At 70.7% G+C, this 113,310-nt stretch carries 107 protein-coding genes, 5 tRNA genes and 2 pseudogenes (2 of these 114 cut by a window edge); 55 read left to right on the top strand and 59 right to left on the bottom strand.

Annotated features, from left to right (window positions below):
* On the top strand, window positions 1-297 hold the 3' portion of the coding sequence (locus M2283_RS12395; protein ID WP_280876180.1) for a PIN domain nuclease. 126 nt of this gene lie to the left of the window's left edge; only the last 297 of its 423 coding nucleotides appear in the window; its start codon lies off the left edge, out of view; it ends in the stop codon at window positions 295-297.
* On the opposite strand, the gene M2283_RS12390 is transcribed toward M2283_RS12395, so the two are convergent.
* Both M2283_RS12390 and M2283_RS12385 read right to left on the bottom strand, forming a co-directional pair.
* On the bottom strand, window positions 267-662 hold the full coding sequence (locus M2283_RS12390; RefSeq protein ID WP_348538910.1) for an STAS domain-containing protein: 396 nt from the start codon (window positions 660-662) through the stop codon (window positions 267-269). The two genes, M2283_RS12395 and M2283_RS12390, sit on opposite strands and share 31 nt — an antisense overlap.
* A gap of 116 nt (window positions 663-778) precedes the next feature.
* Window positions 779-1,429, bottom strand: coding sequence for a DUF5994 family protein (locus M2283_RS12385; protein WP_280876179.1), 651 nt, complete (start codon window positions 1,427-1,429; stop codon window positions 779-781).
* A 456-nt stretch (window positions 1,430-1,885) separates the two neighbouring features.
* Here M2283_RS12385 and M2283_RS12380 point away from each other — a divergent pair, with 456 nt between their 5' ends.
* A complete protein-coding gene (locus tag M2283_RS12380) occupies window positions 1,886-2,482 on the top strand; it encodes a DUF5994 family protein (RefSeq protein WP_280876178.1) in 597 nt (198 codons plus the stop codon).
* Between the two features lie 238 nt (window positions 2,483-2,720).
* Here the strand turns inward: M2283_RS12380 and M2283_RS12375 are convergent, their stop codons facing one another.
* Both M2283_RS12375 and M2283_RS12370 read right to left on the bottom strand, forming a co-directional pair.
* Complete coding sequence (locus M2283_RS12375; RefSeq protein WP_280876177.1) at window positions 2,721-3,119, bottom strand: DUF5994 family protein; 399 nt, start codon at window positions 3,117-3,119, stop codon at window positions 2,721-2,723.
* A 42-nt stretch (window positions 3,120-3,161) separates the two neighbouring features.
* Window positions 3,162-4,163: an acyl-CoA desaturase gene (locus M2283_RS12370; RefSeq protein WP_280876176.1), complete on the bottom strand. Its 1,002-nt coding sequence runs from the start codon at window positions 4,161-4,163 to the stop codon at window positions 3,162-3,164.
* A 259-nt stretch (window positions 4,164-4,422) separates the two neighbouring features.
* Here M2283_RS12370 and M2283_RS12365 point away from each other — a divergent pair, with 259 nt between their 5' ends.
* Complete coding sequence (locus tag M2283_RS12365) at window positions 4,423-4,767, top strand: hypothetical protein (RefSeq protein ID WP_280876175.1); 345 nt, start codon at window positions 4,423-4,425, stop codon at window positions 4,765-4,767.
* Window positions 4,768-4,771: 4 nt separating this feature from the next.
* Here the strand turns inward: M2283_RS12365 and M2283_RS12360 are convergent, their stop codons facing one another.
* The 10 genes and pseudogenes from M2283_RS12360 to M2283_RS12315 all read right to left on the bottom strand — a co-directional run bounded on the left by M2283_RS12360 (window position 4,772) and on the right by M2283_RS12315 (window position 15,059).
* Window positions 4,772-4,924: a hypothetical protein gene (locus M2283_RS12360; protein ID WP_280876174.1), complete on the bottom strand. Its 153-nt coding sequence runs from the start codon at window positions 4,922-4,924 to the stop codon at window positions 4,772-4,774.
* A 5-nt stretch (window positions 4,925-4,929) separates the two neighbouring features.
* Window positions 4,930-5,274: pseudogene (locus M2283_RS12355) on the bottom strand (alpha-galactosidase); the annotation flags it as partial.
* 49 nt (window positions 5,275-5,323) lie between these two features.
* A complete protein-coding gene (locus M2283_RS12350) occupies window positions 5,324-6,217 on the bottom strand; it encodes a carbohydrate ABC transporter permease (RefSeq protein WP_280876173.1) in 894 nt (297 codons plus the stop codon).
* Window positions 6,214-7,194, bottom strand: a complete 981-nt coding sequence (locus M2283_RS12345) for a carbohydrate ABC transporter permease (protein WP_280876172.1) — start codon at window positions 7,192-7,194, stop codon at window positions 6,214-6,216. The genes M2283_RS12350 and M2283_RS12345 overlap by 4 nt, the downstream gene beginning before the upstream one ends.
* Window positions 7,191-8,504, bottom strand: coding sequence for an ABC transporter substrate-binding protein (locus tag M2283_RS12340; protein WP_280876171.1), 1,314 nt, complete (start codon window positions 8,502-8,504; stop codon window positions 7,191-7,193). The genes M2283_RS12345 and M2283_RS12340 overlap by 4 nt, the downstream gene beginning before the upstream one ends.
* 252 nt (window positions 8,505-8,756) lie before the next feature.
* The gene (locus M2283_RS12335) at window positions 8,757-10,529 is read right to left on the bottom strand and encodes a copper resistance CopC/CopD family protein (protein WP_280876278.1); all 1,773 of its coding nucleotides are present in this window, start codon (window positions 10,527-10,529) and stop codon (window positions 8,757-8,759) included.
* 199 nt (window positions 10,530-10,728) lie between these two features.
* Entirely contained in the window at window positions 10,729-11,493 is a 765-nt protein-coding gene (locus tag M2283_RS12330) for an SDR family NAD(P)-dependent oxidoreductase (protein ID WP_280876170.1), read from the bottom strand.
* Window positions 11,490-11,963 carry a cupin domain-containing protein gene (locus M2283_RS12325; protein WP_280876169.1) on the bottom strand — a complete coding sequence of 158 codons (474 nt, stop codon included), beginning with the start codon at window positions 11,961-11,963 and terminating at the stop codon, window positions 11,490-11,492. Before M2283_RS12325 ends, M2283_RS12330 begins: the two co-directional genes overlap by 4 nt.
* Window positions 11,960-12,568, bottom strand: coding sequence for a GNAT family N-acetyltransferase (locus tag M2283_RS12320; RefSeq protein WP_280876168.1), 609 nt, complete (start codon window positions 12,566-12,568; stop codon window positions 11,960-11,962). The genes M2283_RS12325 and M2283_RS12320 overlap by 4 nt, the downstream gene beginning before the upstream one ends.
* Window positions 12,561-15,059, bottom strand: coding sequence for a penicillin acylase family protein (locus M2283_RS12315; RefSeq protein WP_280876167.1), 2,499 nt, complete (start codon window positions 15,057-15,059; stop codon window positions 12,561-12,563). The genes M2283_RS12320 and M2283_RS12315 overlap by 8 nt, the downstream gene beginning before the upstream one ends.
* A 78-nt stretch (window positions 15,060-15,137) precedes the next feature.
* On the opposite strand from M2283_RS12315, the gene M2283_RS12310 reads away from it, so the two are divergent.
* The 5 genes from M2283_RS12310 (at window position 15,138) to M2283_RS12290 (ending at window position 17,773) form a co-directional block, all read left to right on the top strand.
* A complete protein-coding gene (locus M2283_RS12310; RefSeq protein ID WP_280876277.1) occupies window positions 15,138-15,848 on the top strand; it encodes a siderophore-interacting protein in 711 nt (236 codons plus the stop codon).
* A 24-nt stretch (window positions 15,849-15,872) separates the two neighbouring features.
* Entirely contained in the window at window positions 15,873-16,466 is a 594-nt protein-coding gene (locus M2283_RS12305; RefSeq protein ID WP_280876166.1) for an HhH-GPD-type base excision DNA repair protein, read from the top strand.
* Window positions 16,467-16,562: 96 nt separating this feature from the next.
* Entirely contained in the window at window positions 16,563-17,228 is a 666-nt protein-coding gene (locus M2283_RS12300) for an HdeD family acid-resistance protein (protein ID WP_280876165.1), read from the top strand.
* A 66-nt stretch (window positions 17,229-17,294) separates the two neighbouring features.
* Complete coding sequence (locus M2283_RS12295; protein WP_280876164.1) at window positions 17,295-17,594, top strand: hypothetical protein; 300 nt, start codon at window positions 17,295-17,297, stop codon at window positions 17,592-17,594.
* Window positions 17,595-17,650: 56 nt separating this feature from the next.
* A complete protein-coding gene (locus M2283_RS12290; RefSeq protein WP_280876163.1) occupies window positions 17,651-17,773 on the top strand; it encodes a hypothetical protein in 123 nt (40 codons plus the stop codon).
* A gap of 20 nt (window positions 17,774-17,793) precedes the next feature.
* Here M2283_RS12290 and M2283_RS12285 read toward each other — a convergent pair whose 3' ends face one another.
* The gene (locus tag M2283_RS12285; protein ID WP_280876162.1) at window positions 17,794-19,395 is read right to left on the bottom strand and encodes a helicase HerA-like domain-containing protein; all 1,602 of its coding nucleotides are present in this window, start codon (window positions 19,393-19,395) and stop codon (window positions 17,794-17,796) included.
* A gap of 104 nt (window positions 19,396-19,499) precedes the next feature.
* Between M2283_RS12285 and M2283_RS12280 the strand changes: the two genes are divergently transcribed.
* Window positions 19,500-19,796, top strand: coding sequence for a type II toxin-antitoxin system VapB family antitoxin (locus M2283_RS12280; RefSeq protein ID WP_003999914.1), 297 nt, complete (start codon window positions 19,500-19,502; stop codon window positions 19,794-19,796).
* 112 nt (window positions 19,797-19,908) lie between these two features.
* A complete protein-coding gene (locus M2283_RS12275; RefSeq protein ID WP_280876161.1) occupies window positions 19,909-20,565 on the top strand; it encodes a LytR C-terminal domain-containing protein in 657 nt (218 codons plus the stop codon).
* A 126-nt stretch (window positions 20,566-20,691) separates the two neighbouring features.
* Here the strand turns inward: M2283_RS12275 and upp are convergent, their stop codons facing one another.
* Window positions 20,692-21,327 (bottom strand): uracil phosphoribosyltransferase, encoded by a 636-nt coding sequence (gene upp / locus M2283_RS12270; protein ID WP_280876160.1) that lies wholly within the window; start codon window positions 21,325-21,327, stop codon window positions 20,692-20,694.
* A 96-nt stretch (window positions 21,328-21,423) separates the two neighbouring features.
* On the opposite strand from upp, the gene M2283_RS12265 reads away from it, so the two are divergent.
* From M2283_RS12265 to M2283_RS12225, 9 genes are all read left to right on the top strand, one after another.
* Window positions 21,424-21,642 carry a hypothetical protein gene (locus M2283_RS12265; protein ID WP_432423058.1) on the top strand — a complete coding sequence of 73 codons (219 nt, stop codon included), beginning with the start codon at window positions 21,424-21,426 and terminating at the stop codon, window positions 21,640-21,642.
* A 302-nt stretch (window positions 21,643-21,944) separates the two neighbouring features.
* Window positions 21,945-22,478: a hypothetical protein gene (locus tag M2283_RS12260; protein ID WP_280876275.1), complete on the top strand. Its 534-nt coding sequence runs from the start codon at window positions 21,945-21,947 to the stop codon at window positions 22,476-22,478.
* 56 nt (window positions 22,479-22,534) lie between these two features.
* On the top strand, window positions 22,535-22,960 hold the full coding sequence (gene tadA, locus M2283_RS12255) for a tRNA adenosine(34) deaminase TadA (RefSeq protein ID WP_280876159.1): 426 nt from the start codon (window positions 22,535-22,537) through the stop codon (window positions 22,958-22,960).
* Between the two features lie 64 nt (window positions 22,961-23,024).
* A tRNA-Ser gene (locus tag M2283_RS12250) sits at window positions 23,025-23,109 on the top strand.
* 177 nt (window positions 23,110-23,286) lie between these two features.
* Window positions 23,287-23,463, top strand: a complete 177-nt coding sequence (locus M2283_RS12245; protein WP_280876158.1) for a hypothetical protein — start codon at window positions 23,287-23,289, stop codon at window positions 23,461-23,463.
* Between the two features lie 24 nt (window positions 23,464-23,487).
* Window positions 23,488-23,781 carry a Dabb family protein gene (locus M2283_RS12240; protein WP_280876157.1) on the top strand — a complete coding sequence of 98 codons (294 nt, stop codon included), beginning with the start codon at window positions 23,488-23,490 and terminating at the stop codon, window positions 23,779-23,781.
* Window positions 23,782-23,951: 170 nt separating this feature from the next.
* Window positions 23,952-24,785 carry an RNA polymerase sigma factor SigF gene (locus M2283_RS12235; RefSeq protein WP_280876156.1) on the top strand — a complete coding sequence of 278 codons (834 nt, stop codon included), beginning with the start codon at window positions 23,952-23,954 and terminating at the stop codon, window positions 24,783-24,785.
* Between the two features lie 304 nt (window positions 24,786-25,089).
* Complete coding sequence (locus M2283_RS12230; protein WP_123999089.1) at window positions 25,090-25,983, top strand: RNA polymerase sigma factor SigF; 894 nt, start codon at window positions 25,090-25,092, stop codon at window positions 25,981-25,983.
* Window positions 25,984-26,065: 82 nt separating this feature from the next.
* Complete coding sequence (locus tag M2283_RS12225) at window positions 26,066-26,776, top strand: hypothetical protein (protein ID WP_280876155.1); 711 nt, start codon at window positions 26,066-26,068, stop codon at window positions 26,774-26,776.
* Between the two features lie 26 nt (window positions 26,777-26,802).
* Here the strand turns inward: M2283_RS12225 and M2283_RS12220 are convergent, their stop codons facing one another.
* Window positions 26,803-27,000, bottom strand: coding sequence for a hypothetical protein (locus tag M2283_RS12220; protein WP_280876154.1), 198 nt, complete (start codon window positions 26,998-27,000; stop codon window positions 26,803-26,805).
* 194 nt (window positions 27,001-27,194) lie between these two features.
* Here M2283_RS12220 and M2283_RS12215 point away from each other — a divergent pair, with 194 nt between their 5' ends.
* From M2283_RS12215 to M2283_RS12200, 4 genes are all read left to right on the top strand, one after another.
* The gene (locus M2283_RS12215; protein WP_280876153.1) at window positions 27,195-27,692 is read left to right on the top strand and encodes a MarR family winged helix-turn-helix transcriptional regulator; all 498 of its coding nucleotides are present in this window, start codon (window positions 27,195-27,197) and stop codon (window positions 27,690-27,692) included.
* 13 nt (window positions 27,693-27,705) lie between these two features.
* Window positions 27,706-30,243 carry an MFS transporter gene (locus M2283_RS12210; RefSeq protein ID WP_280876152.1) on the top strand — a complete coding sequence of 846 codons (2,538 nt, stop codon included), beginning with the start codon at window positions 27,706-27,708 and terminating at the stop codon, window positions 30,241-30,243.
* 111 nt (window positions 30,244-30,354) lie between these two features.
* Window positions 30,355-31,179 carry a YceI family protein gene (locus M2283_RS12205; RefSeq protein ID WP_280876151.1) on the top strand — a complete coding sequence of 275 codons (825 nt, stop codon included), beginning with the start codon at window positions 30,355-30,357 and terminating at the stop codon, window positions 31,177-31,179.
* Between the two features lie 15 nt (window positions 31,180-31,194).
* Window positions 31,195-31,668, top strand: a complete 474-nt coding sequence (locus M2283_RS12200; protein ID WP_280876150.1) for a PPOX class F420-dependent oxidoreductase — start codon at window positions 31,195-31,197, stop codon at window positions 31,666-31,668.
* Between the two features lie 110 nt (window positions 31,669-31,778).
* Here the strand turns inward: M2283_RS12200 and M2283_RS12195 are convergent, their stop codons facing one another.
* The 6 genes from M2283_RS12195 to M2283_RS12170 form a co-directional block, all read right to left on the bottom strand.
* A complete protein-coding gene (locus M2283_RS12195) occupies window positions 31,779-32,537 on the bottom strand; it encodes a TetR/AcrR family transcriptional regulator (protein WP_280876149.1) in 759 nt (252 codons plus the stop codon).
* A 158-nt stretch (window positions 32,538-32,695) separates the two neighbouring features.
* Complete coding sequence (locus tag M2283_RS12190; RefSeq protein ID WP_280876148.1) at window positions 32,696-34,081, bottom strand: MFS transporter; 1,386 nt, start codon at window positions 34,079-34,081, stop codon at window positions 32,696-32,698.
* Between the two features lie 109 nt (window positions 34,082-34,190).
* The gene (locus tag M2283_RS12185; protein ID WP_280876147.1) at window positions 34,191-36,368 is read right to left on the bottom strand and encodes an ArnT family glycosyltransferase; all 2,178 of its coding nucleotides are present in this window, start codon (window positions 36,366-36,368) and stop codon (window positions 34,191-34,193) included.
* Window positions 36,365-37,876, bottom strand: a complete 1,512-nt coding sequence (locus M2283_RS12180) for a bifunctional glycosyltransferase family 2/GtrA family protein (protein WP_280876146.1) — start codon at window positions 37,874-37,876, stop codon at window positions 36,365-36,367. Before M2283_RS12180 ends, M2283_RS12185 begins: the two co-directional genes overlap by 4 nt.
* Before the next feature lie 14 nt (window positions 37,877-37,890).
* A complete protein-coding gene (locus M2283_RS12175) occupies window positions 37,891-39,507 on the bottom strand; it encodes a HAMP domain-containing sensor histidine kinase (RefSeq protein WP_280876145.1) in 1,617 nt (538 codons plus the stop codon).
* Window positions 39,504-40,244, bottom strand: coding sequence for a response regulator transcription factor (locus M2283_RS12170; RefSeq protein WP_185146104.1), 741 nt, complete (start codon window positions 40,242-40,244; stop codon window positions 39,504-39,506). The genes M2283_RS12175 and M2283_RS12170 overlap by 4 nt, the downstream gene beginning before the upstream one ends.
* A 185-nt stretch (window positions 40,245-40,429) precedes the next feature.
* Between M2283_RS12170 and M2283_RS12165 the strand changes: the two genes are divergently transcribed.
* Complete coding sequence (locus tag M2283_RS12165; RefSeq protein ID WP_280876144.1) at window positions 40,430-41,914, top strand: PQQ-binding-like beta-propeller repeat protein; 1,485 nt, start codon at window positions 40,430-40,432, stop codon at window positions 41,912-41,914.
* Window positions 41,915-41,925: 11 nt separating this feature from the next.
* On the opposite strand, the gene M2283_RS12160 is transcribed toward M2283_RS12165, so the two are convergent.
* The 3 genes and pseudogenes from M2283_RS12160 to M2283_RS12150 form a co-directional block, all read right to left on the bottom strand.
* The gene (locus tag M2283_RS12160) at window positions 41,926-42,861 is read right to left on the bottom strand and encodes an amidohydrolase family protein (RefSeq protein WP_432423065.1); all 936 of its coding nucleotides are present in this window, start codon (window positions 42,859-42,861) and stop codon (window positions 41,926-41,928) included.
* 31 nt (window positions 42,862-42,892) lie between these two features.
* Window positions 42,893-43,828 (bottom strand): DUF2797 domain-containing protein, encoded by a 936-nt coding sequence (locus tag M2283_RS12155; protein WP_280876142.1) that lies wholly within the window; start codon window positions 43,826-43,828, stop codon window positions 42,893-42,895.
* 60 nt (window positions 43,829-43,888) lie between these two features.
* A pseudogene (locus M2283_RS12150) lies at window positions 43,889-44,248 on the bottom strand (HGxxPAAW family protein); the annotation flags it as partial.
* A gap of 191 nt (window positions 44,249-44,439) precedes the next feature.
* Here M2283_RS12150 and M2283_RS12145 point away from each other — a divergent pair.
* The gene (locus M2283_RS12145; protein WP_280876141.1) at window positions 44,440-44,955 is read left to right on the top strand and encodes a GtrA family protein; all 516 of its coding nucleotides are present in this window, start codon (window positions 44,440-44,442) and stop codon (window positions 44,953-44,955) included.
* 427 nt (window positions 44,956-45,382) lie between these two features.
* On the opposite strand, the gene M2283_RS12140 is transcribed toward M2283_RS12145, so the two are convergent.
* Window positions 45,383-45,958, bottom strand: coding sequence for a hypothetical protein (locus M2283_RS12140; RefSeq protein WP_280876140.1), 576 nt, complete (start codon window positions 45,956-45,958; stop codon window positions 45,383-45,385).
* 127 nt (window positions 45,959-46,085) lie between these two features.
* Entirely contained in the window at window positions 46,086-46,769 is a 684-nt protein-coding gene (locus M2283_RS12135; protein WP_280876139.1) for a DUF4232 domain-containing protein, read from the bottom strand.
* Window positions 46,770-47,163: 394 nt separating this feature from the next.
* On the opposite strand from M2283_RS12135, the gene M2283_RS12130 reads away from it, so the two are divergent.
* Window positions 47,164-47,727 (top strand): dihydrofolate reductase family protein, encoded by a 564-nt coding sequence (locus tag M2283_RS12130; RefSeq protein WP_280876138.1) that lies wholly within the window; start codon window positions 47,164-47,166, stop codon window positions 47,725-47,727.
* A gap of 181 nt (window positions 47,728-47,908) precedes the next feature.
* Here the strand turns inward: M2283_RS12130 and M2283_RS12125 are convergent.
* Window positions 47,909-47,981 (bottom strand) — tRNA-Arg (locus M2283_RS12125).
* 160 nt (window positions 47,982-48,141) lie between these two features.
* Window positions 48,142-48,232 (bottom strand) — tRNA-Ser (locus M2283_RS12120).
* 213 nt (window positions 48,233-48,445) lie between these two features.
* Here M2283_RS12120 and M2283_RS12115 point away from each other — a divergent pair.
* Together M2283_RS12115 and M2283_RS12110 are read left to right on the top strand one after the other, a co-directional pair.
* Window positions 48,446-49,051, top strand: coding sequence for an SSI family serine proteinase inhibitor (locus tag M2283_RS12115; protein WP_432423057.1), 606 nt, complete (start codon window positions 48,446-48,448; stop codon window positions 49,049-49,051).
* Window positions 49,052-49,343: 292 nt separating this feature from the next.
* Window positions 49,344-53,696, top strand: a complete 4,353-nt coding sequence (locus M2283_RS12110; RefSeq protein ID WP_280876137.1) for a PAS domain-containing protein — start codon at window positions 49,344-49,346, stop codon at window positions 53,694-53,696.
* 115 nt (window positions 53,697-53,811) lie between these two features.
* On the opposite strand, the gene M2283_RS12105 is transcribed toward M2283_RS12110, so the two are convergent.
* The 6 genes from M2283_RS12105 to M2283_RS12080 form a co-directional block, all read right to left on the bottom strand.
* On the bottom strand, window positions 53,812-55,467 hold the full coding sequence (locus tag M2283_RS12105; protein WP_280876136.1) for a long-chain fatty acid--CoA ligase: 1,656 nt from the start codon (window positions 55,465-55,467) through the stop codon (window positions 53,812-53,814).
* A 149-nt stretch (window positions 55,468-55,616) separates the two neighbouring features.
* On the bottom strand, window positions 55,617-56,174 hold the full coding sequence (locus tag M2283_RS12100) for a SigE family RNA polymerase sigma factor (RefSeq protein WP_280876135.1): 558 nt from the start codon (window positions 56,172-56,174) through the stop codon (window positions 55,617-55,619).
* Window positions 56,175-56,396: 222 nt separating this feature from the next.
* Entirely contained in the window at window positions 56,397-57,563 is a 1,167-nt protein-coding gene (locus M2283_RS12095) for a lipid-transfer protein (protein ID WP_280876134.1), read from the bottom strand.
* On the bottom strand, window positions 57,560-58,027 hold the full coding sequence (locus tag M2283_RS12090) for a MaoC family dehydratase (protein ID WP_280876273.1): 468 nt from the start codon (window positions 58,025-58,027) through the stop codon (window positions 57,560-57,562). Before M2283_RS12090 ends, M2283_RS12095 begins: the two co-directional genes overlap by 4 nt.
* Before the next feature lie 56 nt (window positions 58,028-58,083).
* A complete protein-coding gene (locus M2283_RS12085; RefSeq protein WP_280876133.1) occupies window positions 58,084-58,992 on the bottom strand; it encodes a bifunctional MaoC family dehydratase N-terminal/OB-fold nucleic acid binding domain-containing protein in 909 nt (302 codons plus the stop codon).
* Window positions 58,993-59,324: 332 nt separating this feature from the next.
* The gene (locus tag M2283_RS12080; protein WP_280876132.1) at window positions 59,325-59,642 is read right to left on the bottom strand and encodes a hypothetical protein; all 318 of its coding nucleotides are present in this window, start codon (window positions 59,640-59,642) and stop codon (window positions 59,325-59,327) included.
* 349 nt (window positions 59,643-59,991) lie between these two features.
* Here M2283_RS12080 and M2283_RS12075 point away from each other — a divergent pair, with 349 nt between their 5' ends.
* Both M2283_RS12075 and M2283_RS12070 read left to right on the top strand, forming a co-directional pair.
* Entirely contained in the window at window positions 59,992-60,858 is an 867-nt protein-coding gene (locus tag M2283_RS12075) for a bifunctional DNA primase/polymerase (RefSeq protein ID WP_280876131.1), read from the top strand.
* Window positions 60,859-60,974: 116 nt separating this feature from the next.
* Window positions 60,975-61,406: a hypothetical protein gene (locus tag M2283_RS12070; protein ID WP_280876130.1), complete on the top strand. Its 432-nt coding sequence runs from the start codon at window positions 60,975-60,977 to the stop codon at window positions 61,404-61,406.
* A gap of 48 nt (window positions 61,407-61,454) precedes the next feature.
* On the opposite strand, the gene M2283_RS12065 is transcribed toward M2283_RS12070, so the two are convergent.
* The 3 genes from M2283_RS12065 to M2283_RS12055 form a co-directional block, all read right to left on the bottom strand.
* Window positions 61,455-61,904 (bottom strand): hypothetical protein, encoded by a 450-nt coding sequence (locus tag M2283_RS12065; RefSeq protein ID WP_280876129.1) that lies wholly within the window; start codon window positions 61,902-61,904, stop codon window positions 61,455-61,457.
* 56 nt (window positions 61,905-61,960) lie between these two features.
* Window positions 61,961-62,416, bottom strand: a complete 456-nt coding sequence (locus M2283_RS12060; RefSeq protein WP_280876128.1) for a nitroreductase family deazaflavin-dependent oxidoreductase — start codon at window positions 62,414-62,416, stop codon at window positions 61,961-61,963.
* Between the two features lie 179 nt (window positions 62,417-62,595).
* Window positions 62,596-62,682 (bottom strand) — tRNA-Ser (locus tag M2283_RS12055).
* A gap of 182 nt (window positions 62,683-62,864) precedes the next feature.
* Between M2283_RS12055 and M2283_RS12050 the strand changes: the two genes are divergently transcribed.
* On the top strand, window positions 62,865-63,731 hold the full coding sequence (locus tag M2283_RS12050; protein ID WP_280876127.1) for an isocitrate lyase/PEP mutase family protein: 867 nt from the start codon (window positions 62,865-62,867) through the stop codon (window positions 63,729-63,731).
* Window positions 63,732-63,795: 64 nt separating this feature from the next.
* Here M2283_RS12050 and M2283_RS12045 read toward each other — a convergent pair whose 3' ends face one another.
* A complete protein-coding gene (locus M2283_RS12045) occupies window positions 63,796-65,319 on the bottom strand; it encodes a S1C family serine protease (RefSeq protein ID WP_280876126.1) in 1,524 nt (507 codons plus the stop codon).
* Between the two features lie 257 nt (window positions 65,320-65,576).
* Here M2283_RS12045 and M2283_RS12040 point away from each other — a divergent pair, with 257 nt between their 5' ends.
* The 3 genes from M2283_RS12040 (at window position 65,577) to M2283_RS12030 (ending at window position 68,366) form a co-directional block, all read left to right on the top strand.
* Entirely contained in the window at window positions 65,577-66,404 is an 828-nt protein-coding gene (locus M2283_RS12040) for a glycerophosphodiester phosphodiesterase (RefSeq protein WP_280876125.1), read from the top strand.
* Between the two features lie 324 nt (window positions 66,405-66,728).
* Complete coding sequence (locus M2283_RS12035) at window positions 66,729-67,238, top strand: ATP-binding protein (RefSeq protein WP_280876124.1); 510 nt, start codon at window positions 66,729-66,731, stop codon at window positions 67,236-67,238.
* A gap of 162 nt (window positions 67,239-67,400) precedes the next feature.
* Window positions 67,401-68,366 carry a DUF5926 family protein gene (locus M2283_RS12030; RefSeq protein WP_280876123.1) on the top strand — a complete coding sequence of 322 codons (966 nt, stop codon included), beginning with the start codon at window positions 67,401-67,403 and terminating at the stop codon, window positions 68,364-68,366.
* 255 nt (window positions 68,367-68,621) lie between these two features.
* Here the strand turns inward: M2283_RS12030 and M2283_RS12025 are convergent, their stop codons facing one another.
* Window positions 68,622-69,284: a hypothetical protein gene (locus M2283_RS12025; RefSeq protein ID WP_432423056.1), complete on the bottom strand. Its 663-nt coding sequence runs from the start codon at window positions 69,282-69,284 to the stop codon at window positions 68,622-68,624.
* A 55-nt stretch (window positions 69,285-69,339) separates the two neighbouring features.
* Window positions 69,340-69,999 carry a bifunctional DNA primase/polymerase gene (locus M2283_RS12020; RefSeq protein ID WP_280876121.1) on the bottom strand — a complete coding sequence of 220 codons (660 nt, stop codon included), beginning with the start codon at window positions 69,997-69,999 and terminating at the stop codon, window positions 69,340-69,342.
* A 494-nt stretch (window positions 70,000-70,493) separates the two neighbouring features.
* Here M2283_RS12020 and M2283_RS12015 point away from each other — a divergent pair, with 494 nt between their 5' ends.
* The 4 genes from M2283_RS12015 to M2283_RS12000 all read left to right on the top strand — a co-directional run bounded on the left by M2283_RS12015 (window position 70,494) and on the right by M2283_RS12000 (window position 76,525).
* The gene (locus tag M2283_RS12015) at window positions 70,494-71,993 is read left to right on the top strand and encodes a PP2C family protein-serine/threonine phosphatase (protein WP_280876272.1); all 1,500 of its coding nucleotides are present in this window, start codon (window positions 70,494-70,496) and stop codon (window positions 71,991-71,993) included.
* Between the two features lie 150 nt (window positions 71,994-72,143).
* Complete coding sequence (locus M2283_RS12010; RefSeq protein WP_280876120.1) at window positions 72,144-73,607, top strand: aminopeptidase P family protein; 1,464 nt, start codon at window positions 72,144-72,146, stop codon at window positions 73,605-73,607.
* Between the two features lie 122 nt (window positions 73,608-73,729).
* The gene (locus tag M2283_RS12005; RefSeq protein WP_280876119.1) at window positions 73,730-75,103 is read left to right on the top strand and encodes a PLP-dependent aminotransferase family protein; all 1,374 of its coding nucleotides are present in this window, start codon (window positions 73,730-73,732) and stop codon (window positions 75,101-75,103) included.
* A 150-nt stretch (window positions 75,104-75,253) separates the two neighbouring features.
* Window positions 75,254-76,525, top strand: coding sequence for an MFS transporter (locus M2283_RS12000; RefSeq protein ID WP_280876118.1), 1,272 nt, complete (start codon window positions 75,254-75,256; stop codon window positions 76,523-76,525).
* Here M2283_RS12000 and M2283_RS11995 read toward each other — a convergent pair.
* The 5 genes from M2283_RS11995 to M2283_RS11975 all read right to left on the bottom strand — a co-directional run bounded on the left by M2283_RS11995 (window position 76,500) and on the right by M2283_RS11975 (window position 80,123).
* Entirely contained in the window at window positions 76,500-77,333 is an 834-nt protein-coding gene (locus tag M2283_RS11995) for a triphosphoribosyl-dephospho-CoA synthase (RefSeq protein WP_280876117.1), read from the bottom strand. The genes M2283_RS12000 and M2283_RS11995 overlap by 26 nt on opposite strands.
* A gap of 131 nt (window positions 77,334-77,464) precedes the next feature.
* A complete protein-coding gene (sigJ, locus tag M2283_RS11990; protein ID WP_280876116.1) occupies window positions 77,465-78,388 on the bottom strand; it encodes an RNA polymerase sigma factor SigJ in 924 nt (307 codons plus the stop codon).
* 7 nt (window positions 78,389-78,395) lie between these two features.
* Window positions 78,396-79,187, bottom strand: coding sequence for an SDR family oxidoreductase (locus M2283_RS11985; protein WP_280876115.1), 792 nt, complete (start codon window positions 79,185-79,187; stop codon window positions 78,396-78,398).
* On the bottom strand, window positions 79,184-79,609 hold the full coding sequence (locus M2283_RS11980) for a hypothetical protein (RefSeq protein WP_280876114.1): 426 nt from the start codon (window positions 79,607-79,609) through the stop codon (window positions 79,184-79,186). The genes M2283_RS11985 and M2283_RS11980 overlap by 4 nt, the downstream gene beginning before the upstream one ends.
* 64 nt (window positions 79,610-79,673) lie before the next feature.
* On the bottom strand, window positions 79,674-80,123 hold the full coding sequence (locus tag M2283_RS11975; RefSeq protein ID WP_280876113.1) for an ATP-binding protein: 450 nt from the start codon (window positions 80,121-80,123) through the stop codon (window positions 79,674-79,676).
* A 223-nt stretch (window positions 80,124-80,346) separates the two neighbouring features.
* Here M2283_RS11975 and M2283_RS11970 point away from each other — a divergent pair, with 223 nt between their 5' ends.
* From M2283_RS11970 to M2283_RS11930, 9 genes are all read left to right on the top strand, one after another.
* Entirely contained in the window at window positions 80,347-81,234 is an 888-nt protein-coding gene (locus M2283_RS11970; RefSeq protein WP_280876112.1) for a hypothetical protein, read from the top strand.
* 186 nt (window positions 81,235-81,420) lie between these two features.
* Window positions 81,421-82,164: a YcnI family copper-binding membrane protein gene (locus M2283_RS11965; RefSeq protein WP_280876111.1), complete on the top strand. Its 744-nt coding sequence runs from the start codon at window positions 81,421-81,423 to the stop codon at window positions 82,162-82,164.
* Between the two features lie 79 nt (window positions 82,165-82,243).
* Window positions 82,244-82,897 (top strand): SCO family protein, encoded by a 654-nt coding sequence (locus M2283_RS11960; protein WP_280876110.1) that lies wholly within the window; start codon window positions 82,244-82,246, stop codon window positions 82,895-82,897.
* The gene (locus tag M2283_RS11955) at window positions 82,894-83,364 is read left to right on the top strand and encodes a copper chaperone PCu(A)C (RefSeq protein WP_280876109.1); all 471 of its coding nucleotides are present in this window, start codon (window positions 82,894-82,896) and stop codon (window positions 83,362-83,364) included. The genes M2283_RS11960 and M2283_RS11955 overlap by 4 nt, the downstream gene beginning before the upstream one ends.
* A 13-nt stretch (window positions 83,365-83,377) precedes the next feature.
* Window positions 83,378-85,372 (top strand): copper resistance CopC/CopD family protein, encoded by a 1,995-nt coding sequence (locus tag M2283_RS11950; protein ID WP_280876108.1) that lies wholly within the window; start codon window positions 83,378-83,380, stop codon window positions 85,370-85,372.
* Window positions 85,373-85,380: 8 nt separating this feature from the next.
* Complete coding sequence (gene efeB / locus M2283_RS11945; RefSeq protein ID WP_280876107.1) at window positions 85,381-86,709, top strand: iron uptake transporter deferrochelatase/peroxidase subunit; 1,329 nt, start codon at window positions 85,381-85,383, stop codon at window positions 86,707-86,709.
* Between the two features lie 68 nt (window positions 86,710-86,777).
* A complete protein-coding gene (gene pheA, locus M2283_RS11940; protein WP_280876106.1) occupies window positions 86,778-87,710 on the top strand; it encodes a prephenate dehydratase in 933 nt (310 codons plus the stop codon).
* Window positions 87,711-88,268: 558 nt separating this feature from the next.
* Complete coding sequence (gene serS / locus M2283_RS11935) at window positions 88,269-89,546, top strand: serine--tRNA ligase (protein WP_280876105.1); 1,278 nt, start codon at window positions 88,269-88,271, stop codon at window positions 89,544-89,546.
* Window positions 89,543-90,346: an HAD family hydrolase gene (locus M2283_RS11930; RefSeq protein ID WP_280876104.1), complete on the top strand. Its 804-nt coding sequence runs from the start codon at window positions 89,543-89,545 to the stop codon at window positions 90,344-90,346. Before serS ends, M2283_RS11930 begins: the two co-directional genes overlap by 4 nt.
* Window positions 90,347-90,378: 32 nt before the next feature.
* Here M2283_RS11930 and M2283_RS11925 read toward each other — a convergent pair.
* From M2283_RS11925 to M2283_RS11900, 6 genes are all read right to left on the bottom strand, one after another.
* Window positions 90,379-90,467: transfer RNA gene (locus M2283_RS11925), tRNA-Ser, on the bottom strand.
* Between the two features lie 254 nt (window positions 90,468-90,721).
* Complete coding sequence (locus tag M2283_RS11920; RefSeq protein ID WP_280876103.1) at window positions 90,722-90,946, bottom strand: hypothetical protein; 225 nt, start codon at window positions 90,944-90,946, stop codon at window positions 90,722-90,724.
* 106 nt (window positions 90,947-91,052) lie between these two features.
* Window positions 91,053-91,772, bottom strand: coding sequence for an ABC transporter permease (locus M2283_RS11915; protein ID WP_280876102.1), 720 nt, complete (start codon window positions 91,770-91,772; stop codon window positions 91,053-91,055).
* Window positions 91,773-91,783: 11 nt separating this feature from the next.
* Complete coding sequence (locus tag M2283_RS11910) at window positions 91,784-92,695, bottom strand: ABC transporter ATP-binding protein (protein WP_280876101.1); 912 nt, start codon at window positions 92,693-92,695, stop codon at window positions 91,784-91,786.
* Complete coding sequence (locus tag M2283_RS11905; protein WP_280876100.1) at window positions 92,692-93,600, bottom strand: ABC transporter permease; 909 nt, start codon at window positions 93,598-93,600, stop codon at window positions 92,692-92,694. Before M2283_RS11905 ends, M2283_RS11910 begins: the two co-directional genes overlap by 4 nt.
* Window positions 93,590-94,555 carry an ABC transporter ATP-binding protein gene (locus M2283_RS11900; RefSeq protein WP_280876271.1) on the bottom strand — a complete coding sequence of 322 codons (966 nt, stop codon included), beginning with the start codon at window positions 94,553-94,555 and terminating at the stop codon, window positions 93,590-93,592. Before M2283_RS11900 ends, M2283_RS11905 begins: the two co-directional genes overlap by 11 nt.
* A gap of 253 nt (window positions 94,556-94,808) precedes the next feature.
* On the opposite strand from M2283_RS11900, the gene M2283_RS11895 reads away from it, so the two are divergent.
* From M2283_RS11895 to M2283_RS11865, 7 genes are all read left to right on the top strand, one after another.
* Complete coding sequence (locus tag M2283_RS11895) at window positions 94,809-95,651, top strand: M24 family metallopeptidase (protein ID WP_280876099.1); 843 nt, start codon at window positions 94,809-94,811, stop codon at window positions 95,649-95,651.
* 59 nt (window positions 95,652-95,710) lie between these two features.
* Window positions 95,711-97,471 (top strand): SDR family oxidoreductase, encoded by a 1,761-nt coding sequence (locus tag M2283_RS11890; RefSeq protein ID WP_280876270.1) that lies wholly within the window; start codon window positions 95,711-95,713, stop codon window positions 97,469-97,471.
* A complete protein-coding gene (locus M2283_RS11885; RefSeq protein WP_280876098.1) occupies window positions 97,468-98,337 on the top strand; it encodes a metal-dependent hydrolase in 870 nt (289 codons plus the stop codon). The genes M2283_RS11890 and M2283_RS11885 overlap by 4 nt, the downstream gene beginning before the upstream one ends.
* On the top strand, window positions 98,334-99,284 hold the full coding sequence (locus M2283_RS11880) for a MerR family transcriptional regulator (RefSeq protein ID WP_280876097.1): 951 nt from the start codon (window positions 98,334-98,336) through the stop codon (window positions 99,282-99,284). The genes M2283_RS11885 and M2283_RS11880 overlap by 4 nt, the downstream gene beginning before the upstream one ends.
* Before the next feature lie 122 nt (window positions 99,285-99,406).
* Complete coding sequence (locus M2283_RS11875; RefSeq protein WP_280876096.1) at window positions 99,407-99,982, top strand: RNA 2'-phosphotransferase; 576 nt, start codon at window positions 99,407-99,409, stop codon at window positions 99,980-99,982.
* Window positions 99,983-100,070: 88 nt separating this feature from the next.
* Complete coding sequence (locus tag M2283_RS11870; protein ID WP_280876095.1) at window positions 100,071-100,973, top strand: LLM class flavin-dependent oxidoreductase; 903 nt, start codon at window positions 100,071-100,073, stop codon at window positions 100,971-100,973.
* Between the two features lie 60 nt (window positions 100,974-101,033).
* Complete coding sequence (locus tag M2283_RS11865; RefSeq protein ID WP_280876094.1) at window positions 101,034-101,921, top strand: HAD hydrolase family protein; 888 nt, start codon at window positions 101,034-101,036, stop codon at window positions 101,919-101,921.
* A 42-nt stretch (window positions 101,922-101,963) separates the two neighbouring features.
* Here M2283_RS11865 and M2283_RS11860 read toward each other — a convergent pair whose 3' ends face one another.
* The 6 genes from M2283_RS11860 to hisC form a co-directional block, all read right to left on the bottom strand.
* Window positions 101,964-103,040, bottom strand: a complete 1,077-nt coding sequence (locus tag M2283_RS11860) for a M23 family metallopeptidase (protein ID WP_280876093.1) — start codon at window positions 103,038-103,040, stop codon at window positions 101,964-101,966.
* Between the two features lie 113 nt (window positions 103,041-103,153).
* Window positions 103,154-104,842, bottom strand: coding sequence for a sensor histidine kinase (locus tag M2283_RS11855; protein WP_280876092.1), 1,689 nt, complete (start codon window positions 104,840-104,842; stop codon window positions 103,154-103,156).
* 23 nt (window positions 104,843-104,865) lie between these two features.
* The gene (cydD, locus tag M2283_RS11850) at window positions 104,866-108,441 is read right to left on the bottom strand and encodes a thiol reductant ABC exporter subunit CydD (RefSeq protein ID WP_280876091.1); all 3,576 of its coding nucleotides are present in this window, start codon (window positions 108,439-108,441) and stop codon (window positions 104,866-104,868) included.
* Between the two features lie 59 nt (window positions 108,442-108,500).
* A complete protein-coding gene (cydB, locus tag M2283_RS11845; RefSeq protein WP_280876090.1) occupies window positions 108,501-109,505 on the bottom strand; it encodes a cytochrome d ubiquinol oxidase subunit II in 1,005 nt (334 codons plus the stop codon).
* A gap of 18 nt (window positions 109,506-109,523) precedes the next feature.
* Window positions 109,524-111,032 carry a cytochrome ubiquinol oxidase subunit I gene (locus tag M2283_RS11840; protein WP_280876089.1) on the bottom strand — a complete coding sequence of 503 codons (1,509 nt, stop codon included), beginning with the start codon at window positions 111,030-111,032 and terminating at the stop codon, window positions 109,524-109,526.
* A 257-nt stretch (window positions 111,033-111,289) separates the two neighbouring features.
* Window positions 111,290-112,369, bottom strand: a complete 1,080-nt coding sequence (gene hisC, locus M2283_RS11835) for a histidinol-phosphate transaminase (RefSeq protein WP_280876088.1) — start codon at window positions 112,367-112,369, stop codon at window positions 111,290-111,292.
* Between the two features lie 428 nt (window positions 112,370-112,797).
* On the opposite strand from hisC, the gene M2283_RS11830 reads away from it, so the two are divergent.
* On the top strand, window positions 112,798-113,310 hold the 5' end (the start) of the coding sequence (locus tag M2283_RS11830; RefSeq protein ID WP_280876087.1) for a LacI family DNA-binding transcriptional regulator. The gene runs 600 nt beyond the window's last position; only the first 513 of its 1,113 coding nucleotides appear in the window; its start codon is at window positions 112,798-112,800; the stop codon falls past the right edge of the window.

The following is a 113,310-nucleotide window of genomic DNA, read 5'->3' as shown; positions in this document are numbered from 1 at the left end:
CTTGAGTTCTTCTACAGCGCCCGCTCCGCCGAGGACCGGTCGCAAGGTATCGACGACATGCGACTGCTCTTCGCCTGGGTACCCGTCGATGACCGCGCCTACAACCGTGCCTGGGAGGTCCAGGACGTACTGACCGAGCGAGGCCAGCATCGCAGCGCCGGTGCCGTCGATCTGGTCGTTGCCGCTACGGCGGAGCTCCAAGGCCTGACCCTTCTGCACCGTGACCGGGACTTCGAATGCATCGCAGCGGTCACCGGTCAGGCAGTTCAGTGGTACGGCCCGGTCACCGGCAAGTGAGCCGTACCCGCACCGCACACCCCCACCCGAACCCCCAGCCCCCGCAATCGAGTCCTGTGCAGAGCCTCCAGTAGGTGGCCCGAGCCGGTGATCTCGATGATGCGGGTCATGATCGGTGGCGGGTAGTGCAGTTTGAGGGTCGCCCCGGTGTCCGTGGCCTGGCGGGATGCCGCGAGGAAGGCGTTGAGGCCGCCCGCGTCGCAGAAGGTGACTGCCGTGAGGTCGACGTCGACGTCGAGCTCGGTGGTGCGGGGGACGTCTTGCAGGCATGCCGTCAGTGCGGCGGTCACCAGCCGGGCCGTGGTCAGGTCCATCTCTCCCGCGAGGGTGATCAGGGTGCGGCCGGCGTGGTCGTGGCGGTAGATGTTCAGCTGGGGAAGGGGCGTGGCTCCTCCGCTCGGAGGGCCCGTCGGAGTTCGGAGGGTCGGGTCGGCCCTCGTGGGGGCGTAGAGCGCGGGGAGTAAGAGCGGGCCCCGGAGCGTCAGGTGCGGGGCTGTGCCGGGATTCGTGTCCGTGCCGCCCGATCTCCTTCGCGGGCCTCGGAGTCCCCTTCCCGGGCCCCGGGGCTCCCTGCGCGGGCCTCGTGGCCCCCTTCCGAGTCCCAGACCGCTGCCCCGTCCCCGTCCCCGTTCGCGTCCGCCTCGGACGTCGTCCCCAAGCGTGCCGCTTCCTCCATCAGCCGGCTGCCGGGGGACGTGCCCAACGGGTCGGTCGCGGCGGTCATCAGCCAGGCGGCCGTGTCGGGGGGCGTGCTCGGCGGGATGACCAGGAGGTTCCAGCGGCCAACGTGGTAGGAGAGCAGCAGGAGTTCGTGCTCGTCCTGTTCGTGCAGGAACCAGCCCACCTTCACCACGTGGCCGGCGACGGACACCTTGCGCGGGACGGTCGGCCAGTGGGTGGGGTTCACCGTGATCCGGGTGATCCGGCCCCACAGCGGGTCCAATACGGCGGTCAGCAAGGGGAGTTCCGCCGCCAGGTCACGGGAGCGGGGCCACCATGCGCCGTCCAGCAGGGGTGGTGTGGAACCGGTCGGGGCCAACGCCAGGCGAAGCGGGGACGAGGGTGAGGATGGGGGCTCGGAGAGTCGGTCGGCGGCTTCGTGCTTCGGCGAGGAAGAGATGGTCGCAGTCATCACGCGAACCCTGCCCCGGGCCGACGACAACCGGCCCGGCGTATTCGATCGCCGAAAATGACACAAGACTGGAAGCCGGTGCGCGAAAGATTCTCGGTGACTTCAGCCTACTCCGCGGACCGGTCGAACGGGCGGACGGGCGGACGGCGGAGCAGTGGGACAGCGGGACGGCGATCGTGAGGGTGACCAGGGACGGTGGTCCATATCCCGGCCGGGACCGGCTTACGGCGAAGTCCCCCGACCCGAACGCGCGCACCGAAGTCCACACCCTCGACGACTCCCCCGCCTCCGACCCGGTGAGACTGCCTGCGGGAACGGTCCGTCCAGGCCCTTCGGGGAGTAGCGTGAACTCATCGGGAGTACTTCGCGCACCGGCCCCGATGCCGGTGTCGTTCCCGGTGAGCGACGACACCGGGCGACTGCGCCCCCGCAGGGGTCCGGAGACAGGTTTGCGCGATGTCCGCGTCCACGCCTCAATCCCCGCTGCGGGCCGTCCCGTTCAGGGCCCCGCTCGCACGCCTCGCGCTGAAGTCCGAGAGCCGTTCCGGCGGGCCCGTCGAGCTGGACGGTGCGTGGTGGCCTCGTACGCGTGACCTGGCGAGTGAACTCTCCGTGCTGGCCGAAGTGTTGGACCCGCTGTGGGGACGGATCACCCGGATCGCGGTCAACCCCCGCAACTGGCCGATCCTGCCGCCCCGGATCTTCGTCAACGGCCATGTGGTGAAGGTGGGTTGGTTCGCCTCGGAGCTGCTGGACCCGGACCAGATCCTGCTGTTGTCCTACACCGCCGGCCGCTGGGATCTCCTGGTGGTGCCGCCGGAGACCGACGCCCCGGTGGCCGCCCGTCTGATGGCCGCCGCGAGTGCGGACACCGGTCCGGCGCTGACCGCGAGCGCGCTCATGGCGATGGAAGGTGCCAGCAGCAAAAGCCCGGACCCCGAGGTAGGCGGTCCGGAGGACTGGGGTGTCGCGAGCGAAACCGCCGTTGCCGTCGCCCTCGCCGTCCCCGTTCCCTCGTACGGCCGGAATCAGCACCGCGCCGTGGGGATGTGACCGCCGTGGCCACCGCTCTGGCCGTAAGTGCCCTGCTGATCCTGGCCGTTGGCGGGACGCGGCTGTTCTGCCGGTTCGACGCGCGTCAGGGGGGACGCGTCGCCCGCCGTGGCCGGGCGGCGGTCCGTGGCGGGTCCGGTCACCCGTGATCCAGCCGCTCGGGATCCGGCCGCACGGGGTCCAGCCCCAGGCCCAACTGCCCCCGCCACACCTCGACCAGCTCCACCAGCCGATCCGCTCACACGTGATCGGCCGCAGCCGCCTCCATCAACGGTTCCGCCTCCTCGGCGGTCGTATCGGGGGGTACCACCAGCAGGTCCCAGCGGCCTCGGCCGGGGGCGAGCAGGACGATGGTGTGGGCGGCGGAGGTGGCGAGGCTTCGGTGGAGTTGTACGGGCTGGTTGGAGACGAGCATGCGGCCGGGCACCTCGGACCACGTGGCGCCGTTGACGGTGACGCTGGTGATGTGGCCCCACTTGCGCGGCAACCCGGCCAGCAGCTTGGGGAGTTCGGTGAGCAGGTCGTAGGAGCGGGGCCACCAGGCTCCGTCGATGGGGCGGGGCATGCCGCTGTGGGCGGCCAGTCGCAGGCGCAGGACAGGATGGGAGGGAAGCGGGGGTTGCAGTGCGGTGGTCATGAGTGCTCCTGTCAACTGCCTTGCGGAGAGGGGTGGTCGACGTCAGGTGCGGCGGGCGGCCACGCGGTCCGGGGTCGGCCAGCGCACGTCGTGCACCCAGCCGAGGCGTTCGAAGAGGCGGATGACCTCGGCCGAGAGGTCGATCTGACCTCGGTCGACGCCGTGCCGGGCACTGGTGGGGTCGGCGTGGTGGAGGTTGTGCCAGCTCTCGCCGAAGGAGAGCAGGGCGAGCGGCCACAGGTTGGTGGCCCGGTCGTGGCGCCTGGTGCGAAACGGGCGCTCGCCGATCATGTGGCACAGCGAGTTGACGCTCCAGGTGACGTGGTGGAGCAGCGCGATGCGGACAAGTCCCGCCCACAGCAAGGCCGTTACGCCGTACAGCCAGCTGCCGCCGATCGCCCAGCCCAGCCCGAACGGCAACGCGAGCGTGGCCAGGCACAGGAGCGGGAAGGCGCGGGAGACGGCCCTGATGTCCGGGTCGGCCAGCAGGTCGGGGGCGTAGCGCTCGGCCGGTGTCCGGTCGTTGCGGAACAGCCAGCCCACGTGCGCGTGCAGCAGTCCGCGCAACTGGCCGGAGAGATGGGTGCCGTAGCGGTACGGGGAGTGCGGGTCGCCGGGGCGGTCGGTGAAGGCGTGGTGGCGGCGGTGGGTGGCGACCCAGCCGATGACGTCGCCCTGGAAGCTCATCGAACCGGCCACCGCGAGCGCTATGCGCACCGGGCGGACGGCCCGGTAACCGCCGTGGGTCAGACCGCGGTGGAAGCCGACCGTGACGCCGAGGCATGTGACCGTGTAGAGGACGACCGCCAAGGCGATGTCGACGGGATGGATGAGACTGCCCCACAGCAACCAGCCGGCGAGGCCGATCGCCACGAACGGCAGCACGACGATCACCGCGGTGATCGTCACGTAGATCCGCGCGGCGCCGTCGCGCGGGGGTGCCGGGCCGTCCGACGGGAAGGGGGACGTCCCGTCGTAACCCTGGGACGACGGGACCGGATCCTCCGGTGCGGCCGTCGTCGGGGTGAGGGAACTGAGCGGCATGCGTGGCTCCTCGGCCTGGATGCGAATGGCGCGGCCGGGGTCACGGGCTGCCCCTGTGAGGACGGGTGGCGTACTACGGAAGAAACGCTCCGGCGGACTCGCTCAGGCCCCGAAACGACGGCCTGGAGCCGGTCCGAGTTCCGGCATACGAAAAGCCCTGATCCCCTCCACCGTACTCCCGCCCGTGTAACAACCGTGTCCGTTCGACGGCGCCTTCGCGGCGGCGCGGGCCCGACAGACAGGAAAGCGGTACTCGACGATGTACGACCAGACACGCGCCCAACAGCCCTCGGACCAGCCCCGCGGTGTATCGGGACGCCGTACCTCGGGCCCGGCACCACTGTTCCCGCCGGGTGAGCGGGAGAAGATCGTGCAGCGGCTGGGCCGGGCCCTCAACACCTTCCCCGACGCCCCGCACGAGTCGCTGGAGGAGGCCGAGGGTGCCTTCGACGAAGCCACCGCACAGCTGACGGCCGTCCTCGCCGAACAGCGGCAGGCGCTCCGCGAGAGCTGGCAGGGGCAGGACCCCGAGAACCAGACCGCCGAACTCCACCTCGCGCTGCGGCAGTACCGGGAGCTCATCCAGCGGCTGCTGCGCCTCTAGCCGGTCAGGCCCCGCCGGGCCCCGACAGCAGGCGGCGGGTCGTCGACACGCCCCACTCGTCCAGGGAGAGCAGGCGGTCGCTCGACGCCATCAGGCCGCCGGTCGCCTCGACGTGGGCCGCCCAGCGCTCGCGGGTCTCCACGGCCGGGCGGGCCATCAGGCCCACTCCTTCACCGGGCCGTTCGCGCTGATCTCCGCGTGCCCGTCCGTCACGTCGAGGCGGATCGAGGGGACCTCGCGCGTGGGGTCCTGCGCGGCCCACAGGCGGACCGGGGAGCCGTCGCCCGGGTCGAGCGCCAGCAGGCCCTCGCCCTGGAAGGTGCCCTCGGGGACGGTGTGGCCGGGGCGGTAGCAGACCGTGGCCCAGTTGTCGGTGGCCGGGCGGTACGGCTTGTCGCCGAGGGCGTAGTCGCCGCTGGGGCTCCAGGACTGCCAACCCTCCTCGTGGACACGGGCGTTGACCGGGTCCACGAGGACGGAGGCGACGGGGGTGAAGGGGCGGTGCACGGGGGTCTCTTTCACAAAGGGGCCGACAGCGCTTGTCACTGAGGGTCCGTCAGCCCTTGTTGGCGCCGAGCGTCAGACCGCTGACGAACTGCCGCTGCAGCACGAAGTACACGATCAGCGTGGGGATCGCGGTGAGCAGGGCGCCGGCGGCGACCAGGTTGGGGTCGGTGAAGTACTGGCCGGAGAGGTTGTTCAGGGCCGAGGTGATCGGCATGTTCTCACCGGTCGAGATCAGCACGATGGCCCAGAAGAAGTCGTTGTAGATCCAGATGGACAGCAACGTCCCCAGGGCCGCCATCGCCGGCTTGCACAGCGGCAGCACGATCTGCCAGTACATCCGCCACACCGACGCCCCGTCGACCAGCGCCGCCTCGGTCAGCTCGTGCGGCAGCATCCGCATGTAGTTGCTGAGCACGAAGGCGCAGAACCCGGACTGGAACGCCACGTGGATGAGGACCAGGCCGAGCGCGGAGTCGTAGAGCTTGCCGCTGGCCGTGACGCCCGGCAGGTCGATCAGCAGGTACATGCGGTACAGCGGGGTGATGATGACCTGCTGCGGCAGCAGGTTGCCGGCCGTGAAGACCAGCAGCAGGAAGATGTTGAGCCGGAAGTCGAAGCGGCTGACGTAGAACGCGACCATCGACGACAGCAGCAGCGTGAGCACCACGGCGGGCACCGCGATGATCAGCGTGTTGACGAAGTAGTGCGTCATGTCGGACTGCTGGAACGCGTTCTTGAAGTTGTCGAAGTTCAGCGTGTCCGGCCAGGAGACGTACCCCTTGTCGCTGGTCTCGGAGTACGGCCGCAGGGCCGCGTAGACCGCCCACAGCAGCGGGGCGAGCCAGACCAGCGACGTGACGACGAGGAACACGTGGAGCAGGACCCTGGCCGGGCGCAGGGGGGTGCGCTGCTTCTCGTTGAGCGCGACGGTGGTGGTGCTCATCCGCTCCGCTCCTTCCGGAAGGTCGTGATCAGGTACGGGATGATCACGACGAGCGAGATGACCAGCAGGACGACCGCGATCGCCGAGCCGTAACCGATGCGGCTGGACTCGCCGATGATGTTGTTGGTGATCAGGATCGACAGCAACTCGGTGCCCTGGGCGCCCTTGTTGAAGACGTAGACCAGGTCGAAGGCGCGCAGCGACTCGATGATGGTGACGACCAGGACGACCGTGTTGGTGGGCCGCAGCGTCGGGAAGATGACGCTCTTGAAGGTCTGCCACTCGTTCGCGCCGTCCAGCGCGGAGGCCTCCCGCAGGGAGGGGTCAACGCCCTTCAGACCGGCCAGGTACAGGATCATCATGTACCCGGTGTGCCGCCAGGAGGCGGCGATCAGTACGGCCCACAGGTTGAGCTTGGGGTCGCCGATCCAGTCGATGTAGTGGCCGGGCTTGTTGGCCCCGATGACGCTGTTGATCAGGCCGGTGTCGGGATTGTAGATGAGCTGCCAGACGAATCCGGTGACCGCCAGCGAGACCACGACCGGCAGGAAGAACGCGGTCTGGTAGACGCGGCTGAAGCGGATGTTCTTGTCCAGCTGCATGGCCAGGAAGAGCCCGAACGGGGTCGGGATCAGGATCAGCGCGACGAACCAGATGACGTTGTGCTGGAGGGCCGGCCAGAACTGCGGGTTGTTGGTGAACAGTTCCCGGAAGTTCTGGAGCCCGACCCACTGGATGGAGTCGAAGCCGATGCCGTCCCAGGTGGTGAAGGCCAGGAGGATCGAGGCGAGGGCGGTCACCCAGACGAGGGCGACGTGCAGGATCGTCGGCACGCCCGCCATGAAGGCGAGCGCGACGCGGTCACGGCGGGTCAGCAGGCGCTGATGGCCCCGCGGGACCCGCTTGTCGACAGGCGCGGGCCCCGGAGGCGGCTCGGCGGCTGCCTCCGGGGTCTTCGTGGTGATGTCGGCGCTCATGAGGTGGCGAAGATCGTCTTCTTCTGGCGCTCGATCGAGGTCAGCAGATTGTCGATGCCCTTGGGGTTCTGGAGGAACTTCTGCAGCGCCGGCTGCATCACCGTCGAGGTGAAGTCCGGACGGCTGTCACGGTCCATGAACTGGGTCAGGGTCTTGGCGTTGCCGATCATCTCGAACGCCTTCTTCTGCAGCGCCGAGTAGGCGGAGGTGTCGGCCTTGTTGGACGCGGCCACCACGCTCGGGTCGGTCTTGAGGTACATCTCCTCGGCGGCCGGGCTGCCCAGGTACTCCAGGAGCTTGGCGACGCCGTCCTTGTTCTTCGGGCTCTTGCTGACCATGAAGCCGTCGGTCGGCGCCTCGACGGTGTCCTGGCCGTACGCGGAGTTGATCTCCGGGAAAGCGAAGAAGTCGAGGTCGTCCAGGTCGGCCTTGTTGGTGAACTGCTGGGCCACGAAGGAGCCCAGGAGGTACATGCCGGACTTCTTGGCCACCAGTCCCTGCGCCGCGTCCTGCCAGGTGCGGCCCATGAAGCCGTCCTGGTGGTAGGGGAGCAGTTCGGCCCAGTGGTCGAAGACGGCCTTCACCTTGGGGTCGGTCCACTCGGCCTTGCCGCCCATCAGGTCGACGTGGAAGTCGTACCCGTTGAGGCGGAAGTTGATCTGGTCGAACGTGCCCATCGCGGGCCACGCGTCCTTGTCGCCGAAGGCGATCGGAACCAGGCCGTCGCTCTTCATCTTCTTGCACAGGGCGACCAGTTCGTCCCACGTGGTGGGGACGGTGTAGCCCTTGTCCGCGAAGACGCTCTTGCGGTAGAAGACCGCCCAGGGGTACGTGGTCAGCGGCACGAAGTAGTACTTGCCGTCCTCGCCCTTGCTGAGCTTCTTCATGGCGTCGGGGAAGTTGTCCCCGATCTTCGCCCACACGTCGTCGATCGGCGTGGCGAGCCTCTTGGCCGCGAAGAACTGCATGCGGTACCCGGCGAACCAGTTGAAGACGTCGTCCGGGGTCCCCTGCAGGTAGGAGTTGATCTGCTCCTGGAAGGTGTTGTGGTCCTTCGTGTTGACCTTGACGGTGATACCGGACGTCTTCTTGAAGTCCGCGTAGACGCTCGCGAAGGCCTTCTTCGGCACCGCGTCGGACGCGTTGGAGCCGAGGGTGACGGTCTTGGGGTCGGAGGACGACCCGCTGTCGCCACAGGCGCTGAGCAGCGGGATGCCGGCGCCGAGCAGGGCGGCACCGCCGACACCGCGCAACACACCACGGCGACTTGGACCAGTGAGAGAGAGACCCGAGGGGGAGAGGTCACGCATCAACGGCTCCTGAGGGCTGGGTTCGGTCTCGGAGATACTGCCGCGTCGAAAAAAAGTCGAAACCGACCAGAAACCAACTCGACCGAACATCGTGGCGGTAATAACAGCCCCATATCCGGTCATGGGTCAAGGGGTCACGTCCACCTTTGTGGAAACGTGACCGACACAACGGTGATCGTTTCGTCCGAGCCCTCGAACAGGAGCGGGTGCCATTGCCGACGAAACCGCCACCAACCGACGAACAACCGTCGGTCAGCCGACGATCCGCACCGACTTCGTCGCACTCACCTGATCGAGTTCGGAGACCCTGACCGTGGCCTTCATCTCCCATGTCCCGGCGATGGGCACGGTGAGATTGTCACTGGCCCAGTATCCGCCGCGGTCGGTCAGGCGAGCGTCGAGCGGACCGATTTTCTGGGCGGGCAGGGTGAGGGACAGGCGTAGTTCGGGGACGGTGGAGATGCCGCCGTCGGGGCCGAACACCACGGCCTGCACGGTGTTGTCGCCGACCCGGCCCGGGTCGAGGGTGATCTGCACCTTGCCCTGGCCGTTGGGGGTGCCGACGTCGAAGGGGATCGTCGTGACGGACGCGGCGGGCAGCCCGGCACCGGTCGCGGGCTGTGCCGCGGCCTCCTCCGCCGCGCGGCCCGGCAGCGTGCCGGTGAGGATCGTCGTGATCACCAGCACCGCGACACCGACGGCCACTTCGGCCAGCACGGACCGCCGCAGCCCACGCCGGTGCGCGTCGGACGCCGGCGCCCCGGACGCCCCGTCGGGCTCCCCCGGCGACGGCAACGACGGGCCGCCCACGGGCTGCGGAACCCTCTCCCGTACGACCGTCTCCGCGGCCGACTCGACGTCCACGTCCGCCGTCGTCATGGCCGCCGTCCAGCGCCGCGAGACGCCGGCCGCCATCAGCAGCAGGACGACCGCGAAGAGCTTGGCGACCAGGAGGCGGCCGTACGTCGTCTCCGTGAAGGCGCTCCAGGAGCCGAGGCCGCGCCAGGTCTGGTAGACGCCGGTGACGACGAGGACGGTCACCGAGAGGAAGGCGAGCCGGGAGAAGCGGGCGACGGTGGCCGCGGGCAGCGAGGAGGCGCGGTACAGGGACAGCAGCAGGGCGGTGAGTCCGCCCAGCCAGAGGGCCATCGCCAGCAGGTGCAGCACCGAGGACGCCATCGCCACCGGCACCTGGATACCGGCCGACGCGTGCTCGGCGGCGGCCCAGGTGAGCGCGAGGCCTACGGCGAGTGCGGTACCGGCGGCGAGCGCCGGGCGCGAGAAGGTCTCACGCCCACGCAGTCGTACGGCGAGTGCGGCGGCCACCAGAAGCAGCGCCAGGCGAGCCACCAGAGCGAGCCCAGGACGGCCCGTGAAGGTGCGGCTGAGGGCCTCGGAGTCGAAGGCGGTCCCTGGGCCGGTACCCGCCTCGTACGGAGCGCGCAGGACCAGCAGGGCGATCGTGGAACCCACCAGAGTCCACCAGCCCACCACCAGCGGGCGGCGCAGCGGCGTCCGGTCCGACGGGCGGCACAGCGCGACGAACGCGGCGGTGCCGATGACCAGGGCCGCGGCGAGATAGGCCAGATATCGGCCGATGTTGTAGAGGCTGCCGGTGGCGGGGTCCTCGACCGGGCCGGGATCCGCGACGGCCGCCGTCGGGGACGCCTTGCCGATGGAGAAGGTCAGCGCGCCCGACACCGGGTGGCTGTCCGCCGACACGACCCGCCACGCCACGACGTATGTGCCCTGGGCGAGCCCTTTGGGCAGCGTCACGCGGGCCGTGTCGGAGCCGCCGGGGCCGTGCCCGGCCTCGCCGATGCGCACCCTGCGGTTGTCGGGGCTCAGGACCCGGAAGGAGTCGTCGAGCAGGCCGACGGACTCCGTGAAGGTCAGAGTGATGCCACGGGGGGCCGACTTGAGGACGCTCCCGTCGGCGGGGTCGGTGCCTTTGAGGGCGGCATGGGCCGACGCGGGTCCCGCGCCGCCGAGGACGAGCAGGACCAGCACGGCGCCCAGCAGCACCATCCCTTGAAGGCCGCGGTTTCGGCGTCCGCCGGAGCCGCGGCCGCCACGGAACCCGCGGAGTCCTCGACGTCCTTGCCGTGCACTGCGTCCACCGTCACACCCCACGCCACACTCCGTATCGGGACTTGCCGCCGTCCCGTATACGTACGGGCGACAGCCGACGAACACTCACCGGGGACTCCGGCGGAGACGGCGCTCACCACGTGGGCCGCGCCGACACCCCACCGTCCACCACCAGGTCGTGGCCCGTCACCCAGGAGGCGAGCCGTGAGGCCAGGAACACACAGGCGTCACCCACGTCCTCGGGCCGGCCCAGGCGTCCGGCCGGTGCCGCGTCCAGCCACCTCCGCACCCCTTCCGGCCAGGACTCCGCAAGCCCCGCCCGGTCGATCAGGCCGGGCGAGACCGTGTTGACGCGGACACCGTACGGGCCGTACTCCAGGGCGGCGGCACGCGCGTGCATGACGACGGCCGCCTTGGAGGCGCTGTAGTGCGCGTGCAACGGGGCCGGCTGCCGGGCCTCGATCGACGCGATGTGCGTCACCGAGCCCCCGCCGTCCTGCCCCCGCATGACCTCCGCGGCGGCCTGCGTGCAGGCGAACACGCCCGACAGGTTGGCGTCGACGACCGCCCGCCACTCGGCGGCGGTCATGCCGGGCAGCGCCTGTACGGGCTGTACGCCGGCGTTGTTGACCAGTGCCGTCAGCCGTCCGCCGCCCCACTCGGCCGCCTCGCCGACCAAGCGCGCGCACGCGTCCGCGTCGGTGAGATCGGCTTGGAGCACGACGGTCCGGCCGCCCGAGTCCCGGATGCGCGCGGCCACTTCCTCGGCCGCCTGCACCGCCGTACGGCAGTGCACGGCGACCGCCGCGCCCTCTTCGGCGAAGCGCAGCGCGATGCCCCGGCCGATGCCGCCGCCCGCGCCGGTGACCAGGGCGATCTGTCCCTCCAGCAAGCTCATGGACGGCACAGTCCCGCGATCCGGTCCGCGCGGTCCGGATACCGCGCCGTGAGCGCGTCCGCGTCTCCGTGCTCGTACCCCTCGTAGGTGAACCCGGGCGCCATCGTGCACCCGAAGAACGCCCACGCGCCGCCCGCGACGACCCGGCCGCCCATCCAGGTCCCGGCGGGGATGGTCAGTTGAGGCCGCTGGCCACCGAGCACGTCCGGTCCGAGGACCGCCGTGGCGGAGGTCCCGTCCGGAGCGAGGAGGAGGAGCTCCAGGGGGTCGCCTAGGTAGAAGTGCCAGATCTCGTCGGTGGGCAGGCGGTGCAGGGCGGAGAAGTCGTCGGCCGTCAGCAGGGCGACGATCGCGGTGCCCGCCGGCCGGCCGTCCGCGCGCTCCGGGCCCGCCCAGGTCTGTCTGAACAGCCCGCCCTCGCGCGGAATCGGCTCCAGTCCGTAGTGGGCGACGAGGTCCTCGGGGGTCACCCGGGGAAGGCTACCTCCCGGGCGAGAAAGGCCAGCTGGGCCTTCTTCTCCGGCAGATGCACGTCCGGCAGATCGATCTCGGGCAGCACGACCACCGGCCCCGGCTCGAACCCCAGCCGCAGGAAACGCGCGATCGCCTTCTCGTTGCGCACGTCCGGATCGACGACGACCCGCGGCCGGTCGAGCGTCTTCAGCACATACGTCGCCACGGCCCCCAGCAGCGCCGCCGACCACCCGGCGAGCGCGCCGTCCGCACCGGCCGGGGCGAGCAGCACGTGGATGCCGATGTCACCGGCCCGCACCTCGTAGCACTCGCTCACCCGGTCCGCCTCGGGCTCGTAGGTCTGCAGCAGCGCGACCGGTTCGGCGTCCTTGACGACCAGGAAGGCGTGATGGGTGTCGAGGCCGGCCATGTGCGCGTAGATCTCGGCGACCTGGTCACGCGTGAGCCCGGTCATGCCCCAGAAGGCGGCGCGTTCCTCGCCCACCCAGGCGTGCACCACGTCCGCGTCGGCGGGCGGGTCGAGGGGCAGTACGCGGACGGTGCCGAATCCGTCGACGTCCTGCTCGTGGGCGGCGGCGCGGGAACGGTAGGGGTCAGACATCGAACTCGGTCTCCTTGACGATCTCTTCGGTGATCTCTTCGGTGATCTCTTTGGTGAGCCGGTCGAAGTCGGTGACGACCGGGACGAGATCTCCCCTGAGCCACAAGGGGAGTTGATCGCGGTGATGGGCCGAACCGGGCACACCCGAGGCCCCGAACGGCACCACCCACCGGCTGTCCTCGCGCCGCGCCAGATCCCACACGTACCGTGCGGCCGGCCCGCGCGCGCTCAGGTCGGTCAGCCCGGGCACGGCCGAGGTGCACAGCACGCAGTCGTGATCGCCGGACAACCCCGGTTCGTCGTACGAGGGTTGCGGGAGGGCCCGCCAGGGGGCGAGGCGGTGGGTACCGCCCCAGGGCACGTCGACGTACGCGCCGGCGACCTCCTCCAGCGCCTCCCGCACGACCACCGCCCGGTCGATCCCGTACAACTCCTCGGCCCGCAGCAGGTGTTCGAGCGCGAAGGCGATCCGGGGGAGCAGGGCGAGCCAGGGCAGGAAGACGTCGGGGTAGGCGGGCGGCACGACGAGCGAGGCGAACACCTCGTGCCCCGCGAGCCGCCGTACGACCGCGCCGCGCACCGCCGCGTAGGCCGCCGCGTCGACGCCGGCCGCGTCCATACGGCGGTCCCAGCGCAGCAGGCGGTCGCGGAGGGCGACGGCGTCGGGGGACAGGTCGGTGACCTCGGTGAGGGCGGCCAGGTGGTCCAACAGGGGCCCGGCGGAACCGAGATGGGTGTCCATGTGGATCCCCGGCATGTCGCCGGGCGCCCACTGGTCCTTCTCCCCCAGCAGGGCGGCGATCCGGTCGGCCCGGTGCGGCGGGGCGAACTCGACGCCGAGCGGGGTGGCGGGGCCACGCTGGTTGGCCATCACGGCGATCCCGTCGGCGAGTCCGGCCCTGGGCATCTCATGCCAACCCCGCCACTCATGCCCGGGCTCCCAGGCATTCACGAGCCGCACCCGATTGGCCTCCGCCCGCAACGGCACCCTCCCGGCGACCCGATGCAGGGTGCCGCCGTCGGTATCGGCGGCCTGCACGACGTTCACGGGCTCGGCCCAGAGGTCGACGGCCCGGTCGATGTCGGCGACGCGGCGGGCCCGGAGGAGGGGGAGCAGGGCGCTGAAGCCGAGGTCGGCGGTGACTCGGGGTGGGTAGCGGAGGGCGAGGGCCAGGGGGATGGGGAGGGGGGTGATGTCGGGGGCCTGGGGCGGGGCGGAAGGAGTGGCTCCGGGGGCCCGCGGCGCGGTGGACGATGCGGCACCGGGGGCCTGCGGCCCGCCGGAGGAGGCGGCGCCTGTTGGCTGCGCACCGGCCGGAACGGGGACGCCCGCCGAGAGGTCGGCCGGACAGGCGGAGGCACCCGTGGTACCGAGCCCGCCCGGAGACTGCGGCGCGGCAGGGACGGGGACGACCGAAGCCGAGAGCCCGGCCGAGCCAGCGGGGCCCGAAGCCTGCGGCCCAGCAGACCCCTCGTCCCCCACAAGCCCCCCGTCCAGCCCCTCCGGACCCCCCGCGATCACCGGCCCCCGTTCCGTCTCGATCACCTCGACCTCGATCGGGGACTCCCCGGCCACCTCGACGACCTCCGTGTGCCGGGAGGCCCGGTGCCACCGTCCGTCGGGGCCCAGGGCCTCGATGCCGGCGCCGGTGCGGCGGAGGCGTTCGCGGTAGAGGTCCTGGTAGTCGGCCATGGCGTTGGTGATGGCCCAGGCGACCGTGCCGGTGTGGCCGAAGTGGGCGATGCCCGGGACGCCGGGGACGGCGAGGCCGACGACGTCGAACTCCGGGCAGGAGAGGTGGATCTGCTGGTAGACGCCGGGGTCCTCGATGAAGCGGTGCGGGTCACCGGCGATCACCGCGTGACCGGTCGTCGTACGCGCCCCGCTCACCAGCCAGCCGTTGCTCCCGGAGGTACCGGGACCGTCCGTGGCGAACAGGCCGACCGCCTCCTCGCCCAGGTGCCGCACCGCCTCCTCCCGCCAGAGCTTGGCCGGGAAACCGGCGAAGAGGATGTGCGTGGCGAGCCACACGCCGAGCGGGGTCCAGGGTTCCCAGCGGCCGGGGGCGAGGCCCGCACGCGCGAACTCCGGGGCGGCGAACGCGGTTTCGCTCCGCGGGTCGGCGGACACCGTTTCGTTCGGCGCCTCCCCCGAGGTCTCCGACGTCTCCGCGACCGCCGCCAGCCCCTCATTCACCCCGTCCACATACGCCCGCACCCACTCCGCCGTCTCCGGATCGCGTTCCTCCAGGGACGTGAAGCAGCGCTTCGCCGTGTCCGCCAGGCGGGCTCGGCGGGCGAAGACGTCCCAGGGGACCGCCTCCGGGCCCAGGAAGGCCGCCGAGGTGCCCAGGAGACGGTGGCGTTCGGTTTCCAGTTGCCAGGCTCGGTCGCGGGCCGTCACCTCGCCCTGGGCTCGGGCCAGTTCGAGGGCGGTGGCGGCGCGCAGGTGGGGGATGCCCCATGCGTCTCGGTAGATCTCGGTCCCCACTCTGTGCCCTCACTATCCTTTAGGTTAGCCTTACCTAAGTAAGTCGAGGAGAAATCGTACGTGAAGAGTGGAGACGGCATGGCGCAGGGGCGGGGCTGGGAGGGCACGGTCCTTCGGCTGATGCGGGCGAAGGACTTCACGCTGACGGTGACCGGGGCCGAGGACGTCACACCGGAGTACCGCCGACTGCGCCTCACCGACGGCGGTCTGCTCGCCGCGACCGGCGTCCACCCGACCATGTGGGCCCGGCTGTGGTTCACCAACGCGGGCAAGCCGCACCAGCGGGCGTACACCCTGGTCGACCCCGACCCGGCGACCGGCACCTTCGACCTGGAGTTCGCCCTGCACGAGGGCGCCGCCAGCGACTGGGCCCGGACCGCGAAGCCCGGCGACACCATCGGCGCGACCGTCCAGGGCACCGGCTTCGAGGAGCCGGCACCCACGCCCACCCACGTCCTCGCGATCGGCGACCCGGCCTCGCTGCCCGCGATCAACTCCCTGCTCGGCGTGTTCGGTTCGGTACCGGCGACGATCTGGTTCGAGGGCGGCGCGGGCGACCTGCCCTTCCGCACCGACTCCGACCGGCACGAGGTGCGGAGGCTGCCCCGGGGCGAGTTGGTCGAGCAGGTGCGTGCCGAGCTGCCGAAGGCGCTGGCGGACGCCGACGCGCCGTACGTCTGGATCGCTTGCGACACCCGGACCACCCGCACGCTGTCGGCCTACGTGCGCAAAGAGCTGGGCGTGCCGAAGGAGCGGACGCACGCGCTCGGGTACTGGCGCGCGAGCTGACGGCGTACGCGCGAAAATCGACGCATGGACGTCACCCTGCACCTCGCCCAGGACCCCGAGGCCGACGAACTCCTCGGCCGCTCCCCGCTCGCCGCGCTGACCGGGATGCTGCTCGACCAGCAGGTCCCGATGGAGTGGGCGTTCAAGGGGCCGCGCACGATCGCGGACCGGCTCGGCGCCGCCGATCTGGACGCGCACGAGATCGCCGCGCAGGACCCGGAGGCCTTCGCCGCGCTGCTCTCGGAGAAGCCGGCCGTGCACCGCTACCCGGGCTCCATGGCCAAGCGGATCCAGCAGCTGTGCCAGTACCTCGTCGAGCACTACGACGGGAACGCCGAACTCGTCTGGAAGGGCGTCGCCGACGGACGCGAGCTGCTGCGGCGCCTTGAGGAGCTGCCCGGCTTCGGCAAGCAGAAGGCGCAGATCTTCCTGGCGCTGCTCGGCAAGCAGCTGGGCGTCCAGCCCAAGGGCTGGCGAGAGGCGGCCGGCGCGTACGGCGAGACGAAGTCCCACCGCTCCGTCGCCGACATCACCGGCCCTGAGTCGCTGGCCAAGGTGCGGGCGCACAAGCAGGAGATGAAGGCCGCGGCGAAGGCGGCCAAGGCCGCCGGGAAATAGCCACCGCCCCGCGGCCGCCGGGCGGCCTCCCGGCGCGTGTCAGCCGACCGGCTCCCAGGGGTGGCGCCGGGCGCGCGGCGGATCCAAACATGGAACATGACTGAGCCGAGCGCTTCTTCCCGGGGCCCGGAGTACGACGACCGCAAGGTCCACGCCGGCACCGCGACCGCACCGGGCACGCACACACCGGAACCGCCCTTCGAGGGCCCCCTGCACGCCCTGTCCAAGGCCGCCTGGCAGGTCGTCCTGGTCACCGGCATCGCCTCCCTGATCCTCGGCGTCCTGGTCCTCGTCTGGCCGGGCGCCTCCCTCCTCGCGGCCGGCATCCTGTTCGGCCTCTACCTCCTGATCAGCGGCATCTTCCAGCTGGTCGCCGCCTTCGGCACGCACAAGACCACCGCTCTGCGCGTGCTGGCCTTCATCAGCGGCGCCCTGTCGATCCTGCTGGGCCTGTTCTGCTTCCGCGGCCCGATGCAGTCGATCCTGCTGCTGGCCCTGTGGATCGGCATCGGCTGGCTCATCCGCGGCATCACCCAGACCCTGGCCGCCGCCTCCGACCCGCACATGCCCGCCCGCGGCTGGCAGGTCTTCCTCGGGATCGTCACCTTCGTCGCCGGCATCGTCCTGATCGACTCGCCCTTCGAGTCCGTCGCCGTCCTCACCCTGGTCGGCGGCATCTGGCTGGTCGCGGTCGGTGTCGTGGAGATCATCACCGCCGTCCGGATCAAGGGCCGGGCCCAGCAGGTGCCGCGCGCGCTGTAGTCCGTACGGGCGGACCTCGCCCCCGAACGGACTGAACACCGGCGCGTCGGGGGCAGTCCACCTCCCGTGAGCACCGCACGAAGCCTCTCCCGCAGCCGCGCCTGGCTGCGGGTGCTCGTGCTGACGCTCGCCCTCCTGGTGCCCGGGGAGACCTGTGCGGCCGAGCCGGTTCCGGCCACCGCGAGCGTCGAGTACGACGCCGTGGAGGCGGCCCTGCCCCCGCTGGTCCGCACGGCCAACCGCCGGGCAGTGCCCCTGCGGCCGGTCCCCTTGCCGGCACCGGCCCCCGCGGCGCCCCGGATCCCCGCCGGCGCCGTCCTCCCCCGCACACCGGACACCCTGCGCACGGTGATCCTGCGCTGCTGACAGACCCGCTCCCCGCGAGAGCAAGGTCCGTCCGTACGACGCAAGGAACTCCAGCCATGCCCACAGACCCGTACGCGGTCCTGCGCGCCCTGCTGCGCGCCGAGGCCGCCCGCAGCGAGCCGAAGCCGGCCGTGAAGAAACCCCGGCCCGAACGGTCCCCGGAGAAACGGGACCGCTGACCCGCAGGTCCGGCGGGGGCCTACCGCCTCCGCCGGGCCGTCCCGAAGATCGAGCGCGTGATCTCGCGGCCGATCTGCGTGCCGACGGAACGGGCCAGCGACTTGAACATCCCGCTGCCGACGACCTGTTCGACCATGGATGCCTGTTCCTTGGGCTTGGCGGCCCGGCCCTTGGGCGCCGGGGCCGCGGGTGCGGGAGTGGGCGTCTCCCCGGACTTCGCCGGCGCGGCCGTCAGCTTCTCGTACGCCGACTCCCTGTCCACAGCCTGTGCGTAACGTCCGTACAACTGCGATGCCTTGACCGCTTGATCCAGGGCAGTCGCCTCGATCGGGCCCATCAGGGACTCCGGTGCGCGCAGCCGGGTCGCGGCGACCGGGGTCGGGGCGCCCTTCTCGCTCAGCACGGTGACGACGGCCTCGCCGGTGCCGAGCCCGGTGAGCAGCTCCTCAAGGTCGTACGCCGGGTTCGGGAAGGTCTTCACGGTGGCCTTCAGCGCCTTCTGGTCGTCCGGGGTGAAGGCCCTGAGCGCGTGCTGGACGCGGTTGCCGAGCTGCGCGAGGACGTCGGACGGTACGTCCTTCGGGGTCTGCGTGACGAAGAAGACGCCGACCCCTTTCGAGCGAATGAGGCGGACGGTCTGCGTGATCGAGTCCAGGAAGGCCTTCGAGGCGTCGTTGAAGAGCAGGTGCGCCTCGTCGAAGAAGAACACCAGCTTCGGCTTGTCGGCGTCGCCGACCTCGCGCAGGTCGTGGAAGAGGTCGGCCAGCAGCCACATCAGGAAGGTGGAGAAGAGCTGCGGCTTGTCCTGGACGGCGGGCAGTTCGAGGACCGAGACCATGCCCCGGCCGTCAGCCGCCGTACGCAGGAACTCGTTCGTGTCGAATTCCGGCTCCCCGAAGAAGTCGGACATCCCCTGCGCCTCGAAGGCGGTGAGGGAGCGCAGGATCACGCCGGCCGTGGCGGTCGACAGTCCGCCGATGTTCTTCAGCTCCGCCCTGCCCTCGTCCGAGGTCAGGAAGGCGACGACCGCGCGCAGGTCCTTGAGGTCGAGCAGCTCCAGGCCTTTGGTGTCGGCGTAGTGGAAGATCAGGCCGAGCGACTGCTCCTGGGTCTGGTTGAGCTGCAGCACCTTGGAGAGCAGGACCGGGCCGAAGCTGGTGATCGTGGCCCGCAGCGGGATGCCGCGGCCGAGGCCGCCGAGCGCGTAGAACTCGGCCGGGAAGCCGGTCGGCGTCCACTCCTGATGGACCTCGCCGGCCCGCCCCCGCACCTTGTCGTTCGCCTCCCCCGGCGCCGCCATACCGGACAGGTCGCCCTTCACGTCGGCGAGGAACACCGGCACACCCTGCGCCGACAGCTGCTCGGCGACCAGCTGGAGCGTCTTGGTCTTGCCGGTGCCGGTGGCACCCGCGACCAGGCCGTGGCGGTTGAGCATGGGCAGCGGGATCCGGATCTGCGCGTCCGGCAGGCACTGCCCCTCCCACATGAGGGCGCCCAGGTCGAGCGCCGGTCCGGTGAAGGCGTACCCGGCGGCGATCTCCAGGGCGCCCCGCGGAAGTGCGGGAGCGCTCCCTACTGACTCGCCGGTCGTGGCCGCGGGCACCGTCTCGCTGTCGCTCATGTCGGACCCCTGTTCCGGTTTGCCCCGTTTCGGCACGTCTTTTCCAGCCTCGCACTCCGTCGCCATGGCTGCGCCCGGAACGTCTCGACCGGTAGGCTTTCCGTGTGATCTTCAAGCGCATCGGAAACGGCCGTCCGTACCCCGACCACGGCCGGGAGAGCACCCGGCAGTGGGCGGACGTCGCGCCGCGCCCGGTCCGCCTCGACCAGCTGGTGACGACCAAGGGGCAGCTCGACCTGGAGACCCTCCTCGCCGAGGACTCGACGTTCTACGGCGACCTCTTCGCGCATGTCGTGAAGTGGCAGGGCGACCTGTACCTGGAGGACGGACTGCACCGCGCGGTACGGGCGGCACTCCAGCAGCGTCAGGTGTTGCACGCGCGCGTCCTCGAACTGGACTGACTCGCGCTTTTCAGAAGCCTGTCGGTAAAGGCTTGGCCCTTTCGGGTTCACCTGCGTGGCGTCTGATGATCATCTAGTAGGCATCGCCGCTCAGGCGCACTACGCTGCGCTCATGAGCATGCTGACTCCCCCAGGCATGGGCGGCAAGTACCGGATCACGGGGGACAAATACCCGCGCATGCGACAGCGCCGGCGGCGCGGCAGGCTCGCGGTCACTGTCGTGGCGTCCGCCGCCGCGCTCGGTCTGCTGGGCTGGGGCACGTTGCAGCTCATCGATGTCTTCACCGGGGGCGGGGACAAGGCCTCGGCGGCCGGGTCTCGGGCCGAGTGCGGGGGCAAGGCGAGTCCGTCTCCGGGGGTGAGCGGGGCGACCACGTCGGTCTCGGTGCCGAAGCCCGGGCAGATCACCGTCAACGTCTACAACGCCACGGCTCGTGGTGGGCTGGCGAAGGACACCGCGGATGCGTTGAAGAAGCGCGGGTTCAAGATCGGGGACGTGGGCAACGCCAGCAAGGAGTTCGACAAGAAGGTCAAGGGGACCGGGATACTGCTGGGGCCCTCGGCCGCGTTGAAGACGTCGTTGCCTGTGCTCGGTACGCAGCTTTCCACGGCGGAGCGGCGGGCGGTCGCGTCCCGCAAGGGCACCGACCTCGATCTGATCGTCGGTAACGGCTTCAAGGCCCTCACGGCGAAGGCGGACGCCGACAAGGCGTTGGCCGCGTTGGCCAAGCCCTCGTCGACGGCCGCCTCCAAGAAGAAGAGCTGCTGAGGATCGCCTGTTCGCCGTAGGGGTGCCTGTTGTGGGGCGGCTGCGGGCCCGTCGTGGCTGGTCGCGCCCCGCGGCGGAGCGGCACATCGATACGGCCCCGCGCCCCTGGCGGCGTTGCAGGACCCTCTATTCAGCCGCGCCGTACAGGCGGTCGCCCGCGTCTCCCAAGCCCGGCACGATGTAGCCGTGCTCGTTGAGGTGGTCGTCGATGGCTGCCGTCACGACCGTTACCGGGGTGCCCGCCAGGTCGCGTTCCATGATCTCCACGCCCTCCGGAGCGGCCAGCAGCACCACCGCGGTCACGTCGTCCGCGCCGCGCTTGATCAACTCGCGGATCGCGGCCACCAGGGTGCCGCCAGTGGCGAGCATCGGGTCGAGGACGTACACCTGGCGGCCCGAGAGGTCCTCCGGCATGCGGGTGGCGTACGTGGAGGCCTGGAGGGTCTCCTCGTCGCGGACCATGCCCATGAAGCCCACCTCGGCGGTGGGGAGCAGGCGCATCATGCCGTCGAGCATGCCCAGGCCGGCGCGGAGGATCGGCACCACCAGGGGGCGGGGGTAGGAGAGCTTGACGCCCGTGGTGGAGGCGACCGGCGTCGTGATGTCGACCTGTTCGGTGCGCACGTCGCGGGTGGCCTCGTAGGCGAGCAGGGTGACCAGCTCGTCGGCGAGGCGGCGGAAGGTCGCGGAGTCGGTGCGCTGGTCGCGCAGCGTGGTGAGCTTGTGGGCGACCAGGGGGTGGTCGACGACGTGGAGACGCATGTCCACAACAGTAGCCGCCGCTCCGTACCTGCTCGCGCTGGCATCAAACCGCCCGTCCGGGGGAAAGTGGGAGGGACGGACTGGGGTGGTGAGCCGATGACTGACCTGCCGAATCGGGAAACCGATCAGAATCCGTCCCCTCCGGGGTCGCACCCTCAGGGGTCGCAGGAGAGCGACGTGGAGCGCCGACGGCGCCGCGCCCGGTTTCTGCGCGAACTGACCGAGGCCCGCGAACTGCGCGACCGTGTTCAGCCCCGGCGCGCGAAGACGGCCCGGCTGCGACACGCGATGCGGATGCGCACGTTCCGCTGGTAGGTGGCCCGAGGCGGAAGATCAAGCGCAGTACGGGTGTTGACCAGGTGACGGTGCGTGGACACCTGGAAAAGCCGCGTACGATCCGCTGTTGGCGGCAACGAGTGTCCTGGTGAGTGCTTACCGGCACGTACGCGTGCGTGCGATCAAAACTGCCGGACACAGGGAGCCGAAGACGTCCCCTGAACGCCTTGTTTCTGCCACGATTCCGAGTGGGCGGGGCTCGGAGCACAGCTCTCCCCACCCGAAGACCTCCGCCGGGGGGACCCCCAACCGGCACGCCTATGACCAGTGGGAGAGTCACGGTGTACTTCGCCGCACTGCTCGCGCGCACCGAAGACGGGTGGGAAGCGAGCGATACAGAGCTCGACGATGTGGAGACGCTGTCGGATCTTGCCGATCTGGCGCGGGAATCCTCCGGTGAGGAGGACGAGACGGTTCTCGTCTTCATCGAGCAGGAGGACTCGTGGTTCGGCATCGTCCGCGTGGACGGTGAGGAAGACCCGCGCGTCTACGTCTCCGACGCCGCCGCCGCCAGCCGCAGTTCGTACGGGGAGCTGCTGCTCACCGACGAACTGCTCGGGAGGGATCCCGGCGACGACGGCCCCGACCTGGACGCCCTCGACCTCGACGGCACCGAGGACGGTGAGGACGAGGACGACGACGGCGACGAGGAGACCCCGTCCGCCGACGCGGTGCCGCAAGGTCCCGTGGGTGACCCCGAGATCCTCGACGACCTCGGGGTCACCCCCAAGCAGCTGCGCGCCCTGGACGAGGACGCGCTGAACTCGATCGCCGAGGCCCTGGGCGCCTCCGAGGTCCTGGAGACCGTCCGCTGACCTCGCCGACCGCAGCAGGCGCTCCCGACCCGGTACGGGACCGCTGGCGGGCCGCGATGCGGCTCGCCCTGGAAGAGGCCCGGAGGGCCGGTACGGACGTGCCCGTGGGCGCGGTCGTACTGGCCCCGGACGGTACGACGGTGCTCGCGGGCGGACACAACGAGCGGGAGGCCACCGGCGATCCGACCGCGCACGCGGAGGTCCTGGCGATCCGCCGGGCCGCGGCGCGGCTGGGCGAGTGGCGGCTGGCCGGCTGCACGCTGGTCGTCACCCTGGAGCCGTGCACGATGTGCGCGGGCGCGCTCGTCCAGTCCCGGGTGGACCGGGTCGTCTACGGCGCCCGCGACGAGAAGGCCGGCGCGGCCGGCTCGCTCTGGGACGTCGTGCGCGACCGTCGGCTCAACCACCGGCCCGAGGTGATCGAAGGCGTGCTCGCGGACGAGTGCGCACGGCTGTTGACCGACTTCTTCCGGGACCGCTGACCTCCCCGGGGGCCGCCGAATACCGATTTCAAAGCACGGCCCACCGTGCGGTAAGGTCTGTCTCGGTAGCGTGTCCGAGCGGCCGAAGGAGCTCGCCTCGAAAGCGAGTGTGGCGCAAGTCACCGAGGGTTCAAATCCCTCCGCTACCGCTTGAGAAGGGCCCCGTCGAGAGACGGGGCCCTTCCTGCGTCCGGGGCGTCCGCCGGGTCGCCGCCCTCGAAAGCCTTCGACCTGCGAGCCGTTGGTCATACAAGAGGCTCTGACGGTTACACTCACCGCCGGCAACAGGGGCCCCCCGGGGCACTTCAGGCACAGGGGAGGCCGCGGTGGCGGTGAATTCGAAGAAGATCGCCGTCTACGTGCTCGTGGTCTTCGCGCTGTACGTGATCATCACCGACCCCGCCAAGGCCGCGGACTACGTCCAGATAGGCTTCGAGGGCATATCGGACGCCGCCAAGTCCATCGGCGACTTCTTCACGTGGCTCGCCGACGGGGCGCACTGAGACAGGCCCTACCAAGGAGCGCGCATGATCCGCCACCTCGTCCTCTTCAAGCTCGCCGAGGGCGTCGACCGCGAAGACCCGCGGGTCGTGGAGGGCGTCGAGGCCTTCCGGTCGCTGGACGGGACGATCCCCGAGATCCGCTTCTGGGAACTGGGCTGGAACCTCAGCGACCGGCCCATCGCGTACGACTTCGCCATCAACTCCGGCTTCGACGACCCGGACGCCCTGCGCCGCTATGTGGAGCACCCGGAGCACCAGGCGGGGGTGGCTCTCTGGAAGGAGTTCGCCACCTGGGTGATCGCCGATTACGCGTACTGATCGGGACCTTTCTGGGCCCTCCGCCGGGAACGGCAGGGGGCCTTTTTGCGTCTTACGCCCCAAGTCGCCCTCAACACGGTGTTATGCGGTGCTTGCACACAGTGCACATGTCTTGTGATGCTATGACCGCTTTTGAAGGATGAGTTGACCGATGTAGGAACGATGAAGAGGTGGCGTTGACCGTGTCGGCCAGTACTGCGCCGCCCCAGGAAGAGGCGCCCGTCCACACCCCCGAGCGGCGCCGCGGCGCGGACACCCGGGCCCTCACCCAGGTGCTCTTCGCCGAGATCAAGGAGCTCAGGCCCGGTACGCCGGAGCACAACCGGGTGCGCGGGGCGCTGATCGAGGCCAACCTCCCGCTCGTGCGCTACGCCGCCGCTCGCTTCCGCTCCCGCAACGAGCCGATGGAGGACGTGATCCAGGTCGGCACCATCGGTCTGATCAACGCCATCGACCGCTTCGACCCGGACCGGGGCGTGCAGTTCCCGACCTTCGCGATGCCCACGGTCATCGGCGAGATCAAGCGCTACTTCCGCGACAACGTCCGCACGGTCCACGTCCCCCGCCGGCTGCACGAGCTGTGGGTGCAGGTCAACGGCGCGACCGAGGACCTGACGACCGCGTTCGGGCGTACCCCGACCACCGGCGAGATCGCCGAGCGGCTGCGCATCTCCGAGGACGAGGTGCTGTCCTGCATCGAGGCAGGCCGGTCGTACCACGCGACCTCGCTTGAGGCCGCCCAGGAGGGCGACGGACTGCCGGGCCTGCTCGACCGGCTGGGCTACGAGGACCCGGCGCTGGACGGCGTGGAGCACCGCGATCTGGTCCGCCATCTCCTCGTCCAACTCCCGGAACGCGAACAGCGAATCCTTCTGCTGCGCTACTACAGCAATCTCACCCAGTCGCAGATCAGTGCGGAACTCGGTGTGTCACAGATGCACGTATCGCGACTACTCGCGCGTAGCTTCCAGCGGCTGCGATCCGCCAATCGGGTCGAGGCATAAGAGGCGCACGGGCGCACACTCCGGAACACCGCAGTTCGCACGCGGGGTCGAGATGTCACCGTCAAGAGCGAATCGCTCACCAGGGCGCTTCCCGACGGTTCTGCGCCTATAGAGCGTCATAGCCCCTCTTTCCAGGGCCGATTCACCTCTCTCGTGTCGACATGTCACTACAGCGTGTTGCCGACATGTGACATTCTGCCGGAAGAGCGTTTGCCGTGGCTTCGGCTCCGGTATTCAGGTGAAGGCTGAACTCCTCATCAGGGGAACATCGGCCACGACCGTCCCGCGACCCAGAGGGGGTGGCATGTCCGCAGACCAGGGCAGCTCCAAGGTGCTCACGCTCACAAAGAGCGAGTCCGCGCCCGACGCCGTTCTCAACGACGTCACGGCCCTTGAGGCCGTACCGGCCCCGGCCCTCCCGACTACTTCGGGAGCCATCGACACCCGCACCCTGTCCCGCTCCCTTTTCCTGCGGCTCGCCGCACTGGACGAGAACAGCCCCGAACGTGGCTACGTCCGGGACACCCTGATCGAGCTCAACCTCCCGCTGGTGCGTTACGCCGCCGCGCGTTTCCGCTCCCGCAACGAGCCGATGGAGGACATCGTCCAGGTCGGCACCATCGGCCTGATCAAGGCGATCGACCGCTTCGACTGCGAACGGGGGGTGGAGTTCCCGACGTTCGCGATGCCGACGGTGGTCGGCGAGATCAAGCGGTTCTTCCGCGACACCTCGTGGTCGGTGCGCGTGCCGCGCCGGCTCCAGGAGCTGCGGCTGGCCCTCACCAAGGCCAGTGACGAGCTCTCCCAGAAGCTGGACCGCTCCCCGACCGTCCCCGAACTCGCCGCGGTCCTGGGCGTGTCCGAGGAGGACGTGGTCGACGGCCTCGCGGTCGGCAACGCGTACACGGCCTCCTCGCTGGACTCCCCGGCACCGGAGGACGACGGCGGCGAGGGCTCCCTGGCCGACCGGCTGGGCTACGAGGACACCGCGCTCGAGGGCGTGGAGTACCGCGAGTCCCTGAAGCCGCTGCTGGCCAAACTCCCGCCCCGCGAGCGGCAGATCATCATGCTCCGCTTCTTCGCCAACATGACCCAGTCGCAGATCGGCGAGGAGGTCGGCATCTCCCAGATGCACGTCTCCCGGCTGCTGACCCGGACCCTGGCGCAGCTGCGGGAAGGCCTGCTGATCTCAGACTGAGGATGCTCCGAGGATGCTCTGAGGGGTACCCAAGGGGCCCCTGAGGGTTCCTATTTGACGGAGTGTCAGCCACCATGGCGCGATGCTTCGGACGACACGGACACATGGCCGTCGAGGTGCCGTACTCGGTACGTCGGCGGCCGTCGTCTGTCTGGGTGCCGCGCTGGCCGCGTGCGGAGGTGGTGGGGGCGAGGGTTACGTCGCCACCGGCTCGGCGGGCGGTGCGCCGCAGGCGTCCGGTACGGCGACGACGCCCACCGGCGGGGTGACGCTGGTGCCGCTGGACGGGCCGCGGGAAGAGAGCAACACCCCTGCCGGGAGCGGGGCTTCTCCGGGTATCCCGGCGGCTTCGGCACCCGACGCGGACGGCGGCGCCCCGGGCGACGGCGCCAAGTCCGGTCGTACGACCGGGAATTCGCCCGCCCCGACGCGTACCCCCACGGCCGAGCCCCCGCCCGAGCCCACACCCAGCGGATCGCCTGACGGTCCCGCCGCGTTGAGCTGGAGCGAGCCGACCCGCAAGGCCACGGACGAGCGGTGGTGCGAGGACGTGACCGTCGCCTTTGCCAACTCCGGGGGCAGCGCGGTGCGTTCGGGCTCGGTGACCTTCGGGACGCATGTCATCGGCGCGCTCGGCATCGACTGGGCAACGCTTGAGTCGACCGTGGAGCTGCCGGTGCCGATCGCGGCGGGCGCGCGCAAGGAGAAGACCTGGACGGTGTGCGTCGACGCGTGGCGCGTGCCGCTGGGCATGCACATCGAGACGCGGGACGTCACCGTCCAGTGGAAGTAGCGGGCCGCGGGCCCGACTTGAGCGGGTTACATGAGGGCGAGCCAGGCCACCGCGGCCACGATCGCCACGGCGACGACGATGCCCACGATCAGGCCGATGCGCGGGCCGGCCGGTGCGACCGGTTCCGGCTGCCGGCCCTGCGGGCCCTCGTCGACGAACGCGCGGAACATCTGGGTGCTGCCGGCGGGGTCGTGGTTGCCCTGGGGGTTCTGGGGGTTAGCCATAGCCCGAGACCCTAGCGAATGCGCGGGGGAGACCCAAGTGCGGGGAGGTATGGGGCGACAGCCGACCCCACCTGCGCATTTACGTTCGCAATACTTGCCTTTGCCAAGTTTTTGTGCCACTCACAGACTTTTTGTTTGCCTGTAGCAACCAACAACTCCTATGGTTGCCCGAAGCAACAAGTGTGGGAGGTGTGATGGCCGAACGGGCGCAGTACGAGGAGCTGATCCGCCAGTTCAGCGCCTTCGGGGCCGTGAAACGGGAGCTGGGGCGAGTGCTGCCCGCCGAGTGCCCGGGCGGCAGCGTCGCCGCGCTCACGCTGCTCGGACGCCACGGCGACATGCGCATGAGCAGGCTCTCGGAGCTGCTGGCGGTGGACATGTCCGTCACCAGCCGGCATGCCGCGCACCTCGCGGAGCGGGGCTGGATCGACCGGTCCCCCGACCCGGCGGACAAGAGGTCCAGGATCCTGCACCTCACCGCGGCGGGGCAGGTCCAGCTGGAGGCGCTGTTCGAGCGCACCGCACAGCTGCTGGCCGACCGGCTCGGCGACTGGAGCGACGAAGAGGTCGCCCAGCTCAGCCGGCTCATGGCCCGGCTGCGCGCCAGCTTCGACGACTGCCGCGTCCTGCCGCCCCGGCTGCCACCACCGCACGCACTCGAACCGACCACCCGTACACCCGCAAGCACTTGAGATAAGGAAGTCCATGGCAACGACCACACCAGCCGGTGTGCGGGCTCATGCCAAGCACGGGGGAGGCTCCACCGAGTACGCCCCGATGACGCACCGGCAGATCATGGAGGCCATCTCCGGACTGCTGCTCGGCATGTTCGTGGCGATCCTGTCCTCCACGATCGTCACCAACGCCCTGCCGCACATCATCGGCGACCTCGGAGGCGGCCAGTCCGCCTACACCTGGGTCGTCACCGCGTCCCTGCTGGCGATGACCGCGACCACGCCTCTGTGGGGCAAGCTCGCGGACCTCTACAGCAAGAAGGCGCTCGTCCAGATAGCCCTGATCATCTACGTGCTGGGCTCGATGGCCGCCGGTCTCTCGCAGAACCCCGGCATGCTGATCGCCTGCCGTGTCTTCCAGGGCATCGGCGTCGGCGGTCTGTCCGCACTCGCCCAGATCGTGATGGCCGCGATGATCTCCCCGCGCGAGCGCGGGCGTTACTCCGGCTACCTCGGCGCCACCTTCGCCGTCGCCACCGTCGGCGGCCCGCTGCTCGGCGGTGTCATCACCGACACGAGCTGGCTGGGCTGGCGCTGGTGCTTCTACGTCGGTGTCCCCTTCGCCGTCATCGCCCTGATCGTGCTGCAGAAGACTCTGCACCTGCCGGTCGTGAAGCGGGACGTCAAGGTCGACTGGGCCGGCGCCACCTTCGTCGCCGCCGCCGTCTCCCTGCTGCTGGTCTGGGTCACCTTCGCCGGTGACAAGTACGACTGGATCTCCTGGCAGTCGTACGCGATGGTCGGCGGTTCGATCGCCCTCGGGCTGATCTTCGTGCTGATCGAGTCCAAGGCGCGCGAACCGATCATCCCGCTGCGGCTGTTCCGCAACCGGACCATCACGCTGGCCTCGCTCGCGTCGATGTTCGTCGGTGTCGCCATGTTCACCGGCACGGTCTTCTTCAGCCAGTACTTCCAGCTGGCCCGCGACAAGTCGCCGACGATGTCCGGGGTCATGACGATCCCGATGATCGGCGGACTGTTCATCTCCTCCACCGTCTCCGGGCAGTTCATCACCCGCACCGGGCGCTGGAAGGCGTGGCTGGTCAGCGGTGGCGTGCTGGTGACGGCCGGCCTCGGCCTGCTCGGCACCATCCGGTACGACACGGACTACTGGAAGATGGGCATCTTCATGGCCCTGCTGGGTCTCGGCATCGGCATGATGATGCAGAACCTGGTGCTGTGCACGCAGAACCAGGTCGACCCCAGCGACCTCGGCTCCGCCAGCTCGACGGTCACCTTCTTCCGCTCCCTCGGCGGCGCCGTCGGCGTCTCCGCCCTCGGCGCGGTGATGTCCCACCGGATCACGCACTACGTCACGGACGGCATCGCCTCCCTCGACCCCAAGTACCGGGCGGGGCTGGCCGGTTCGAACTCCTCCACCGACAGCATCCCGGACCTGGCCAAGCTGCCAGCGCCGGTGCGCACGCTGATGGAGAGCTCCTACGGCCACGGCATCGCCGACGTCTTCATGATCGCCGGCGCCCTGGCGGCCGTCGCGTTCCTGATCACCCTGTTCATCAAGGAGGTCCCGTTGCGGACCAAGGGCGCGCTGGCGCAGGCCGCCGCCGGGGAGCAGACCCCCGCGGCGGAGACCCCCGCCGCTGAGGCGGCCCCGGTCGCCGCCGACGCTCCGGCCGTTGAGAACGTGCCGAGTTGGGCCGTGTCGGACACCGAGCCCGCCATCGACGGCACGCAGCGGCTCTCCGCCGTGGCGACCATCGCGCGGCCCGAGGAGTCGGCCGGCTCCGGCGGGATCCCGGTACGCGGCTTCGTGCGCGGCAACGAGAGCGCGCCCGTCCCGCAGGCCGCCGTCACGCTGATCTCCCTGGCCGGACGCCAGTTGGGCCGGTCGGTCACCCAGGCCGACGGTTCCTACGCCGTGGAGGCGCCGAGCGTCGGGTCGTACGTCCTGATCGCCTCCGCCGACGGATTCCAGCCGCAGGCGTCCACCGTCGTCGTGAACGGTGAGCCGCTCGCGTACGACGTGCTGCTCAGCGGGACCAGCGGGCTGAACGGGCTGGTGCGGGCCGCCGAGACGGGGCTGGCCGTCAAGGACGCGATGGTCGTCGTGACCGATGTGCGCGGGGATCTGCTGGCCACCCAAACCACGGGTGAGCAGGGCGAGTTCGCCTTCGGCGAGCTGGTGCCGGGCTCGGTGACCGTCGCGGTGAACGCCGCCGGGTACCGGCCCCGTGCGCTGCCCGTCGAGGTCGGCGGCACCGGGGTCACCCGGATCGAGGTCGACCTGGACTCGGGCGCTCAACTCCAGGGCGTCGTACGGGCTCCGCACGGTCCGCTGGCCGACGCGCGGGTCACGCTCGTGGACGCGGCGGGCAACGTGGTCGGCACCGCCACCACCGGGTCGGACGGGGCGTACGCCTTCACCGACCTCAACGGCGGCGAGTACACCGTCATCGCGACGGGATACCCGCCGGTGGCCAGCGCGCTGACCGTGAACGGTCGCGGTGTCGGCGACCACGACATCGAACTCGCCCACCCCGGCGAGTAGTTCACATCCCGGCCCGCGGTGGGAGGCGCGCTCCGAGTGGGGCGCGTCCACCGCGGGCCGGTTTCGTTTCACGACCGGTAGGACCGGTCGCACTTGCAGGGAGAGAACGGGATGGGACTGACCGCGAAGATCCGTACGCGGGACGGATGGGCCGTGTCGCACGCGGTCGTCACGGTGACCGACATGACCGGCACCCAGGTGCTGCGCGCGGAGGCCGACGCCGAGGGGGCCGTACGGGACACCACCGAGCTGACGCCCGGCCCGTACACCGTCATCGTCACCGCCGTCGGGTACGCGCCCGCCGCCGCCACCGCGATCGTCACCGCGAGCGGCCGGGCCGAGGTCGGGAACGTGACCCTGGGCCGCCAGGGCGGCACCGAGCTGCCGCCGCCCGGGCCCTGGACCGTCGACCCCGCGCACTCCTCCGTCGCCGCGATCGCCCAGCACCTCGGTATCTCCAGCGTGCGCGGCCGTTTCACGGACTTCGCCGCGCGGATCGAGATCGCCCCCGACGAGGTGGCCAAGTCCCGTGTGGAGGCGGTGATTCGGGCCGCGTCCATCGATACGGGGAACGGTATGCGGGACGACCATCTGCGGTCGCCGGACTTCCTGGACGTCGAGAAGTACCCGGAGATCACCTACCGCTCCACCGGCATCACGGAGGCGGCCGGCACGGATCGGTGGACCGTCCATGGAGAGCTGACCCTGCACGGGGTTGTGCGGGACGTCGACCTGGACCTCGCCTATCTGGGTACGGGGGCCGATCCGTGGGGTGGGACTCGGGCCGCGTTCCGGGCGACGACCGAGTTGCGGCGGGAGGACTTCGCCATGAACTACAACCAGGTCCTTCAGGCGGGGATCGCGGCCATTGGTACGACGCTGCGGGTGGAGTTGGATGTGCAGGCCGTGCAGGGTGGGGCGTTGCCGCAGGCGTAGACATAGGCTGGCGGTATGGCACCGAACATCGCTAGCAACACCCGTGTATCCCTGGAAGAGCTGCTCGACTTCGTGCGGCCTCGGCATCATGCGCTGCTGTTGACCCGGCGGGCGGACGGGAGTCCGCAGGCCTCGCCGTTGACCTGTGGGGTCGATGACTCCGGGCGGATTGTGGTCTCCACGTATCCCGAGCGGGCGAAGACGCGGAACGCGCAGCGGGATTCGCGGGTGAGTGTCGTCGTGCTGAGCGACGACTGGAACGGGCCGTGGGTGCAGGTTGATGGCAGCGCGGAGGTCATCAACCCGCCCGAGTCCGTTGAGCCGCTCGTGGAGTACTACCGGAATATCGCCGGGGAGCATCCGGACTGGGATGAGTACCGGGCGGCGATGGTGAAGCAGGGGAAGTCGATCATTCGGGTTACGCCGGAGAAGTGGGGGCCGGTGGCGACCGGTGGGTTCCCTGCGCGGCTTGCTACACCGGACGCCTGAGAGCTCGGGGGGGGTGCGGTTGTCTTGCGGCTGCTAGCCCGTTGTGGCTGGTCGCGCCCACGCTGCGGAGCCGCAGATCGACACAGCCCCGCGGCCCCTGACGGGGCGGGTTAGTCGCCGTTTCTTTTCACCATTGCCTCGATTCCTGCCACCAACAGGTCCAGGGCGAAGGTGAAGTCCCTCTCCCTCATTTCCTCCACCGTGTCGCCGCCCCTCGCTTCCATGAGGTCGGCTGATTCCTGGAGGACCTCGGCGGCGGACGGGGCCCGGGTTGCCGCGGTCATGGCGTGGCGGAAGTACTCGTCCTGGGTCATGCCGGCGGCTGCGGAGCGGGCGATGTAGTGGCCCTCGATCGTGCCGTAGCCGTAGACGAACTGGAAGACGGCCGAGATGGCGCCCGTCAGGCCGGCGGCGGGCAGGCCCGTTTTGCGGATGACCTGTTGCACGACTCGGGAGAAGGCCAGTGCGTTCGGGCCGATGTTGAGGAACGTGCCTGCCAACGGGGACAGCCAGGGGTGGCGGACCAGGAGGGCGCGGTACTCCGTTGCCAGGGCGCGGAGTTGGTCTCGCCAGTTCTCGTCGGATTCCGGGTCGGGCAGGGGGAGTTCGCCGAAGGCCGCGTCGAGGGCGAGTTCCAGGAGGTCGTCCTTGGTGTCGACGTACCAGTAGACGGACATCGCCGTGACGTTCAGTTCGGCGGCGAGGCGGCGCATGGAGAACTTGGGCATGCCCTCGGCGTCCAGGAGCCTTACCGTCACCCCGGTGATGCGGTCCCGGTCGAGCCCGGACGGCTGCCCGCCCCGACCGCGCCGGACCTTGCCCTCCAGCCACACACTGGTCCGCGCCGCCCGCTCGGCCGACCTAGCCATCAGCGCACGCACCTTCCTGGATATGCAGTACTGATCAAGATGCCAGATGGGGGCCGACCCTAAGGAGCGCGGGGCTGTGTCGATTCGCGGCTCCGCCGCGTGGGCGCGATCAGCCACAACGGGCTCGCACCCGCAAAACAACCGCACCCCCCGAGCTCTCAGGCGACCACCATTTCCGAGTCTGCCCGCTCCGCCCGGCGCAACAACGCCGCCGCCACGAACCCACCCAGCAACACAGCCCCGGCTCCCACCAACTGGCCCGACCGCAGCCCTTCGGCGAGCCCTCCGGAAGAGCTGAGGACCGCTCCGAGTACGGCAACCCCCAGCCCGTTGCCGAATTCCGCCAACGTTCCGTTGACCCCGGCCCCGACCCCCGCCTTGGCCGGCGGTATCGCGCTCATGATGGCGTGGGCCATGGCCGGGCTGGCGATCGCGCCACCGGCACCGATGAGCAGCAGGCCGAGCAGCGTCCCGGCGTAGCCGCCCGTGGCCAGCACCGCGATCGACGCCAGCCCCGCCGACATCAGCACCATCCCCAGCGCGATGGAAACCGGCGTACCCAGCCTCGCCGACCACTTCGCCGACAGCCCCGTGAAGTTGAGGGCCACGATGGTCAAGGCCAGCGGAGCGGTCCGCAGGCCCGCCTCCAAGGGGCCGTATCCCAGGACGAATTGCAGGTGCTGGGTGAGGAGGAAGAGGGAGCCGCCCATGCCGAAGGCGATGAGCACCGCCCCTGCTACGGCGCCCGTGAAGCGGCGGTCGCGGAAGAAGTGCGGGTCGAGCATGGGGTACGGGATCCGGTTCTCCCAGTAGGCGAAGGCGCCCAGGGTGACGGAGGCGACGGCCGCCGGGAGCAGGACGCGGCCCGACGTCCAGCCGTGCTCCGGGCCGGAGATGATCGCGAAGACGAGTGAGGCCATGCCGATCGTGGAGAGCAGGGCGCCGGGGAGGTCGGGGCGGTCGCCGGTGGGGTTCTTGGACTCGGGGACCAGGGCCACGACCGCGACCAGGCCCAGCGCCGCTACCGGCAGGTTGATCAGGAAGATCGCGCCCCACCAGAAGTGGTTGAGCATGAAGCCGCCGAGCAGCGGGCCTATCGCGAAGCCGAGCGCGTTGACCGCCGCCCAGATGCCGATCGCCTTCGGCTGCTCCTCTGGCGTGAAGATCTGCATCACCACGGCGAGGGTGGTCGTCATCAGCAGCGCGCCGCCCACGCCCATGCCCGCGCGGGCCGCGATCAGTTGGCCCGTGGAGCCGGCCAGGCCCGCCGCCAGCGAACCGATGCCGAAGAGGGCGAGTCCGGTCAGCAGCATCTTCTTGCGGCCGTAGCGGTCGGCCGCGCTGCCGGCCGTGAGCAGCAGGCCGGACTGGACGAGCGAGTAGGCGTTGATCATCCACTGGATGTCCGAGGTCTCGGCGTGCAACTCCCTGGTGAGGGAGGGGATCGCCACGTTCAGCACGGTGTTGTCGAGCAGCACGGTCAGCTGGGCGAGACAGATGACACCGAGGATCAGCCAGCGCTGGGGGTGGCCCTGAGAACTCATGCCGTACAGCGTATAAGGCGTCCTGTACGGCGTACAACGGAGATGCGAAGGAGGGCGGTGACCGTGGTCGCCGCCCTCCGCCGATATCCCTCCGTCAACCAGTTGTCGGCTAGCTGCTCGTCTTCTGCGTGAGGTCGTAGAAGGTGGCCGTACCGACCGTGACCTTCTTGAAGTTCTTCTCGACCCACGAGGTGATCTGCGAGGACGTACCGGTGCTGCTGCCGCCCATGCCGCCACCCGTTCCGCTGGAGATGAAGTAGTGGACCTTGCCGTCGGCCACGTACTTCTCGAACTGCGCCAGCGTCGGGGACGGGTCGGTGCCGTTGAAGCCGCCGATCGCCATCACCGCGTCACCGGTGGCGAGTTGGTAGCTCGCCGCGTTCTGGGCGCCGATCGCGGCCGCCGACCAGGTGTACTTGTCGGCGTCGGTCGTCAGCAGCTTCTTGGCCTCGGAACTGACGGTCGCGCCGTTCAGCAGGCCGCCGACGCCACCGCCGCCGCCCATGCCGCCGCCGTCACCGGTGGTGCCGTTGCCGTTCTGCTGACCCGGCATACCGCCGGTGCCGCCGCCCGGGAAGCCGCCGCCGCCCTGCTGGTTCTGGCCCTGGGTGTTGCCGTTGCCGTTCTGCTGGCCCGGCATGCCACCGCCGCCGAAGCCGCCGCGGGCGCCGCCACCCCCGCCGGGACCGCCCCGGCCGCCCATCATGCTCGCGCCCGCCGGACCGGCCGTCGGGATGGAGCCGGTGTGCGCGGAGTCGACCGTGCTCAGGGTGTACGCCGTCGGGCCGGCCAGGGAGGCCACGATGCCCAGGCCCACTGCCGCGAGCGCGAGTTGGCGGCCCAGCTTGGCCACGAAGATCACACCGAGTGCGGCGGCCAGGCCGCCGATCAGGACGAGCCAGCGCAGCCAGGGCAGGTAGTCGGGAGTGCGGTTGAGGAGTACGTAGCCCCAGACCGCGCCCGCCACGATCGCTGCCGCCAGGGTGAGCGAGGCCCACATCTCGGAGCGCCTCTCCCACAGGCTCCCGGCGCCCATGCCGATCACGGCGGCGATGTAGGGGGCGAGAGCGATCGTGTAGTACTGGTGGAAGATGCCCGCCATGTAGCTGAAGACGAGCAGGGTGATCAGCAGCGAGCCGCCCCACACCAGGAACGAACCGCGGGTCACCGAGGTCCGCTTGAGCTTGCGGGTGGCCACCAGACCACCGGCCAGCAGGATCAGCGCGGCCGGCAGCAGCCAGGAGATCTGGCTGCCGATCTCGGAGTTGAACATCCGGTCCCAGCCGGTCTCGCCCCACTGCCCGGTGCCGCCCGCGCCACCGCCGCCGCCGACGCTGCCGGTCTCGTCACCGTTGATGCGGCCCAGGCCGTTGTAGCCGAAGGTCAGTTCAAGGAAGCTGTTGTTCTGCGAACCGCCGATGTAGGGGCGCGAGGAGGCGGGCCACAGCTCGACGATCGCGACCCACCAGCCGCCGGAGACGATCAACGCGAGCGTGCCCGCGGCCAGTTGTCCGAACCGCTTCTTCAGCGAGACCGGCGCGCAGACGGCGTAGACGATCGCCAGCGACGGCAGGATCAGGAAGGCCTGCAGGGTCTTGCCGAGGAACGCGAAACCGATCGCGACCCCGCACCACACCAGCCACTTGGTCCGGCCGTCCTCCAGGCCGCGGACCACGAAGTAGCAGGCCAGCGCCATCAGCAGGGCGAGCATCGCGTCCGGGTTGTTGAACCGGAACATCAGCGCGGCCACCGGGGTGAGCGCGAGCACCGCACCCGCGATCAGTCCGGCCGCGGGGCTGAACCGGCGGCGCACGGAGGCGTAGACGACGGCGACCGTGCCGACGCCCATGAGGACCTCGGGGCCCAGGATCGTCCAGGTGTTGAGGCCGAAGATCCTGGCCGCGATCTCCATCGGCCACAGGAACGCCGAGGGCTTGTCGACGGTGATCGCGTTGCCCGCGTCCAGCGAGCCGAAGAACATCGCCTTCCAGCTCTTGGTGCCGGCCTGGACGGCCGCCGAGTAGAAGGAGTTGGAGTAGCCGTTGGCGCCCAGGTTGTAGAAGTAGAGCGCCGCGGTGGCGACCAGCAGGCCGAGGAAGGCCGGGCGGGCCCAGCGGGGGTCCTCGGGACGACCGCGCCACAGTCTCCGTACGAAGGGCTGCTTGGGCTCGCCGCCCGCGGGGGCGGGTGCCTGCGGCGACTGCTGCTGGGGCAGGTCCGGCGCGGGGCCCGAGGGGGTGGGAGCCGCACCCCCCTGATACGTCGTCCGGTCGTACTGGGTGGTCATCGGGTGTCCCCCGGATCGGTGTCGTAAGGGCGCATCGGCCGGAACTGCATCGTGGAGTCCCGCCAGGTGCCGTCCGCGGCTTCACCGGCGCGGAACTGGGAGGTCTGGTGCGGCTGTTGCGACTGCTGTGACTGCCGCGACTGCTGACCGGTGGGCGAGCGGTGCGGCAGCGGAGGCTGCTGTGCGTACTGCTGCTGGTACTGCGCCGTCGAGTACGTCGGTGACGACGGGCTGTGCGAGGCGACCACCGTCGAGCCCGCGTCGCTCTCCCGGCGGTCCGGGAACACCCACGCCCTGAAGAGCAGGAAGCGCAGGACGGTCGCCGCGAGGTTGGCGGCGATCAGCACCGCCAGCTCGGTGGAGTGCGCGGGGTTGCTGCTGGCCGCGTTCAGGGCGGCGAGCGAGCCGCTGGTCAGCGCCAGGCCGATGCCGAAGACGACCAGGCCCTGCGCCTGGTGCCGGACCGCGCCGCCGCGCCCGCGCACCCCGAAGGTCAGCCGCCGGTTGGCCGCCGTATTGGCGACGGCGGAGACCAGCAGGGCCAGCGCGTTGGCGATCTGCGAGCCGGTGAAGGAGCGGAAGGCGCTGTAGAGCACCAGGTAGAAGAGCGTCGACAGACCGCCGACCACGCAGAACCCGACGAGCTGGCGGGCCAGCCCCTTCGGCACGTCCTGGATGTCGCGGTCGCGCGGGTCGTCGCCGAACGGGCGGGTGATCCGGTCCAGCGGCAGCGAACCGCTCGCCAGGGCCTTGCCCACGCGCCACACCCCCTTGAGGTCCTCGGTCGCCGTCTTCACGATGTGCACCGTCGAGTCCGGGTCGTCGACCCAGTCGACCGGCACCTCGTGGATCCGAAGGCCCGCGCGCTCGGCGATGACCAGCATCTCGGTGTCGAAGAACCAGCCGGTGTCCTCGACCATCGGCAGCAGCACCTGGGCCACATCACGCCGGATGGCCTTGAATCCGCACTGCGCGTCCGAGAAGCGGGCCTGCAGCGAGCCGCGCAGGATGAGGTTGTACGAGCGGCTGATGAACTCCCGCTTGGCGCCGCGCACCACGCGCGACGAGCGGGCCAGCCGGGAACCGATCGCCAGGTCGGAGTGGCCGGAGATGAGCGGTGCCACCAGGGGCAGCAGTGCGTTCAGGTCGGTCGACAGGTCCACGTCCATGTAGGCGAGGATCGGAGCGTCCGAGGCGGACCAGACGGTCCGCAGCGCCCGGCCGCGGCCCTTCTGCTCCAGCCGGAAGGCCTTGACCTCCGGAAGCTCCGCCGCCAGCCGCGCGGACACCTGGGGGGTGGTGTCCGTCGACGCGTTGTCCGCGATCGTGATGCGGAACGCGTACGGGAACGTGCGCTTGAGATGGTCGTGCAGTCTCAGCACACACGGCTGGAGGTCCTTCTCCTCGTTGTAAACGGGGATCACTACGTCCAGAACAGGCGTACCGGCGTCGCCGGCCGGGAGGTGCTCCCGCGCCGGCAGGGTGCCGGGAGAAGAGTCGGTTCGCATGGGAACGACTCTTGTCAAGCGCCCTGTTGCACCCATGTGGTGGCACTGTGCTGCGCCTGTGAGTGCGATTGCCAATTCGTTTCGGGGGCCGGCTGGGGGAGCTGCGGAGCGAGGGCCGGCAGGTGCACGGTGAAGACCGTGCGGCCCGGAACGCTGTCCACGGTCACCGCGCCGCCGTGCGCGCTCGCGACGGCCTGCACGATCGCCAGACCCAGGCCGGTCGAGCCGGTCGAGCGCGACCGAGCCGAGTCACCGCGGGCGAACCTCTCGAAGACGTGCGGGAGCAGGTCGGGCGGGATGCCCTGGCCGTTGTCCTCGACGTCCACGCACATCCACGGGCCGCGCCGCTGCACGCGGGCGGTGACGGTCGTACCCGGTGGGGTGTGCTTGCGGGCGTTGCCGAGCAGGTTGATGAGGACCTGCTGGAGGCGGGCCGCGTCGCCGGAGACCGCGGCGGGTTCGTCGGGCAGGTCGAGGCGCCAGTTGTGGTCCATGCCGGCCGCGCGGGCGTCGCTGATGGTGTCGACGACCAGCGGGATGAGGTCGGTCTGCTCGAACTGGAGCGGCCGTCCGGCGTCCAGCCGCGCGAGCAGCAGCAGGTCCTCCACGAGCAGCGTCATGCGGCTCGCCTCGGACTCGATACGGCCCAGCGCGTGCCGGGTGTCCGGGCCGACCTGCTCTCTGCCGCGCCGGGTCAGCTCGGCGTACCCGCGGATGGAGGCGAGCGGGGTGCGCAGCTCATGGCTGGCGTCCGCGACGAACTGCCGTACCCGCATCTCGCTCTGCTGGCGGGCGTGCAGCGCGCCGTGCACGTGGTTCAGCATCCGGTTGAGCGCGGCGCCGACCTGGCCGACCTCGGTGTGCGGATCGGTCTCGGACTCCGGGACGCGCTCGCTGAGGTTCACCTCGCCGGTGTGCAGGGGGAGTTCGGAGACCCGGGTGGCGGTGCTGGCGACGCGGCGCAGCGGGCGGGTGGCGACGCCGACGAGGACGTAGCCGGCGATGCCCGCGGCGGCGAGGCCGGCGGCGGTGACGCTCAGCTCGACGATGATCAGGGTGTTGATGGTGCTGTCGGTCTCGGTGGTGGGGAGGCCGACGTAGTAGCCGCTGCGGTACTCGACGCGGTAGGTGCCGAGCCCCGGAAGCTCCACGGTGTGCGCGTTGCCGTCCTGGGACACCTCGCCGAGGGCGGTCTTCTGCGCCGCGTTGAGGTCCGCGGCACTCATCTCGAAGTTCTCGTTGGACTTCTTGCCGACATAGCCGCTGGTGACGGAGTCGTTGACGACGGTGGCCGCGACCGTGCCGCTGGGTTGCGGGCCGTGTTGGACGAAGTCGCTGATATCGGTCGTCTTGGGTTTCTGGGCCTGCTGCTGGTTGCCCTGGCCGAGCGCGCCGCCACCCTTGCCCGCGCCGGGCGGCTGGAAGTCGCCGGACACACGGGCCGTGGCCTCGCGCAACTGGTCGTCCAACTGGTCGTACAGATGCGAGCGCAGCGCGAGGGTCGTCACCGTGCCGATCACCGCACACACCACGGCGATCAGCGTCACGGACGCGACGACGAGCCGTGTCCGCAGGGTGCGCGGCTTACCCGCTCGTCGCTTCTGCGCACGCGGCCGTCGTCGCCCGCTCATGAGGCCGCGGGCTTGATCAGGTAACCGGCCCCACGCCGGGTGTGGATCATCGGCTCACGCCCGGCGTCGATCTTCCGGCGGAGGTAGGAGATGTACAGCTCGACCACGTTGGCCTGGCCGCCGAAGTCGTAGGACCACACCCGGTCGAGGATCTGCGCCTTGCTGAGGACACGCCGAGGATTACGCATGAGGAAGCGCAGCAGTTCGAACTCGGTGGCGGTGAGGTGGATGCCCTCGCCGGCCCGCGAGACCTCGTGGCTGTCCTCGTCGAGGGTGAGGTCGCCGACCACGAGTACGGAGTCGGAGCGGCGGTCGGCGGCACCGGAGCGGCGGATCAGTCCGCGCAGCCGGGCGACGACCTCTTCGAGGCTGAACGGCTTGGTGACGTAGTCGTCGCCGCCCGCGGTGAGGCCGGCGATACGGTCCTCGACGGCGTCCTTCGCCGTCAGGAACAGCACCGGCACGTCCGGCAGTTCGCGGCGCATCCGCCCCAGGACGGTCAGGCCGTCCATGTCGGGCAGCATCATGTCCAGGACGACGGCGTCGGGCCGGAACTCGCGCGCGGTCTGGATGGCACCCGTGCCATCCCCCGCACTCCGGATCTGCCAGCCCTCATAGCGAAGAGCCATGGACAGCAGTTCGGTGATCGACATTTCGTCGTCCACCACAAGCACTCGGACGGGGCTCCCGTCCGGCCTCAGCAGTTCGGTGCGCCCCTGGGGCGAGGTCGTGGTCATGGTGAACACACTGTCGGGATCCTCTGAGAGCACGCTTTCGACAACCTGTGATTTCCCTAAGAAACTCACAGGGGCCTCTCAGGCAACCCCTTGGAACCGCTTGCTTCGGGGAGAGGTGTCGGTACAAGATCCCTCAACCGCTCAAGGGAACGGTGACGTGGAGATGCGGGGGCACGGGGGCTGTGGTGACAGGTGGAGGCATAGGCAGGGGCGTAGCCGTACGGCTGCCGGGGGAACCGGATCCCAAGGCCTGGCGCCGACTGGCGCTGTACCTGACGGGATACGTGACCGCGGTCCTCCTCATCCTCACCGGCCTGGAGCCGTGGCACGCCACCCCGGCCCCGAAACCCGACCTGGTCACAGGGGCGCAGGGCGCCTTCCCACCCGCGCTCGGCCCCGAGCCACCGGCCACGCCCGACCACGTCCTGCGCCGGACGACCGCCGACGAGACCGTGGTGCACGGGCTGTCGATCCGGGCGACGGGGGTGGGGGTGGGGGTGCGAGCCGTGAACATACGGACCGGCTCGGAGTACTGGCGCTATGAGCGGGGCGGCTACGGGGACGGCGACCTGGCCGGGGACGGGGACCCGGCGGACGGGAACGGGGATGAGGACAGGGGCTTCTACACACCGACGCTCGACGTGTCCGCGCGCACGGTGGTGGCGGGCTTCACGGACGGCCGGCTCACAGCGATCGACCTGCGCTCGGGCCGGATCCTGTGGCACCGGAGCATCTCGGAGGGCGAGAGCCGCAGAGGCCTGTCCTTCCGGTTGACCGGCGGCGAGGTCATCACGGAAACCCCCGCCGGCATCCGCGCCCTCGCCGAACGCACCGGCCGCACCCTGTGGACGGCGAGCAGACCGGCCGGCTGCGACGAGACACCGATCCAAACGGTGTATGACTTCCCGGACCACCTCGTCACGGCTCTGGTGCGCTGCGACGTACTGGGCCCCGAGCAGCGCATCGGGGGCTACGACATCCCGCCCTCCGTCACCAAGACCTCCGCCCTCCTCCTCGGCATCCACGACCGCACGGGCAAGGTGCTGTGGCGACAACAGCACGCGGAGCCGTACGACGACCTCCTCCGGGCCGGCACCCACACGCTGGCCGCCGTCGGCCCCGAACGCCGCACCCCACGCCCGGTCCGCCTCCTCGACGTGAGCCGCGAGGGGGCGCCGGAACGGACCGCCTTCTCCATCCACCTCCTGGCCCGGCTCACCACGGGCAACGGCATCGCGGTCACCACGGTCGACCCGCACATCTACGACACCGGCTCCCCCACCCTCCTCAGCGCCTACGACACCGGAACGGGCCGCCTCCGCTGGAGACTCCGCGCACCGACCGGGAAGGCGTACGGCGATCCCGTGGTCGCGGACGGCCGGGTATACGTCGTCCGCCAGCCGATCTTCCGGTACGCCGACGCCGGCCACACCACCTCGGCCGACCTGCTCGTCCTGGACGCGGAGACGGGGCGGGTGGGGCATGTGCTGGAGCTGACGGGGTTGACCGTGCCGAAGGACGTCAATGCGGCTGCTTCGCTGGACGTTCGGGTGGTGGGGGACAGGGCAGTGGCGGAGGGGGCGGACGACACGGGTGGCACGGATGGCGCGGTCGCGATCAGGTGGCGGGAGGAGCGGGATGAGCTACTGCTGATGACTGATGACTCGTGACTGATCGCCGGTCACAACCCGAACAGCCTCGCCCCGTTGTCGTGGCACACGGCCCGCAGCCAGTCGTCGCCGAGCCCCAGCCGCTCCAGTACCTCCAGCTGATGGACGTACGGATAGGGGATGTTGGGGAAGTCGCTGCCGAGCAGGATCCGGTCGCCGAGGTCGGCCAGCCGGGGCAGTGCCCTCCGGGGGAACGGCGCGAACTGTTCGCTGAAGTCCGTGAACGACATCGTCGTGTCCAGCCGCACCTCGCTGTACCGCTCGGCCAGGTCGAGGAAGTCCTCGTACTCCGTCATCCCCATGTGCGCGACGATCAGCCGCAGTTGGGGATGCCGGGCGAGCACGCGCCCGATCGGCTCCGGCCCGGTGTGCTTGCCGGGCATGGGCCCGGAACCGCAGTGGATCACGACGGGCACACCGGCCTCGGCGAGCAACCCCCAAGCCCCGTCCAGGAGTTCATCGGCCGGGTCGTACGCCCCCACCTGCACATGCGCCTTGAAGATCCGCGCCCCCGCCTCGACGGCCTCCCGGACATAAGTCTCGACTCCCGGCTCGGGAAACAGCGTCGAGGTGTGCAGGCAGTCGGGGGTACGGCGAGCGAAGTCGACGGCCCAGCCGTTGAGCCACTCGGCCATGCCCGCCTTGTGCGGATAGAGCATCGCGGTGAAGGCACGGACGCCGAAGTCCCGGATCAGGGCGAGCCGTTCGGCCTCTTCGGCCCGGTAGGTGATGGGCCACTCGACACCGCCGGTGAGCGGCCCGAGGGAGTCGAAGTATCCCCAGACCTTGTGGAGAACGCGCTCGGGCATGAAGTGGGTGTGGACGTCGACGAGCCCGGGCAGTCCGAGCCGCTCCCAGAAGCGACGGACCTGGTCGCTCTCCTCGACGCCGTTCCCCTCGGTGCCCGTCCCCTCGACGTCCGTCTCCCCGATCCGCTGACCGTGCATGGTGCCCATCCGTTCCTGACCGTCCGAATGCTCAGAACAACTCGTCCTGCACAGCCGACACCCCTCTGAACTCCCGCAGGGGAAAGGTGAGCCGGCTCTCGTCCACACCCCCGGCTCCGGTCCCGACCCCGGCAGGCCCCAACTCCCACCCTGTCATCAACCGGGTATCGAGCACGACGATCTCCCGGACCCCCTTACCCCCCTCCCTATCCCCGTCCCCGTCCCCAACGGCGATGTGCAGATCGGGCCCAGCAGCCGCAACCAGTTCCCCCCTCACCGCCCCACCGGCGACCAGCTCACTCACCTCACCGACGGCGCCCGGCAGGCCCGCGAGCCCGAACGCGCCGACATGGTCAACCGGCCGGCACGGCTCCCGCACGAGCGACTCCGGCCACTCGGCAAGGGCCACCGCCCGGGCGTGCAACTCCACAACCTCGGCCGCCCGCTCGCCCTCAGTCCCGGGCAACCCCGAACGCACCGCCCGCTTGGCGGCGTACGGAATCCGATCGGGCACCCGAAGCGCGGCCCGCAACAACTCCTCCGTACGCCGGGCAGCCATCAACGGACCGGTGCCGAGCCAGCTGAAACACACCGCCCCCTGCTCCAACAGCCGGGCCGACCCCCGCTCGACCGCCGTGATCCCGACCTTGACCATGCCGGGTCCGAACCACGCCAGATACACGCGGTACGGCCGCGGATCGTCCGCGATCGTGTCGGCGGCCACGGAGTGCGCCCGATCCAGCCGCGCACACTCCTCGCACCGCGCCCCCGTACTCCGCCCCGACACCCCCGTCCGTACCGGACACGCATGCCCCCGCGCTCCCACACACGTCCGCACACCCCCGTCCACAACCCCGAAGGAGACCCGCTTCCCCCAGGCCAGCGCACTACGCCGTCCCCCGTCCCACACCAACACGGGGCCGCCATCCACCCACCGCAACCCCGAACACTTCCATGCCTGTGCCATCACTCATGAGAGTAGAAGACGGCACTGACAACGCGATCACCCTGGCGGGACCACCCCTACTCACCGTCCGGAAGAGTCACCAGCCAGAGACGCCTCACCCGTCACAGACTCCGCCTCCGGCACCGCCACCTGCTCTCGCGGGCGCCCTCGCTCGGGGTACCGCTGGGGATCCCGCCCCGCCAGCCGACACCCCACACACCCCACATGCCCCTCCCGCGCGGTCAGATCCCGTACCCGCCACCCCCACTGCTCTCGCGGCCGCATCCCCGGCGGCTTCCCCCACCCCGCGAGATGCAGGACCCAGGTGACCAGGACACTCACGACCACGATCCCGAGCCCACCGGCCGGCGCCACAACCGACGTCGTGCACACGCCGAGTCCGAGCACCGCCGCCCGGACTGACCCACCGGCCCACCCACTCCTCTGCCCCCTTCCCCCGGTCGCCCCGACCGTGGGGGTAGGGCTGGCTACACCATCGGTTCGGTAGGACACTCCATCGTTCCGGCGGGCGAATCACGGAATCGTGGACGTCAGTTGAACCACGACTTCACGAGACGCGCGAGACCCACACGGCTCACGCGGCTCACCGCCCGCCCGGAAGGAACCGCGCCATGGACGCCGTACGGCAGACCTCGACCGCCGGCCCCGGCCCGTTCGCTTCCTTCGTGCGGTTCGTGGTGTGCGGGGGCGGTGTCGGTGTCCTGTCCAGCGCGGCCGTACCGATGCTGGCCCTGCTGATGCCGTGGGCGCTGTCGAACGCCGTGATCACGATCGCCTCGACGATCCTGTGCACCGAACTCCACGCCCTGTTCACCTTCGGCACCGGCAAGCGCGCCGGCTGGCGCGAGCACTGGCAGTCGGCGGGTTCGGCGGCGGTCGCCTACGCGGTGACCAGCGTCGCGGTGCTCGTCCTCCACACCGTCCAGTCCACGCCCTCGCTGCTGACCGAACAGACCGTCTACCTCAGCGCGTCCGGCCTGGCGGGCCTCGGCCGCTTCCTGGTCCTGCGGCTGTTCGTCTTCACCGCCGAGACCCGGAAGCCGCGGCCTGTGGCAGCCGCCGGCTCGCAGCGACTGGCCTGGTTCGGTACGAGGGCACCGGCGGCGGCGCTGTCGCAGGCGGCGTGACGCCGCCCCAGGAACTCCGTGGTGGGCACGCCGAGTTCGGTCGGACGAAGGGGAGACCGGCCAGCCAGGAGTGTCCAACGGCACCCGCACCGCCGCGAATTCACTCGTGTCGGACGAGACGAACTCATGCTCACCCCCTACGCCACCGACGTCGCCATCCGACGCCGAACGAACCGACGCCCAACCACCCAGAGGTCGACCAGGCACACCCCCGCACCCACGACAACCCACCCCACAGAACCGCCGTCGTGATAGAGCCCGATCCCCACCCCGAGCAACATCACGCCAACAGCGAGCCCCATGAGGTCAAGCAGAACATCCGCCCACGCCACGGACTTGGAAAGATCGCCCACGCCTCAATCGTGACAGGCAGACAGATACGTACGGCAGGATTCCGTTCGCCTCACAGCTCCTGACGGAACCCAGCTCAACTACTCGCGCCGGACTTCCCCCCGGCCGGAGTGACGGCAAACCACAGCCCGTCCTTGCCCTGACCGTTCACCTGCCCGGCCGCGGTGTCCCCGCTGTACCTGTACAACGGCCAGCCGGCGAGGGTGAGTTGTGGCTTACCGTCGCGGTGGACGGTACCGAGGAGGCTCTTCTCCACGCCCGTGGTCTGCACGGAGTCCTGCGCGGAGTCCCCCACCATGACGGGTATCCACGTCTTCGTACACGCCCCGGCACACGTCCACTTGGACGGATCGGGCTCGTCCTTCTCATACCGGTAGAGGGTCATCCCATTGCCGTCGGTGACCACATCACCCGTACCGCCGACCGCCTTGGCGATCAGCGCGGTGGTCGTGGTGCCAGTTCTGTCTCCGCTCCCGTCGCCGGTCGGGGCCGAAGTCGCGGATTCCGACGCGGCCGTGGCAACCGGGGCGACCGAGGCGACGCTGCCGGGACTCGTAGCGCCGGCGTTGTCGGTCGACGAGTCGCACGCCGCCAGCAGAAGCGCGGAGACGAGCCCCGCGACCGAGGCGAGAACGATGCGGTGCGGGATCACGGAGTTGCCCTTCGGGAGTCGCCGTCCACTTACTCCCTACGTACGTGGCGCAGCTCCCGCACTCTCATCGACTGACGTCACATGGCGCAGACTTGACCAACGCATGTCTCACGAACTGCGGATGCGTTCAGCTGAAGGGAACGGCGTCCGCAGGCGCAGTGTGCCAGTTGGTGACGATCGGGTCGTCGACCGTGATGGTGTCCACCGGCAGGGAAACCGGGTTGGGGTCGTCGTCACCGACGCCGACGATGATGAAGTCCAGTTCCTTGCCACCGTCTTCGTTGGTGGTCTTCGGGTTCACGCCGGCATACGCGGTGGTGCTCCCGCTCAACTTGATCTGCTCACCGGCGGTCTCCTCCGCGGGACCCGCCTCGGTACCGTCGGATCCGAACGCCACGGTCGGCAGCCCGGCGGGCAGGTAGCAAGTGATCCCCGGCTTCGCCTTGGCGATGATCAAGATGTAGCCACCCGCCTGGGTCTCGGACTTGGTGCTCCAGGAAATGTCATTGGCCCCGCAGCCCTGCTCAACCGGCACCCGCTCGCCATCACCGGTGTCGACACCGGAACCGGCCCCGTCATCGGTCCCCTTGCCCGTCGCGTCGGAGCCCTTGCCGTTGCTCCCGCCGCTTCCCGCCGCCGACGAACCGGACGGGGCCGGGGTGACCGCCTCGCCGACCGGCGTAACGGACGATGACCCCTGCCCGGCACCGTTGTCCGAGGCCCCGCCCGACTCCTGGCACGCAGTCATCAACATGGCGCCACCCATGACAACTGCGGAGACGAGGAAGGCCTTGCGACGGTTGCCGAACATGAAATCCCCTTTGGTAAGCACTGGTTGAGACCGAAGCCGTCTCGGCCTCTCGGTGGTCGCTCGATCACTATGAGGGGGCTCCGAGCCGAAGGGCTCCCACCGCCTTCGTTCCAGGACAGCGCTGTCACAGACCAGTGACATGATCACGAGGAGTTGCGGGCCCGCGTTCCGGTTTTGAGGGCGGTGACCTGCGGTTTTGCGGGCGTACGAGACGGAGTCGACATCGCGAACCCCTATCGACCGCCATGCCTCGCCCTCCATACCTCGACCAAGTGACCGCCTCCTCCAGAAACGGTCTCGTGAGGTGACTCGGCCCAGGGATCCCGCGAGCCGCGATGAGTCCCGCGGCGTCCGGCGGTCATAGTGTCGACCCCGTCACCGAGGAGGGCTTCCGATGCGCAGCGTGACCTGTTCGATGGGCGTCTCACTCGACGGCTACATCGTCGGGCCGGACGGCGGCTTCGACTGGACGGCGCCCGACGAGGAGGTCTTTCGCTTCGTCACCGACGAGATCCGAGGGGTCGGTGTCCACCTGTTGGGCCGGCGGCTGTACGAGACGATGCTGTACTGGGAGACCGCCGACCAGGATCCTTCGCTCGACGCTCCGATGCTCGAATGGACAGCCCTCTGGAAGCCGCTTCCCAAGGTGGTGTTCTCCACCACGCTGTCGGCGGTACAGGGCAACGCCCGCCTGGCCTCCGGCGGACTGGCGGAGGAGATCGAGCGGCTGCGAGCCGAGCCGGGGGAGGGCGACATCGCGATCGGCGGCGCGACTCTCGCCGCCGAGGCAGCCGAGTTGGGCCTGATCGACGAGTACCGGGCCAGGGTCTACCCGGTGCTGGTCGGCGGCGGCACACCGTTCTTCCCCCGGCACGAGCGCCGGGTGGATCTCGAACTCGTCGAGACCCACACCTTCAGCTCGCGAGTCGTCTACCTCCGCCACCGCGTGGCGCGCTAACCGGCTCGTCGGCGTCTGTGGCGGCCGTCATCGTGGCGATGGCGCAGGCCCAGTCGACGTGCGGTGGAGTCACGGTCTCCAGGTGACGGGCACGCTCTCGGACCCGCACTTTTACTTCGCTGCCGCAGGCCTTCCCCGTAACGCAAAGGGCCCCGGATCTCTCCGGGGCCCTTCGTCTATGTGCACTCGGCAGGATTCGAACCTGCAACCTTCTGATCCGTAGTCAGATGCTCTATCCGTTAAGCTACGAGTGCTTGTCTTGCGTGCCGTTCCTGGTCCTTTCGGGCCGCTCGCGGCGACAGGAAGAACATTACATGACTGCCGCCGCCATGTGAAATCCGTTTGCCGTAGCCATTGTGACCTGCGGAAACGACGAAACCCCGGTCCTGGGACCGGGGTTTCGGTGATCTTGCGCGGAGGCGGAGGGATTTGAACCCTCGATGGGCTTTAAGGCCCAAACCGCATTAGCAGTGCGGCGCCATAGACCGGACTAGGCGACGCCTCCCGCACAGCCGCCCGCGCGAGCGCGAGTGGTGCGTGCAGATGATGACACAGTCGAGCGCGGTGTCACCAATCGCCTCCCACGGTACTAGGCGTGCAGGCCGCAGGGCAAAGCGCTTCCGTACCCGGCGAGGCCCGCCGGGAGGTCCGACGGGAGGTCCGCCGGGAGGTGGCCGGGAGAGCGCAACGTCCCGGCGCGGGCGGCGTTAGTCAGGTCATGTTGCAGGTCTCGCAGGTCTCGTATGTCTCCCAGCTATCGCAGGTTTCCCCGGCACCGGCACCGCCGGTTCCCCTGGCGTCTCAGGACTCCCCGGCGTCTCACCGCTCTCAACCGTCCCAAGCCCCTCGTCGCGGTCGCCGCCTCGCCGGTCTGGTCGTCGCCGTCGCCGCCTCCGCCTCCCTCGCCCCCACCCTCACCGCCCCCGCCGCGTACGCCGGGCCCCTCACCCTCGCCCCGCCGCCCGTCCGGGACGAGGACCGCGCCGGCGACCACCTCACCGTCACCGTGCGCGATGCGGGTGGACATAAGGACGGGACGTACGAGCTGTACTGCCATCCCGGGGGCGGGACCCATCCCGACGTCACCGGTGCGTGTGGGGCGCTCGATCGTGGGGCCCGTTGGGGGCGGGACATCTTCGCTCCCGTGCCCGACGGGAGCGTATGCACCATGCAGTACGGCGGGGCGGCCACCGCGCATGTCACCGGGGTGTGGGCCGGGCGGCCCGTGGATGCCTCGTACGACCGTCGGGACGGATGTGAGATCGGGCGGTGGAACCGGATGGTGCCTTTGCTGCCGGATCTGCGGCCCCGGGGGCAGGCGTAGCACCCCGGCGTCGAGGAGGACGAGAAGGACGGGTGCGCACAGGTGTTCCATCGGGGCTTCACCGGGTCCACAGAAGTGCCGTTCCGTCAGCTCTATGAGGTGTGCGCAGGCCAGGCGGCAGGCGGGGTCGTGCCGTCACACCTTCTGCGTCACTTCGTCGTGCGACCTCCCTCTCATCCGGCGCCGCGGGCGCGACCACTGCCCTTAGACTCCCTCGCGTGACACGTCGCGGGCAGGTTGGCAAGATGGCCCGAGCGGTCGGCAAGATGCGGTAACAGGGAGGAAGCGTCTCGTGAGCAGCAGGCCATCCCGAGGCGCTGCTCGCCTCGCAGCCATACTCGACGCGCTTCCCGACGCGTTGGTGCTGGTCAACGCCAATGGGACCGTCGTCAACGCGAACACCATCGCGCTGGAGGCCTTTGAAGCGCCGGGGACGGCGCTGGTGGGGCGGGGGCTGCTCGATCTGCTGCCCCAGTTCGACTCCAAGCTGATTCCGGGCTCCATGCGGCGGCCCGATCACATGGATCCCCGCGGGCAGACCAAGCCGACGCGGATGATCGCGCGGCGCACGGACGGCAGCGAGTTCCCCGTCGAGGTCACCAGCGCCAATCTGGAGAACGGGCAGCAGGCCTACGACACTTACGGCTACGGCTCCGACGAGCTGCTGATGCTCGTCGTGCGGGACCTGACCGGGACCGTCGACACCGAGGCCGAGCTGGCGCGTTCGCAGCGGCAGACCGAGATGATTCTGCGGGCCGCGGCCGAGGGCGTGGTGGGGACCGACACCGACGGGCGGATCGTGCTCGTCAATCCCGCCGCCGCCCAGATCCTCGGATACCGGGCCAGTGACCTCGGCGGCAAGGCGCTGCACGACCTCGTCCTGCACTCGCGCGCCGACGGCACCCCCTTCCCGTACGACGAGTCGCCGCTCGCCGACACCCTGCGGTCCGGGCGCAAGCACCGGGTGCGGGGGCAGGTGCTTTGGTCGAAGTCCGGGGCCGAGGTCTCCGTCGACCTCACGACCGCGCCCGTGCGCGACGGCGACCAGCTCGTCGGCGCGGTGATGACCTTCACCGACCGGCGACCGTACGACGCGCTCGCCGAGGAGAAGGACGCCGTCGAGAAGCGGCACACGGACGAGCTGGAGCGGATCGAGGAGGAGTACGCCTCCGAACTGACCGCCCTGCGCCAGAAGCACGTCCGCGAGATCGAGGAACTCCAGGAGCAGCACGACGAGGAGCTGGCGGCCGGCGAGGACCGGTACGCGGCGCTCGGTGAGCGGGCGAAGGACCGGTACGAAGCACTCGCCGGGCGGCACGAGCAGTTGCTGACGCTGCTGGCCCGGTCGCTGCGCGGCCCGCTGGACGAACTGCGCCGCGAGCTCGCCGCGCTGGCCGCCGACGACGCTGGCCAGCTGTGGCCCGAGGCTAACCAGGTGCTGCACCATCTGTCGGCCGGCTACTCGCGGATCACGACCCTCATCGACAACGTCCTCGGCTACCAGGCGCTGGACACCGGCAGCGAGCAGGTCGTTCGTACGAAAGTCATGCTCGACGCGGTCGTCGCCGCCGGGGTCGACGGGGCCGTCGAACTGATCGGGCCCGGGCGGGTGCAGTTCGCCGTGCACGCGCCGCCCATAGAGGCAGAGGTCGACCCGCAGCGGCTCGCCACCGCGCTCGCGCATCTCGTCGCGGACGTGGCCGGCGTCGACGCGACCGGCAACGCGCCCGTGTCGGCGGGCGGTTACATGGACAACACCGTCGTGGTCGCGGCGGCGCAGCGCGGTGAGGTCGTACGGATCGAGGTGCGCGGGCCGTACGCCGGGGGAGACCCGGTGCACGAGCCGATCGTGCGCGGGATCGTGCGGGCCCACGGCGGAGTGCTGCAGACGCATGAAGTGCCGGGTATGAGCGGCAGTGCGTACGTCCTCGAAGTGCCCATCGGGGGTGGGGCCGGCGCCGTCGAGGTGCAGGCCGCGGCCCTTGAGGTGGCCGAGCCCAGCTCCGGCGGCGGGCGGCGGCGGGCGCGGCGGTCCTCCGTCGACGCCTTCCTGGAGAGCGACGTTCCGGGGGAGGCCGGCGGGTCCGGCACCCCGGATGCCGAGGTCGCCGTGCCCACGGGCCGGCGGCGACGCCGGGCGGCCGGGGAGCCGGCCCAGGAACCGGTCGCCGCGGACGGTTCCGGCGGTACCGGTCGGCGGCGCGGGCGCGCGGCCGACGGCAGCGCGGAGGGCGAGATCGAGGGCGACGGTTCCGGGGACGAAGTCTCCGAGGGCGCCGTCGTCATGGCCGGCGAGTACGGCGCGGGTACCGCGGCCGTCGGCAGCGGCCTGGGCGGCACCGTGCCGCCGCAGGGCGTGCCCGCGCCCGCCGGCGGAACCACCACCGGACGGCGTGCCCGGCGTGACGGCGGCGAACAGCACGCCCTGCCGCCGGCCCTGCCCGCCTCCGCCGGCCAGGCCAACCAGCCGGTCCTCGCCAACCAGCCCGTTCCCGCCAACCAGCCCGTCCCCGCCGAGAACGCCGAGCCGACCGGGCGCCGTCGCCGCGCCCTGGCCGCCGCGAACGAACGCGCCGCCGCCGCGCAGGAGGCGGGGCCCCGTACGGTCTTCGCCCTGCCGCCGGCCGAGGCGGACCGGACGCCCGCGTCGGGGGCAGGGGCGGTCGCGGGCGGCGTGGAGGTGTCCCCGCAGCAGGCGCCGGTGGCCGGGCAGATGCCGACGCCCATGTCGGCGCCTGTGCCGCCGGGGCAGATGGCAGGGCAGGTCCCGGGAGCGGTGCCAGGGCAGGTCCCCGGTCAGATGCCGGGGCAGCCGATGCCCGGGCAGCTTCAGCCGCCCGTCCCCGTGCAGGGCCAGGTGCCGGGGCAGGTCCCGGGTCAGCTTCAGCCAGCGACGCCCATGCCGGTTCAGCAGCAGGCCCCCGTTCAGGCGCAGGCTCAGCCGCACCCGCAGGTCCCCGGTCAGAGTGGGCAGAACCTCGCCGGTGACGCCCTGATCGACGACGGTCGGCACGACGCCACCCCGCACGACCAGTCCGAGGACCACACCCCGCCGCAGCCGCACCCCACGAGCGCGCCAACGGGTCGTCGTCGCCGTGCCGTGGCGCAGGGCGGGGCGGCGGGGACGCCCGTGCAGGGAGTTCAGGCCGCGGAGGCCGTCGGGCAGCAGGTCCAGGGCGCCGGCGTGGCTCAGGCCCAGTCTCAGGCGGGGCTCGCGCCGGCCGTTCCCGGTCAGGCGGCCGGTACGGCGGGACAGCCGATCCCGCCCGGACCGCAGCCGGTGCCCGCGCAGGGCGCGCCCATCCCGGCCCAGGCAACCCCAGGCCAACCCCTTCCGGCGGAGGCCGCCGCCGGTCCCGTACCGGCGAACGGCGTCGCCACCCCCGTACCGCCCGCGCAGCCCGGCGGCACGCCCGCGCCCGGCACGCCGCTTCCGCCGGAAGTGGCCGCGGCGCAAGCCCAGGCTCAGGCGCGGGCCTCGCAGCCGTTGCCCGCTGAGGCGGGGGGCGGTGGCATGCCGGTCGACCCGAACTCCACTCAGGGGCGGGCGATCAGTGTGCGGACGCTCGGGCAGGGTGTGCCGTTCACGCGGCAGGCCGCGCAGGTGCAGCAGCCTGCGGCGGCGCCCGCGGCGAACAACCCCGCCAATGGGGGCCGGCGCCGCAAGCTCGGTACGCGGACCGATTCGGCCGCCGCGCCCCAGGAGCAGGCGGCCCGTCCGCATCCGTCGGCGGAACAGCCGCAGCCGCAGCACTCGCTCGCCGGGCAGTCCCGGCTGGCGCAGCCGACCGAGGGCTCCGGACGGTCGTACGCCATAGGAGCACCGGACGAGAACGCCGCCGAGGGCCCCGAGCCGCTGGACGGTCCCGGCGGGGCGGTCGAGGTCGCGGATCCGCCGCGTCCGCAGCCGCTGGACGACGAGTTGCCGCCGGAGCCGTTGGACAACCCGCGGCGGCTGCTGGTGTGGCCGGCGCCGGACGTCACCACGCAGCAGGCGCTCAGCGACCGCGGCTACCGGCCCGTCATCGTGCACTCGCGCGAGGAGGTCGACGCGCAGATCGCCGCCTTCCCGGCCGCGCTGTTCGTGGACCCGCTGACCGGGCCGATCACCCGGACCGCACTGCAGTCGCTGCGGCAGGCGGCGGTGGCCGCCGAGGTGCCGGTGATGGTGACGGCGGGGCTCGGACAGGCGACGCGCGAGGCGGCCTACGGCGCCGATCCCGCCGTACTCCTGAAGGCGCTCGCCCCGCGGGACAGCGAGCAGCACCCGCCGCGCGTGCTGCTCATCGAGGAGCACGCGGAGATCGCGCTGGCGCTGACGGCCACGTTGGAGCGGCGCGGGATGCAGGTCGCGCGGGCCGCGAGCGACGCGGACGCGGTGACGCTGGCGGGGCAGTTGCGGCCGAACCTGGTCGTGATGGACCTGATGCAGGTGCACCGGCGCCAGGCCGGCATCGTCGACTGGCTGCGCGCGAACGGCCAGCTCAACCGCACCCCGCTCGTCGTCTACACCGCCGCTGTCGACCAGGCCGACCTCCCCCGCCTCGCCTCCGGCGAGACGGTCCTCTTCCTCGCGGAACGGTCCACCAGCACCGAGGTGCAGAGCCGGATCGTGGACCTGCTGGCGCGGATCGGCACCAACTGATCGGCACCAACTGGCCGACAGCGACCGGTGATTGGCGACTTGCGGGCACGGGCCCACGTCCTACGACGGTGACGTGAGCCCTTGCCCGTGTTGGTGCCGGTGTCGGTGGCAGTCGTCAGAGCTTGGTGATGTCCAGCGCGCCGTCCGCGTACTGCCTGCGCAGCACCTTCTTGTCGAACTTGCCGACGCTCGTCTTCGGGACCGACTCGATGATCGTCCAGCGCTCCGGGAGCTGCCACTTGGCGATCTTGCCCTGGTCGGCGAGGAAGGCGCGCAGGGTCTCGAAGTCGGCGGTGGCGCCCTCCTTGAGGACGACCGTGGCCAGCGGGCGCTCGCCCCACTTCTCGTCGGGGACGGCGACCACGGCGGCCTCGGCGACGGCCGGGTGGGACATCAGCGCGTTCTCCAGGTCGACGGAGGAGATCCACTCGCCGCCGGACTTGATGACGTCCTTGGCGCGGTCGGTGAGGGTGAGGAAACCGTAGGGGGAGATCGTGCCGACGTCACCCGTCTTGAGCCAGCCGTCCTCGCTGAACTTGTCGGCGGGGCGCAGGGGTTCGGCGTCCGGACCGTTGTAGTAGGCGCCCGCGATCCAGTTGCCGCGGACCTCCAGCTCGCCGGCGGACTCGCCGTCCCAGGGCAGCCGCTCGCCGCCGGGGCCGGACAGCCGTGCCTCGACGCCGGCCGGGAAACGGCCCTGCGTGAGGCGGTACGCGAACTCCTCCGGCGTGCCGACCGCGTGGGCCGGCGCGCGGGCGATCGTGCCGAGCGGGGAGGTCTCCGTCATGCCCCACGCGTGGCAGACCCGCATGCCGAGCTTGTCGAAGGCCTCCATGAGGGAGGGCGGACAGGCCGAGCCGCCGATGGTGACCTGGGTGAGCGAGGAGACGTCGCGCGGGCGGGCGGTGAGCTCGGTGAGCAGGCCCTGCCAGATGGTGGGGACGGCGGCGGCGTGCGTCGGGTGCTCGGTCGCGATCATCTCGGCGAGCGGGGCGGCCTGCAGAAAACGGTCCGGCATCAGCATGTTGATGCCGGTCATGAACGTGGCGTGCGGCAGTCCCCAGGCGTTGACATGGAACTGCGGCACCACGATCAGCGTGGTGTCCTGGTCGGTCAGCCCCATCGACTGGGCCATGTTGACCTGCATGGAGTGCAGGTACACCGAACGGTGCGAGTACACGACCCCCTTGGGGTCGCCCGTCGTGCCGGAGGTGTAACACATGGCGGCGGCCTGACGTTCGTCCAGCTCCGGCCAGTCGTACGAGGTCGGCTTGCCGGCCAGCAGCTCCTCGTACTCGTGCACCTGCGCGGCGACGCCGGCCAGCACCGAACGGTCTCCCGGGCCCGACACCACCACGTGCTCGACCGTCTTGAGGTGCGGGAGCAGCGGGGCGAGCAGCGGCAGCAGCGAACCGTTGACGATCACGATCCGGTCCGCCGCGTGGTTCACGATCCACGCCAGCTGCTCGGGCGGGAGGCGGAGGTTGAGGGTGTGCAGGACCGCGCCCATGGAGGGGATCGCGAAGTAGGCCTCGACGTGCTCGGAGTTGTTCCACATGAGGGTCGCGACCCGCTCGTCGCCCACGACACCAAGGTCCTCGCGCAGGGCGTGCGCCAGCTGGGCCGCGCGGTCGCCGATCTCGGCGAAGGAACGCCGGTGCGGCTCGGCCTCACCGGTCCAGGTGATCACCTGTGATGTGCCGTGGATCGTGGACCCGTGGGTCAGGATCCTCGAGATCAGCAGCGGTACGTCCTGCATGGTGCTCAGCACGGCGATCCTCCCGGGGCGACATTGCCTACGCGGTGGTAATGGTTGCGCCGATTCTGCGCACATACCACTCGGTATGTCACTAGGTGCCGTTGATCGATCACATCACGTCGGATCCCGCTCGGCCCCAGGAATGACTCCAGGTCAGTCCATTACCGGACAAGGCCCAGCTCAGGATCCTCACGCAACTTGCCGAGCGCACGCGACACCGCTGACTTCACCGTACCCACCGACACTCCGAGCACCTCGGCCGTCTGGGCCTCGCTGAGGTCCTCGTAATACCTGAGGACGACCATCGCCCGCTGCCTGGCCGGCAGCTTCGTGATCGCCCGCCACATCGCGTCGTGCAACGCCTGGTGCTCGGCCGGGTCGTCCCCGCCGGGCACGGGCTCCGGCTCGGGCAGCTCCTCGCACACGAACTCGTCGACCTTGCGCTTGCGCCACTGCGACGTACGCGTGTTCAACAACGCCCGGCGCACATAGCCGTCGAGCGCACGGTGGTCCTCGATCCGCTCCCACGCGACATACGTCTTGGTGAGAGCGGTCTGCAGCAGATCCTCCGCGTCGCACGGGTTCGCGGTCAGCGACCGGGCAGTACGCAGCAGCACCGGCTGGCGGGCCTTCACGTACGAGGAGAACGACGGGTACGCGAGGGTCTGCGTCGCTGGTTCGGCAGCGGTCGAAGCGCTGGTGCAGACGAGTGTGGTCATGGCTCCACGCTAGGAGCGAGGGCACCTCCGGCGGATCGGCCGCAGGTCCCGAAGCCGAGTCCGCCTCAGGTTGTAGGGGTGGTGCTGCCTCCACCTCCTGAAGGTGGACGAGCGGGTGAGGGGTACTGCGGGATGACCCCTGGGGGACGCCCGCGAAACCCGGCCGGACTCGGGCGCGCTCAGCCGTCCGTGGCGGCCCACTCAGTCGTCCTTGGCGGCCACTCAGTCGTCCGACGTCAGGACCAGGCCCGAGGTCGGCACCCCCGTGCCCGCCGTGACCAACACCCGCCGCGCCCCCGGTATTCGGTTCACGGCCGTCCCCCGCAGCTGGCGCACTCCCTCCGCGATCCCGTTCATCCCATGGAGGTACGCCTCCCCGAGCTGCCCCCCGTGCGTGTTGATCGGCAACGACTCCCCCGCCACGAAATCCGCCGCCTCCCCCTTCCCGCAGAACCCGAACTCCTCCAACTGCATCAGCACGAACGGCGTGAAGTGGTCGTACAGGATCGCCACGTCGATCTCGGCCGGCGTGAGCCCCGAGGTGCGCCACAACTGGCGGGCGACCACGTCCATCTCCGGCAGGCCGGCCAGGTCGTCGCGGTAGAAGCTGGTCATCTGCTCCTGCCCGCGCCCCGCGCCCTGGGCCGCCGCCGCTATGACGGCCGGCCGGTGCGGCAGATCGCGGGCCCGCTCCACCGAGGTGACCACCAGCGCCTGGCCGCCGTCCGTCTCCTGGCAGCAGTCCAGCAGTCTCAGCGGCTCGACGATCCAACGCGAGGCCGCGTGGTCGGCCAGACTGATGGGACGGCCGTGGAAGTACGCCGCCGGATTCGTCGCCGCGTACTTCCGGTCCACGACCGCCACCTGCCCGAACGCCTCCGGGGTCAGGCCGTACGTGTGCAGATAGCGCTGCGCGGCCATCGCCACCCACGAGGCCGGGGTCAGCAGCCCGAACGGCAGGGACCAGCCGAGCGCCACGCCCTCCGCCGACGGCTCCCGGTGCTGCACGCCCGAGCCGAATCTCCGGCCCGAACGCTCGTTGAACGCCCGGTAGCAGACGACCACCTCCGCCACGCCCGTCGCCACCGCGAGCGCCGCCTGCTGGACCGTCGCGCAGGCCGCTCCGCCGCCGTAGTGGACCCGGGAGAAGAAGGACAGCTCACCGATCCCGCAGGCCTGCGCCACGGTGATCTCCGGGCTGGTGTCCATCGTGAACGTCACCATCCCGTCCACGTCACCCGGTGCCAAGCCCGCGTCGTCCAGTGCCGTCCGCACCGCCTCGGCCGCCAGCCGCAACTCACTGCGCCCCGAGTCCTTGGAGAACTCCGTGGCCCCTATGCCGACGACCGCGGCGCGTCCGCCGAGGGCGTCTCGCGTGCGGACGCTCATGTCGCGGCTCCGGGTGGGTCGTTGAGCGGGTCCGGGGCCGGCGCGGGGCCGAGGTCGAGGTCACTGCCGGCGCTGGGCGCGGAGACGGGGAGCGCGACCGTCACCGTGCCCGTGACGTGCCGGCCGATGCCGTTGTCCCCGACGACCCGGACCGTCGCGGTGTCGCCGTCGACCTCCTCGATCGTGCCGGTCAACACCATCGTGTCGCCGGGGTAGTTGGGGGCCCCGAGCCGTATGGCCACCTTGCGGAGTTCGGCCGCCGGGCCGAAGTGGTCGGTGATGTAGCGGCCGACCAGACCGTTCGTCGTCAGGATGTTCATGAAGATGTCCGGGGAACCCTTCTGCCGGGCCAACTCGGCGTCATGGTGCACGTCCTGGTAGTCGCGGGAGGCGATGGCGCCGGCGACGACCAGGGTCCGGGTGACCGGGATCTCCAGAGGCGGGAGCTTCTCGCCGGCCCTCATGTCCGCGGCTCCCAACGCTCCGGCTCCCATCTCTGCGGCGCTCATCTCTCCGCCCGTCATCCGGCCTCCTCCAGCGCGCGAAAGACAGGCAGCACCAACTCGTCGTCGTACGACTGGAATTCGAGCCGCACCGGCAGCCCTATCCGGACCTTGTCGTACGGCACCCCCACGACGTTGCTGATCATCCGCACGCCCTCGGCGAGTTCGACGAGCGCGACCGCGTACGGGGGGTCGAAGGCCGGGAAGGGTGGGTGGTGCATGACGACGTACGAATAGACCGTGCCGTCGCCGCTCGCCTCGACCGGGGTCCAGTCCGGGCCGCCGCAGTTGTTGCAGCCCGGCAGCCAGGGGAAGCGGAGGGTGTCGCAGGTCGTGCAGTGCTGGATGAGCAGGCGGTGGTGCTCGATGCCCTCCCAGAATCCGGCGTTGTCGCGGTTGACGACGGGGCGGGGGCGCAGGGCGGGCTTCTGCTGCCGCCTTCGGCGGGTGGGGGCGTACTTGAGGATGCGGAAGCGGTGGGTGCCGGCGAGGTGGGGGCCCACGCGGATGTCCATGCGGGTGGTGACGAAGTAGCCGGTGCCGAGCTTGGTGGTCTTGAGCTCGGACACGGACTCGATGACCGAGTCGAAGGTGATCTCGTCGCCAGGGCGCAGCGGACGAACGTACTCCTGCTCGCAGTCGGTGGCGACGACCGAGGTGTAACCCGCCTCGTCGAGCAGGGCGAGCAGCTCGTCGTAGGCCTGTGTGCGGCCGCCCGCGTAACCGGAGAGGCCGCCCATCGTCCACACCTGGAGCATGGTGGGCGGGGCCTTGGCGTCCGGGCCCTCGTACGCGGGGTTGGTGTCGCCCATCGCCTCGCACCAGTGCCGGATCATGGGCGCGTTGACGGGGTCCTTGCCCTCGGCGGCGACGGCCGCGTCCTGCCCCTCGTAGGCCTTCAGCCGTGCGCCCAGCTCGTCGGTCATCGTCGCCCCCTCGGCGTCTCGTGTCGCTCCGTGCCGTCTCGTCTCGTGTCGTACTCACTTCTGGTACACCGCTGCCGCCGGGCGGGTTCCCACGATCTCGACGGGAGTTTCTGACTGTCCGTCAGATGCCGTGCACTGTCAAGGTTCTGACCCGTCGTGAGGGGCAGGGCGGCCGGGCGGTGCGGGCTGCGCCGCCGCGCACGGAAAACGTCTGCGCGGCGGTACCGAAGTACCGCCGCGCAGACGCGTTACCACCCCACGGAGCACACCCCTGGACTCCGCCGGCCCCCCACAGGACCCCCTACGACCTCCCGGGCGTCAGGGCCGCCGGGTCACCACAGGTTGGTGAAGTTGACGAGGACGTTCTCGTTTCCCTGGTTGATGGCCGTGAACGCGGAGCCGTTGACCTGGGCGGTGTTGCTCTGGTTCGAGGCGCCGGAGCCGACCGCGTTCTGCTGCGTGGTGGACGAGTTGCCGTTGTTGTCGTGGCCGACGCCGCTGCCGCTGCCGACGATGCTCGCGACACCGGCGTTCGATCCGTCGTCCGCGATCGCGCCGTTGTCCGCCGCGGCGACGCCGGTGAACAGAGCGGCGGCCAGCGGGAGGGCGGAGACGGCGGCGATGACGCGGGCGGTACGGATGCTTGCCATGTTTCTTCCTCCAGAACCCGGCTTTGTGCCGGAAGTACGTCAAGTCAGGCTGTTTCCGAGGCAGTTGGCCGACCGCCTCGGTGTTGTGCACGACGTCGCGAGACCAGAGTTGCCCATCGAATCCCCGGCGAACCACCCCGGAAGCGATGATTCCCCCTCAAGTGCTACGACAAGTCGATAAACCCCTTTCGCCACTTCCAACGCCCAGGTCAGGGCAGTTCGGGCGACTTGACCCCAAGCACCACAAGAGGCGAAGCGTTCCGGCATATTTCTCGCCAATCGCCCTTTCTCGGCGCGTCGAACGCCACTCCCTCTTCCCTTTTTCGAACGTACGTACGAACATGGAGGCATGGCCACCACCGACCGGCAGGCCACGACGCTGGCCCTCGCACACGCCCTGTCAGCCGCGGAGCGCGGTCTGGCCGTCATTCCCCTGTCCCGGACGAAACTCCCGGCCCTGCGCTCCCCCCACCGCGCCGACCTCGAACCCGAGCCCTGCCACGGCGAGTGCGGACGCCTCGGACACGGGGTCTACGACGCCTCGACCGACCCGGCGCGCATCCGCGAACTGTTCGCCGCCGCGCCCTGGGCGACCGGCTACGGCATCGCGTGCGGGCTGCCTCCGCACCACCTCATCGGCGTCGACCTCGACACGAAGTCGGGTACGGACTCCTCGGCGGCCCTGCGCGAACTGGCCCTGCGGCACCTCTTCACGATCCCCGACACGGTGGTCGTCCTCACCCCCAGCGGCGGCCGCCACCTGTGGCTGAGCGGCCCTCCGGACACGGTCGTCCCCAACTCGGCGGGCCGCCTCGCCCCCGGCATCGACATCCGCGGCGCCGGCGGCTACCTCGTCGGCCCCGGCTCCCGCACCGACCACGGCGTCTACGGCACCGCGCCGGGCACCTCCCACTTCGCCCCGGCGGCCTGCCCGCCCGCCCTCCTGCGCCTCCTGCTCCCGCCGCCCCGCACCCACCACCCCACCGCGCCCGCCCTCAGCGGCCACGGCCAGGGCCTGGTCCAGTTCGTCCTCGCCGCGCACGAGGGCCAGCGCAACACCCGCCTCTTCTGGGCCGCCTGCCGCGCCTACGAGGACGGGATCGGCCCGCCCTTGGTCGAACCCCTGGTCGAGGCGGCGGTGAACACGGGCCTGACGGAACGCGAGGCACGCGCGACGATCGCGTCGGCGGCACGGATGACGCGGCATCGGGCGTGAGGGCAACAGCTCAAGGGTCAGTGGGAGGACGGCTCAAGGGGGGCGCCGGTCAAAAGAACAGCAGTGCCGATCAGCAGCAGAGGAACCACATGCACCACCGCCCCAGAGCGCGGGCCATGTCACTGACCCGCGTAGTCCTCACCTCCGGCCGCGCCACCGACCTCTGCGACCTGCGGCTCTCGTCGACGTACGGCGGGCTGCCGGACGGCTACCCCTGCAAGCCGGTCAACGACCTGGCGATCAAAAGCCTGCTCCACGAAGCCGAACTCGCCTCCCCCACAACGCCGATCCACCTCGTCCCGCCCCCGCGCGCGTACCCCGACCACTACGCCGGCGCGTTCGGCCCGGTCGAGCTCCTGCCGCCGGTCGCCTGCGTAGGCACCTTCCGCTCGACGGCCCTGCACCCGACCCACGACTCCGTCCTGCACTGCTCCACCCTCACGATCATCTGGTTCCAGGACACACCTCATGTGCCGTGCGAGTGCGATGCGGAGAGGGGAGTGCGGGAGGTGGACTGGGAGGGGTTGGCGCGGGACCGTGAGCTGTAGCCACGCGCGCGGGGAGAGCGTGAACGTGCACGCGTGCGTGGTGAACGTTCAGACCCTGTCGACGCGCCAGCCGATCATCCCGGTGGCGCCCGCGCGCCCTGAGACGTCGATACGGAACGGGGGGCCGGCGACGGTGAAGCGCTGGAGCGTCGCCGACCCGTCGCAGACGACCGGGTTCGTCGCGGGCGCGCTCTTCGGCGTGAACCGGATGTCCGCCGTTCCGCTGCCCACGCACACCACGGTCAGGCGGTACTGGGTGCCCTTGGTGAGGCCGGGTTCGGTGTGGAGGCCGTCCGAGACGCGCTCGACGCCGGACGCCACCATGGAGTCGCTGTCGGCCTCCATTCCGTCGAGGGTCAACTGGACTTGCGTGGTGAGCTTCTTCTCTTGCTGCGCCTGGGTGTTGGAACGGCTCGGGCTCGCGGAGGTCTTGGTTCCCGCGCCCGCGTCGGCGTCACTTCCCGACGTACACGCGACCAGGAGGAACACCGGTGCCACGGCACATGCGAACAGAACGGTGCGCACTCTGCGCGAGGTGGTCATGAAAGGCCGCATTAACGGGGTCCGTCCACCGGAGTGAGCAGGACGATCGGGATCTCGCGGGTCGTCTTCTGCGCGTACTCGTCGTAGAGCGGGAAGATCTTCGCCATCCGGGCCCAGAGGGGCGCGCGTTCGGCCGGGGACGCCACGCGGGCGTGGGCGGTGAAGCGGCGGGTGCCGACCTGTACCCCGACGCTGGAGTCCGCCTTGAGGTTCATGAACCATGCCGGATCCTCATCGGCACCTCCTTTGGAGGCGACGACGACGTACTCGTCGCCCGAGGTGCCGTAGATCAGGCAGGTGCGGCGAGGCGTACCGGTACGGCGGCCGGTGGTGGCGAGCACGAGGGTGTGCACGCCGTTGTTCTCATGCCCTTCGGTGCCGCCCGAGGCGAGATACGTACGGGCGTGCTCGGCGACCCAGTCCCACTGCGAGTCGGTGGCGCGGTCGAGGTCCTCGGCGATGGCCATGACGACTGTCCTTCCGGTACGTGCGACGGTGCGGCCACGCCGGCCGCATCTGCCCCTGGGACGGAGCGGCCACGCCGGTCTCGACATCCCGGCCGCGTCCACTGGTCCACGGCACACGGAAGGGATGCCGCTCCAGCGAGGGGCATCCCTTCTGACCTGCGATCTTTCTGACCTGCAAGCGGTGGGTGTGGGATTTGAACCCACGGTGACATCGCTGCCACGACGGTTTTCAAGACCGTTCCCTTAGGCCGCTCGGGCAACCCACCCCGCGCCGCCCACCTGGGACGGAGCGGGTACAGCGTACCCGGCTTGGTCGTTTGGCGGGGAGCGTGGGGCGGGAGGGGCGCGTGGGCTCGGTGGAGTGGGGTGCGTGCGCGCAAAGGGACTTGGGTCGTACGTTCTCGCCCCAGGGACGGACGTACGGACGGTCGAGGAAGGGCTGCGGCACGTGGACAGTAATCGGCGTCAACTGGCGGAACGCTTTGTCGAGTTGCACAAGGAGGGATGCTTCCTGTTGCCCAATGCCTGGGACGTGGGCAGTGCCAAGGTGCTGGAGTCCGCCGGGTTTTCCGCGTTGGCCACGACCAGTGCGGGGGTCGCGTTCTCCCTTGGGCGGCCGGATCATGACTACTTCGCGGACGCGGCGGCGGGGGCGGGGGCGGAGGCCGCCGGGCGCGTCGATCGGGAGACCATGCTCGGGCGGGTGCGGGAGATCGCCGGTGGGGTGGCCGTGCCGGTCAGTGCGGATCTGGAGGACGGGTACGGGGAGGCGCCCGAGGTGGTCGCCGAGACCATCGGGGCGGCGCTCGCCACCGGTGTGGCCGGCGGCAATATCGAGGACTTCACCGGGGAGCGGGCGCGGCCGCTTTACGAGCACGCGCTCGCTGTGGAGCGTATTCGTGCCGCTCGGGAGGCTGTTGACGGCGGTGGGGAGCCGTTCGTGCTGGTGGGGCGGACCGATGTGCTGTTGGTGGGCGGTTCGCTCGACGAGTGTGTGCGGCGGGCCAACGCTTATCTGGCGGCGGGGGCGGACTGCGCGTTCGTGCCGGGGGCCGCGGACGCCGCGACCATCGGGACGCTCGTGCGTGAACTCGACGGGCCGCTCAACGTGGTCATGGGGCTGACCGGGAATGCCCTGGGGCTGGCGGAGTTGCGCGAGCTCGGGGTGCGGCGGGTCACCGTCGGGGGCAGTATCGCGCGGGCGATGTATCGCCGGTTGGTGCTTGCCGCGCGGGAGTTGGCCGAGTCGGGGACGTTCTCGTATGCCGAGGACCAGATGTCCCAGGGGGAGCTCAACAGTCTCTTCGAGAAGTAGTGAGCCGGGTGTCGGAGGGGGAGCTCCGGCACCCGGCTCATCGAGCGTCACGCGCGCGTACGCGTCAGCTGTCGCCCTGGCGGGAGCCCAGCGTCAGGTCCACCGTGTGGGACTTGCCGCCGCGCTCGTAGGTGATCGTGACCTTGTCGCCCGGCTTGTGGGTCCAGATCTCGCCGATCAGGGTGGGGCCGGAGTCGATCACGTGGTCGTCGAGCTTGGTGATGACGTCGCCGGGCTTGAGGCCGGCGTCGGCGGCGGGGCCGCCCGCCTCGACGGCGTCGCTGCTGCCGGCGCCCTGTTCACTGATCTTCGCGCCGCCGGAGGCGTCCTCCAGGGAGACGGAGGCGCCGATCTTCGCGTAGACCGGCTTGCCGGTCTTGATCAGCTGCTGGGCGACGTACTTGGCCTGGTTGATCGGGATGGCGAAGCCGAGGCCGATCGAACCGGACTGGCTGGTGCCGCCGAGGCCGCCGCTGCCGGTGGACTGGATCGCGGAGTTGATGCCGATGACGTTGCCCTGGGCGTCCAGGAGCGGGCCGCCGGAGTTGCCCGGGTTGATCGAGGCGTCCGTCTGCAGGGCGCTCATGTAGGAGGCGTTGGAGCCGGTGCCGTCGCTGGAGGCCACGGGGCGGTTCTTCGCGCTGATGATGCCGGTCGTGACGGTGTTGGACAGGCCGAAGGGCGCGCCGATGGCGATGGTGGAGTCGCCGACCGCGACCTTGTCGGAGTCGCCGAGGGTGAGGGGCTTGAGGTCGGACGGCGGGTTCTTGAGCTTGATGACCGCGACGTCGTAGCCCTGCGCGTGGCCTACCACCTCGGCGTCGTACTTCTTGCCGTTCGGGAAGGTGGCCGTCAGCTTGCCGCCGTCGAGCGCGTCCGCGACGACGTGGTTGTTGGTGACGATGTGGCCCTGGGTGTCGAAGACGAAGCCGGTGCCGGTGCCGCCCTCGCCGCTGGTGGACTCGGCCTCGATGGTGACGGTGCTGGGTACGGCCTTGGCGGCCACGCCCGCGACCGTGCCGGCGTCGCGCTTGACGTCCCCGCCGCTGGTGGAGGCGGAGACGGTGGTGGAGCCGGAGTTGTCGTCGTTGTCCTTGGCCAGGGTGTAGCCGAGGCCGCCACCCAGGCCGCCGGCGACGAGTGCGGCCACCAGGATGGCGGCGATCAGTCCGCCGCGCCCGCTGCCGGACTTGTGGGGGTGGGCGGGCTGCTGCTGGTAGGAGTCGCCCCAGCCGGTACCCGGGCCCGCGCCGCCGCCGTCGGCGTACGCGGGGGTGGCCGGGGGCGGGGGCGGCCAGGCCGCGTCGGGGGCCGAGCCCGGGGACGCGGGGCCCTGGGGGTGGTCGGCGCCCGTAGCGGCGTAGCCGGGCCCCTGGGGGGCACCGGCGGACGCGTACGTGGGCGCGTGGCCGGAGTGCAGCAGGTCGTGCTCCGGTGCGCCGGGGGCGCTCGAAGGCGTCGGCGGGAGCGGAGTCGTGGGGGCACCCCCCTCGGGAGCCACGTGTGCCGAGGGGGCGGGAGTGTCCACCGGCACGGGGGGTGCGGACGGGGCCGGGGGTACCGGGTTGCCCTCGTTCTCGGTGCTCACAGCTTGTCTCCTCGATCCACGGCTGGTCTTCTCGGTCGCACTCGGGCACACCCGTTCACGTTGGTCGACGGTCCGGTGCGCTGCAGCTGTGCATGTCCTTTTGTATGCCGTCAGCTTTTCCCATGAGCCGTCAGGTCACCATAAGCGGCGCCTGTGTGTCCGAGGCCATTCCTTATATAGGTCATGACGGGCAAAAGGGGCACAATCTCTGCCCCTCCGCTCGCACGACTACCCCCGGGCGGTGGCACCATGACGCGGTGACCCACGCACGGCAGCCCCGGATCCAAGTCGTCGCCCATCGCGGAGCCTCCGAAGAGGCTCCCGAGCACACCCTGGCCGCGTACAAGAAGGCGATCGAGGACGGTGCGGACGCCCTCGAGTGCGATGTGCGTCTGACCGCCGACGGCCATCTCGTCTGTGTCCACGACCGTCGCGTCAACCGTACGTCCAACGGGCGCGGTGCGGTCTCGGCGCTGGAGCTCGCCGACCTGGCCGCGCTGGACTTCGGCGCCTGGAAGACCCGGGAGGGGTGGCGCACGCGCGACGAGGAGCCCGACTGGGAGTACCGGCCCGAGGACCGCGGCGACACCTCCGTACTGACCCTGGAGCGGCTGCTGGAGCTCGTCGCGGACGCGGGGCGGCGGGTGGAGCTGGCGATCGAGACCAAGCACCCCACGCGGTGGGCGGGGCAGGTGGAGGAGCGGCTGCTGCTGCTCCTGAAGCGGTTCGGGCTCGACGCGCCGGCCACCCCGGCGGAGTCTCCAGTGCGTGTCATGAGTTTCTCGGCGCGGTCGCTCCATCGCGTGCGTGCCGCGTCGCCGACGCTGCCGACGGTCTATCTGCTGCAGTTCCTCTCGCCCCGGCTGCGCGACGGGCGGCTGCCCGCGGGCGTCGGGATCGCGGGCCCCTCGATCCGCATCGTGCGCAACCACCCGACGTACATCGAGCGCCTGAAGCGGGCCGGCAACCAGGTGCACGTATGGACGGTGAACGAGCCGGAGGACGTGGACCTCTGCGTCGACCTGGGCATCGACGCCATCATCACCAACCGCCCGCGCGCGGTGCTGCGCCAGCTCGACCGCTGAGGCCTCAGCCGAGGACCCCTCCCGCACAGGAAACCGCGCCCTCTTTACACAGGAGACTGGTAAAGACCTGTGAAGAACCCTTGACCCACCCGCCCCACTGACGCCATCCTCCGAATCTCAGTCACTCCGGCGAATTCCAGCCACGTGACTACGGGGAGTGCACCGGCGCGTTCGGTCCGTGTTCGATCATTCCGAATGCGTCACCGAACGTGAGTTGGCCGGTTTCCGGTTCAGGCCAATGGGGCATCCACACCGTGGCGTGGGGCGAAGGAGGTCTCGGGGGTGGCGTTGGTGGTGGCACAGGAGGTGCCCACGTCGTCGAGCATGGCCGTATCCCATGGCCCTGCGGGCGTGGGCAAGGCGAGACACCGCATGCGCGAGCAGCTGCGCAGAGGCGGGGTGTCGGACGCGGTCATCGACGATGCCGTGCTGATTCTCTCCGAGCTCTTGAGCAATGCGTGCAAGCACGGCCGGCCCCTGGGCGACGCCCTCGCCGGGGACGGTGACGTCCGCGCCGCGTGGCGCGTCGACACGGGCGGCCGGCTCACCGTGGAGGTGACGGACGGTGGCGGACCCACCCGTCCGGCTCCGGCCACCCCGTCGGTCACCGCGCACGGCGGCCGCGGCCTGAACATCATCACGGCGCTGGCCGACGACTGGGGTGTACGCGACGACACCCGCGGTGAGGTCACGGTGTGGGTCGTCGTGCACGACGACGTTCATGATCCGGATGCCGGACGCCGTCGTGACGACTTCGCTACGCGCGTCACGGCACCCTCGGTCCGGGCGCTGCCCGCACTGGGCTTCGCGGACGCGTTCGACGACATGGACTGAACCTCTGGTCCGGCCGGAGCGAACCTCTGGTTCCGGGACGAGCCGGTGCGTTGTCCACAGGTCGGCACGGACAGCCACGTTGTCCACAGGCTCCGGCCGGTCATGGCATGAACGGCTAGGCTCCCGCCGTACGAGACGAGCCGTAACCGGGAGACACCCACGATGGCCAAGAAGCGACCCCTTACCAAGGCCAACCAGCCTCGGATCACCGACGGAGAGGTCCCGGTCGTCGGCGCGCGCGAACCCTGCCCCTGTGGCAGTGGCCGGCGTTACAAGGCCTGCCACGGCCGGGCCGCCGCGCACGCGGTGACCGAGCTGGTGCACCGCCCCTTCGAGGGGCTGCCCGGCGAGGGCGACTGGGTGGCCCTGCGCGAGCTGGTGCCGGCTGCCACCGCCGAGCTGCCGCTGAAGGGCGGTCTCCCCGAGGGCGTCCCGTCGATCACGCTGGCGACGGTGCTGCCGATGGCCTGGCCGGCGCTGCGCCGCGAGGACGGCTCGGTGCTGATCGGCCTGCAGAACGACACGGCGTCGGGCGACATCAGCCGCGACCTCGCCGACACCCTCCAGCGCGCCCTGGTCGCCGAGCCGGGCACCCCGGTGCAGAGCCGCCGGGCGCCCGCCGAGGGTCCGCGACTGCAGGATCTGCTCGATCCCGAAGGCGCGTTCGAGCCAGTTGTGCACAGCGGCTTCGAATTCTGGGTCCCGGACGCGGAGAACGCGACTCCGGAAGTGTCCGCTTCCCTGGAGCGGGCGAACGCCGCGGCGATCCCGACCGCGAAGCTCACGGGCGTGGACGCCGCGTACTGGTGCGAGACGCCGGACAAGAACCACCTGCGCTGGGTCATGCCGCACGAGGAGGAGCTGCTTCTGGACGCGCTCGCGCGTCTGCACGCGGCGGGCCGCTCCAACCTCGGTGACGGCACGCGCCTCGTGGGTTCCTTCCGCGCTCACGGCCTCACCGTCCCGGTGTGGGACCTGCCGAGCGGGGTCGGCGCGGAGGACGTGGAGAAGCCGGCCGCCGAGTTCGCCGAGCGGCTCGCCGGGGCTCTCGCGGCGGGCGTGCCGCTGACCGCCGACGAGCGCCGCGCGCGTGGTGGGCTCACCAACCGGCAGGTCACGCTCAGTTGACAGGACGTGACGAGCCCGTGTCGAGCTGACTGGTCGGTCAGCTCGACACGGGCTCGTCACGATCACTCGGAATCGGTGACTCCGGTCACAAGTCCCGGTCGCCACAAGCAAATACGTGACTGGAAAGCCCGGATCGAATTTGCGAACCGCCGATCTCTTGTTACCGTTCCAGTAGCCCGGTTGCTGGTGCATCCCCCGTCGCCAGCAACCGGGTCTTTTCATGCCCGTTCCTTATTTACGGAGCGCGGCCCTCTGTCAACTGCCCGTAGATGCCCCGGAGTTGCCCTCCGAGTCGGCGTCCGGGCCGTCCGCGGAGTCACCACCTGAGTCGCTCCCCGAGCGCAGCAGCAGCGGCCCGCGGCCGGCCCGCGCCGCGAACTCCGCGACCGCCGTGTAGGCGTCAGGTCCGCCCTGGCTGCGCTCCCGAGGCGTCTCGCACGTCCCCGGGTCGTCCCCCGCACCCACGGCGCAGTTCATCCGCACGGTGCGGTCGGCGGGGGCCATGAGGGTCAGGACGGCGTCCAGCGCGTCACCGGTGGCGTTGCGGTAGTAGGTCCGCGCCCAGGTGTCCTCACCCTGGGTGAGCACACAGGTCTGCGCCTCGATGCCGTCGGGCGAGGCGAGTTGGGGACCGCAGCGCGCGGCGGTGGCCAGCCCGAGGCCGAGCAGGAGGGGCGAGCGGGTGGGCTCGACGGAGGGCGCCGCCTTGGCGTCGTCGGCCGGAGAGGAACGTACGGCGGCGGGGGCGCGGACGACCGGGTGGCCCGCGTCGCCCGCCGGACCCGCGGACGCCACGGCCAGCGGCAGTACCACTGCGGCTGCCACGACGCCCGCGAGGGCGAGGAGACGAACTCTTCGGGGGTCAGGCCCGCCGCGAGGCGGCTGTGGGGCGCTGTGTCCCCCGGATTCGCGCAGCATGGACGGAAGATAACTTCCGCGCGCGGGCGGTCGGTCCCGCGCGCGCCGGACACCCCTACAACTCGGGGGCGCTCACACCCGTACGAGTGAGGGCCTCGACGACCGCGTCCACCACGGCCTCGACGTCGGGCACCCAGGGAGAGGCGGTGCCGGGCAGCGGGGCGCGCTCCCAGCGGATCTCGCCCTCGCCCGACTCGGACGGGGGCAGAGCGAGGTAACCGCCCTCGCCGTGGAAGCGGAGGGAGCCGGGGACGAAGTCCTTGGCGTAGAGCAACTCGCCCAACTGCTCCATGGAGTAAGGCTTCACGAGGAACGCCCAGCGGCTCGCCGTCGCGACGACGGGGCCGAGGCGCATGCCCCTGCGGTCGAGTGCGGCGAGAGCGTGCGAGGCCGCGAGGGCCGGCAGGCTGACCGCGCAGGGCGCCTTGCCACCGGTGGCCAAAATGATCGGCGCGGTGGGTCGGTTGGTCCACCACCAGCGCACCATGCGGGCGTCGGTGGTGCCGGCCAGGAGGCCGGGGTCGAAGGGGTGGGCACCGGGCACCGTGCACTCCGGGTCCGGGCAGCCGCAGCGACCCTGTGGGTCCGCCGCCACGCCCGGGAGTACGGGCCACTGCCATTGAGTCGCGAAGGTCAGGGCCGCGCTGATCAATTCAGGCCCCCCGTCGCTGCGCTGGGACAGGAGCCTGCGTCGCCTTCCGAGGATCTCGCGCATGAGCGCTCGTTCCTTTCCGTTGCACCGCTGGCAACACCGTGGGCCACATCACATAATGTGTCGATCACTTCACTGTGCGTACCTGTTGGCGCATCACACCCCTGTGCGAAACCAGGGGGAACCCCTATGGGCCGAGCGTCGGCTGCTTCCTCGGCAGCCTCGTCCATGCCGCTTGCATCAAAAGCATGGGCGTGGCGTGGGGGTGGCGAAGTCTGGCGTTTTGCCGTCCCGCATTTTTCTCTTCGCCTCCGCCACGGGAGGATGGGGCACGGTCGTCGGTGGCTAAGACGCTCGGGTCGGTCACCAGGTTCCGGGTGACTGTCAACCACCCCTGGCCTTCTCCGAGTACGTACCCATCACGACCGGTGTGACGCTCCGTGGAGCAAGGCCAGTCGACCGCAATACCCCGTTACCCGAGTCAGTTTTAAGCCAACTTTGCTTTTCCGCAAGGGGAGCACTGGTTGCCCATGGACACCAGGAATCCCGGCAGGACAATGCTGGACATCCCCTCACGAGTGCGTGTACATGTGGAGACACTGCTAGCGGCGCAGAATGACATGGGGGTTTGCGATGCTTTTGAGCAATACGCACCGGTCGGAAAGCCGGACGACATGAACGCCCCTCACCCTCCGAAAGTGGCTGGAATCGATTCAACGGTTCCCTCGCCCGCACACACTGTCGCGCCCGCGCCTGCCGTCCCGGGCCCCCCTCCGGGCGCTCCCGGCGCCCTGCTCCAGGACCGTCTCGCCGGTTGGGTCTCGGACCTCACGACCCTCCACGAACTCACCGAACGACTGATCCGCACCGACACACTGGACAGCGCGCTCCAGGAACTCCTGCACGCCGGAGCCGCCCTGGTGGGCGCCCGCCGCGGACTCGTCGTCCTCGAACCGGGCGACGGCCTGGGCCCCGACACCACGATCGGCCTGGGCCTGGCGCGGGCCGACCTCGGTCACATCGAGACCGTGCCGCGCAGCGCGATGTCCTACGGCCGCATCCTCGACGGACTGCCGGGCGCGGACGGCGAGATCGCCGAGCCGGACCTGCTCGCCGAGGACGGCCTCGACCCCCGCCACCGCGAGGTCGCCGCGCGCCTGGGCTACGCCGCGTGCTACGCCCTCCCGCTGACCGCCGAGACCGCGGGCCGCACCGGCGCCGCCGTGTGGCTCTACGACGAGCCCGCCGAGCCGGTCGAGCGGCAGCGGCACCTGATCGGCCTCTACGCCCGCTACGCCGCCGAGCACCTGGCCCTGCTGGTCGAGGTGGAGCGCACGCGCGCGTGCGTGGCGACGATCTCCGAGGAGCTGCTGCCGTCCCGGCTCCCCCGGGTGGCCGGCGTCCAGCTCGCGGCCCGGCACCGCACCGGTCCGCGCGGGGGCGGCGACTGGTACGACGCGCTGCCGCTGCCGGACGCCGCGCTGGGCCTCGCGGTCGGCTCGGTGACCGGATCCGGGCCGAGCGCGGTCGCCGCGATGGGCCGGCTGCGGGCCAGCCTGCGGGCGTACGCCGTGATGGAGGGCGAGGACCCGGTCGCCGTCCTGTCCGACCTGGAACTGCTGCTGCGGCTGACCGAGCCCGCCCGCTCCGCCACCGCTCTGTTCGCCTACTGCGAACCCGCGCTGCGCAAGATCACCCTGGCCGGTGCCGGGCACTGCCCGCCGCTGCTGGTCGGCGAGCGGCGCACGGAGTTCGTGGAGACCTCCGTGTCCGCGCCGCTGGGCATGCTGGCCTGCTGGGAGGCGCCGAGCGTGGAGCTCCAGGCCGAGGCCGGCGAGACCGTGCTCCTCTACACCGACGGCCTGCTGCACCGCACCGGCGACGCCACCGACCGCGCCTTCGCCCGCCTGCACGCGGCGGCGGCCGGCGTCCCGAAGGCGATGCGCAACGACCCGGACGCGATCGCCGAGCACGTACTGCGGACGATGCTGCCGGACGGGCTCGACGCGCAGGACAGCACGGAGGACGTGGTGTTGCTGGCGGCGCGGTTCGAGTGAGCGCGCGGTGACTGAGTCGACTCCGTCGGTGTGAGCCGGGGGCGTGTGCCGACGTCTGCGCGCCGCTGGCGTCGGTAACAGGCCTTCCGGCCCTGGGCCCCCTTCCGTACGACCGTACGATGGACGGGGTCCAGTGCCGTATCAAGGAGGATGACCGTGGCGGAGGAGCTCCCGGAGACCCCGGAGACCGCTGAAGAAGAGCCGATCAAGCAGCGCAAGAACGGCCTGTACCCGGGTGTGTCCGACGAGCTGGCCGAGAGCATGAAGTCCGGTTGGGCCGACACCGAGCTGCGCGATCTGGAGCCGATCGCCCAGGCCGCCGAGACCGCCGCCCGCCGGGCCGCGCTCTCCGCGCGCTTCCCCGGCGACCGTCTGGTGATCCCGGCCGGCAATCTCAAGACCCGCTCGAACGACACGGACTACCCCTTCCGGGCGTCGGTGGAGTACGCGTACCTCACCGGCAACCAGACCGAGGACGGCGTCCTGGTCCTGGAGCCCACGGCCGGGGGCCACGAGGCGACGATCTACCTGCTGCCGCGCTCCGACCGGGACAACGGCGAGTTCTGGCTCTCCGGCCAGGGCGAGCTGTGGGTCGGCCGCCGGCACTCGCTCACCGAGGCCGCGACGCTGTACGGCATCCCCGCCTCCGACGTGCGCGAGCTGACGGACGCGCTGCGCGAGGCGACCGGCCCGGTCCGCGTCGTGCGCGGCTACGACGCCGGCATCGAGGCGGCCCTGACCGACAAGGTCACCGCCGAGCGCGACGACGAACTGCGGGTCTTCCTCTCCGAGGCGCGGCTGGTCAAGGACGAGTTCGAGATCGGCGAGCTGCAGAAGGCCGTCGACTCGACGGTCCGCGGCTTCGAGGACGTGGTGAAGGTCCTCGACAAGGCCGAGGCGACCAGCGAGCGGTACATCGAGGGCACGTTCTTCCTCCGCGCGCGCGTGGAGGGCAACGACGTCGGCTACGGCACCATCGCCGCCGCCGGCCCGCACGCCTGCACGCTGCACTGGGTGCGCAACGACGGCCCGGTGCGCTCGGGCGACCTGCTGCTCCTGGACGCGGGCGTCGAGACGCACACGTACTACACCGCCGACGTCACGCGCACGCTGCCGATCAACGGCCGCTTCAGCGAGGTCCAGAAGCGGGTCTACGACGCCGTGTACGAGGCCCAGGAGGCCGGGATCGCGGCGGTGCAGCCGGGCGCCAAGTACCGGGACTTCCACGACGCGGCGCAGCGCGTGCTGGCCGCGAAGCTCGTCGAGTGGGGCCTGGTCGAGGGGCCCGTGGAGCGGGTGCTGGAGCTGGGCCTCCAGCGGCGCTGGACGCTGCACGGCACGGGTCACATGCTGGGCATGGACGTCCACGACTGCGCCGCCGCGCGCGTGGAGTCGTACGTCGACGGGACGCTGGAGCCGGGCGTGGTGCTGACCGTCGAGCCGGGGCTGTACTTCCAGGCCGACGACCTGACCGTGCCGCAGGAGTACCGGGGGATCGGCGTCCGGATCGAGGACGACATCCTGGTGACGGAGAACGGCAACAGGAATCTGTCGGACGGGCTGCCCAGGCGGTCCGCCGAGGTCGAGGCGTGGATGGCCTCGCTCAAGGGCTGACACACGAAGGATGGCCGGGTACCAGTGCGGTGCCCGGCCATTCATGTGCCGTGATGCGTATGCCCGATGCGCATGCCTCGACGCATGCGCCGTGATTCACGTACCTGAGGGGGAAGGTTTTCGTGGGGGACTTCTGGTCCGGTGTCGGTGTCGATCTGCATCTGGAGCCGGAGGCCGGTGACGGGCGGCGGGTCGGTCTTGAGCGGGCGCTGCGGGATGCCGTGCGGGACGGGCGGTTGGCGCCCGGGACCCGGTTGCCGGCGACCAGACGGCTCGCCGGTGAGCTCGGCATCTCGCGGGGCACCGCCAAGGCCGCCTACGACCAGCTGGTCGCCGAGGGCTATCTGACCGCGCGGCAGGGCTCGGGGACGCAGGTCGCGCAGCTGCCCTCGACCGACACCGAGGCCCCGGACGCGGCGGCACACGCGCGTGCGCCCCGATTCGATCTGCGGCCCGGGAGTCCGGACGTGGGGGCGTTCCCGGCGGCGGCCTGGTTGCGGGCGCTGCGCCGGGCCATCGCGACGGCTCCCCTCCTGGCGTACGACTACGGGGATCCGCGCGGGCGGATAGAGCTGCGGACGGCGCTGTCGGGATACCTGGGGCGGGCGCGGGGCGTGATCGCGCCGCCCGAGCGGATCGTCATCACCTCCGGCTATGTGCAGGGACTGGCCCTCCTCACACGCGTGTTGGACGGCGCCGACATCTCCATGGAGGACCCGGGGCTGCCCTTCCACCGCGAGGTGGTCCGGCGCAACGGGGGCAGCGTGGTGCCCGTCGGGGTCGACGAACGGGGCGTGTGCCCCGAGCAGTTGGGGGAGGCCGCCGCGGTCGTCGTCACGCCGGCGCACCAGTACCCGACCGGCGTGACGCTGCATCCCACGCGGCGGCGGGCGCTCACCGACTGGGCACGCGCGCGTGGGGCACTGATCATCGAGGACGACTACGACGGGGAGTTCCGCTACGACCGGCAGCCCGTCGGCGCGCTCCAGGGCATGGCCCCCGGACAGGTCATCTACCTGGGCACCGCCTCCAAGACCCTCGGGCCCGCGCTGCGGCTCGGCTGGATGGTGCTGCCGCCGCACCTCGTCGACGCGGTCGCCGACGCCAAGCTGCACAGCGACCACCACACCGAGACCATCGGCCAGTTGGCGCTCGCCGAACTGATCGAGAGCCACGCGTACGACCGTCACGTGCGCGCGTGCCGGCTCCGCTACCGGCGCCGCCGCGACCAACTCCTGGACCGGCTCGGCAACCGGCGCGGGGTGCGCGGGATCGCGGCCGGGCTGCACGCGCTCGTGGAGGTCGGCGACGAGGCGGAGGTGCTGGCGCGGGCCGAGGCGGAGGGCCTCGCGGTGGGACGGCTCGGAGACCACTGGCACGCACCCGGGGAAGGCCGCCCGCAGGGGCTCGTCGTGGGGTATGGGACACCTCGGGAGCGGGTGTATCCGGAGGCGTTGGCGGTGTTGGGGAAGGTGCTGGGGGACGGGGACAGCTGAGGTGCGGGGCCAGGGGAGAGGGAGCCCGGCCGCAGGGGGGCGGGCCCCCAGGAGCCCGGCCGCGAGAGACCGGTCGCCGGTGATTGGGCCAATGAAATGGCTGCCTATTGGGCCTGCTCAGCGACCCAATAGCACCCTACCGTCGTACTCATGACCCCTCGCCGCACCCTTCGCCGCAGCTCCCACCTCGTCCCTCCCCCCGGCCCCCAACGGACCCTGGCGCTCGCCCAGTTGACCAACTCCGTCGGTGACGGCGCCTACTACGTGACCTCGGCGCTCTACTTCACCCACGTCGTCGGGCTCGCCCCCGCGCGCGTGGGGCTCGGGCTGACCGTCGCCTGGGCCGTCGGTTCGCTGGCCGGGGTGCCGCTGGGCCGGCTCGCCGACCGGCGCGGGCCGCGCGGCACGGCGGTGCTGCTGGCCCTTGCGACCGGCCTGGCGGTGGCGTCCTTCCTGGTCGTACGGGACTTCGTGCCGTTCGTGGCGGCCGCGTGCGCCTACGCGACGTCGCAGTCGGGGCTGGCCGCGGCCCGGCAGGCGCTGCTGGCGGGGCTGGTGTCCGCCAAGGAGCGGACCGGGCTGCTCGCGCATCTGCAGTCGACGCTCAACGCCGGGCTCGCCGTTGGGGCGGGACTTGGCGGACTGGCATTGCAGGCGGGGACCCGGTCCGCGTATCTCGGGGTGTTCGCGTTGGACGCGGTGAGCTTCCTGCTGTGCGCCGGGGTGCTGCTGCGGCTGCCGTCGGTGGCACCCGTCGCCGTACGCGGGCGGAAGTCGCTCGGCGTCCTGCGGGACCGCCCGTACGCCCTGCTCACTCTCCTCAACACCGTTCTGCTGCTGCGGATGCCGCTGCTGAGCCTGGGTCTGCCGTTGTGGATCGCCGAGCGGACCGAGGCGCCGACCTGGCTGGTCTCCGCGCTGTTCGTGCTCAACACCGGGGTGGTGATGCTGTTCCAGGTGCGCACCGCGCGCGGGATCACCGGACTCGCGTCGGCCACGCGCGCGGTGCGGCGGTCGGGGTGGGTCATGCTCGCGGCGTGCGCGGTGTTCGCGCTGTCGGCCGGGGTGTCGCCGTGGGTGGCGGTGGGCGTGCTGGTGGTCGGGGCGGTGCTCCAAGTGGTCGCCGAGATGGGGCAGTCGGCCGGGTCCTGGCAGCTGTCCTTCGATCTGGCACCGGCCGACCGGGTCGGCGAGTACCAGGGGTTCTTCGGGACCGGCGTGACGGTGGCCCGGACGATGGGGCCGCTGGTGCTGACCTCGCTGCTGGTGGGGTGGGGGACGCCCGGGTGGCTGCTGCTGGGCGGGGCGACCGTGGTGGCGTCGTACGCGATGGGGCCGGCGACCCGGCGGGCCGGGCTCCGCCCCGCGGACGACGACGGCGCCGACCCTGAGCCGGTCAGGCGGCCGGTGCTCGCGAGCTGACCGGCAGGGCGTCCAGGAACAGCGCCCCGGCCAGCAGACCGGCACTCCCCCGCGGGCTCCACGCGCGTGCGTGCAGATCGGCGTCGAGGCTCGCGAGGGCTTCGGCGCCCGCCGTCGTCGACGTACCGCCCGCTTCCAGCACTCCGCGGGCGCCCGCCTGTACATGCCGTAGGCCCAACGGGCCCGCCGCGTACAGCAGTTCCGTGTCCTGGAGGGTGGACATCACGGTGAACAGGGCGTCCAGGCGGGCCTCGGCCTCCGTGGCGCCGGCCGCGCGTGCCTTCGCGAGGGCGTCCAACGCCCGGCGTACGTGCGGGAATCCGGCGCGGGCCTCGCCCCGGGCGCCCGCGGCGCCGTACTTCACGGAGATCGACGAGCCGCGCGAGGGCCGGCGCGGGGCGCCCTTGTCGTTGTAGGAGGCGATCCTCTTGGCCGTCACGGCCGCCTCGCGCCCACCTGCGCCGGGGGTGAGCGCGGCGGCCGCTACGAGGAAGCCGAGCGCCCACAGGGCGCCCTTGTGGCCGCCGCCCGCGAGGCGCACCGAGTGCTCGGTGGATCTGCCGATCGCGCCCAGTTCGGCCCGTAACGCGGGGGTGGGCTCGCCGATGCGGCGGGCGGCGGCGGCCATCGCCGCGAGGCCGGGCGCGAGCGCCTTGGCCGACCAGCGCAGGGACCCGTGGTCCCGGCACAGGGCCCGGGCGCCCAGGTCGCGCGGGTCGGGCAGGCCGGGCTTGGGAGCCAGGGCCAACTGCCCGGTCAGCGCGGTCACGGCGACCTGCGCCAGCGTCTCGTCCTCACGACTGCTCATGGATGCCTCCTCTGCCTCCCGTCATCAGCGGGAAGGTAAGTACCCCTGCCGTCAAGGATGTTGGGCCGACATAAGAGCAACCTGTGAGCGCCCGAGGAAGCCGAGGGCGGGGACGCCGGTGGCGCACGCCGTCAGGCGGTCCACGCGTGGAGCTTGTCCGGGTTGACGATCAGCCAGAGGTCGGTGATCAGTCCGTCGTGGACGTCCGCGGCGAGGACGGCGAAGGTGGTGCCGGCGATGCGGACCACCACGCCGGGCGTGCCGTTGACGTCCTCCTCGACGAGTTCCAACTCCGGTTCCCTGCACATGAGTCCGAGGAAGAGCCGGGCCACCTTGTCGCGGCCGACGACCGGGCGCAGGGCCGCCCGCACCTTGCCACCGCCGTCGCTGCGCGACTCGACGTCCGGGTCGAGCAGGGCGACGAGCGCGTCGAGGTCGCCGGTCTCGCACGCCGCGCGGAACGCGGAGACGACCTGCCGGTGCTCCTGCGCCGTACTGCCGCCGGGCCGTTGGTCGGCAAGGCGCCTGCGCGCGGAGGCGGCGAGCTGGCGGCAGGCCGCGGAGCTGCGGCCCACCGTCTCGGCGACCTCCGCGAACGGGATGCCGAAGACGTCGTGCAGGACGAAGGCGACGCGTTCCGCGGGCGTGATCGAGTCCAGCACCACGAGCATCCCCATGCTGACCGACTCGTCGAGGGTGATCCGGTCGGCGGGATCGTCCCGGGCCGCGTCCTCGCCGGTGCTGGTCCACGTGGCGCTGTGCCGGACGGGCTCGGGCAGCCACTCACCGGTGTAGCGCTCCCGGCGGACCCGCGCCGAGGCGAGCTGGTCGAGGCAGATCCGCGAGGCGACCCGGGTCAGCCACGCCAGCGGTACGTCGATCTCCCGCTGCCGCTCCTCGGGCAGGGCGTACCAGCGGGCGTACGTCTCCTGGACGACGTCCTCGGCGTCCTGCACGGAACCGAGCATCCGGTAGCCGAGGTTGAGCAGCCGGCGCCGCTCGGTCCTGAGCGAGCCGAGGGTGGGGTCCTGATCGGGTCCGGTCGGCGGGGGCACGGCGCTGTCAACCTCCTTGTACGACGGTGTCGGCGAGCCAGGTGTCGAAGGTCTGACTGCCTCGCGTGCCCGGTCCGGTGGGCAGTTGGCCGTCGCCGGTCATGGCAGCGCCCGTGGCGCCGGGCAGCTTGACGGGCAGGACCAGGCGGCGCTGATTCCGGGCCCGCAGCAGCCGGCGGACCATGTCGACGAGCTGCTCGACCCGCGGTCCGGCGAGTTCGGGGGCCATGCCCTGGGCCGGGGCCAGGGCGAGCTGCACGAGGTGCTGGGCGACCTCGCGGGCCGCGACCGGCTGGGTCCGCATCCGGGGCACCACCGCGAGCGGTTTCGGGATCCGGTCGAGGGTCTGCTCCGCGAACTCGTGGAACTGCGTGGCGCGCAGCACCGTCCACGGGGTCGGGCCGCTCCGCACGAGCTCCTCCTGGCGGAGTTTGCCCTGGTAGTAGCCGAGGCCGACCCGGTCGATGCCGACGATCGACAGCGCGACGTGGTGCCGTACCCCGGCCCGCTCTTCGGCGTCCAGGAGGTTGCGGCTCGCGCTCTCGAAGAACGCGACGGCCTTCTTGGCGCTCGTGGTCGTCACATTGCTCACGTCGACGACCGCGTCCACACCCGCCAGGGCCGCGTCGAGCCCCGTGCCCGCGACGAGGTCCACCCCTCGCGACCGGGACAGCACCACCGGCTCCTGGCCCGCCGCGGTCAGCTCCTCGACCACGAACCGTCCGACCAGCCCGGTCCCGCCTGCCACCGCGATCCGCATGCCGGGCCCTTCCTTCGCGCTCATGCTCTCGTACGTCATCGGGTGCCGTCCCCTCGAACGGACCGGACCGGCAGCAGCAGGACGACGGCCAGCAGCACCAGCGCGGCCAGGAAGACCACGTTGAGCACCTGGTCACGCGTTCCGTACATGTCGAGATGCTGCACGTGATAGCTGAAGTGCAGCACGTTGAAGACCAGCCACACCGCGCCCGTCGTCTGCACCAGCCGGTTGTTGCGCACGGACCGCAGGGCGATGAGCGTCAGGGCGCCCATGGCCAGGAACATGGCGCCGGCGTCCTTCGCGAGGTGTTCGTTGTAGGGGCCCAGCTGAGGCAGCCAGCTCAGTCCGAGGCCGGGGAAATTCGCATACCACCCCGTTGGGGAGAAATATGCCCAGAAGCCTGTGTACAGGGCAACCACGGCCAACAGGCCGAGAGCCGCGTACCGGATTTTCGTGTTCATGCCCCAGTGACGAGACAGCGCCCGAAGAAGTGAGGTGGATCCACACCGGGATCTACACCTGGACCTACACCGCCATCAGCGGCGCGTCCTCCTGCCACTTCAGGATCTTGTCGAAGCTGACCACCGTGCCCGCGCGGCCCGGCTTGTTGCCGATGTGGACGTGGTCGGCGAGTTCCTGGATCAGGGTCAGGCCACGGCCGTGCTCGGCGTCCGTGCGGGCGGGGCGGGCCGGGACGGACGGGGCGGTGATGCCGGGGCCCGAATCGGTCACCTCGATACGACACTTGACGCCGTCCAGGTAGGCGGTGACCCGGTACGCCTCCGAGGAACCGCCGGACGTGGCGGAACCGCCGTGCTCGACGGCGTTCGCGCAGGCCTCACTGAGGGCGACCGAGAGGTCGTAGGAGATGTCGGGGTCGACGCCCGCGGTCTCCATGGTGCCGAGCAGCAGGCGCCGGGCGAGCGGCACGCTCGCAGCCTCGCGGCGCAGATGGAGTGACCACCAGATGCTCATGCTCCTGCCTCCTGGCCGCGGCTCGACATACCGTTACCTATTGCCGCCAGTGCCCCGGTATAAGCGTGGAGTTGACGTGATACCGCCCATACGGTCGATGCGTGTCAGGCGGAATCGGTGTATGTGGGGGCGGCCCGGGCCAGAGAGTGATCTTCCGGTTGTTATGTCATCTTGCGGACCTGCCGTATGGGACCGATAAGCCCAGTGCGATGATGAGCCCGCCATGACTGCCCCCCACGAGCGTACGGCGCGTTCCGGAAGAGACCTCCGGATCCTGCGGGCCACGGTGTTCGCCGCGGTCTGCGTCGTGCTGGCCGGGGCAGGTCACGCGTTCGCCTCCTGCGCCACGGTTCCGCCGTGGACGCTCGTCGCGGGCTTCCTGGGCGTCGTCCTGGTCGCGGCACCGCTCGCCGGACGCGAGCGCTCGCTGCCCGGGATCGCGACCCTCCTCGCCCTCGGCCAGACCGTGCTGCACACGCTGTTCGGACTCGGACAGCACGGCATGGCGGGTATGGCGGGCGGCTCGATGTCGACGGGCACGGCGTCGGGTTCGGCGTCCTCGATGGCCTCGATGTCGACGACGGACCTGTCCCTCGTGGAGCGGGCGGCACGGATCGTCTGCGGCACCACCGCGGCGGCCATCAGCCCCAACCAGGCCCGACAGATCCTCTCCGACGCCCGGCTCACCCCGGACCGGACGACCGGCATGCCGGGCATGGACATGGGCTCCATGCACCACCCCGCGGACGCGCTGTCCAGCGCCGGCTCGGCCGCCTCGCTGCTGCCGTCCCTGCCGATGCTGCTCGCCCACGTCCTCGCGGGGATCGCCGCCGGCTGGCTGCTGCGCCGCGGAGACCTGGCCGTGCGACGGCTCGTCGAACTGTCCGCCCTCTCCCTGACCGAGGGGGCGCTCGTACGGTCCCTGCGCGCGGCGCTCGCTCTGGTGCGCGCCCTGCGTGCCGGGCTCCCGACGGCGCCCGAGACGGTCCCAGGGCCGCCGCGCACCGCCCTGCTCGCGCCGCCCAAGCCCCGTACCACCGCGCTCCAGCACACGGTGATCAGGCGCGGCCCGCCGGCCGCCGCCGCACGCGCTCTCGCCCTCGCCGCCTGACGCGACGCGCCCGCCACTCCGTATCCAGCAGGACACGTCCGGCTGGATGCATCCCCTGGGACATCCACCACCGGGACCGGAGAGGGGCCGCCGTCGTGCGGCACACGCGTGCGTGCCCGTTCGGCACGCCCGCCCTCAGACCATCCGGATCACCGGAACCACACTCGAAGTGGAGTGCTCCCTGCCATGAAGGCTTCCCGTCTCGGCGCCACCGCCGCCGTCGCCGCCACTGCTGTCACCACCGTCGTTGTGCTGTCCTCGCCCGCGTTCGCGCACGTCAGCGTGCAGCCGGAGGGCGCCGCCGCCAAGGGCGGTTACGCGGTGGTGGACTTCAAGGTCCCCAACGAGCGCGACGACGCCTCGACCACCAAGCTGGAGGTCGCCTTCCCGACCGACCACCCGCTGGCCTCGGCGATGCCGGAGCCGATGGCCGGCTGGAAGATCCAGGTCACCAAGGCCAAGCTGGCCAAGCCGATCGAGATGCACGGCGAGAAGATCAGCGAGGCGGTCTCCAAGATCACCTGGACCGCCACGGGCAAGGGCGTCGAGCCCGGCTACTTCCAGAAGTTCCCGGTCTCCGTGGGCGCGCTGCCCGAGGACACCGACGAACTCGTCTTCAAGGCGATCCAGACGTACTCCGACAAGGAGGTCGTGCGCTGGATCGAGGTCCAGGAGGACGGCGCGGAGGAGCCCGAGAACCCGGCCCCGGTGCTCGCTCTCTCCGCCGCCTCCGAGGACCACCACGGCTCGACGACCGCCGAGGACGCCTCCGACGACTCCAAGGCGACCGAGAAGACGGCCGCCACCACCACGGCCTCCGCCGACAGCAGTGACACCACCGCGCGCGTGCTCGGCGTCGTGGGGATCGTGGTGGGCGCGCTGGGCGTGGCGTACGGCGTGCTGGCCGGCCGTCGGCGTACCAACGCCTGAGGCCCACTCCGGTCCGCGTGCACCGGGGTCCGCGCGACCCCGGTGCACAGCGGAGCTCTCACATCTGGGACATTTTTCTATGCGCAAGAAGACGTTCGCCGCGGCCGCGCTGCTCGCCGCCGCCACCCTGACCCTCTCCGCCTGCGGCAGCGGCGACAGCGACAACTCACCCGTCGCCGTGGTCTCCGAGGACACCTCGCAGAAGGCCGCGACCGTGCTCGACAAGCCGTTCGAGAAGCCGGACCTCGTCCTCACCGACACGCAGGGCGAGAAGTACGACCTCCGTAAGGAGACCGCGGGCCGGCCGACCCTGATCTACTTCGGCTACACCCACTGCCCCGACATCTGCCCGCTGACGATGAACAACCTCGCCGTCGCCAAGAAGCAGCTGTCCAAGGCGGAGCAGAACAGGCTGCGGATCGTGTTCGTCACCACCGACCCGGGCCGTGACACCCCGGCCGAACTCGGCAAGTGGCTCAAGGGCATCGACTCGCAGATCGTCGGCCTGACCGGCGACTTCGCCACCATCCAGGCCGGCGCCCGCACCATGGGCATCTCCATCGAGCCGACCCACAAGGACAAGAAGACCGGCAAGGTCGTCTCGGTGCACGGCACCCAGGTCATCGCCTTCTCGCCGAAGACCGACGGCGGTTACGTCCTGTACGGCGAGGACGCGACCGTGGACGACTACACCAAGGACCTCCCCAAACTGATCAAGGGGGAGAACCCGTGAGGCACCTCGTGCCGCCCGCCAGGCGTCTCGCGCTGCCCGCCGCGGTGATAGCGGGGGCGGTCGTCCTGACGGGGTGCGGCGGCTCCGGCGACGGCAGGGCCGAACTGTCCGTCAGCTCCTCGTACATGCCCCAGCCGATCTCGGACATGGCGGCCGGGTTCCTGACCATCGCCAACAAGGGCGGCGCGAAGGACGAGTTGACCTCGGTCAGCAGCTCCGCCGCGGGCAGCGTCTCCGTGCACGAGACGGTCGGGCAGTCGATGGAGGAGGTCAAGTCCCTCGATGTGCCCGCACACGGTCAACTCGTGTTCAAGAGCGGCGGTAACCACCTGATGTTCGAGAAGCTGAAGCGGAAGCCGAAGCAGGGCGAGAAAGTGACCGTCGAACTGCACTTCGCCAAATCCGACCCCATCACGGTCGAGATGCCGGTGAAGTCGGCCACGTACAACCCTGCGACCGGCCACTGAGGGAGGCACGACCGTGACACCGACCATCACCCCCCGCCGCACGCGCACGCTGGTGCTGCTGTTCCTGGCCGTCTTCGGCGCGCTGCTCGCCGGCGCCGGCCCGGCCTCCGCGCACGCCGCGCTGACCGGCAGCGACCCCTCTCAGGGGGTGGTGGTCGACAAGGCGCCCACCGAGGTCGCGCTCACCTTCTCCGAGAAGGTGGCCACCTCCAGCGACTCCCTGCGCGTCCTGGACCCCAAGGGCAAGCGCGTCGACACCGGCAAGCCGACCGAGACCAGCGGCACGACGTACGCCGTGCCGCTGCACAGCGGCCTGCCCGACGGCACCTACACGGTGTCCTGGCAGGTCGTCTCGGCCGACAGCCACCCCGTCGCCGGGGCCTTCACCTTCTCCATCGGCGCCCCCTCCACGACCACCGTCTCGGTCTCCGACGAGACCGTCGGCGGCGGAATCGTCGGCTGGCTGTACGGCTTCGGGCGGTACATGTCGTACGCCGGTTTCATCCTCATGGTCGGCGGGGGCGCCTTCGTGCTGGCCTGCTGGCAGCGTGGGGCCGGCGTACGGCCGGTGCAGCGGCTGGTGGTCTCCGGGTGGCTGACGATCACCGCGTCCACCCTTCTGCTGCTGCTCCTGCGCGGCTCCTACACCAGCTCCGGCAAGGTCGGCGCGATCTTCGACCTGAACCTGCTCGGGCAGGTGCTGCAGACCAAGACGGGCGCGGCCCTGATCTCCCGGCTGCTGCTGCTCGCCGCGGCGGCCCTCTTCATCGCGGTGCTCTTCGGGGCGTACGAGAAGCGGGAGGACGAGGAGAAGCGGGACCTGACCTTCGGGCTCGCGATCGGCGGGTCCGTGGTGGCCGCCGGGCTCGCGGCGAGCTGGGCGATGGCCGAGCACGCCTCGACCGGGCTCCAGCCGGGCATCGCGATGCCGGTCGACGTCCTCCACCTGCTGGCCGTCGCCACCTGGCTGGGCGGGCTGTGCGCACTGCTCGTCGCGCTGTACCGGTCCCAGACCCCGCTCGAGGTCTCGGCCGTACGCCGTTTCTCCCAGGTCGCCTTCGGCAGCGTCGTCGCGGTCGTCGCGACCGGCGTCTACCAGTCCTGGCGCCAGCTCGGCTCCTGGGCGGCCTTCACCGACACGGGGTACGGGCAGCTGCTGCTGGTCAAGATCGGGCTCGTGGCGGTGCTGGTCGGCATCGCGTTCATCTCGCGGCGGTGGACCGGGCAGTTGGCGGGGACGGCCGTCACCGATACGGACACGAACACGGATGCGGATACGGCTGAGGAGGGCGTCCTCGGCGAGAAGGAGCCCGCCGCCGCACGGGCCGGTGCCCCCTCCGCCAAGGCGACCGCGACGGCCGGCAAGGGCGCCAAGGGCGCGGATTCCGGCTCCGGCGGTGCCAAGGCCGCCGCCGGCTCCAAGCGCGCCGCTCAACTCGCCCGGCAGAAGGCCGCCGTCGCCACCGCGCGGCAGAAGCGGCAGCGGGACGCCGATCCGCGCCGCTTCGGGCTGCGCCGGTCCGTGCTCGCCGAGGCCGGTGTGGCCGTCGTCCTGCTCGCCGTCACCACGGTGTTGACGCAGACCGAGCCCGGGCGCACCGAGGAGGACGCCAAGGCGGCCAACGCCGCGTCCTCGTCCTCTTCCTCCGCGTCGGACTCCTCGTCCGGGGCGCTGACCCTGACCATGTCGTTCGACACCGGCGGCACGGACGGCAAGGGTGTCGCGTCGGTCGACTTCGACCCCGCGCGCGTGGGCGGCAACGAGATGCACGTCTACGTCACCCGACCCAACGGCCGTGCCTTCGACATCCCCGAGGTAAAGGTCGCCTTCACCCTGGAGGCGAAGAAGATCGGGCCGCTGCCTGTCGTCCCCGACCACGTCGCCACCGGACACTGGGCGGCGAGCGGGGTGCAGATCCCCATGGCCGGCGACTGGAAGGTCGCCGTGACCGTGCGCACCTCCGACATCGACCAGGTGACCGTCTCCAAGAACGCTCAGATCGGCTGAACCGCACCATGACCGACCAGTCCATCCCCGAGGCCCGTGTCTCCGAGGCCACCCCCGAGGAGGCCGATTCCGAAAACGTCGTCCTCAAGGAGGGCGACTCCGAAAACGCCACCCCCAGGGCGGGCGTTTCGCGACGCGCCCTGCTCGGCACCGCCGGCGCGACCGGGCTCGTGCTCGGCGCGGCCGGGGCGGGCGTGGGCTATGCCGCCGCGCCCGCCGGGGCGACGCCGCTCACCTCGCTCGGCACGGACCGCGCGATGTTTCACGGGAAACATCAGCCCGGCATCACCGAGGTCCTCCAGGCGCGCGGCCACCTCGTCGCCTTCGACCTGGCGGCGGGCGCGGGCCGCAAGGAGGCCGCCGCGCTGCTGCGCCGCTGGTCGGCGACGGCCGAGCGGCTCATGGCGGGCGAGGCGGCGGGGCACGACGACACGGACGTGGCCCGGGACGCCGGTCCGTCCTCGCTGACGCTGACCTTCGGCTTCGGCCGCAGCTTCTTCGCCCGCACCGGTCTGGAGAAGCAGCGCCCGGTCTCCTTGGACCCGCTGCCCGACTTCTCCTCCGACCACCTCGACAAGGCGCGCAGCGACGGCGACCTGTGGGTGCAGATCGGCGCCGACGACGCCCTGGTCGCCTTCCACGCCCTGCGCGCGATCCAGAAGGACGCGGGCAGCGCCGCCCGCGTCCGCTGGCAGATGAACGGCTTCAACCGCACCCCGGGTGCCACGGCCCACCGCTTGACGGCCCGCAACCTCATGGGCCAGCTCGACGGCACCCGCAATCCCAAGCCGACCGAGTCCGACTTCGACCAGCGGATCTTCGTGCCCGCGTCCGGCGCGAAGGACCCGTCCTGGATGGCGAACGGCTCCTACGCCGTCGTACGCCGGATCCGCATGCTCCTCGACGACTGGGAGAAGCTCTCGCTCACCGCCCAGGAGAACGTCGTCGGGCGCCGCAAGTCCGACGGCGCGGCGCTGACCGGGGGCACCGAGACGACCGCGATGGACCTGGAGAAGACCGACGCCAACGGCGAGTTGGTCGTCCCCGTCAACGCGCACGCCCGGATCACCCGGCCCGACCAGAACGGCGGGTCGGCGATCCTGCGGCGCCCGTTCTCGTACCACGACGGCTTCGAGGCGGACGGCGCTCCGGACGCCGGGCTGCTCTTCGTGTGCTGGCAGGCCGATCCGCTGCGCGGCTTCGTGCCGCTGCAACGCAAGCTCGACCGCGGCGACGCCCTCTCGAAGTACATCCGCCACGAGGCCAGCGGGCTCTTCGCGGTGCCGGGCGGGGCGGCGGCGGGAGAGTACGTGGGGCAACGGCTGCTGGAGAGCTGAGTCACGCTGATTCACCCGGTCGTGAGACACGCGCACGGCGCCCCCGCAAGGGCCATTAGGGTGAGGTCATGCCAGCTAGCTATGCCTATCTCGGCCCCGAGGGCACCTTCACCGAGGTCGCCCTGCGCACGCTTCCGGAGACGGCCACCCGGGAGCTGATCCCGTACGTGTCCGTGCAGTCCGCGCTGGACGCGGTCCGCACCGGCGAGGCCGAGGCCGCCTTCGTGCCGATCGAGAACTCCGTCGAGGGCGGTATCACGACGACCCTCGACGAGCTGGTCGCGGGCGCCCCGCTGATGATCTACCGCGAGGTGCTGCTGTCGATCACCTTCGCGCTGCTGGTCAGGCCGGGCACGAAGATCTCGGACATCAAGACGGTCTCCGCGCACCCGGCCGCCCAGCCGCAGGTGCGCAACTGGCTGAAGGCGAACCTCCCGGACGCGCTGTGGGAGTCGGCCGCCTCGAACGCGGACGCGGCCCGGCTGGTCCAGGAGGGCCAGTACGACGCCGCCTTCGCCGGTGAGTTCGCCGCCGCCCGGTACGGCCTGGAGGCGCTGGAGACCAACATCCACGACGCCGAGAACGCGCAGACGCGGTTCGTGCTGGTGGGCAGGCCCGCCCGGCCCGCCGCGCCGACCGGCGCCGACAAGACGTCCGTCGTGCTGTGGCAGAGCGACGACCACCCCGGCGGTCTGCGCGACCTGCTGGGCGAGTTCGCCACCCGCGGCATCAACCTGATGCTGCTCCAGTCCCGCCCCACCGGTGCCGGCATCGGCAACTACTGCTTCTGCATCGACGCCGAGGGTCACATCTCCGACCGCCGGGTGGCCGAGACCCTGATGGGGCTGAAGCGGATCTGCCGGGAGGTGCGCTTCCTCGGTTCGTACCCGCGTGCGGACATCGGCGTCGAGGACGTGCGCGCGCTGCGACCGGGGACCTCGGACGAGGAGTTCGTCGCGGCGTCCGACTGGGTGGCGCGGTGCCAGGACGGACGCTTCTGAGGCGCGTGTTACAAGACGCGTTTCCGGCCGGTCCTACCTGCAGATTTTAGTTATCCACAGGAGTTATCCACAGGTTCGCTTCTCGACCTGGGGACAAGTCGACAGGAGACCACTACCTTGTCGACAAATCGGTCCTCAGACCTCTACGGCGTCCACCGGCGCGCACATCACCGTTCGTCCACTCTTTTCCATTAGGCAACTCTTTGGGGCGACCCCTTTCCACTCGAAAGTAGTGGTAAAGGTAGGTTTGACCCATGAAACTCGGGTGTGACGGACGGGTTTCGGAGTGATCGATTCCGAAATCCACAGATCCCCCACACACCCTGTGGATAACTCTGCGGAGAGGGTGGATCCCTGTGGACAACGCCCGCCCCAAATCCCGTTCCCCACAAGGAAATCGAGTCAACCCGGCGCCCCGCGCCTGCCCCGTCCCGGGGAGTGAGACGCATTTTATTGACACGCTTCGCAATTGGCGCATAACGGAACGTAAGCCGCCATTTGGTGCCGCCGCGAATAGTGAGTCGTGAGGCGTATCCCCGCACCGGTAGCCTTGGCCGCGTGATTGACCTTCGCCTGCTCCGTGAGGACCCCGACCGTGTGCGCGCGTCCCAGCGCGCCCGTGGAGAGGACGTCGCGCTCGTCGACTCTCTCCTGTCCGCCGACGAGCGGCGCAGGTCGTCCGGCGCCCGCTTCGACGAGCTGCGTTCCGAGCAGAAGAGCCTCGGCAAGCTCATCCCCAAGGCCTCCGGCGACGAGAAGGCCGAGCTGCTCAAGAGGACGGGCCAGCTCGCCGCCGACGTCAAGGCGGCCGACGCGGAGCAGCACGAGGCCGACGAGGAGACCAAGCGCCTCCTTCTCCAGCTCGGCAACCTGGTGCACCCCGACGTCCCCGTCGGCGGCGAGGAGGACTTCGTCGTCCTGGAGACGCACGGCACCATCCGCGACTTCGCCGCCGAGGGCTTCGAGCCCAAGGACCACCTGGAGCTCGGCGAGGCGCTGGGCGCCATCGACGTCGAGCGCGGCGCCAAGGTCTCCGGCTCGCGCTTCTACTACCTGACGGGCGTCGGCGCCCTCCTGGAACTGGCCCTCGTCAACGCGGCGATCGCACAGGCCACGGAGGCCGGCTTCACCCCGATGCTGACCCCCGCGCTGGTCCGCCCACGCGCCATGGAGGGCACCGGCTTCCTCGGCCAGGCCGCGGAGAACGTGTACCACCTGGAGAAGGACGACTACTACCTGGTCGGCACCTCCGAGGTCCCCCTCGCCGCGTACCACATGGACGAGATCCTCGACGCCGACAAGCTGCCGCTGCGCTACGCCGGCTTCTCGCCCTGCTTCCGCCGCGAGGCCGGCACCTACGGCAAGGACACCCGCGGCATCTTCCGCGTGCACCAGTTCGACAAGGTCGAGATGTTCTCGTACGTCGACCCGGCGGACGCGGAGAACGAGCACAAGCGGCTCCTGGACTGGGAGAAGCAGTGGCTGGACGGCCTTGAACTGCCCTTCCAGGTCATCGACGTGGCCTCGGGCGACCTCGGCGCGTCGGCGTCCCGCAAGTACGACTGCGAGGCGTGGATCCCGACCCAGGGCAAGTACCGCGAGCTGACCTCGGCCTCCAACTGCGACGGCTTCCAGGCCCGCCGGCTGTCCGTCCGGATGCGGGACGGCAAGAAGGTGCAGCCGCTGTCGACGCTCAACGGCACGCTGTGCGCCGTACCGCGCACGATCGTGGCGATCCTGGAGAACCACCAGCTGGCCGACGGGTCCGTGCGCGTGCCGGAGGTGCTGCGTCCGTACCTGGGCGGCCGGGAGCTGCTGGAGCCGATCGCCAAGTGAGCACCGGTTTCCCGTACAAGCTGATCGCGACCGACCTCGACGGGACGCTGCTGCGCTCCGACGAGTCGGTCTCACCGCGCACCCGTGCCGCCCTCGTGGCGACCGCGGAGGCCGGCGCCGCGCACATCGTGGTGACCGGCCGCGCGGTCCCCTGGACCCGGCACATCCTCGACGACCTCGGCTACGAGGGCCTCGCGGTCTGCGGCCAGGGCGCACAGGTCTACGACGCCGGCGCGCACCGCCTGCTGACCTCGGTCACGCTGGATCGGCAGCTGGCGGCCGTGGCCCTGGCCAAGATCGAGGCACAGGTCGGTCCGCTGTACCTGGCGGCCGGCCGGGACGGGCTGGACGGCGACGTGCTGGTGGGGCCGGGGTACACGGCCAGCGAGACGCTGCCGTCGACGCCGTTCACCGACGCGTCCGACCTCTGGGCCGCGCCGCTCAACAAGATCTACATCCAGCATCCTCGGCTGTCGGACGACGAGTTGGCCCGGACGGCGCAGGATGCCGCCGGCGGATTCGTCACGGTGGCCATGGCCGGTGAGGGCATCGTCGAGCTGCTGCCGCTGGGGCTGTCCAAGGCGACGGGACTGTCGCTGGCGGCCCGACGTCTCGGCATCAAGGCCGCGGAGACGATTGCCTTCGGCGATATGCCGAACGACATCACGATGTTCGCCTGGGCGGCGCGGGGTGTGGCCATGGCCAACGCGCATGAGGAGCTGAAGGCCGTGGCGGACGAGGTGACGTGCTCCAATGAGGAGGACGGCATCGCGGTGGTGTTGGAGCGACTGCTGAGCTGAGTTTCAGGAGTCTTGCAGCATCAGGATTTCTGCGGAGGATGCACGGATCGAACGTGCGCGGGCCTTTCCAAGCCCGACCACGGTTTAGCAAACCGGTGCCTTACCACTCGGCCAATCCTCCGGGAAGGCGGCCCACGCGAGAGCGACGTCGCGTGCTCGAAGCGGCCGCCCCGGACAGTTCGACGCGGTGGACTCGACGGTGGGGTAACTACACCGGAGTCCGCCGTGAACTGCCCTGTCGGGAGCTGGACGTACTGTCGTGCATGGACATCGTCCCGCTCCTCTCCCAGCTTGTGGTGGACGACAACCACTGTGCCGGGAGAACGAGTTGGGCGCCACCGAATAATTCAGCGAGCCGCAGGCCGGATCGGCGCACTACCGGCGGCGCCACCTGCGGCGACGTCCCTTGCTGAAGAACCAGCCCGCCGGCGGCTCGTCGGAGCGCCAGGGCTGCGGCTCGGGCTCCTCCTGACGCCAGCGCGCGGCGAGCATACGGGCCCGGGCGGACGGCTCGGACGTCTCCGCGGACCGTATGAAGTCATCGTCCAGGACAAGGTCGTCCCAGGCGCCGTCCCCGTACTGCGAGGCCTCGTCCGCCATCCCCGTTCCTCCTAGCCGTCCGTCCCCTTTACCCCAGTGTGCCCGGACAGAGGTGAAGCCTCCGTCAAGATCCGGAGCTGTCCGGGCACAGGGTCCGTCTTGTGGGTCACTCCTCGCCGGCGAGGGTCAGCGAGCGCAGCTTCTGGCCGGCGTACCAGGTCGCGAGGACCGTCACCACGACCAGCAGGACGACCGCCGTGGTCAGTCCGACGTCCGAGGTGACGAGGTCGCCGCCGGCCACCTTATGGGCGACGGCGAGCGACCACTGCTGGACGCTCAGGGTGCGGGCGCCGGAGACCAGGGAGCCGAACAGGGCCTCCCAGACCAGGGCGTAGACCAGCCCGAGGACCACCGCGTGCCGGGACACCGTGCCAAGGAGCAGGAACATCGACGCGTAGGCGATCGAGGCGACCAGCGCCGCCACCGTGTAGGCGACGGCGATCTGTTGGCCGTTGCCGTTGAGGATGAAGCCCGCGATGAGTGTCGGCAGGGCCGAGAACACCATCGTCACGCCGATCGCCACGATGAGTTTCGTGAAGATGATCGTGGGGCGCTTCAGCGGCTTGGACAGCAGGTAGACGACGGAGCCGTCGTCGATCTCCGGGCCGATCGCGCCGGTGCCCGCGATGACGCCGATGATCGGCACCATCGTGGCCAGCGCGAGCCCGCCGAGCAGGTCGGACGCGGTCTGGTCGTCGGCGCCCGCGAGGCCGCGGACGACGACCGAGATCACGATCAGCAGCAGCGGCAGGGCGCCCAGGATGAGGGCCCGGCGGCGGCCGAGCAGGGCCCGATAGGTGAGTCGGGCGACTGTGGGGTCGTACATCTCTTGGCCTCCTACGCCGCGACGAGATACGAGAAGACGGACTCGAGGGACTCGTCCGACGGCGAGACCGTGAGCAGCCGGATGCCGTGGTCCCTGGCCACCCGGGGCAGCAGGGCCGTGAACCGGCCGAAGTCGACGGCCTGGACGCGCAACGCGCCCTCCGCCAGGTCGACTTCGATGCCGGAGGTCGACGGGTCGGCGATCAGGGCGGCCGCGAGGGCGCGGTCGTCGCTGGAGCGGACCAGGTAGCGGTGCGGGCGGTCGGTCATCAGGCGGCGGATCTTGCGGAAGTCGCCGCTGGCCGCGTGCCGTCCGGCGACGACGACCTCGATGTGCCAGGCGAGCTGCTCGACCTCTTCGAGGATGTGGGACGAGAAGAGCACCGTGCGGCCCTCGTCGCCCATCTTCCGCAGCAGGTCCATCAGTTGCATGCGCTGACGCGGGTCCATGCCGTTGAAGGGCTCGTCGAGCAGCAGGAGCGAGGGGTTGTGCACCAGGGCGCTCGCCATCTTCACGCGCTGGCGCATGCCCTTGGAGTACGTCGAGATCTTGCGGTCCTGCGCGTACTCCATCTCGACCGTGGCCAGGGCCTTTTGGGCCGCCTTGTCGCCGAGGCCGTGCAACTCGGCGTTGGCGACGACGAATTCACGTCCGGTGAGGAAGTCGTACATCGCCTCGCGCTCGGGGACGACGCCGATGTGCTTGTAGATCTGCTCGTTGCGCCACACCTGCTCGCCGTCGAGGGTGACGGTGCCGGTGGAGGGGGCCAGGAAGCCGCCCATCATGTTGATCAGGGTGGACTTGCCGGCGCCGTTGGGGCCCAGCAGGCCGGTGACGCCGGGACCGATGGTCATGGTGACGTCGTTGACGGCGACCACGTTGCCGAACCAGCGGGAGACGTGGTCGATGGAGAGCGTGGTCACAGTCCGACCTTTCGGTAGCGGCGCATCAGGAGGCCGTAGCACGCGGCGATCAGGCCCAGGAGGACGAGGACGTAGACCGCGCCCTCCCCGTTGCTGGGTCCGACGGCGCCGGGGAAGGCCGACTCCGCGCCCAGGAAGGCCGATTGGACGCCGTCGATGAGCGTGACGGGCGAGAAGAGGCCGATCCAGGCGATGGATCCGGAGCTGTCCTGCGCGTCGGCGATCGCCTGGAGCGTGGAGACCGCGCCGTAGGAGATCGTCAGCACGGCGATGACGGCCGCGATGCCGAAGCCGCGCCGCGGGGTGATCGAGGCGATGACCAGGCCGATGCCGGCGAAGAGCAGCGAGAGCAGTGCCACGGAGACGAGTCCCTGGGCGAAGCCCTCGGTCTGGTCGGCGAAGTCCAGCTTGGCCAGCAGGGCGCCCACATAGAGCACGAGCAGCGGGGCCGCGGTCAGGATGAACATCGCGGAGGCCAGCGCCGCGTACTTGGCGCGCACGTAGTCGGCGGTCTCGATCGGCCGCGAGAAGTACAGCGGCACGGTCTTGAAGCGCAGGTCGCGCGAGACGGACTGGGGCGCCTGCGAAGCGACGTACAGGCTGATGACGGCCTGCATGATGATCGCGTAGCGCGTGTAGTCGACGGGCAGGTCCTTGGCCTTCGTGGCGACCGCGACGGCGACCATGATGGCCGCGGGCACGCACATCACCACGAAGAGCAGCATCGGCAGCACCTTGGACTTGACCGAACGGCCAAGTCCGTAGGAGCCGCGCAGGGACTGCGAGTACAGCGAGCGGGTGGCGTAGGAGCGGCCGAGGCGGGGGCCGTCGTAGTTGCGGTAGCCGATGTTGTGGATACGGGTCTGGTCACCCGGGGCCGGTGCTACAGGGTGCTCAATTGCCATGGCCGACCACCTCCTTCCGCTTTTCGTCCTCGGCCGTGAAGACCTCGGAGATGTGATGCCGGCGCTGCTCCATGCGCACCAGGCCGAGGCCGAGGTCGGCGACGATGTCGCGGACCACGTCGTACGTCTCCTCGCCCTGCGCGGTCAGCAGCAGGATGTGGCCGGCGCCGGGCAGGCCGTTGCTGCCGTCGAGGACCTCCACTCCGCGCGCGTGGAGCGCGTCACGCACCACGCGCGTGCCGTCCGGGTGTGTGTCGGAGTCGGTGACCTCGATGGCGAGGGTGGTCGTGGTCTGGGTGAAGTCCGTGGTGGAGCTGGAGCGCAGCAGCTTGCCGCCGTCGACCACGACCACGTGGTCGCAGGTGCGCTCCAGCTCGCCCAGCAGGTGGGAGGTGACCAGGACCGAGATGCCGAAGTCCGTGTGGATCCGGCGGATGAGGCCGAGCATCTCGTCGCGGCCGACCGGGTCGAGGCCGTTGGTCGGCTCGTCCAGGAAGACCAGCTGCGGGTCGTGAACCAGGGCCTGGGCCAGCTTCACGCGCTGCTTCATGCCGGTGGAGTAACCGCCGATGGGACGGTAGCGCTCCTCGTACAGGCCCACGTGGCGCAGCGTGTCCGCGGTGCGCTCACGCGCCGCGGCCGGCGGCAGGCCGGACATGCGGGCCATGTGCACGACGAACTCGGTCGCCGACACGTCCGGCGGCAGGCAGTCGTGCTCCGGCATGTAGCCGACCCGTTCGCGGATGGCGGCGCCCTTGGTCGCGACGTCGAGGCCGAGCACTTCGGCACGGCCCTCCGTGGCGGGGGAAAGACCCAGAAGGATCTTGATCAACGTGGACTTGCCGGCTCCGTTCGCTCCGACGAGCCCGGTCACACCGGGCCCGACGTCGACGGACAGCCGGTCAAGAGCGGTCACCCTGGGGAACCGCTTGCTCAGGCTTTCGGTCGCGATCACAGTCACGTTTAAGAAGGTAGTGACCTGGGCCACCCCGGTCGTCAGACCGAAGAGCTGTCTTCGTCTCACACTCCAGATGTACGGATCCTTAGGGGATACCCCTACCTGAGAGCTACGCAGAGTTATCCACAAGGCAGGGTTGTCCACAGCCCGGAGCCCGCCTATTGACGCAGCCTCTAAGTACTGTCACATTCGCTGGTGTCAAGTTACGGACACGTAGCGCAGTCGATGAAGACGGTGAGGCGGGGTCGGCATGACGACGGCGGTGACGAGCGAACTCTCCGCGCGATTGCGGGGGTTCAGGCAGGTCCAGCGGCTCGCCTACGAGTGCGCGGAGGCGGTCGCGGCCCGCCTGGAGCCGGGCGTGTCGGAGCGGCAGGCCGCACGGATGCAGCGCGAGTGGCTGCGCGCTCGGGGCGTCCGGGACTGGTTCCACCTCCCCTTCGCCTGGTTCGGCGACCGCACGGCGTTCGTGAACTTCCGCGTCCCGCTGCAGTTCTTCCCGACCGACCGCCGACTGGCGCCCGGCATGCCCTTCATCCTCGACATGGCCCCGGTCTACGAGGGCTACACGGCCGACATCGGCTACTCGGGCTCCCTCGGCCTCAACCCGGTGCAGGACCGGCTCATGGCCGACCTGGAGGCGCACCGCGAGCTGATCCTGCGCGAGGTCCGCGAGAAGCGCCCGCTGCGCACGATCTACGAGGACGTGGACCGCCTCATGGTCCGCCAGGGCTACGCCAACCGGCACCGCGCCTACCCCTTCGGCGTGATCGCCCACAAGGTCGACCAGGTCAAGCAGCGCCGCTTCTCGCCCCACCTGTTCGGGTTCGGCACCCAGTCCCTCAAGGGCCTCGCGAGCGACGCGCTGCACGGCCACCGGGACGGCTGGTCCCCGCTGTGGTCGCCGTACCGCTTCTCCGACCACCCGCCGCAGCCGGGCCTGTGGGCGGTCGAACCCCACCTCGGATTCCGGGGCACGGGCGCCAAGTTCGAGGAGATCCTCGTCGTCACCGACTCGACGGATCCCGAGGAGAGCGCCTTCTGGCTGGACGACGATCTGCCGCACGTGCGGCGCTGGGCGGAGGAGAAGTGACGGTGGCGAGGAACTCCCGCGAAAAGGGGAAAAGGGGAACAGCGCAGGACGGCGGAGAGGTGGAGCTGCTCCAGGGCGCGCGCGAGCGCCGGGTGCGGACCGGTGGCGTCGAGCTGTGCGTCGCCGAGCTGGGGGACCCCGGACAGCCGACGGTGGTCCTGGTGCACGGCTACCCGGACAGCAAGGAGGTGTGGTCCGAGGTCGCCGCCCGGCTCTCCGACCGCTTCCACGTCGTCCTCTACGACGTCCGCGGCCACGGCCGGTCGAGCGCGCCGCAGCCGCTGCGCGGGGGCTTCACCCTGGAGAAGCTCACGGACGACTTCCTGGCCGTGATCGACACGGTCAGCCCGGACCGGCCGGTGCACCTGGTGGGGCACGACTGGGGCTCGGTGCAGTCCTGGGAGTTCGTCACCGTCGGACGCACCGAGGGCCGCATCGCCTCCTTCACCTCGATGTCCGGACCTTCCCTCGACCACTTCGGGCACTGGATCAACAGGCGCCTGCGCAAGCCCACCCCGCGCCGGGTCGGCCAACTCCTCGGCCAGGGCGCCAAGTCCTGGTACGTGTACCTGCTGCACACGCCCGTGCTGCCCGAACTGGCCTGGCGCGGCCCCCTCGGCAAGCGCTGGCCGCGCATCCTGGAGCGCGTCGAGAAGGTGCCCGGCGGCGCCTACCCGACCTCCTCGCTGCCCCAGGACGCGGCCCACGGGGCGTGGCTGTACCGGGACAACGTCCGCGCCCGGCTGCGCAGGCCGCGCCCCGACGCCTACGCGCACGCGCCCGTGCAGCTCGTCACGCCGCTCGGGGACGCTTTCCTGTCCGAGCGGCTCTACGACGAACTGGAGGAGTGGGCACCGCGGTTGACCCGGCGCACCATCCCGGCCAAGCACTGGATCCCGCGCACCCGTCCCGACCAACTGGCCGCCTGGATCGGAGAGTTCGTGACCACCATCGAAGGCGGCAGGGCCCAGGTGACGGCGGCCGACGGCAAGTACGCGGAGCGGTTCGGCGGACAGCTCGTCCTGGTCACCGGCGCCGGCAGCGGCATCGGACGGGCCACGGCGTTCGCGTTCGCCGAGTCCGGCGCACGCGTGGTCGCCGTCGACCGCGACCAGGAGTCCGCGGCGCGCACCGCCGAACTGTCCCGGCTGATCGGCGCCCCCCAGGCCTGGGCCGAGACCGCCGACGTCTCCGACGAGCAGGCCATGGAGAAACTCGCCGCCAAGGTCGCCGCCGAGTACGGGGTGGTGGACGTGCTGGTGAACAACGCGGGCATCGGCCTGTCCGGCTCCTTCTTCGACACCAGCCCCGAGGACTGGAAGAAGGTCCTCGACGTCAACCTGTGGGGCGTCATCCACGGCTGCCGGCTCTTCGGCAAGCAGATGGCCGAGCGCGGCCAGGGCGGCCACATCGTCAACACCGCCTCGGCGGCGGCCTACCAGCCCTCCAAGGCACTGCCCGCCTACAGCACCTCCAAGGCCGCCGTGCTGATGCTCAGCGAGTGCCTGCGCGCCGAACTCGCCTCGCAGGGAATCGGGGTGAGCGCCATCTGCCCCGGCTTCGTCAACACCAACATCACCTCCACCGCGCGCTTCGCCGGGGTCGACGCCGACGAGGAGAAGCGGCGGCAGAAGAGGTCGGCGCGGCTGTACGGGCTGCGCAACTACCCGCCGGAGAAGGTCGCCGACGCGATCCTGCGGGCGGTGGTGCGCAACGAGGCGGTCGTGCCGGTCACTCCGGAGGCACGGGGCGCCCGGCTGCTGGGCCGGTTCGCGCCGGGTGCGCTGCGGGCGATCGCGCGGATGGAGCCGCCGCTGTGAGCGGGCGGATCGCGCCGCGCAGGGTGACCTTCGACTGGTCGCGCACGCCCCTGCACTGGATCCCGGGCGAGCCGACCGCGACCCACGTCATCAACGTGCTGCACCTGTTGCTGCCGGCGGGGGAGCGGTGGTTCGTGCAGGTCTTCAAGGAAGGGCTGCCGCGCGTCAAGGACCCCGAACTGCTCGTGGACGTCAAGGGGTTCATGGGCCAGGAGGCCACGCACAGCGTGCAGCACGCGCACGTGCTGGACCACCTGGCCGCGCAGCACCTCGACACCGAGGACTTCACCAAGTACGTCGACTTCCTCTTCGAGCGGCTGCTCGGCGAACGCCCGCCGCTCGGCGTCCCGATCCCCCGGCGCGAGTGGCTGCGCTTCCGGCTCTCGGTGGTCGCGGCGATCGAGCAGTTCACGGCCGTGCTCGGCGACTGGATCCTGGCCGCCGACGCCCTGGACGCGGCCGGCGCCGACGAGGTCATGCTCGACCTGCTGCGCTGGCACGGCGCCGAGGAGGTCGAGCACCGCGCGGTCGCCTTCGACATGTTCCAGCACTGCGCCGGCACCGGCGCACCCCGCTACGCCTTCCGCGTCGCGGGCATGGCCGTCACCGCGCCCGTGATGCTCTACATGTGGCTGTGGGGATCGGCCTACCTGATCCGCCACGACCCGCGGCTCGCCGGCCGGCTGCGCTACTCCCTCGTCACGCACGAAAAGGCCGTACGGAAAGGCCTGTTGCCCGCGTGGCGGGACCTCGGCGCGGCGATCCCCCGCTATCTGCGGCGCTCCTACCACCCCTCCCAGGAGGGTTCACTGAGCCGGGCGGCGGAGTATCTGCGCAGATCACCGGCGGCCAGGGCGGTGGCGTGAGCGCCCCGGCCGGCTACCGGATAGAGGACCTGGCGCACGTCAGCGGCGCCACCGTCCGCACCATCCGCGCCTACCAGGACCGCGGCCTGCTCCCCCGCCCCGAGCGCCGCGGCCGGGCAAACCTGTACTCCGACGCCCACCTCGTCCGGCTGCGCCAGATCGCCGACCTCCTCGACCGCGGCTACACCCTGGCCTCCATCAAGGAGTTGCTGGCCGCCTGGGACGCCGGGCGGGGCCTCGGCGGGGTGCTCGGGCTGGTCGCCGAGGTCGACGGGCCGTGGACCGACGAGGAGGCGGTACGGATCTCGCGGGCCGAGCTCGACGAGCGGTTCGGCGGGTCTCCGGACGACGCGGCGGTCGCGGACGCGGTCGAGCTGGGAGTGCTGGAGCCGGTGCCCGGGGACCCGGACTCCTTCGTCGTCCCGAGCCCCCAAGAGCTGGCCGTGGCCGTGGAGTTGTACGAGGCGGGCGTGCCGCTGTCCGCGATCGCCGGTCATCTGCGGGAGTTGAGGGGACAGGTCGAGCACATCGCCGCCAGGTTCCTGGAGTTCACCACCGAGCACGTCTTCGCGCGCTACCTGCATGGAACGCACCTTCCGAGCGACGCGGACGCGACCGAGGCGGCCTCGCTGGTACGGCGGCTGCGACCACTGGCGCAGCAGACGGTGGACGCCGAACTGGCGCGGGCGATGCGGCTGTTGGCGGTACGACAGCTGCGCCGGCAGCTGGGGGACGAGGGGGCGGAGGAGCGGGTGGAGGATTCGCGTTCCGGGTCACGCTCCGTGGTGTTGCCCGAAGGGACGATTCGGGCGGTGGAGGGGCTGGTTGGGGTGGAGCGGGCGGGCGAGTTCATCGCGTTGGCGGCTGAACGGGAGGTGCGGGCAAGGGGGTTGGATGCGCTCATGCCAAATGGGGTGCCCCCAGCTGATCTTGACCAAGGGGTGTGACAGGACCGGGAGTTGTCCACAGAATCGCCAATTAGCCTGTGGATAACTACAGTTGGTTGTGGATCAAACCTCGGCCTCAAAATAAAATGCGTGACGCACGTCTCTCCCGCCATGCTGACCGGATGGACGAAAGACACAGAGAAAGAGACAAAGACGAGAGACGCACCGTGAAGGTGTCGAAGTACCTCTCGAAGCACCTGCGGCATCAGCCGGAGCGGATCGGGCTGACGCTCGACGAGGCCGGCTGGGTCGAGATCGACGTACTGATCGCCGCGGCCGCGGCGCACGGGTTCCGGTTCACCCGGGACGAACTCGACCATGTGGTCGCCGCCAACGACAAGCAGCGCTTCGCCGTCGAGGGCACCCGCATCCGCGCCAGCCAGGGCCACAGCGTCGAGATCGACCTCGGACTGCCCGCGGCCGCCCCGCCGCCGTACCTCTACCACGGGACCGTGGACCGCAATCTGGACGCGATCCGCGCCGAGGGCCTGCGGCCCATGAACCGGCACGACGTACACCTCTCCCGCGACCGCGAGACGGCGACCCGCGTCGGCGCCCGCCGCGGCCGACCGATCGTGCTCTCCGTGGACGCCGGCGCGATGCACCGCGACGGACACGTGTTCCAGGTCAGCGCGAACGGGGTGTGGCTGACCAAGGCGGTGCCGGCGGAGTATCTGCGGTTTCCCGAGTCGCACTGACCCCTGCCGGGGAGAAACGGCTGGGTGAGCGGGCCGCGTTCGGTGCCCGTTTCGTCCGTTGTCGGTGCGGACCCGTAGGCTCGATCGCATGAGTCTGCGTCTGAGCACCGTGATCCTTCCGTACCTCCGCTGGCACGAGGGCGGGCGTGCGACCTGGCAGCGGGCCGAGCAGCTCGGCTTCCACACCGCGTACACCTACGACCACCTGTCCTGGCGCACCTTCCGCGACGGCCCGTGGTTCGGCGCCGTCCCGACACTGACCGCCGCCGCGGCCGTGACCGAGCGAGTCCGCCTCGGCACGCTGGTCACCTCGCCGAACTTCCGGCACCCGGTGACCCTCGCCAAGGAACTGATCTCCCTCGACGACATCTCCGACGGCCGGATCACCCTCGGCATCGGCGCCGGCGGCACCGGCTTCGACGCCACCGCGCTCGGCCAGGAGCCCTGGACCCCGCGCGAGCGCGCCAACCGGCTCGCCGAGTTCGTCCCCCTCCTCGACCGACTGCTCACCGAGGACTCGGTCTCGTACAAGGGCGACTTCTACTCGGCGCACGAGGCGCGCAACATCCCCGGCTGCGTGCAGCGCCCCCGGCTGCCCTTCGCGGTGGCCGCCACGGGCCCGCGCGGACTGCGGCTCGCCGCCCGGTACGGCCAGGCGTGGGTGACCACCGGCGACCCCAAGCTGTTCGAGGACGGCACGCCGGAGCAGTCGGTGCGGGCCCTGCGCGGCCAGCTCGACAAGCTCACCGACGCCTGCACGGAGCTCGGCCGGGACGCGAACGAGCTGGACCGCATCCTGCTCACCGGCTTCACCCCGGACCGCGCCCGCCCGCTGGCGTCCCTCGACGCGTTCGTCGACTTCGCCGGCCGCCACCGGGACCTCGGCTTCACCGAGCTCGTGATCCACTGGCCGATCCCCGACTCCGACTTCGCCACCGACGAGAAGGTCTTCGAGCAGATCGCCATGGAGGCGACGGCACAGCTGGGCTGACCTCGCCCGAGGGTCATCTATGTCTCATCTGTGCGGTCCCCCGCACGGCCGTGCGGACATATGCGGGAGAATGACGCCGTGACCTCAGCGACTCGACAGCCCGAGACCCCGGCATCCGCCGCCCCACCGCGGCTCATAGCCACCGATCTCGACGGCACCCTGCTGCGCGACGACAAATCGGTCTCCCCGCGCACGGTCGCCGCCCTGGCCGCCGCCGAGGAGGCGGGCATCGAGGTCTTCTTCGTCACCGGCCGCCCGGCCCGCTGGATGGACGTCGTCAGCGAACACGTCCACGGCCACGGCCTGGCGATCTGCGGCAACGGCGCCGCCGTGGTCGACCTGCACGGCGGCCCCGGCGCCCACCGGTTCGTGAAGGTGCGGGAGCTGGCGCGGGACAACGCGCTGGACGCCGTACGACTGCTGCGGGACGCGGCGCCGGGCACGGTGTACGCGGTCGAGCAGACGTACGGCTTCTACCAGGAGCCCGACTATCCCAAGCTGCACATGGAGACACCGGACACCCTCGCGCCGGCCGAACACCTCCTGGCACCGGACGCGCCGGGGGCCGGGGAGCCGGTGCTGAAGATCCTCGCGTACCACCCGACCATCGACCCGGACGCCTTCCTCACCCTGGCCCGGCTCGCCCTCGGCGACCGCGCCAATGTGACCCGCTCCAGTCCCAGCGCCCTGCTGGAGCTCAGCGGCCCCGACGTCTCCAAGGCCAGCACGCTCGCCCTGTGCTGCGCCGAGCGCGGGATCTCGCACGAGGAGGTCGTCGCCTTCGGTGACATGCCGAACGACGTGGAGATGCTCACCTGGGCCGGCCGGTCCTACGCGATGGGCAACGCCCACCCGGACGTGATCGCCGCCGCCTCGGGCCGCACGGTCGCCAACAACGACGACGGCGTGGCGGTCGTGATCGAGGAGTTGCTGGCGCGGCTGCCGTAGTTCGGCGGATACGGCGGGGATGCGGGCGTGGCCACGGCGGGCTCAGCCGACCGGCACGCCCCGTGCCGCCAGCCATGGCACCGGGTCCACCGCCGAGCCAAGTTCCGGTGTGACCCGTACCTCGAAGTGCAGGTGGGGGCCGGTGGAGTTGCCTGAGGTGCCCGACTGGCCGATCCACTGGCCGGCGGCCACGCGCTCGCCCTGGTCGACGGTGACGGCAGCGAGATGGGCGTACTGCGTGTAGTAGCCGCCCGGATGTTCGAGCACGATCTCGATCCCGAAGGCTCCCCCGCAGGACACCTTCACCACCCGTCCCGAGCCAGCCGCCCGCACCGGCGTCCCGATCGGTACCGCGAAGTCCTGCCCGGTGTGCCGGTTGGCCCACCGGGCGCCGCCGCTGCCGAAGCCCGCGGACAGTTCGTACGTCTCCACGGGCGTCACCCACGCGCCCGTCACCTGCGTCGGGGGCTGGTCGAGCCGGACCGCGCCCCGGCAGGCGCCCGCCGCGACCGAGACGTCAGCCTGGCCCTGCAACTGCCCCCGCACCTCGTCGAGCTTGCTCTGGATGGTGTTCTTCACGGCGGCGAGTTGGGTGCTGCGACTCTCCAGCGTCCGCCAGGCCGTCGCCGCCTTCGTCTTGTCGGCGGTGAGCCGGACCTCGGCCCGCCGGCTCTTGTCGAGCGCGTTGCCGACGGCCAGGTTCACCTGCGAGAAGACGTGCTGACCTCGCATCAGCTCGTCCGGACTGCTGGCGAGGACGATCTGCGCGGCCATCGGCAGACCCCCGCCGTCGCGGTACTGGGCGCGTGCGATCCGGCCCAGATCCTCGTGCAGCACGGCGATCTCCCGCCGCTCCCGGTCCAACAGTTCCTCGGCCCGCTGCGCCCGCGCCCGCTGCACCTCCGCCTGCTGCCGGCCCGCCTCGTACTGCCGGGTCGCCACCGCCGCGTCCTCGTAGAGCCGGGCCACCTGAGCGCTGACGCTCATGTCGCCGGCGCCCGTCTCCGCACCCGGACCGTCGCCGGACTCGCCGTCGGCCGCCGTGGCCCGCGCCGCCAGCACCGCCAACGCGCACATCAGAGCCGGAACGAGCAAGGGGTGACGGCGAGGTGAGCCCATGCCAGCGATCGTGACCCGAACGTCCGGTACCTGGCCTGTTCAAGGCGTACGCCTGGGGGACAGGTTGCTGCACACGGGTCACTGACGGCGAGTCAGTGCGGCCCTTGTCGGTGTCAGTACGGCGCCTGCCACACCACCGTCGTGCCGCCGCCGTTCTCGCCGATGCCCGGCCCGTGCCGGCTGTCGCCGCCGAGCGACTCGGCCCGGCGCTTGAGGTTCTTCAGGCCGCTGCGGCGACCGCCCTCGGGGATGCCGACGCCGTCGTCCGCGACCGTCAGGCGGACGCCGGGGCGCCCGTCCGGCAGCGTCGCCGTCGCGTCGACCACGACGTCGATCCGGGATGCCCCGGCGTGCCGGAAGGCGTTGGAGAGGGCCTCGCGCAGGGCGGCGATGAGGTTCTTGCCGGTCAGGTCGCCGACGACGGTGTCGACCGGGCCGACGAAGCGGTGCGCGGGCCTGAAGCCGAGCGGCACGGCGGCCATGTTGATCTCGCGCAGCACCCGCGTGCGCAGCCCCGACGGCGCCTCGGCGGGCCCCTGTTGGAGCGCGAAGATCGCGGTGCGGATCTCCTGGATGGTGACGTCGAGTTCGCCGACGGCCTTGCCGACCCCGTCCCGCACCTCCGGCACGACCGCCCCGCGCTGGGCGCTCTCCAGCATCATGCCCGTCGCGAACAGCCGCTGGATGACGAGATCGTGCAGGTCACGGGCGATACGGTCGCGGTCCTCGTAGACCGCGAGCCGCTCCCGGTCGCGTTGGGCGTCGGCCATCTTCAGTGCGAGCGCGGCCTGCGAGGCGAACTGGGTGCCGAGGACGCGCTCCGTCTCCGTGAACGGGTGCCCGCCGCGCTCCCGGGGCATGACGAGACCGCCCAGGACCCGGCCGTCGCTCTGCAGCGGCAGCATCATGATCGGCCCGTAGTCGCGCGCGAGCCCCGTCAGGATGCGCGGGTCGGTGCCGGCGTCCTCCACGAACACGGCCCGCCCGGCGAGGAGTTCGGCGACGATCTCGCTCTCGGGCGGGACGACCCGGCCGAGCTGACCCGAGGGCGCCTCGGCGGCCACGGCGACGATCTCCAGGCCGCCCTCGTCGGCGGGCAGCAGCACGATCCCGGCCGCGGCTCCCGACAGCCGGCGGGCCTGCTCCGCGACGACCTGGAGGGCGTCCTCCGCGTCACCGCCGGACAGCAGGGCCGTGGTCACGGCGACCGAGCCGTCGATCCAGCGCTCCCGCTGCTGGGCGGCCTCGTACAGCCGGGCGTTGCCGATGGCGATACCCGCCTCCGTGGCCAGCACCCGCACCAGGTCGAGGTCACCGTCGTCGAACGGCTCCCGGTCCCGCTTCTCGGCCAGATAGAGGTTCCCGAAGATCTCGCCCCGGACCCGGATGGGCAGGCCCAGGAAGGCGCGCATCGGCGGATGGTGCTCGGGGAAGCCGCAGCAGCGTGGATCCGTCGTCAGGTCCGCGAGCCGCACCGGCTCCGGATCGCGGATGAGCGCCCCCAGCAGCCCCTTGCGCCCGTCGGGCAACCGCCCGATGCGCCGGGCGGTCGCCTCGTCGACCCCGTGACGGACGAAGTCGGTGAGCCCCTCGCACTCCTCGTCGACGACCCCGATGGCCGCGTACCGGGCGCCGGTCAGAGCCGCCGCGGTCGCACAGATCCGGTCCAGCGTGGAGTGCAGTTCGAGCCCACTGCCGACGGACCGCATCGCCTCCAGCAACTGCGGCACCCGCGCAGCCAGGTCGGCGGGCAGGCCGGGGCCGGACGGCGCTGTCTGACCGGAAGACGGGAGAGCGGGCATGCCCTGAGCCTAATTAGTCCCTTTCATCCCGGAAAGTCGAGCGCGGGCGCTGTCCCGCTCATCGACCTACCGCTTCCTGACGCCCTCGCCGACATACCCGCCGACGTACTCACCGCCCCCACCAACACCTCCGTCTCCGCCTCCCGTTCCGCCATCGCCCGCAACGGCCCCTCCACCGCGGCCAGTTCCACGTACGTCCCCCGCTGCACGACACGCCCCTCGCCCAGGACGACCACCTCGTCCACGGACTCCAGTCCGGCGAGACGGTGGGTGATGAGGAGGGTCGTACGGCCCTCGGTGGCGGCCAGCAGATCGGCGGTGAGGGCGTCGGCGGTGGGCAGGTCGAGGTGCTCGGCGGGCTCGTCGAGGACGAGGACGGGGAAGTCGGCGAGGAGCGCGCGGGCCAGGGCCAGCCGCTGGCGCTGGCCGCCCGACAGCCGGGCCCCGTGCTCGCCGACCAGTGTGTCGAGCCCGTCGGGCAGGCCGTCGGCCCAGTCGAGGAGCCGGGCCCGCCGCAGGGCGTCGCGCAGCTCGTCCTCGGTGGCGTCCTTCCTGGCGAGGAGCAGGTTCTCGCGCACCGAACTGTCGAAGAGGTGCGCGTCCTGGGCGCACAGCCCGACCAGCCGTCGTACGTCGTCGCCGTCGAGGGCGTACGCGTCCACCCCGGCCAGCGTGTACGAGCCCGCCTCCGGGTCCAGGAACCGCAGCAGCACCTGCGCCAGCGTCGTCTTGCCGGAACCGGACGGCCCGACCACGGCGATCCTGCGCCCCTCGTCGAGGGTCAGGTCGAGGCCGGCGAGGGCGTCCCGGTCCTGTCCGTCGTGCCGCGCGGCCAGGCCCTTGAGGGCGACCGGGAACGGCGAGGCGGGCGCCTGTCGGGGCCGCTCCGGCTCCCGTACCGGCTCGGGCGCGTCCAGAACCTCGTACACGCGCTCCGCGCTGCGGTGCACGCGCTGCCGGTAGCGCACGGCGAGCGGGAGGCCGAGGACGGCCTCGAAGGCGGCGAGCGAGGTGAGGACGACGACGGCCATGGCCACGCCGGCGAGCCGTCCGTCGGCGACGCCCTGGGCGCCGACCAGGGCGGTGGCGGCAACGGTCAGGCCCGAGATCAGGGCGGTGAGTCCGTCGCCGAGGGCGGTGGCCGCCGCGGCGCGTGAGGCGATCCGGGTGAGTGCGCCGTCGGCCCGGCGGGTCTCGGCGGTGCGGGCGGGCAGGGCGCCGGCGACGGTCAACTCGGCGGTGCCGGTGAGCAGATCGGTCACCCGGGTCGCCAGCTCTCCGCGGGCGGGGGCCAGCCGGTGCTCGGCGCGTCGGGCCACCGCGCCGGTGAGCAGCGGGACGCCGGCGCCGGCGGCGAGCAGGCCGACGGCGAGCGCGGCACCGGCCTCGGGCAGCAGCCAGGCCGTGAAGCCGACGGACGCGGCGGACACCGCGACGGCGGCACCGGCGGGCAACAGCCAGCGCAGCCAGTAGTCCTGGAGGGCGTCCACGTCGGCGACCAGCCGGGACAGCAGGTCGCCCCGGCGGGTGCGGCGCAGCCCGGCGGGCGCCAGCCGCTCCAGGCGCCGGTAGACGGCGACCCGGGTGTCGGCGAGCATCCGCAGGACGGCGTCGTGGGACACGAGCCGCTCGGCGTACCGGAAGACGGCCCGGCCGATCCCGAACGCCCTGGTCGCCGTCACGGCCACCATCAGATACAGCACCGGCGGCTGCTGCGAGGCCCGCGAGATCAGCCATCCCGAGGTCGCCATGAGCCAGACGGCACTGCCGGTGGCGAGGCTTCCGAGCAGCAGGGCGAGCAGGAGGCGGCCACGGCGGGGGCCGGACATGGCACGGACGCGGGCGAGGACACCGCGGGTGTCCGCCGTCGGCCCGGTCGTCTCCGTCTCGGCTTCGTCGGTGACGGCAGCGGTCTCGATCGGCCGGGCCTCGGCAGTCCTGGGCCCGGCGTCCAGGGGAGCGGTGGCCGCGGGTGCCGCCAGCCGCACCACCCGGTCGGCCACGCCGAGGAGCGCCGGCCTGTGTACGACCAGCAGCACGGTCCGCCCCACCGCCAGCCGCCGTACCGACGCCACGACCTCGGCCTCGGTGGCCCCGTCCAGCGCCGCCGTCGGCTCGTCGAGCAGCAGCACGGGCCGGTCCGCGAGGAACGCCCGGGCCAGCGCGAGCCGTTGCCGCTGCCCGGCGGACAGCCCCGTCCCGTCCTCACCGAGCGCGGTGTCGACGCCCTCGGGCAGCGCGTCCACGAACTCCAGCGCCCCGGCATCCGCCAACGCCCGCCGCACGGCGGCCTCGTCGGCGTCGGGACGCGTCAGCCGCACGTTCTCGGCGATGGTCCCGGCGAACAGCTGCGGGCGCTGCGGCACCCAGGCGATGCGCGACCGCCACTGCTGCGGATCGATGTCGGCGAGATCGGTGCCGCCGACCAGGACCCGCCCCTCGGTGGCCGGCACGAAGCCCAGCAGTACGTTCAGCAGCGTCGTCTTGCCCGCGCCGCTCGGCCCGACGAGCGCGACCGTCTCCCCGGGCTCGACGGTGAAGGACGCGTCCGACACGGCGTCCTCGGCCCGCCCGGGGTACCGGACCGTCACTCCCTGAAAGGTGATGCCGCCGACCGGCACGGCCCCCGTCCCCGAGGCCGGCACCGGCGTCTCCAGCACCGCGAAGATCTCCTCGGCCGCGGCCAGCCCCTCCGCCGCCGCGTGGTACTGGGCGCCGACCTGGCGCAGCGGCAGATACGCCTCGGGCGCGAGGACGAGGACGACCAGACCGACGTACAGGTCCATGTCGCCGTGGACCAGGCGCATGCCGATCGTGACGGCGACCAGCGCCACCGAGAGTGTCGCGAGCAGTTCCAGCGCGAAGGACGAGATGAAGGCGATCCGGAGCGTCCGCATGGTCGCCAGCCGGTACTCGCCGGTGATGCGGCGGATCGAGTCGGCTTGCGCCTTGGCCCGCCCGAACACCTTGAGGGTCGGCAGTCCCGCCACGACGTCCAAGAAGTGCCCGGAGAGCCGGGACAGCAGCCTCCACTGACGGTCCATCCGGGACTGTGTGGCCCAGCCGATCAGGATCATGAAGACGGGGATCAGCGGCAGGGTCCCGACGATGATCGCCGCCGAGACCCAGTCCTCGGTGACGATCCGGGCCAGCACCGCCACCGGGACGACCACCGCGAGGCCCAACTGCGGGAGATAGCGCGAGAAGTAGTCGTCGAGGGCGTCGACACCACGGGTGGCGAGGGCGACCAGTGATCCGGTCCGCTGCCCGCTCAGCCACCCGGGGCCGAGGGCCACGGACCGCTCCAGCAGCCGTCCCCGCAGCTCCGACTTCACCGCCGCGCTGGCGCGATGCGCGGCGAGTTCCGTGAGCCAGGCGACCAGCGCGCGGCCGACGGCGACCGACGCCAACAGCAGCAGGGGAGTGCGGAGTTCAGCGACCGACATTCCGTGCTGGAAGGCGCCGACCACGAGCTCGGCGATGAGCATCGCCTGGGCGATCACCAACGCCGCCCCGACGGCACCGAGAACGACGACCGCCATCATGAACAGGCGGGTGGCGCGGGCGTATCGGAGCAGACGCGGGTCGATCGGTTTCACGTGAAACACACCCTCTTCTCAAGGGGCATGTTTCACGTGAAACATGCCCCACCTCGGACTCAGTGCGCGGCGTCTGCGATGTGCTGCGTACCGATCCGCTTGCGGAACACCCAGTAGGTCCAGCTCTGGTAGAGCAGGACGATCGGGGTGGCGATGCCCGCGCACCAGGTCATGATCTTCAGGGTGTACGGGCTCGACGAGGCGTTGGTGACCGTGAGGCTCCAGTCCTCGTTCAGCGACGACGGCATGACGTTCGGGAACAGCGACAGGAAGAGCATCGCGACGGCCGCCACGATCGTGACGCCGGACAGCGCGAACGCCCAGCCCTCACGCCCGGCCGCGGTCGCCCCCAGCGCGGCGAGCAGTGCCGCCACCGCCACGACGAGCGCGACGAGGCTCTTGCCGTCACCGTTGTCGACCTGCGTCCAGAGAAGGAAGGCCAGCGCGAGTACGGCGGTCAGGACACCGACTTGGAGGGCAAGGCGTCGCGCCCGCGCCCGGATGTCCCCCACGGTCTTGAGCCCCGTGAACACCGCGCCGTGGAAGGTGAACAGCGTCAGCGTCACCAACCCGCCGAGGAGGGCGTAGGGGTTGAGCAGGTCCCCGAGGTTGCCGACGTACTCGAAGTCCTTGTCGATCTTCACGCCCCGCACGATGTTGCCGAAGGCCACGCCCCACAGGAACGCGGGGAGCAGCGAGGTCCAGAAGATCGCGGTCTCCCAGTTGCGCTGCCAGTCCTCCTCGGGCCGCTTCGCCCGGTACTCGAAGGCGACACCGCGCACGATCAGGCAGACAAGGATGAGCAACAGCGGCAGGTAGAAGCCGGAGAAGAGGGTGGCGTACCACTCGGGGAAGGCGGCGAAGGTCGCGCCGCCCGCCGTGAGCAGCCACACCTCGTTGCCGTCCCAGACCGGTCCGATGGTGTTGATCAGCACCCGCTTCTCGACCCGGTCGCGGGCGAGCAGCTTGGTGAGGATGCCGACCCCGAAGTCGAAGCCCTCCAGGAAGAAGTAGCCGGTCCACAGGACGGCGATGAGGACGAACCAGACGTCGTGAAGTTCCATGACTCGATCTCCCTGGGCCTAGTACGAGAAGGCCATCGGCTTGTCGGCGTCACGGGTGTCGCCGCCGATCTTCGTGGGCGGGTTGAGGTCGGCCTCGGTGAGTTCGGGGGGCCCGGCCTTGACGTACTTCACGAGCAGCTTGACCTCGATGACGGCGAGGATCGCGTAGAGCGAGGTGAAGACGATCATCGAGGTGAGGACCTCCCACTGGGAGACCCCGGGGGAGACCGCGTGCCGGGTCTGCAGGACGCCGTAGACGACCCAGGGCTGTCGGCCCGTCTCGGTGAAGATCCAGCCCCAGGAGTTGGCGATCAGCGGGAAGCCCATGGTCCAGATGGCGACGAGCCAGTAGAGCCGGCCGAGCTTCGGGCTGAGGGCCTTGTTGCGGAAGAGGACCAGGTTCGGCACCTCGTCGTCGCCGACCCGCAGGTGCTGCGCCAGCATGAACTTCTTGCGGGTCAGCCAGAGTCCCACCAGGCCGATGGCGAAGGACGCCATGCCGAAGCCGATCATCCAGCGGAACGCCCAGAAGGCGACCGGGATGTTGGGCCGGTAGTCGCCGGGACCGTACTTCTCCTGCTCGGCCTTGTTGGTGTCGTTGATGCCGGGCACGTACGAGCTGAAGTCGTCGTCGGCGAGGAAGGACAGTATCCCGGGCACGGACAGCTCGACGCTGTTGTGGCCCTTGCTCACATCGCCGTACGCGAAGATCGAGAACGGCGCGGAGTCCTGGCCGTCCCACAGCGCCTCGGCGGCGGCCATCTTCATCGGCTGCTGCTTGAACATGACCTTGCCGAGGGTGTCACCGCTGACGGCGGTGAGCAGGCCCGCGATGGTGACGGTGATCAGGCCGAGCCGCAGCGAGCTCTTCATCACGGAGATGTGCTTCTTGCGGAACAGGTGGAAGGCCGCGATGCCGACCATGAACGCGCCGCCGGTCAGGAAGGACGCGCTGAGCGTGTGGAACGCCTGGGCCAGCGCGGTGTTCTGCGTCAACACCTGCCAGAAGTCGGTGAGTTCGGCACGCCCCTTGGCCTTGTTGATCCGGTAGCCGACGGGGTGCTGCATCCACGAGTTGGCGGCGAGGATGAAGTACGACGACAGGATCGTGCCGATCGAGACCATCCAGATGCAGGCCAGATGGATCCTCTTGGGCAGCTTGTCCCAGCCGAAGATCCACAGACCGATGAAGGTCGACTCGAAGAAGAAGGCGATCAGCGCCTCGAAGGCGAGCGGGGCGCCGAAGATGTCGCCGACGAAGCGCGAGTAGTCGGACCAGTTCATGCCGAACTGGAACTCCTGCACGATGCCGGTGACGACACCCATCGCGATGTTGATCAGGAAGAGCTTGCCCCAGAACTTGGTCGCCCTGAGGTACTTCTCCTTCTCCGTGCGCACCCAGGCGGTCTGCAGGCCGGCCGTGAGGGCGGCGAGCGAGATCGTCAGGGGGACGAAGAGGAAGTGGTAGACGGTGGTGATGCCGAACTGCCAGCGCGCCAATGTCTCCGGCGCCAGAGCCAAATCCACGTCGTCAGTCTCCTTATGTCGCCGTGGTCACAGCGGCAGTTTGCCCCTTTTGTCGTACACAAAGTGGAGCAATGGGACACGCTTGTGAACGCGTTCACATTCACAAGCAAGTATGACGCATGGCAGTTCGACTCCGGGCGGGTGGGGCCCCCTGACGGGCAAAGGGGACCCACATCACATCGCCGGACCATCGCCGAAGGCGGGAACTCCGCCCGGAATCCGCCGGAGGCCGGAGCTCCTCGCGAATCCGCCGGAGGCTAGAGCTCCTTGCGGAACGCCTCCGCCACCTTCAGGAAGATGTCGTTGGCCTCGGTCTCCCCCACCGTGATCCGCGCGCCCTCGCCGGCGAACGGCCGGACCACGACCCCGTGCTGCTCGGCAGCCGCCGCGAAGTCGAGCGTGCGCTCCCCCAGCCGCAGCCAGACGAAGTTGGCCTGGGTCTCGGGCACCGTCCAGCCCTGGCCCCGCAGCGCGTCGAGCACGCGGTGGCGCTCGCCGACCAACGAGCCGACCCGGCCGAGCAGTTCGTCCTCGGCCCGCAGCGAGGCGATCGCCGCGTCCTGGGCGAGCTGGCTCACGCCGAAGGGCACCGCCGTCTTGCGCAGCGCCGCCGCCACCGGCTCATGGGCGATCGCGAAGCCGACGCGCAGACCCGCGAGGCCGTACGCCTTGGAGAAGGTCCGCAGCACGCAGACGTTCGGCCGCCGGCGGTACAGCTCCACGCCGTCCGGCACCTCGATGTCCCGGATGAACTCGCGATAGGCCTCGTCCAGTACGACGAGCACATCGGCGGGCACCCGGTCCAGGAACCGCTCCAGCTCGGCCCGCCGTACGACCGTCCCCGTCGGGTTGTTCGGGTTGCAGACGAAGATCAGGCGGGTCCGCTCGGTGATCGCGTCCGCCATCGCGTCCAGGTCGTGCACATCGCCCGGGGTCAGCGGCACCTGCACCGCCGTGGCACCGCTGATCTGCGTGATGATCGGGTACGCCTCGAAGGACCGCCAGGCGTAGATGACCTCGTCGCCGGGTCCCGCGGTCGCCTGCAGCAGCTGCTGGGCGACGCCGACCGAGCCGGTGCCGGTGGCCAGGTCGGTGAGCGGGACGCCGAAGCGGTCGGACAGTTCGTTCATCAGGCCCGTGCAGGCCATGTCCGGGTAGCGGTTGAAGGAGGAGGCCGCGGCCGTCACGCTCTCCAGCACACCCGGCAGCGGCGGATACGGGTTCTCGTTGGAGGACAGCTTGTAGGCCGCCGGGCCGCCGCCGGCGGCCGGCTTGCCCGGCTTGTAGGTGGGGATACCCGCCAGCTCGGCGCGCAGCTTGGGGCTCGTCTCACTCACCGCAGTCCTCCTCGCGACCACCGGCGGACCCGTCGCCACCACCGGCTTCCAATACTTCTCACCTTATGAGGATTCGCCGTCGGTGCGTACAGCCGAGGGCTGTCCTGATCGGACCTCATCCGTCACACGCGCATCACGGGCATCAGCGCACGAAGTCTGACGAATCGGGGGGCGCGACCACATATATCTATGCGCCGGTGGCTCACGCCGTGGCGCGCATCACCCGTGCAGGTGAGTTGAGACCTCTTCGAAACATCGGGAAGTTGGCAGGCTCATGCGTGCCGACAAGTCACGTAGTGCCATTGGATCGTTCAACTGACTTTGTTTCAAAGGTAGTTGATGCTAAATGACCATGCAGAAACGTGCCTGTCAACGCGTGCATATGCGTCCGCCCTACCCGACCGCATGAGCCCTACTATCGGCTCGCCATGACAGCAGCAGGGAAGCACCAGGTGAGCCGCGCGGAAACCTCACGTCGAGGGAGCAGGCCGGGCCGAGCGGGCATCAGAGACGTGGCCGCCGCCGCCGGAGTCTCCATCACGACCGTCTCCGACGCCCTGAACGGCAAGGGCAGGCTCCCGGACGCCACCCGCCGCCACGTCCGCGAGGTCGCCGACCGACTGGGCTACCGCCCGTCGGCGGCCGCCCGCACGCTCCGTACCGGCAAGTCAGGGCTCATCGGCCTGACCGTGACGACGTACGGGGATGAACCTTTCACCTTCACCGAGTTCGCGTACTTCGCGGAGATGGCCAGAGCCGCCACCTCGGCGGCGCTCGCCCGCGGCTACGCGCTGGTGATCCTCCCCGCGACCTCGCGCCACGACGTGTGGTCGAACGTCGCCCTGGACGGCACGGTCGTCATCGACCCCTCCGACCAGGACCCGGTGGTCAGCGAGCTCGTCCGGCAGGGTTTACCGGTCGTCTCCGACGGCCGCCCGGCC

The organism is Streptomyces pseudovenezuelae (genome assembly GCF_029892565.1).
Lineage (GTDB): Bacteria > Actinomycetota > Actinomycetes > Streptomycetales > Streptomycetaceae > Streptomyces > Streptomyces pseudovenezuelae_A.
This window is presented reverse-complemented; position numbering and strand designations above follow the sequence as displayed.

Coding starts and splice junctions, on each gene's coding strand:
- M2283_RS12385 (WP_280876179.1), bottom strand. CDS start 1,429: ATGACTGCGACCATCTCTTCCTCGCCGAAGCACGAAGCCGCCGACCGA.
- M2283_RS12380 (WP_280876178.1), top strand. CDS start 1,886: ATGTCCGCGTCCACGCCTCAATCCCCGCTGCGGGCCGTCCCGTTCAGG.
- M2283_RS12375 (WP_280876177.1), bottom strand. CDS start 3,119: ATGACCACCGCACTGCAACCCCCGCTTCCCTCCCATCCTGTCCTGCGC.
- M2283_RS12370 (WP_280876176.1), bottom strand. CDS start 4,163: ATGCCGCTCAGTTCCCTCACCCCGACGACGGCCGCACCGGAGGATCCG.
- M2283_RS12365 (WP_280876175.1), top strand. CDS start 4,423: ATGTACGACCAGACACGCGCCCAACAGCCCTCGGACCAGCCCCGCGGT.
- M2283_RS12360 (WP_280876174.1), bottom strand. CDS start 4,924: ATGGCCCGCCCGGCCGTGGAGACCCGCGAGCGCTGGGCGGCCCACGTC.
- M2283_RS12350 (WP_280876173.1), bottom strand. CDS start 6,217: ATGAGCACCACCACCGTCGCGCTCAACGAGAAGCAGCGCACCCCCCTG.
- M2283_RS12345 (WP_280876172.1), bottom strand. CDS start 7,194: ATGAGCGCCGACATCACCACGAAGACCCCGGAGGCAGCCGCCGAGCCG.
- M2283_RS12340 (WP_280876171.1), bottom strand. CDS start 8,504: ATGCGTGACCTCTCCCCCTCGGGTCTCTCTCTCACTGGTCCAAGTCGC.
- M2283_RS12330 (WP_280876170.1), bottom strand. CDS start 11,493: ATGAGCTTGCTGGAGGGACAGATCGCCCTGGTCACCGGCGCGGGCGGC.
- M2283_RS12320 (WP_280876168.1), bottom strand. CDS start 12,568: ATGTCTGACCCCTACCGTTCCCGCGCCGCCGCCCACGAGCAGGACGTC.
- M2283_RS12310 (WP_280876277.1), top strand. CDS start 15,138: ATGGCGCAGGGGCGGGGCTGGGAGGGCACGGTCCTTCGGCTGATGCGG.
- M2283_RS12305 (WP_280876166.1), top strand. CDS start 15,873: ATGGACGTCACCCTGCACCTCGCCCAGGACCCCGAGGCCGACGAACTC.
- M2283_RS12300 (WP_280876165.1), top strand. CDS start 16,563: ATGACTGAGCCGAGCGCTTCTTCCCGGGGCCCGGAGTACGACGACCGC.
- M2283_RS12290 (WP_280876163.1), top strand. CDS start 17,651: ATGCCCACAGACCCGTACGCGGTCCTGCGCGCCCTGCTGCGCGCCGAG.
- M2283_RS12285 (WP_280876162.1), bottom strand. CDS start 19,395: ATGAGCGACAGCGAGACGGTGCCCGCGGCCACGACCGGCGAGTCAGTA.
- M2283_RS12275 (WP_280876161.1), top strand. CDS start 19,909: ATGAGCATGCTGACTCCCCCAGGCATGGGCGGCAAGTACCGGATCACG.
- upp (WP_280876160.1), bottom strand. CDS start 21,327: ATGCGTCTCCACGTCGTCGACCACCCCCTGGTCGCCCACAAGCTCACC.
- M2283_RS12265 (WP_432423058.1), top strand. CDS start 21,424: ATGACTGACCTGCCGAATCGGGAAACCGATCAGAATCCGTCCCCTCCG.
- tadA (WP_280876159.1), top strand. CDS start 22,535: ATGCGGCTCGCCCTGGAAGAGGCCCGGAGGGCCGGTACGGACGTGCCC.
- M2283_RS12240 (WP_280876157.1), top strand. CDS start 23,488: ATGATCCGCCACCTCGTCCTCTTCAAGCTCGCCGAGGGCGTCGACCGC.
- M2283_RS12230 (WP_123999089.1), top strand. CDS start 25,090: ATGTCCGCAGACCAGGGCAGCTCCAAGGTGCTCACGCTCACAAAGAGC.
- M2283_RS12225 (WP_280876155.1), top strand. CDS start 26,066: ATGCTTCGGACGACACGGACACATGGCCGTCGAGGTGCCGTACTCGGT.
- M2283_RS12220 (WP_280876154.1), bottom strand. CDS start 27,000: ATGGCTAACCCCCAGAACCCCCAGGGCAACCACGACCCCGCCGGCAGC.
- M2283_RS12215 (WP_280876153.1), top strand. CDS start 27,195: ATGGCCGAACGGGCGCAGTACGAGGAGCTGATCCGCCAGTTCAGCGCC.
- M2283_RS12210 (WP_280876152.1), top strand. CDS start 27,706: ATGGCAACGACCACACCAGCCGGTGTGCGGGCTCATGCCAAGCACGGG.
- M2283_RS12205 (WP_280876151.1), top strand. CDS start 30,355: ATGGGACTGACCGCGAAGATCCGTACGCGGGACGGATGGGCCGTGTCG.
- M2283_RS12200 (WP_280876150.1), top strand. CDS start 31,195: ATGGCACCGAACATCGCTAGCAACACCCGTGTATCCCTGGAAGAGCTG.
- M2283_RS12195 (WP_280876149.1), bottom strand. CDS start 32,537: ATGGCTAGGTCGGCCGAGCGGGCGGCGCGGACCAGTGTGTGGCTGGAG.
- M2283_RS12190 (WP_280876148.1), bottom strand. CDS start 34,081: ATGAGTTCTCAGGGCCACCCCCAGCGCTGGCTGATCCTCGGTGTCATC.
- M2283_RS12185 (WP_280876147.1), bottom strand. CDS start 36,368: ATGACCACCCAGTACGACCGGACGACGTATCAGGGGGGTGCGGCTCCC.
- M2283_RS12180 (WP_280876146.1), bottom strand. CDS start 37,876: ATGCGAACCGACTCTTCTCCCGGCACCCTGCCGGCGCGGGAGCACCTC.
- M2283_RS12175 (WP_280876145.1), bottom strand. CDS start 39,507: ATGAGCGGGCGACGACGGCCGCGTGCGCAGAAGCGACGAGCGGGTAAG.
- M2283_RS12170 (WP_185146104.1), bottom strand. CDS start 40,244: ATGACCACGACCTCGCCCCAGGGGCGCACCGAACTGCTGAGGCCGGAC.
- M2283_RS12160 (WP_432423065.1), bottom strand. CDS start 42,861: ATGCACGGTCAGCGGATCGGGGAGACGGACGTCGAGGGGACGGGCACC.
- M2283_RS12155 (WP_280876142.1), bottom strand. CDS start 43,828: ATGGCACAGGCATGGAAGTGTTCGGGGTTGCGGTGGGTGGATGGCGGC.
- M2283_RS12145 (WP_280876141.1), top strand. CDS start 44,440: ATGGACGCCGTACGGCAGACCTCGACCGCCGGCCCCGGCCCGTTCGCT.
- M2283_RS12135 (WP_280876139.1), bottom strand. CDS start 46,769: ATGTTCGGCAACCGTCGCAAGGCCTTCCTCGTCTCCGCAGTTGTCATG.
- M2283_RS12130 (WP_280876138.1), top strand. CDS start 47,164: ATGCGCAGCGTGACCTGTTCGATGGGCGTCTCACTCGACGGCTACATC.
- M2283_RS12115 (WP_432423057.1), top strand. CDS start 48,446: ATGTTGCAGGTCTCGCAGGTCTCGTATGTCTCCCAGCTATCGCAGGTT.
- M2283_RS12100 (WP_280876135.1), bottom strand. CDS start 56,174: ATGACCACACTCGTCTGCACCAGCGCTTCGACCGCTGCCGAACCAGCG.
- M2283_RS12095 (WP_280876134.1), bottom strand. CDS start 57,563: ATGAGCGTCCGCACGCGAGACGCCCTCGGCGGACGCGCCGCGGTCGTC.
- M2283_RS12090 (WP_280876273.1), bottom strand. CDS start 58,027: ATGAGGGCCGGCGAGAAGCTCCCGCCTCTGGAGATCCCGGTCACCCGG.
- M2283_RS12085 (WP_280876133.1), bottom strand. CDS start 58,992: ATGACCGACGAGCTGGGCGCACGGCTGAAGGCCTACGAGGGGCAGGAC.
- M2283_RS12080 (WP_280876132.1), bottom strand. CDS start 59,642: ATGGCAAGCATCCGTACCGCCCGCGTCATCGCCGCCGTCTCCGCCCTC.
- M2283_RS12075 (WP_280876131.1), top strand. CDS start 59,992: ATGGCCACCACCGACCGGCAGGCCACGACGCTGGCCCTCGCACACGCC.
- M2283_RS12070 (WP_280876130.1), top strand. CDS start 60,975: ATGTCACTGACCCGCGTAGTCCTCACCTCCGGCCGCGCCACCGACCTC.
- M2283_RS12060 (WP_280876128.1), bottom strand. CDS start 62,416: ATGGCCATCGCCGAGGACCTCGACCGCGCCACCGACTCGCAGTGGGAC.
- M2283_RS12035 (WP_280876124.1), top strand. CDS start 66,729: ATGGCCGTATCCCATGGCCCTGCGGGCGTGGGCAAGGCGAGACACCGC.
- M2283_RS12030 (WP_280876123.1), top strand. CDS start 67,401: ATGGCCAAGAAGCGACCCCTTACCAAGGCCAACCAGCCTCGGATCACC.
- M2283_RS12025 (WP_432423056.1), bottom strand. CDS start 69,284: ATGCTGCGCGAATCCGGGGGACACAGCGCCCCACAGCCGCCTCGCGGC.
- M2283_RS12020 (WP_280876121.1), bottom strand. CDS start 69,999: ATGCGCGAGATCCTCGGAAGGCGACGCAGGCTCCTGTCCCAGCGCAGC.
- M2283_RS12015 (WP_280876272.1), top strand. CDS start 70,494: ATGCTGGACATCCCCTCACGAGTGCGTGTACATGTGGAGACACTGCTA.
- M2283_RS12010 (WP_280876120.1), top strand. CDS start 72,144: ATGACCGTGGCGGAGGAGCTCCCGGAGACCCCGGAGACCGCTGAAGAA.
- M2283_RS12000 (WP_280876118.1), top strand. CDS start 75,254: ATGACCCCTCGCCGCACCCTTCGCCGCAGCTCCCACCTCGTCCCTCCC.
- M2283_RS11995 (WP_280876117.1), bottom strand. CDS start 77,333: ATGAGCAGTCGTGAGGACGAGACGCTGGCGCAGGTCGCCGTGACCGCG.
- M2283_RS11985 (WP_280876115.1), bottom strand. CDS start 79,187: ATGACGTACGAGAGCATGAGCGCGAAGGAAGGGCCCGGCATGCGGATC.
- M2283_RS11980 (WP_280876114.1), bottom strand. CDS start 79,609: ATGAACACGAAAATCCGGTACGCGGCTCTCGGCCTGTTGGCCGTGGTT.
- M2283_RS11975 (WP_280876113.1), bottom strand. CDS start 80,123: ATGAGCATCTGGTGGTCACTCCATCTGCGCCGCGAGGCTGCGAGCGTG.
- M2283_RS11970 (WP_280876112.1), top strand. CDS start 80,347: ATGACTGCCCCCCACGAGCGTACGGCGCGTTCCGGAAGAGACCTCCGG.
- M2283_RS11965 (WP_280876111.1), top strand. CDS start 81,421: ATGAAGGCTTCCCGTCTCGGCGCCACCGCCGCCGTCGCCGCCACTGCT.
- M2283_RS11960 (WP_280876110.1), top strand. CDS start 82,244: ATGCGCAAGAAGACGTTCGCCGCGGCCGCGCTGCTCGCCGCCGCCACC.
- efeB (WP_280876107.1), top strand. CDS start 85,381: ATGACCGACCAGTCCATCCCCGAGGCCCGTGTCTCCGAGGCCACCCCC.
- pheA (WP_280876106.1), top strand. CDS start 86,778: ATGCCAGCTAGCTATGCCTATCTCGGCCCCGAGGGCACCTTCACCGAG.
- M2283_RS11920 (WP_280876103.1), bottom strand. CDS start 90,946: ATGGCGGACGAGGCCTCGCAGTACGGGGACGGCGCCTGGGACGACCTT.
- M2283_RS11915 (WP_280876102.1), bottom strand. CDS start 91,772: ATGTACGACCCCACAGTCGCCCGACTCACCTATCGGGCCCTGCTCGGC.
- M2283_RS11905 (WP_280876100.1), bottom strand. CDS start 93,600: ATGGCAATTGAGCACCCTGTAGCACCGGCCCCGGGTGACCAGACCCGT.
- M2283_RS11895 (WP_280876099.1), top strand. CDS start 94,809: ATGACGACGGCGGTGACGAGCGAACTCTCCGCGCGATTGCGGGGGTTC.
- M2283_RS11875 (WP_280876096.1), top strand. CDS start 99,407: ATGGACGAAAGACACAGAGAAAGAGACAAAGACGAGAGACGCACCGTG.
- M2283_RS11870 (WP_280876095.1), top strand. CDS start 100,071: ATGAGTCTGCGTCTGAGCACCGTGATCCTTCCGTACCTCCGCTGGCAC.
- M2283_RS11865 (WP_280876094.1), top strand. CDS start 101,034: ATGCGGGAGAATGACGCCGTGACCTCAGCGACTCGACAGCCCGAGACC.
- M2283_RS11860 (WP_280876093.1), bottom strand. CDS start 103,040: ATGGGCTCACCTCGCCGTCACCCCTTGCTCGTTCCGGCTCTGATGTGC.
- M2283_RS11855 (WP_280876092.1), bottom strand. CDS start 104,842: ATGCCCGCTCTCCCGTCTTCCGGTCAGACAGCGCCGTCCGGCCCCGGC.
- cydB (WP_280876090.1), bottom strand. CDS start 109,505: ATGGAACTTCACGACGTCTGGTTCGTCCTCATCGCCGTCCTGTGGACC.